The following is a 114,442-nucleotide window of genomic DNA, read 5'->3' on the forward strand; positions in this document are numbered from 1 at the left end:
TGTCACCGTCTGGACGGCGCCGCCTGGGTTCGCTTCTTTGCCTGGCTCGAGCGGCACGCCGCCGAACGGGAGGCGAGCGGCAAACCGGTGACCGAACTGGAAGCGGAAGAGCGTATCCTCGCCTATCGCCAGATGGCCGAAAGTTTCGTCGAGCCGAGCTTCCGCTCGATTTCGGCAGCCGGCGGTCATGCCGCCATGTGTCATTATGCAGCCACCGAGGCGAGCAACGGGCTGATCCGCAAGGACGGGGTCTATCTGCTCGATTCTGGCGGGCAGTATCTGACCGGCACCACCGATGCCACGCGCACGACGGCGATCGGTCCGGTCAGCGACGAGATCCGGCGCGCCTACACGGCCGTCCTTAAGGGGTTGATCTCCATGGCATCGCTGAAATTCCCCAGGGGAAGCTTCGGTCACCAGCTCGACGCTTTTGCCCGCCGCCCGCTCTGGGATCTTGGTCTCGATTATGACCACGGCACCGGCCATGGGGTCGGTCACTTTCTCTCGGTCCACGAACAGCCGCAGCGCTTCGATCGCCGCGTCAACGAGATCGAGCTGAAGCCGGGCATGGTGACGACGATCGAGCCGGGCTACTACAAGGCCGGCGCCTACGGCATCCGCATCGAAAACCAGGTGGAGGTGGTCGACGACGGCGACGGTTTCCTGAGCTTCCGGAGCCTGACGCTGGTGCCGATCGATCTGCGGCTGGCCGATTTCGGCTTGCTGACGGCGGCCGAGCGGACCTGGATCGATGCCTATCACCGTCGCGTCGCGCAGGAACTGGACGGCTTGCTTGAACCGGAGACGGTGGACTGGCTTTCCGACCGGACGGCGCCGATCAGCGCGTGATAGCGCCTCGTCCGCTTCTTCTCGCGGATTGATATGACGACAGTGGAGCGGCGGGCCGGTTGGTCCGCCGTTGTCATTTTTGGCGATCGGCTCCCCGGCCGCGATCAGGTCGCTTTCAATCAATGTGACTCCTCTTGCTTGGGGGAGAAGGTTTGTGATATTTTTCACAAAATCTGTTCACGCCATGAACGGCTGCAGAACTCGTCGGACACGGAAGAAATTATGGTCAGCCGCAAGACAGCCCGCATCATCCAGCTCGCAGATGCCCTTTCAGGACGGAGAGTCCTGCACTTGCGCGACGCCGCGGCCCTGCTCGGCGTCTCTGAAATGACGATCCGTCGTGACGTTGCCGACAATCCCGGCCAGTTTGCTTTTCTCGGCGGACATATCGTGCCGGCGTCGGAGATCGAAGGCGATGCGCCCTACGAGCTGGCACGCGAGGCCGACAGCCACGCTGCCGCCAAGCGCGAGGCCTGTGTCCACGCGGCGCGCCATATCCGCCCGGACGAGACGATCTTCATCGATTGCGGCACTACACTCGAATATCTCGTCGACCTCGTTCCAGAGAATTATTCAATAACAGCAGTATGTTATTCTCTGAACGTGGCGGAGAAGCTGACCCATAAGCCGAATGTTCGGATCGTCATGCTTGGTGGCGTCTATCACCCTTCGTCTGCGTCTTTTTCCGGCAACTCCGGTCTGGAGACTCTCGATTCGCTCGGCATCAACGTCGCCTTCCTGTCGGCCGCCGGCATCGATCCGGCGCGTGGTGCGACCTGCGTGCATTTCCACGAGGTGTCGGTGAAGCAGAAGGTCATCTCGCTGGCGCGCGAGAGCCATCTGGTCGTCGACCTCAGCAAGATCGGCAAGCTGAAGCCGGCTTTTTTCGCGCCAATCGGCGTTTTTCGCTCTATCATCACCGAAGAGGGCGAAACGCAGCTGCCGGGCCTGTGAAGGCGGCATCCGCAAAAATATTACGAAATCGTCAAAACGGCGGTGTCTCGCTTGACACTCTCTGTTCTTGATGGAATAGTCACAAAAATTCGATAGAAAAATAACAAAAATGAGTTCTCGGCGGCTGTGCTCGAGTGCGGCTGGTCGTGACAGGGAGTTCAAGGAGCCATCGCTTGGAAGACCTTGCTGTGAAAACTGGCGCGCCGAAGGCCGCGCATTCGCCGGCGGCGGGCCATAACTGGCCGCGCAACAACGGCATCGATCTCGATCTTGGCTGGGTGCTGGACCAGCGCGTCAATCTGTCGGCCGCCGAGCGTCGCGTTGCGACGCTGCCCGGTCGCCGCACGGTGAAGAAGGACGCGCAGGCCGCCTGGCTGTTGAAAGCCGTTACCTGCATCGACCTCACGACGCTCAATGGCGACGACACGACGGAGCGCGTCAAGCGGCTCTGCGCCAAGGCGCGCCAACCGGTGCGCCAGGATCTGCTCGATGCGATCGGCATGGGCAGTCGCGGTATCACGACCGGTGCCGTGTGCGTCTATCATCGTTTCGTTTCCACCGCCGTCGAGGCGCTCGAAGGGTCCGGTATCCCGGTGGCAGCCGTCTCCACCGGTTTTCCTGCCGGCCTGATCCCGCATGACGTGAAGCTGCGCGAGATCGAAGCCTCCGTCGCCGATGGCGCCAAGGAAATCGATATCGTCATCACCCGCGAGCATGTGCTGACGGGCAACTGGCAGGCACTCTATGACGAGATGCGCGATTTCCGTGCCGCCTGCGGTGACGCTCATGTGAAGGCTATTCTTGCGACCGGCGACCTGAAGACGCTGCGCAACGTCGCGCGCGCTTCGCTCGTCTGCATGATGGCTGGCGCCGATTTCATCAAGACCTCGACCGGCAAGGAAGGCGTCAATGCGACGCTGCTGGTCACGCTCGTCATGCTGCGCATGATCCGCGCCTATCAGGAACAGACCGGCCTCAAGGTCGGCTACAAGCCGGCCGGCGGCATTTCGGCGGCCAAGGACATCCTGAACTACCAGTTCCTGATGAAGGACGAGCTTGGCCGCGAATGGCTTGAGCCGGATCTCTTTCGCATCGGCGCATCGAGCCTGCTCGCCGATATCGAGCGTCAGCTCGAGCATCACGTTACCGGCGCCTACTCGGCCCTCAACCGTCACCCGATTGGATGATCCCGATGACTGTCGCAAGGTATTTTGACGAAATGTCCTATGGTCCAGCCCCTGAAGCCGATACGGAAGCCCGCCAGTGGCTCGCCCGTCACAAGGGCGAATTCGGCCACTTCATCAACGGCGCCTTCGTCGCCTCCGCCTCGGGCAAGACCTTCGAGACGAAGGAGCCGGCAACCGGCAAGCTGCTTGCAAAGATCGCGCTCGGCGGTGCCAAGGACGTCGACGATGCGGTTGCCGCTGCCCGCAAGGCGCAAGCCGCCTGGGCAAAACTGCCGGGCCATGCCCGCGCCCGTCATCTCTATGCGCTCGCCCGCATGATCCAGCGCCATGCGCGTCTGATTGCCGTGGTCGAGGCGCTCGACAACGGCAAACCGATCCGCGAGACGCGCGACATCGACGTGCCGCTTGCCGCCCGTCACTTCTATCACCATGCCGGCTGGGCCCAGCTGCAGGAAACCGAATTTGCCGATCAGGTTCCGGTCGGCGTCGTCGGCCAGATCATTCCCTGGAACTTCCCGTTCCTGATGCTCGCCTGGAAGGTCGCGCCCGCTCTGGCGCTCGGTAACACGGTGATCCTGAAACCGGCGGAATTCACGCCGCTGACGGCGCTGCTCTTTGCCGAACTGGCCGCTGCAGCAGGTCTTCCGGCCGGCGTGCTCAACGTCGTTACCGGCGAAGGTGAAACCGGCGCGCTGATTGTCGAGCATGCGGACATCGACAAGATCGCTTTTACCGGCTCGACCGAAGTCGGCCGCCTCATCCGTGAGCGCACTGCCGGCACCGGCAAGTCGCTGACGCTCGAACTCGGCGGCAAGTCACCCTTCATCGTCTTTGACGACGCTGATATCGACGGCGCCGTCGAAGGCGTGGTTGACGCCATCTGGTTCAACCAGGGCCAGGTCTGCTGCGCCGGCTCGCGCATCCTCGTGCAGGAAGGCGTGGCACCGCTGTTCTACGAGCGCCTGAAGCGCCGCATGCAGACGCTGCGCGTCGGCCATCCGCTCGACAAGGCGATCGACATGGCAGCGATCGTCGCGCCGGTGCAGTTGCAGCGGATCGAAGACCTGGTCGCCAAGGGCGTCTCCGAAGGAGCAGCGCTGCATCAGCCGAAGATCGAACTGCCGCAGGGCGGCAGCTTCTATCCGCCGACCCTGCTCACCGGCGTGCAGCCGACCTCGATCGTTGCGACGGAAGAGATCTTCGGCCCCGTCGCCGTCTCCATGACCTTCCGCACCCCGGAAGAGGCGATCCAGCTTGCCAACCATACGCGCTACGGCCTTGCCGCCAGCGTCTGGAGCGAGACCATCGGCCTGGCATTGCACGTCGCGGCCAAGCTCGCCGCCGGTGTGGTTTGGGTCAACGCGACTAACCTCTTCGATGCGTCTGCCGGTTTCGGCGGCAAGCGCGAATCCGGCTTCGGCCGCGAGGGTGGTCGCGAGGGCTGCTACGAATATCTGAAGCCGAAGGCTTGGGTCGGCCGAAAGCTGCGTCCCGCCGCCGCCGAACCGGCATTGAAGCCCGTGGCTGGCGATTTCGCCATGCCTGACGTCGACCGTACCGCCAAGCTTTTCATTGGCGGCAAGCAGGCACGGCCGGATGGCAACTATAACCGCAACGTGCTCTCGCCCAAGGGCAAGGTGCTTGGCGAGGTCGGCGAGGGCAACCGCAAGGACATCCGCAACGCAGTCGTCGCAGCGCAAGCCGCATCCGGCTGGTCGTCGGCAACGACGCACAACCGCGCGCAGATCCTCTACTACATCGCCGAAAACCTGAGTGGCCGTGCGGGCGAATTCGCCGATCGGATCGCCGACATGACCGGAGTGTCTGCGGCCAACGCCAAGGCGGAAGTCGAAGCCTCGATCGCACGCCTCTTCACCTATGGCGCCTGGGCCGACAAGTACGAAGGCGCGATCCACCAGCCGCCGCTTCGCGGCGTAGCACTTGCGATCCCCGAGGCGATCGGCGTCGTCGGCGTCGTTTGCCCGCCGGAAGCGCCGCTGCTCGGCATGATCAGCCTGGTCGCGCCGCTGATCGCCACCGGCAACCGTGTCGTCGTGGTGCCGAGCGAACAGCATCCGCTGGCGGCCACCGATTTCTATACGGTGCTCGAAACATCAGACGTCCCGGCCGGCGTCGTCAACATCGTCACCGGTTCGACGATCGAACTGGCAAAGACGCTCGCAAGCCACAACGACGTGGATGCGCTCTGGGCTTTCGGCTCGGCGGAACTTTCGACCCTCGTGGAGAGGCTCTCGGTCGGCAACCTGAAGCGCACCTTTGTCGACTACGGAAAGGCGACGAACTGGCTCGATCGCGAGGCGGCAGAAGGCCCGGCCTATCTGCGCCGCGCGACGGACGTCAAGAACATCTGGATCCCCTACGGCGAGTAGGAGAGCCACCACGCGCGGGGCGGGGGGAGCCGGCCCGCGCTGTGGGACAAGTGAACAGTAGGGAGACGCGTTCGCCTGCAAGGGGGAATGCATTGCGCGCCACGGAAACCGGAGCGCGCCAGGAGGAGGACTGTATGCTGAAGAATATCGATCCGGCGCTGAATGCCGATGTGCTGCACGCGCTCAGGTCCATGGGACACGGCGACACGCTGGTCATTTCCGACACCAACTTCCCGTCCGACGCCATTGCCCGCAAGACCACGCTCGGCACGCTGTTGCGCATCGACAACGTCTCGGCCGCGCGTGCCGTCGAAGCGGTGCTTTCCGTACTGCCGCTCGATACGCCGCTGCAGCCTTCGGCCGGGCGCATGGAGGTGATGGGTGCGCCCGACGAAGTGCTGCCCGTGCAGCAGGAAGTGCAGGCGGTAATTGATCGCACTGAGGGTAAATCGGCGCCGATGTACGGCATCGAGCGCTTCAAGTTCTACGAGGAAGCCAAGAAGGCCTATTGCGTCATTACCACGGGCGAGACGCGCTTCTATGGCTGCTTCCTGTTCACCAAGGGCGTCATTCCGCCCAAGACCTGACGGACCGCGCGGTCGCCGCGCGGCACGAGACGACAGATGAAATCGCGAGAGATTGCCTGGGCACGCCGCTTTGCTTGCGGTGCGGTCGCAGGGGGAGGCTTGAATGAAGACTGGTGTTTCGATCCTTGGCATCTTCGTGGCCGACACGGCCTATCTGGCGCGGCGCATGCCGGTTGACGGTGAAACGATTACCGGCAGCGGCTTTTCCGTCGGGCCGGGTGGCAAGGGCTCGAACCAGGCGGTCGCCTGTGCTCGGGCGGGAAGTCCCGTTTCCTTCATCTCCAAGCTCGGCCGCGACACCTTTGGCGAGATGGCGCTGCGCACCTATGCCGAGGCCGGCGTGACGCCGAAGATCGTTGAGATGGACGATCTGCCGACGGGGGCTGCCTTCATCTATGTCAACGACCAGAACGGCGAAAACGCCATCATCGTCTATCCGGGAGCCGCCGGCTCGATCGGGATCGACGATGTCGAGGCCGCGCGCGAGACGATCGAAGGTTCGCGCATCTTCGTCACCCAATTGGAGCAGCCGGTGGCCGCCGCTCGGCGGGCGCTCGAAATTGCCCATGCGGCCGGCGTCATCACCGTCTTCAACCCGGCGCCGGCCGAAGCCTTCCCGGATGCGATCTATCCGCTCTGCGATTATCTTGTGCCGAACGAGACGGAAGCCGCAGCCATCGTCGGTTTTGCGCTCGCCACGGAAGACGACGTTCGTCGTGCCGGTGACGCGATCCTGAAGAAGGGTGCGAAAACGGCGCTGATCACGCTCGGTGAACGCGGCGTGCTCTATCACAACCACGAGCAGTCGGTGCTGGTGCCGGCGATCGCCAGCGGGCCGGTAATCGACACGACCGGGGCGGGGGACGCTTTTGTCGGAGGCTTCTCCGCAGCGCTCGCCCGCGACCTTTCACCCGTTGACGCTGTACGCTTCGGCTGCGCCACCGCCGGCATCGCGGTCACCCGCCGAGGCACCGCGCCCGCCATGCCGACGCTGGCCGAGATCGAGGCGCTGCTTGCGCGCGGGGCGTCCGCATGACGCGCAACGACCCGATCAAGCACTTCTTCATCTGGCCGGCGCTGATCATCGTGCTGATGATCTCGATCTTCCCGCTCGTCTATTCGCTGACGACCAGCTTCATGAGCATGCGGCTGGTGCCGCCGACGCCGGCCCGCTTCGTCGGCTTCGGCAACTATCTCGATCTCCTGCAGAACCCGCGGTTCTGGCATGTGGCAGGAACGACGACGCTGATCGCCTTCATCTCCGTCGGGCTGCAATATGTGATCGGCCTTTCGGTGGCGTTGGCGTTGAATTCAAGAGTGCCGGGAGAGGGCATCTTCCGCGTCAGCTTCCTGCTGCCGATGCTGGTGGCGCCGGTCGCCGTCGCGCTGATCGCCCGCCAGGTGCTGAACCCGACGATGGGCCCGCTCAACGAGCTGATGACGGCAATCGGGTTCCCCAACCTGCCGTTCCTCACCCAAACCAGCTGGGCGCTCGGCTCGATCATCGCCGTCGAGGTCTGGCAATGGACGCCTTTCGTCATCCTCATGCTGCTTGCCGGGCTACAGACCTTGCCCGACGACGTCTACGAGGCGGCCGCGCTCGAAAATGCCACGCCCTGGCAGCAGTTCCGCGACATCACCTTTCCTATGGTCCTGCCGATCTCGGTCGCCGTGGTCTTCATCCGCCTGATCGAGAGCTACAAGATCATCGACACGGTCTTCGTCATGACCGGCGGCGGGCCGGGGATATCGACCGAGACGCTGACGCTGTTTGCCTATCAGGAAGGCTTCAAGAAGTTCAACCTCGGCTACACCTCGGCGCTTTCGTTCCTGTTCCTGATTGTCATCACGGTGATCGGTCTCGTCTATCTCGCCATCCTCAAGCCCTATCTGGAGAAGCACAAATGAGCGTGCGCACTCTCAAAGGGAAACGGCGCTGGCTGGCGCTCGGCGGCTGCCTCGTCTGGCTCGCCATCACCTTCTTTCCGCTCTATTGGGTGCTGATCACCTCGTTCAAGACGCCGATCGCCGTCGTCGGCGGGCCGACCTATCTGCCCTTCGTTGATTTCGAGCCGAGCTTGACGGCCTGGAGCGAGCTGTTGTCGGGCCAGCGTGGCCAGTTCTTCAACACCTTCCTGGCCTCGACAATCATCGGCCTTTCGGCGTCGATCGCCGCGACCTTCATCGGAGCCATGGCAGCCTATGCGCTGGTGCGCTTCACCTTCCGCTTTCGCCTGCTCTCGGGACTGATCTTCGTGGTGATCGCCTTCGGAGGCTTCCTGCTCGGCCGCCATGTGCTTGGCTACGGCCAGGGCATCTCGCTGGTCTATGCCTTTGTGGCAGCGCTCGCGCTTGCGGTGATCTCGAGCCGCTTTCGCCTTCCGGGGCCGGAACTCGGCAACAACGACATCGTCTTCTGGTTCGTCAGCCAGCGCATGTTCCCGCCGATCGTCGCTGCCTTTGCGCTCTACCTGATGTACACCGAGATGGGAAAACTCGGCTTCAAGCTGGTCGACAGCTATATCGGCCTCACCTTCGCCTATATCGCCTTCTCGCTGCCGATCGTCATCTGGCTGATGCGCGACTTCTTCGAGGCGCTGCCGGTGGAGGTCGAGGAGGCGGCGATGGTCGACAACGTGCCGTCGTGGCGGATCTTCTTCGGCATCGTGCTGCCGATGTCGAAGCCGGGTCTGATCGCCACCTTCATGATCACGCTCGCCTTCGTCTGGAACGAGTTCCTGTTCGCGCTGTTCCTGACCAACTCCAAATGGCAGACGCTGCCCATTCTCGTTGCCGGCCAGAACAGCCAGCGCGGCGACGAATGGTGGGCGATTTCCGCTGCCGCCCTCGTTGCCATCATTCCGATGATGGTCATGGCCGGGCTTTTGAGCCGGCTCATGCGCTCCGGCCTGCTTCTTGGAGCGATCAAGTAACCAACCGCTTTGGCATGCATTCATTTACAGGGAGGATAGAATGAGAAAATTGCTACTGGCATCTGCATCTCTCGCCGCACTCGCATCCGGGAGCGCGGGAACGGCGCTCGCCTGCGACCCGGATTACACCGGCGTCGAACTGACGGCGACCACACAGACCGGTCCTTACATTGCCTCGGCGCTGCAGCTTGCGGCCAAGGGCTGGGAGGAAAAGACCTGCGGCAAGGTCAAGGTCGTCGAGTTCCCGTGGTCGGAGCTCTATCCGAAGATCGTGACCTCGCTGACCTCTGGCGAAGACGCTTTCGACGTGATCGCCTTCGCACCGGCCTGGGCCCCTGATTTCACCGACTTCCTGTCGGAAATGCCGGCCGACATGCAGAAGGGCGCCGACTGGGACGATATCGCGCCCGTCTACCGCGAACAGCTGATGGTCTGGAACGGCAAGGTGCTGTCGCAGACGATGGACGGCGACGCCCATACCTACAGCTACCGCATCGACCTCTTCGAGAACGCCGACAACCAGAAGGCCTTCAAGGAAAAGTACGGCTACGATCTGGCGCCGCCGAAGACCTGGAAGCAGTATCTGGACATCGCCGAATACTTCAACCAGCCCTCGAACAACCTCTGGGGCACGGCGGAAGCTTTCCGCCGCGGCGGCCAGCAGTTCTGGTTCCTGTTCAGCCACGTCGCCGGCTATACCAGCCATCCGGACAATCCGGGCGCCATGTTCTTTAATCCGGAAACGATGGACGCCCAGGTCAACAATCCCGGCTGGGTCCGTGGCCTCGAGGAATACATCCGCGCCTCAAAGCTCGCGCCGCCGAACGCGCTGAACTTCTCCTTCGGCGAAGTGAACGCCGCTTTTGCCGGCGGCCAGGTGGCGGAATCGATCGGCTGGGGTGATACCGGCGTCATCGGCGCCGACCCGAAGCAGTCGAAGGTGGCCGGCAATGTCGGCTCGGCATCGCTGCCGGGATCGGACGAGATCTGGAACTACAAGACCAAGAAGTGGGACAAGTTCGACCACGTCGTCCAGACCTCCTTCATGGCCTTCGGCGGTTGGCAGGCGGCAGTTCCCGCGACCTCGACCAAGCAGGAAGCAGCCTGGAACTACATCCAGTATCTGACGAGCCCGGCCGTCTCGGGCCAGGCGGCGATTACCGGCGGCACCGGTGTGAACCCTTACCGCATCTCGCACACGACCAATCTCGATCTCTGGTCGAAGATCTTCTCCGAGCGTGAGGCGAAGGAATATCTTGGTGCGCAGAAGGAGGCGGTGACCGCCAAGAACATCGCGCTCGACATGCGCCTTCCCGGCTACTTCTCCTACACCGAAGTGCTGGAGATCGAGCTTTCCAAGGCGCTTGCCGGCGAAGTGACGCCGCAAGAGGCGCTCGATAGCGTCGCGGAACAGTGGAACAAGCTGACCGACGAGTTCGGTCGCGACAAGCAGCTTGCCGCCTATCGCGCCTCGATGGGCTTGCCGCAGCAGTAACGAACCCACGCCCGCCCCGAAACGATCGGGGCGGGCGCCACCGTCCCCGGCGAGACCGGGCACAGACAGCATCAGAGGCTACAGCATGTCACAGGTCCGATTGCAGCAGATCACCAAGTCCTTCGGGAGCGTCACCGTCATTCCGCCGCTCGATCTCGACATTGCCGATCGTGAGTTCGTCGTGCTCGTCGGTCCCTCCGGCTGCGGCAAGACGACGACGCTCAGGATGATTGCCGGCCTCGAAACTGCGACTTCGGGTTCGATCCGGATTGGCGATCGCGACGTGACCGATCTCAGGCCGGGCCTGCGCAATTGCTCCATGGTGTTTCAGAATTACGCGCTCTATCCGCACATGACGGTTGCCGAGAACATCGGCTACGGCATGAAGGTGCGCGGCACGCCGAAGGCGGAGATCGAAAAGGCGGTAACGGATGCCGCTCGCATCCTCAACCTCGGCGCCTATCTCAATCGCAAGCCGAGCGCACTATCGGGCGGCCAGCGCCAGCGCGTGGCGATCGGCCGGGCGATCGTACGCCAGCCGGATGTCTTCCTCTTCGACGAGCCGCTGTCGAACCTAGATGCCAAACTTCGCATCGAAATGCGCACCGAAATCAAGCTCTTGCACCGGCGTCTTCAGACGACTGCCGTTTACGTGACCCACGATCAGGTGGAAGCCATGACCATGGCCGACCGCGTCGTCGTCATGAACCAGGGCCGCATCGAGCAGGCGGCCGATCCGATCACGCTCTATGAGGCCCCCGCCAATCTTTTCGTCGCCGCCTTCATCGGTGCGCCGAGCATGAATTTCCTCGAGGGCCGGCTGGAGCGCGGCGATGGAGGGATGCAGTTCATAGCGGATGGGGACGTGGCCGTGGCTATCCCGGAAAACCGCGCCGAAAAACTCGGCGCCTACGTCGGAAAAGCGGTCGTGCTCGGCATCCGGCCGGAACATACGATGGCGACGGACGCCAATGCGCCCACAGTCAGGCTGATCGTGCGCGATATCGAACCGCTCGGCCCACATACGCTGGCTCTTGGCCGGGTCGGGCCCGCCGCTTTCACGGCGCAGGTTCACGCTGCGTCACGCATCGGCCCCGATGACCAGATCGCGGTGCCGATCGAGACGGAGAAGATGCATTTCTTCCTGAAGGAAACCGGTGGGGCGATCGGCCGCTGAGCGGATGGATGGCCGAAGGCGATGACGCCTCCGGCCTGCTGTCTTATTTCTTCTCGGTGCGGGCTGCGGCGAGGAAGGCGAGCTTCGCCGGCAGCTCCAGGTGCTTGGAGAGTGCCACGCGCTCCGGCGTGTAGTGATGCTCGACGTCGAGGCAGTTGACGGTGCCGAGCAGCTCGCCGCCGACAACGACCGGGATGTTGGCAACCGAGCCGCAGCCGAGCGACCAGATCGTCTCGTGGTCCGGGAAAACCTTGGCGATATCGGCGATGGTGTTGGCGACGAAGGTCTGGTGCGCCTTGTGCACGATGTCGAACCAGCTGTCGTAGCGGATCGGCTTGGTGCCCGAGGTCGGGTACTCCGCGGGGTGCGAGGTGTAGGCGCGGCGCGCGACTTCGTTGACCATGTCTACGGTCATGATGGTGAAGAGCTTGGCGCCGATCACCTGGCGGCTAAGCGTCTGCAATGCGGTCCATACCGCATCGGCATCGGTGGTCTTGGCAATGGCCGCGTCGAATTCCGCCAGCGCGGCAGCGATCTGTTCACTGTTCATGCTATGTCCTTGGGGTTGCTCGATATCTTAGAAGGGGACAGACGAGAAATCGTCGGTGTTGTCCCATCCTAGTTGGCATGCGCGGCGCTGATCTGCATCAGCTCGCGCGAATAGGGATCCTTGAGGTCACCGCGCTTGAGGTCGGCGACATCGGCAATCTCGACGATCCGGCCCTGGCGCATGACAGCGAGGCGATCGCAGAGGAAGGAGACGACCGCCAGGTTGTGGGTGACCATCAGGAAGGTGAGGTTCTGCTCGCGCCGGAGGCGCTTCAACAGGTTGAGGATTTCGGCCTGGACCGAAACGTCGAGCGCGGATGTCGGCTCGTCGAGTAAGAGCACCTTCGGCTTCAGCATCAGCGCCCGGGCGATTGCCACACGCTGGCGCTGGCCGCCCGAGAGCTGGTGCGGAAAGCGGAAGCGGAACTTGCGATCGAGGCCGACCGAGGTCATGACCTCCTCGATCCGCGTATTGCGGTCGCCGATGCCGTGGATCGTCAGCGCTTCGCCGAGCGTGGCGTCAACGGTCTTGCGCGGATGCAGCGAGCCGTAGGGATCCTGGAACACCATCTGGCACTGACGCGAAAAGGCGCGGTCGATGCCGTGGCCGCGGGGCGAGCCGAGCACGGTGATCTCGCCGGTCCATTCCGGCGCGAGGCCGGCGATCGCTTTCAGGACGGTCGATTTTCCCGAGCCGCTTTCTCCGACAAGGGCAAAGCTCTCGCCGTCGGCGATATCGAGATTGACGTCGTGGGTGATCTGCACGTCGCCATAGGAGATGTCGAGGTTCTTCAGAGAGAGCGCGGTCATGCCTTGGCCCATGCGCTGCGGTCGAGCACCGGCAGCTCGTCCCGTGTTTCATCGAGGCGCGGAATGGAGGCGATCAGCCCGCGCGTATAGGGGTGCTTGGCCGCCATCAGTTCGCCGGCCTTGCATTCCTCGACCACCTCGCCGGTGTTCATCACGAGGATGCGGTCGCAATAGCTGGAGACGAGATTGAGGTCATGGCTGATGAAGATTAGGCCCATGCCCTTGCGTTTCACCAGTTCGTCGATGATGTCGAGCACCTGGGCCTGGACGGAAACGTCGAGCGCCGAGGTCGGCTCGTCGGCGATCAGAAGGTCCGGCTCGGGGATCAGCATCATCGCGATCATCACGCGCTGGCCCATGCCACCGGAGACTTCGTGCGGGTAGAGCTTGGCGACGCGTTCCGGATCTGCAATGCGCACCGATTCCAGCATCGTAAGCACGCGCGCGTTGACCTCGCGGCGCGGCAGCTTCTGGTGCGTCAGCAACGCTTCGGCGATCTGCTCGCCGATGGTCATGACCGGGTTCAGCGAGAACTTCGGATCCTGCATCACCATGGAAATGCGGGCGCCGCGGATGGCGCGCATCTGCCGCTCGGACTGCTTCAGGAGGTCGACGCCGTCGAAGACGAGCTTGTCGGCGGTGACCCGACCCGGTGCCCGGATCAGCTGCAGGATCGAGCGACCGGTCATCGACTTGCCCGAGCCGCTCTCGCCGACGATGCCGAGGCGTTCGCGGCCGAGGGTGAAGGAGATGCCGCGCACGACTTCGAGATCACCGCGGGGCGTCGGGAAGGTGACGCGCAGGTTTTCGACTTCGAGAAGATTGCTCATCAGCGCTGCTCCCCGCTCTTCGGATCGAGCACGTCGCGCAGGCCATCACCGAGGAAGCAGAAGCCGAGGCTAACGAGAATGATGGCAAAGCCGGGCATGGTCGCGACCCACCACTGATCGAGAATGAAGGAGCGACCGCGCGAGATCATCGCGCCCCATTCGGGAAGTGGCGGCTGAGCGCCAAGTCCGATGAAGCCGAGACCGGCAGCCGTCAGGATGATGCCGGCCATGTCGAGCGTGACGCGGACAATCATCGATGAGGTGCAGAGCGGCAGCACGTGGCCGAGATTGACCCGGAGGCTCGACGCGCCGAGCAGACGCACCGCCGAAATGAATTCGGAGTTCTTGAAGGTCAGCGTCTCCGCACGAGCGACACGGGCATAGCCGGGCCAGGAGGTGATCGCGATGGCGATGATCGCGTTCTCGATGCCGGGACCAAGGGCTGCAACGAAGGCAAGCGCCAGGATGAGCTTCGGCAGCGACAGGAAGATATCGGTAATGCCCATCAGGATACGGTCGACCCAGCCACCGAAATAACCGGCAGCCACGCCGATCACCAGGCCGGCAGGGGCTGCGAGCACTGCAACCAGCGTGACGATGGCCAGCGTGATGCGTGAACCGTAGACAACGCGGGACCAGATGTCGCGGCCGAGTTCGTCGGTTCCCATCCAGTGGGCGGCACTCGGCGGCAGCAGGCGTTCGCTCAGCGACTGGCGCAGCGGATCATGGGTGGCGAGCCACGGCGCAAAGAGTGCGGTCAGCACCAGAACGAGGATGATGACGGCGCCGACAACGGCGAGCGGATTGCGCATCAGCGCGCCGAAGATGCGATAGAAGCGCCCGAGGCGCGCCTGCATCGGCGAGGCGGGGCTGTCGTCGATCAGCCAGTCGCGAAGTGTGGTCATGGTCGCTCCTCCCTTAGCGTGCACGCGGATCGAGCACGCGGTAGAGCACGTCCGAAATCTTGTTGATGCCGATAAAGACCGCGCCGATGACGAGGGTCGAGCCGAGCACGGCCGACATGTCGGCATTGAGCAGAGCGACGGTCAGGTAGTTGCCGATGCCGGGCCAGGAGAAGATCGTCTCGATCATCACGGAGCCTTCGAGCAGGCCGGCATAGGACAGGCCGATAACGGTGATCAGCGGCACGCGGATCGGCCGGAAGGCATGGCGCCAGATGACCAGGCGCTCCGGCACGCCTTTGACCCGGGCGGTCGTCACATATTCCTGGCTCAGCTGGTCGAGCATGAAGGAGCGCGTCATGCGGGCGATATAGGCGAGCGAGAAGAAGCCGAGGCAGGACGCCGGCAGGATCAGGTGCCAGACGGCGTTGCGGAAGATCTCCCATTCGCCAGCAATGATGCTGTCGACAAGGATCAGGCCTGTGACCGGCGACACCATGCCGTCGTAGAAGATGTCGACACGGCCGGGGCCGCCGACCCATTTCAGCTTCGCGTAGAAAATCGCCAGGCCGACGAGACCGAGCCAGAAGGCAGGCACCGAATAACCGAGCAGACCGATGACGCGGATGCCCTGATCGAGCCAGGAGCCACGGCGGGCGGCGGCAAAAACACCGAGCGGCACGCCGATCAGCACGCCGAGGATGATGCCGAGCGTCGCCATTTCGAGTGTTGCCGGGAAGACGCGAGCGAGGTCCTCGATAACCGGCTTGCCCGTCGAAACCGATGTTCCGAAATTGAAGGTGGCGACGTCACGTACGTAGCTGACGAACTGGGTGATGAGCGGCTGGTCGAGCCCCATTTCCTGGCGCACGCGCTCATAGACGGCGACGGGTGCGCGGTCGCCGACGACAGCCAGAACCGGGTCGATCGGCACGATGCGGCCGATGAAGAAGGTGATTGCGAGCAGGCCGAGGAAGGTTATCGCAAGCGTTACCAGAAAGCCTGCCAGTGAAAGAAGGCGCTGCCGTGCCCGACTGGGTCTGGCGGCGCGGCGCGCCGGCGCTGCTGCTGTCGTGCTGTCGTTTGCCACGTGGCGTCACCATCCCTCTTCGCTTGCGGTCTCACTTGTCGATACCGCAAAAATTTGCTTGGAGTATATAAATAAGTTTGCTTAAATCAAAAAAATTTTACTGGGGCGGAAACGGGAGGAATAACCGCTGTGAGCGATCCGTCAGAGGATACGCAGGCCGCTTCGGGCAAATCGGCCGGGGCAGGGCAGCCGAAGGTGGGCGCGCTGGTGCGTGCGCGCCGCCGGCAGATGCATATGACCCTGCAGACGCTCAGCGACGCAGCGGGCGTTTCGGTCGGCTATTTGAGCCAGATCGAGCGCGATCTTGCCATGCCCTCGCTCGGCACACTGGCCCAGATTGCGCAAGGCCTGGGCGCCGAACTCAACCATTTCATCCTGGCACCGGCGATCGACACCGGGCTTTCGCGCGCCGAGGGGCGCATGGTGTTTTCGGTCGGCGGCTCGCCTGTTTCCTATGAGCGCATTGGCGCGGATTTCGCCGGCAATCAGCTTTCGAGTTTCGTCATCACCATTCCGCCGGGGCATCGCTCCGAGGTCTTCAGCCATGAGGGCGAAGAGCTCGTCTATATGCTCGAAGGCGAGATCCTCTTCGGGCTCGATGGCGACGACACCATGCTTTCGCCTGGCGACGGCCTGCACTTCCGCGGCATCCAGCCCCACTACTGGTGGAACAAGACAGACGCACCCGTGCGGTTGATCTGGACCGGCACCCTGCCGCTCTTCCGGCCCCGCGCTTCCCAATCCAACGAGACCGGTCAGCCGCAATCGGCGCTGAAGCCGGCACCGACAAAAACCAAGCCTCATCGAAAATAGGAGAATGATGATGAGAATGTTCAAGGCCGCGGTCTTCGCGGCGTCCCTGATGATGAGCGTGGCGCCGGCCGCACTCGCCGAAACGCCAGCCGATGTGTTGGTCGTTGCCCAGAATATCGACGACATCGTCAGCATCGACCCGGCCGAGGCCTACGAGTTCTCCTCGGGCGAATACGTCACCCAGACCTATGACCGCCTGGTGCAGTACGATGCGCCCGACGTGAAGAAGCTGGCACCGGGTCTTGCCTCCGAATGGACGGTCGACGATGCGGCAAAGACGATCACCTTCACGCTGCGTGATGGCGTTACCTTTTCCTCCGGCAATCCGCTGCGTGGCGAAGACGTCGTCTACTCCTTCAAGCGCGTCGTCGTTCTCAACAAGGCGCCGGCCTTCATCCTGACGCAGCTCGGCTGGACGCCCGAAAACATCGACAAGATGGTGACCGCCGAAGGTAACAAGGTCACGGTCAAGTATGACGGCGACTTCTCGTCGGCCTTCGTTCTCAACGTTCTCGCCGCTCGCCCGGCTTCGGTGATCGACGCGGAAACCGTCAAGGCCAACGAGGCCGATGGCGACTTCGGCAATGCGTGGCTCAAGGCCAATTCGGCCGGCACCGGCCCGTTCGTGCTCAAGGCCTTCCGCGCCGGCGAGTTGCTCAACCTTGCGAGCAACCCGAACTACTTCGGCGGCGCTCCTGTTATCAAGGGCGTCATCATCCGTCACGTGGCCGAAGCCGCAACCCAGCAGCTGATGCTGCAGACCGGCGATGTCGACATGGCGAAGAACCTGACCCCGGACCAGGTTTCGGGTCTTGAAGGCAAGGACGGCGTGAAGGTCGAATCCTATCCGCAGGCCGCCGTACACTTCCTGTCGTTCAACCAGAAGGACGCAGCATTGCAGCCGGAAGCCGTCTGGGAAGCCGCTCGCTATCTGGTCGACTACAAGGGCATGACCGACAGCTTCCTCAAGGGCCAGATGGAAGTTCACCAGGCCTTCTGGCCGAAGGGCTTCCCGGGCTCGCTCGATGAGACCCCCTACAGCTACGACGTTGAAAAGGCGAAGAAGATCCTGGCCGATGCCGGCATCAAGACGCCGATCAAGGTGACCCTCGACGTCATCAACTCGACGCCGTTCACCGACATGGCGCAGTCACTGCAGGCGTCCTTCGCCGAAGCCGGGATCAACTTCGAGATCATCCCGGGCACCGGTAGCCAGGTCATCACCAAGTACCGCGCGCGCACCCACGAAGCGATGCTGCTCTATTGGGGCCCGGACTTCATGGACCCGCATTCGAACGCCAAGGCCTTCGCCTATAACGAAGACAACGCCGACGACAAGTATCAGTCGACGACCACCTGGCGTAACGGCTGGGCGGTTCCGGCGGAACTCAACGAAGCGACCAAGGCAGCCCTCAAGGAAGCCGATCCGGCCAAGCGCGACGCGCTTTATGTCGACCTGCAGCGCAAGGTGCAGGAAAAGTCGCCGATCGTGATCATGTTCCAGGCCGCGACCCAGGTCGCGATGAAGGACAAGGTCGAAGGCTACGTCAATGGCGCCATCTCGGACTATGTCTTCTACCGCCTGGTGAAGAAGAACTGATCCGCCAGCGATCGCCCTTGCGCCGATGAGAAAAAGGCGCACATATCAAAACGCCCTGGGCCTTCCGGCCCGGGGCGACGTGTTTCTACCGATCGGTTTGATAAGTTCTGGGAAGGTTTTACGACATGGCGGATGTGAAGGTGAGAACGCGGGAAACCGGTGCGACGGCTGTGGTCGGCAAGACCGGCTTTCCGCATGTGACCTCGGTCACCGGTGGTGAACTCGATATCGTCACCGGCCCGTCGCAGGCGGGCTACGGCCCGCTCGATCTGCTCTATGCGTCGCTCGCAAGCTGCCTGGTGCTGAGCGCCCGCATCGCCGCCAGCCGTTTTGGCGTGCTCGACCGGCTGACGGAAGTGAGTGCCAAGGTGACGGGCGAGAAAGCCCATGACGAGCCGTCCCGCGTCGCAAAATTCAACATCGTCTTCGACATCAAGGGTGATTTTGACGACACGGTCCGCCATGCGATCGCGGAAGCCGCCGAAAACGAGATCTGCACCGTCAGCAATACGATCCGCGGCAATCCGGAATTCGTGACCGAGTTTGCCCACTGACGTTCATTGGGTCTCAGCGTCCAACAAAAGGGCGGGCTGCCATTGGCAGCCCGCCCTTTTCGATGCAACTGGCAGAAGGACTCATGCCGGTTGCGGCGTAAGCGCCTCCGGTTGACGCCGACCGATCGTCAGCACCAGCAGGGCCGCGACAATGCAGAGCATCCCGGCGGCAATCAGCGCCGGCGTATAGGTTTCAAGCGACGTCCGGCTGGCGCCTGCGAGGAAGGTCGCACTGGCCGCACCCAGCTGGTGACCGGTGAAGACCCAGCCGAAGACGAGGGCGGCGCGTTCCGGACCGAAGCGTTCGGCCGAAAGTTTCACCGTCGGCGGTACCGTCGCGACCCAATCCAGGCCGTAGAAGATCGCAAAGATCGACAGCGTGTAGATGTTGAAGCCGCTGAACGGCAGGAACATCAGCGACAGGCCGCGAAGGCCGTAGAACCAGAAGAGCAGCCAGCGGTTGTCATAACGGTCCGAGAGCCAGCCGGAACCGATGGTGCCGATCAGATCGAATACGCCGATCAGCGCCAGCAGGCTGGCTGCTGCGACGGGGGCAATACCAACATCGCCGCAGATCGAAACCCAATGGGTCTGGATCAGCCCGTTGGTGCTGAAGCCGCAGACGAAGAAGGTCGCAAACAGCACCCAGAAGGTGTTGGTCTTGGCGGCGTCGGAAAGCGCCCGGATCGGTGCCATCAGCAGTTCCCCGAAGCTCTTCGCCTTCGGCGGCGCCGCCACCATCTGCTTGCCGCCGAAGGGCGCAAGGCCAAGGTCCCCAGGGCGATCCTGCATCAGAAGCAGGACCAGGGTGAAGGCCGCAAGCAGGATGACGATGATCAGCGTCAGCGCCGAGCGCCAGCCGATCGTTTCGGTGAGAGAAGCGAGCAACGGCAGGAAGACCAGCTGGCCGGTGGCGTTGCTGGCGGTCATCAGCCCGACGACGAGCCCGCGCCGTTTATCGAACCAGCGCGTTGCGACCGTCGCGCCGAGCACCAGCGCCGTCATGCCGGTACCCACGCCGAGCACGACGCCCCAGATCGCCACCAGGTGCCAGAGTTCCGTCATGTAGAACGATGCGGCGATGCCGGAGATGATCAGGATCAGCGCCGTAGACACGACAGGGCGCACGCCGAAATGGTTCATGAACGAGGCTGCGAACGGACCGAGCAGACCGAAAAGGCAGAGCCGGATGGCGAGCGCCAGCGAGATTTGCGCATTGGTCCAGCCGAATTCGGTCTCGAGCGGTTTGATGAGCACGCCGGCCGAGCCCATGGCGCCGGCTGTCGAAAGCATGACCAGGAAGGTGACGGCGGCGACAGCCCAGCCGTAGTGGATATTGCGTCTGGCAAGATAACGCGCAAGCGCCGGACCGAGCATCGTCGACTTCCTTTCGTCGGTGTTTTTAGGGCGTGCGACAGCGCTGCGCGGGCTTTCGGAGCGCAGGTCGCAGATTGAACGGTTGTTTGGCAGTTTTCTGCCGGTTCCTGGCGGCTTAGGCTGCCCGGATTCTTCTGGCCTCAAGTCGCAGCCTGCGACCAGAAAGTTGGTCTGGAAACGACGCGCTAGAGCGCCAGCAGCAGGTCCTCCAGCTGGGCGGCGGCGTCGGCTCCCAGCCGCGCCTCGATCTTGTCCTGAGCGGCCTGCCAGAGCGGCGCGCCGTCAGCCAGTATCCGGTGGCCGCTCTCCGTAAGTTCGACAATGGCCTCCCGCTGATCCTTTCCGCTTCCAGTTGCGGTCAATCCCATTCCCTCCAGCACCTTGACGTTGCGGCTGACCGTCGATCGCTCGAGTTCGATCTTGCGGCCAAGCTCGGTCATCGAGATCGGTTCATCGCGCGCGATGTGTCGAAGCAGGCTGAACTGGGCAAGGTTAAGACCAATCGGCTGCAGCGCGTCGTCATAGACTGACGTCACTCGCCGGGTGGCTTTGCGTAAGAGGGCACAATAGCAACGAGACATAATGTGTGTATATACACGCAAGCGATCGGCGTCAACCGTTTCTTGGTGTGAAGGCGCTGTTCGAAGCGATCAGCGGTCCAAGCGAAACTGAAGAACGTGGTTGGGGTAAGCCTGGTCGCCGATCGTGAAATGGGTTTGTCCCGCCATCTCAAAGCCACTCGCGAGGTAGAAGGCCGTGGCTTTTTCGTTTTCGGCGTTCACCGCCAACCAGGTGCCTGGCTGGCCCGTGTCCAGGCAGAATTGCAGGCCGGTCTTCAGAAGAGCTTTCCCGAGGCCGCGACCATGGTGGTGGGGCTGGACATAGAGCGTCGTGATTTCCAGGTCGGAGGCGATATCGACCGGTGCCGGCGAATTCGCCGACATGCGCAAGTAGCCGTCGATACCGACAACGTTCTGCGAAACCCAGACGGTCTCGTTGCGGTCGCCCAGAATTTCTTCGAAGCGCGCGGTGGTAAACTGCTCCAGCGCATAATCGGCAAAGAATGCGTTGACGCCATCCCTGATATCGTGTTCAGCCAGACTTCCAGGCTGATCGCCGCAAGGCTTGACGCATCCGCGACGGTCGCGCGCCTGATCGTCATATCGTTTGTCACGCTGCTCTTCACTGTCTCAATCGACGAAGGGTTCCAGTTCCTTGTCGAACTCCACTTCGACGACATTGTTGAAAAGCGCCGTCGCCACCATGATGCCGGAGAAAGCGACGAGGTCGACCAGCGCCTTGGCGTCGTAGCGTGCCTTGAGGCCAACCCAGATTTCCTCCGGAACGGCATTGCTGTCGGCGACGATGGCGCGGCCGAAGGCGATCAGGCGCTGTTCGTTTTCGCTCGGCACGTCCGTGTGAAAATCGATGCCGGCATTGGCGAAGGCGCGTCGAAAGAAGCCCATGGCGATGGGGGATTTCATGGCCTCCGAAATGGAATGGGAGAGGAACCAGATCGCCCTGTCGTCGAGGGTAGGGCGTAGTTCCTCGCGGAGCGTGAACCATTCCGCATAGATCCGGTGCGCGACCGGCGAATGTAAAAGCGTGCGCTTCATGTTGGTCATGCGGCCACGCACGCGCACCTCCTCGTCGTGGGCGGCGCGGATTTCATCCGAGGCGGTGTCGTAGTCGATCTGGGGGATATGGCTCATGGTCATGCCTGTCTTGGTCGTGCGCGGCTGCGCAGAATGATGGGTGGGAGCGTCAGACGGTGCTGAGCAGAATGCTCGTTTCGCTGTTCGACACGCCCTCGACGTCGCGCACTTCGCGCAGGATGCGGTCGAAATCGCTAAGGCTGTTGGCGCGGATTTCGGCGACCAGGTCCCAACCGCCGTTGGTGGTGTGCAAGGCATAAAGTTCCGGCAGGCCGCGCAGGTATTTGATCACCTTGGTGGTGTTTCGGCCGCTCACCTCGATCATCATGATCGCACGGATGGCGCGATCGTCATAATCCTGCCGCACGCGCAGCGTGAAGCCCAGGACCGCGCCGCTTTCGAGCAGCCGGTCGATGCGAGTCTGCACGGTCGCCCTCGATATGCCGAGCACCGCAGCTATCTTGGAGTAGGGCGCGCGCCCGTCTTCTCGCAGGAGCGAGATGAGCTGGTGGTCGAGGTCATCGAAGATATGCATGAAAGGTGTATATTACGATTGTGCAAATTGCTCAATATGCCCTGTAATTTTGCGCAGGTTTAAAATTTCAACTCACTTCTTGCAAGCCTAGGCTGACTTCATCGAATTTCTCCGATGGAGTTTTAAACGTGGTTCAGTATGTCGGTGTCGGCAACGTAATCGAGCTGGTCAAATCGATCGGCATTGAGACGTTTCTTGTGGGTCTTGCGGAATACATCGAAGACGATTTCCGCCGGTGGAACGCATTTGAGAAAACCCCGCGGCTTGCGAGCCACTCGAAGACCGGCGTCATCGAGCTGATGCCGACCTCGGACGGCGAGCATTACGGCTTCAAATACGTCAACGGCCACCCGAAGAACCCCAATGTCGGCCTGCAGACGGTGACCGCCTTCGGCGTTCTTTCCGACGTCAGCACCGGCTACCCCTGTCTCGTTTCCGAAATGACGATCATGACGGGACTGCGCACGGCGGCGACATCGGCGCTTGCCGCGAAGTACCTCGCACGTCCTGATGCCCGCTCGATGGCGATCATCGGTCTCGGCGCCCAGTCCGAATTCCAGGCGCTCGCCTTCCGCGCCCTTCTCGGCGTCAAGCGCCTTCAGGTCTTCGATATCGATGCGGAAGCCGCCGCCAAGTTCTGCAACAACCTCTCGGATATGGACTTCGACATCGTCGTCGCTGCCACGGCTGAAGAAGCCGTATCCGGTGCGGACATCATCACCACCGTTACCGCCGATAAGCGCAATGCCACGATCCTTTCCGACAACATGGTCGGCGCCGGCGTGCACATCAACGCGGTCGGTGGCGACTGCCCCGGCAAGACGGAGTTGCAGGGGGACATCCTGCGCCGCGCCGACGTCTTCGTCGAATATCCGGAACAGACCCGCATCGAGGGCGAGATCCAGCAGATGGCGCCGGACTTCCCGGTCATCGAACTCTGGCAGGTGATTGCCGGCGAGGCCGAAGGCCGTCGCTCGAGCGCCCAGATCACCATCTTCGATTCCGTCGGTTTTGCTACCGAAGACTTCTCGGCCCTGCGCTTCCTGCGCGACAAGATCCAGGGTACCGCATTCTACACCGAGCTCGACCTGACGACCCAGCCGGACCATCCGCGCGATCTCTACGGCCTGTTCCGGCAGCAGCCGGCGGTCCCTGCCGAGCGGAGTGCCGCATAACATGAAGAGACTGTCCGTACAGGCGCCGAAGGGCGTCGTGATGATCCGCCCGCACCACTTCGGCCCCAACCCGATGACGGCCAAGGACAATGCCTTCCAGGCGACCGACGCGGCGCGCCAGCCGACTGCGATCGCCAAGGCCGCCTATGACGAAGTCAGCCGCATGGCCGACGGGCTTTCGAACGCCGGCGTCGCAGTCCATCTCTTCGAAGACGAGACGACGACGCGGCCGGACTCGGTGTTCCCCAACAACTGGTTCTCGACCCATTCGGGTGGCCATGTCGCGATCTATCCGATGTATTCGGAAAGCCGTCAAAGCGAGCGCCGCTCCGACATCATCGAGATGCTGAAGAACGAGTACCGCGTTCAGGACGTGATCGATTACTCCGGCCTTGAAAAGGACGGCGTCTATCTCGAAGGCACGGGCGCCATGGTGCTCGACCATATCGGTCGCGTCGCCTATGCCGCACGTTCCAACCGCACCAATGAAGTGGCGCTAGAACGCTTCTGCACCCACTTCAATTTCGAGCCGATGATCTTCGGCGCGGTCGATCGCCAGGGCAACTCGATCTACCACACCAACGTGCTGATGTGCATCGGCACCGAGTTTGCGCTGATCGGCACGAGCATGATCCCGGATCTCGCCCGTCGCCAGGAGATCTGCTTGCGGCTTGAGGAAACCGGCCGCCAGGTCATCGATCTGACGCTGGAGCAAATCGAGAACTTCGCCGGCAATGCCATCGAACTCGACGGTGCCGATGGCCGCGTCGTGGTCATGTCGGCTCGCGCGCTCGCCTCGCTCCGCGCCGACCAGATCAAGGCGCTCGAAGTCTCTGCCCGTGTTCTCGCCTTCGACGTTCCGACCATCGAGCTCGCGGGCGGCTCCGTGCGCTGCATGCTCGCTGGCGTTCACCTGTCACGTCGGGAAAACGTGAACAAGCAACCGCTTTACGCCGCCATGTCCGATCGATAGAAGCACCTCATCCAAGCCAAAGGTACTACAAATGTCGCAGTCACGCCCCGTCTACCAGTTCAACAACATCATCGTCCGCACCCCGTCGAAGTCGGTCGTCAACGGCCTTCGCGCCGATCACCGCGGCAACCCCACCTTCGAAGGTGTAAAGGCAGAACACGATGCCTATATCGCGGCGATGAAGGACGCGGGCGTCAAGGTGACGGTGCTGCCGGCGCTCGAAGCCTTCCCGGACTCGATCTTCGTCGAAGATCCGGCGCTGGTCTTCACCGAAGGCGCGATCCTCTTGCGTCCGGGTGCCGAAACCCGCGTCAAGGAAACGCCGGAGATCGAGCCGACGCTTCGCGCCATGTTCGAAACGGTTCTCGATCTGCCAGGCACCGGCTTTGCCGATGGCGGCGACGTTCTGACCACCCGCGAAAGCGTGATGATCGGCCTTTCGGCCCGTACCAACAAGGTTGGCGCCGAAGCACTTCAGGCCTGCCTGACCAAGCTCGGTCGCAAAAGCGAGATCGTCGCCACGCCTGAAGGCGTGCTGCACTTCAAGACCGATTGCTCGCTGCTCGACGACGAGACCGTGCTTTCGACCGCGCGCCTCGCCAAGTCCGGCGCCTTCGAGCGCTTCAAGCAGGTGATCATTCCCGAAGGCGAAGAGCCGGCAGCGAATGCGCTGCGCGTCAACGACGTCGTCATGGTCGGCTCGGACTTCCCGCGCACGATCGAGATGCTCGACAAGCTCGGCTACAAGGTCGTGCCGATGAAGACGACGGAGATCGGCAAGATCGACGCAGGTCTTTCCTGCATGTCGCTACGCTGGTTCAGCAACACGCTCTGACCCGACGCAATCCCCGAGGAGGAACATTATGAAGACGTTGAAGACCGCCCTGTTCGCAGGGATCGCCCTTTCCATGGCTGCCGGCAGCGCGTTTGCCGAGGAGACGCTGCGCCTCGGCATGACGCCGGAGCCCTACATGCCCTTCACCCAGGTGAACGCCGGCGGCGAGTGGGAGGGCCTTGAAGCCGATCTCTCCCGCGCGCTCTGCGAGAAGATGGCCGTCAAGTGCGACATCAACCAGATGGCCTGGGACGGTCTCATCCCGTCGCTGAAGGAAAACAAGGTCGATTTCATCATCGGCGCCTTCTCGATCACCGACGAGCGCCGCCAGGTCGTCGATTTCTCGACGCCCTATTACACCGAAGGCACGTCCTTCGTTGGCTCCAAGGGTGACACGAGCGAGATCAAGACGGCCGACGCCGCCGACGGTTCTGGCAAGATCATCGACCCGGCAAGCGTCGAGGGCAAGATCATCGGCGTGCAGACGTCGAGCGTGCAGTCGGCCTATGTCGCCAAGTACCTGACCGGCGCCGAAGCCAAGAGCTACGACACCGCCGACAACTCGGTCGCCGACCTCATCGCCGGTCGCGTCGACTACGTGCTCATCCCCGACCTCTACATCCAGACCTTCCTGAAGACGCCTGAAGGCGCCGACTACGAGGTCAAGGTCGAAGTGCCGAAGAACGTCACGCTCGGCGAAGGCGTCGCCTATGCCGTCCGCAAGGGTGACGCTTCGACCCTCGACAAGGTCAATGCCGGCCTTGCCGCGCTCGAAAAGGACGGCACGACGCAGAAGCTCGTCGACAAGTGGATCTTCGGCAAGAAGTAAACCGAATTTCGGAGGGCGGCGGCCAGCGTCGCCGCCCTCATTCGCCAAAACCGGCCGCAGCGCCGGGGCACCATCGCAGCAACCGCTACAGCCACCTTGCCCGCACCGATCGGGCAGCGGCGTAGGGGCTGACGAGACAATCGGGAACAGGTAACGACGGATGGACTATTACTGGCAATTGCTTGCCTGGGGCGGCGAGGGCTGGGGCGACGATTTCGCCTGGGGCCTGGTGATGACCCTGCAGGTCTCCGTGGTCGCCTATGCGGTTGCGGTTCTCTTCGGCTTCCTGGGCGCTGCCGGCAAACTGTCGAAGCACCGGATCCCGCGTTTCCTTGCCGATATCTACACGACGGTCGTGCGCTCGCTGCCTGAGTTGCTCGTCATCCTGCTTCTCTATTTCTCGGTCGCGAGCGGGGCGGAACGGCTGTTGAAGCACTTCGGGCTCGTTGCCGAAACCTTTCAGTTCAGCTCGTTCTGGGCGGCGATCATCGCGCTCGCCTTTGTTTCCGGCGCCTTCATGACCGAGGTGCTGCGCTCGGCCTTCCTCTCCGTGCCGCCGGGCCAGATCGAGGCGGCGGTTTCGATCGGCATGAACAGGCGCAAGGTCTTCACCCGCATCATCTTCCCGCAGATGATGCGCCACGCGGTCCCCGGCATGGGCAATCTCTGGCTGTCTATCACCAAGGAAAGCGCCATCATCAGCGTGCTCGGCTCCTTCAGCGAGCTGCTCTACACGGGCTATCGCGCGGCGGCAGGCACCAAGCAGTACATCTTCTTCTACGGGCTGACGGCCATTCTGTTTCTGGCAATTACGCTCGTTTCCGTCCTGGTGATCGCCCAGATCGAGCGCCGCCTCAATCGGGGGCACAACTGATGGAAACGATCTCCAACGTCGTCGGCTTCCTGCCGGCGCTGATCAAGGCGACACCGCTCACGCTGCTTCTGACGGCGGTCGCCGGCGTCTTCGGCCTCGTCATCGGCACGCTCGTGGCGCTCGCCCGGCTTTCCGGTCGCCGCGTGCTTTCGGTTCCGGCCTATGTCTTCACCTTCGCCTTCCGCGGCACGCCGCTTCTGGTGCAGATCTACCTGATCTATTACGGCCTCGGGCAAATCCTACCCGGCACCTGGGTGCGCCATAGCTTCCTCTGGCCCTATCTGCGTGACGGCCTGTGGTATGCGATCTTTGCACTCAGCCTCAACCAGGCTTCCTACAATGCCGAGGTCATCCGCGGCGCGATCAAGGCGATCCCGCGCGGCCAGATCGAGGCGGCAAAATCGATCGGCATGCGCTCGTCGATGGTCCTGCGCCGCATCACCCTGCCGCAGGCGTTCCGCTCGTGCCTGCCGGTTTTGACGGGTGACCTGATCATCCTGCTGAAGACGACGTCGCTTGCCTCGACCATCACCATTCTTGAGGTCATGGGCACCGCCCGCATGCTGCAGCGCCAGTCGCTGCTGATCTTCGAACCGCTGATTGCCGCCGGCATCATCTATTTCACCGTCGTGTTCATCCTGACGCGCATCATGGGCGTCGTCGAGAAGCGGCTCACGCGCTACCGCACGGCGAAGGCATAAAGAGGAGACGCGCCACGGCGCGCGAGAGGAATGAACATGGTCGCATCAGCGCTTTCGGTGAAGAACATTCACAAGAGCTTCGGGTCCGTCGAGGTGCTGAAAGGCGTCTCCTTCGAGGCGAAGTCCGGCGACGTCATCTCGCTGATCGGCAGCAGCGGCTCGGGCAAGAGCACGCTTCTGCGCTGCATCAACTATCTGGAGACGCCGGACGAGGGCGAGATCTCCGTCTCGGGCGAGGTGATCCGCACCGTCAAGGGCAAGGACGGCAAGTTCCATGCAGCCGACAAGCGGCAGCTCGAACATATCCGCACGCGCCTCGGCATGGTGTTCCAGAGCTTCAACCTCTGGTCCCACAAGACCATTCTCGAAAACATCATCGAAGGGCCGATCCACGTGCTCGGCATGACCAAGAAGGATGCGATCGGCGAAGCCGAACTGCTGATGGAGAAGGTCGGCATCACGCCCAAGCGCGACCACTATCCCAACCAGCTCTCGGGCGGTCAGCAGCAGCGCGCGGCAATCGCCCGCGCGTTGGCAATGAAGCCTGAGGTGATGCTTTTCGACGAGCCGACCTCGGCGCTTGATCCGGAACTCGTCAACGAGGTGCTGCTCGTCATCAAGAAGCTTGCCGAAGAGGGCCGCACCATGGTGATGGTCACCCACGAAATGTCACTCGCCCGTGATATCTCCAGCGAAGTGATCTTCCTGCACAAGGGTTTGGTCGAAGAACGCGGCGCCCCCCAGCAGATGATGCGTGACCCGCAATCGGCGCGGCTGCGCCAGTTCCTGCAGATGGCTTGAGGAGGCCCCGATGCGCGACACCAATTTTTCCGAGTTCCTGCCCGGACTCGTCGATATCCGCCACAAGCTGCACGAAATGCCCGAGATCGGCCTTTCCGAGGTGAAGACCTCCGAGTTCGTTGCGGGACTGCTGCAGTCCTGGGGCTTCGAGGTCACCCGCGGTCTTGCGACAACCGGCATCGTTGCGACGCTGAAGCGCGGCAACAGCAACCGCGCCATCGGCTTTCGCGCCGACATGGACGCGCTGCCGATGCACGAAGAGACCGGTCTTGCTTACCAGAGCAAGCATCCTGGCGCGATGCACGCCTGCGGCCACGACGGTCATACCAGCATGCTGCTCGGTGCTGCCTGGGCGCTGTCGAAGGACGAAAGCTTCAACGGTACGGTTCATCTGATCTTCCAGCCGGCCGAGGAAAACTTCGGCGGCGGCAAGCTGATGATCGAAGACGGCCTTTTCGAGCGCTTCCCTTGCGAGCGGGTCTATGCGCTTCACAACTGGCCGGGTCTTCCGGTCGGCCAGTTCTCCAGCCGCGCCGGTGCCATGGCGGCATCGATCGACGTGCTGACGCTGACGATCAAGGGTAAGGGCGGCCACGGCGCCCAGCCGGAACTGACGGTCGACCCGGTCGTCGTCGGTTCCAGCGTGGTGATGGCGCTGCAGACGCTGGTGTCGCGCAATGTGTCGCCGCACCAGCCGTCCGTGTTGACGGTCGGTTCGTTCCAGGCGGGTTCGGCCTCGAATATCATTCCGGATACCGCAGTGCTGGAAATCAGCATGCGCGCGATGGATCCTGTCGTCCGCAAGCAGTTGCAGGAGCGCGTCGAGCAGATCGCCCGCCTGCAGGCGGAAAGCTACAACGCCGAAGCCGTCTTTGACTGGCAGGTCGGTTATCCCGCGACGATCAACGATGCCGAGGCGGTCGAGGATGCGCGTGCGGTGATCGCCGACACATTCGGCGCGGATGCCTATGTCGAACTGCCCGAGCCGCTGATGGGCAGCGAGGACTTCTCCTTCCTGCTGGAAAAGGTGCCGGGCGCCTATGTGCTGATCGGCAATGGCGACAGCAGCGGGCTGCACACAACCCGCTACGATTTCAACGACGACATCCTTGAGCGCGGCGCGACCTATTTCTACCAGCTCGCACGCGCAGCGCTCGTTTAAGCGCGCGGCATCAAACGCCCCGCCGCTCAGGTCGCCGGGTGCAGGTCGCCGAAGACCGTCGGGATCAGTTCCGACACGGTTGGGTGGATATGAACCGCGTGCGTGATCGTGGTGTAGGGCTTGCCCGCATACATCACGTCGAGGATGCTCTGCACTGCCTCATCGCCGCTCGTTCCGAGGATCGAAGCACCGAGGATCTCCTTGCTGTCGGCGTCGACGATCACCTTCATGAAGCCTTCGGTCTCGCCCTTTTCCACGGCGCGGCCGACGCGGGTCATCGGCCTCGTACCGATGAGCAGCTTGCGCCCCGACTTGCGCGCCTCGGTCTCGGTCATGCCGGCGCGGCCGAGCGGCGGATCGATAAATAGGCCGTAGGTTGAAATGCGGTCGCTGACCTTCCGCGCCTCTCCGTCGAGCAGATTGGCGGCGATGATCTCGAAGTCGTTATAGGCCGTGTGGGTGAAGGCGCCGCGACCGTTGCAATCGCCCATCGCGAAGATGTGCGGCACGTTGGTCTTGAGCGTCTCGTCGACTTCAACATAGCCGCGGGCGTCGGTCTTGACGCCGCTCCGGCCGAGATCGAGGTCGTCCGTATTCGGCCGGCGGCCGGTTGCCAGCAGCAGGTGAGAGCCGACGATCTCGGGTGCGCCCGCCGTGCAATCCACGCCGGCGACGACATCGTCGCCGCTCCTGGCAAAGCGGATGCATTCGGCATTGAGGCGAAACTGGATGCCCTCTTTTTCGAGGATCGCGAGAATGGCGTCGGAAACGTCCGCATCCTCCCGGCCGATTAGCCGCGGCCCCTTCTCGATTACGGTAACCTCGGAGCCGAAGCGACGGAACATCTGCGCAAACTCGAGTCCGATATAGCTGCCGCCGACGACGATCAGGTGGCGGGGCAGAGTGTCGAGATCCATGATCGAGACGTTGGTGAGATAGGGCACCTCGGCGACACCAGGGAAATCCGGGGTTGCGGCGCGTCCGCCGACATTCAGAAAGATCTGGTCGGCCGAGAGCAGCGCGTCGCCGACTCGGATCTCATGCGGGCTTTCGAAGCGCGCATGGCCTTCGAAGACGGTGCAGTTCTCCATGCCTTTCAGCCAGTTTTCGATGTTTCCCCGGGACGTGAACCGCACCGTGTCCTTGCGCGCCATGACGCGGGTAAAGTCGATGGTGATGGGACCGGTCGTCACGCCATAGTCCGCGCCCCGTCGCGCCAGATGCGCGGCATAGGCGCTCGCGACCATCGCCTTGGTCGGCATGCAGCCGGTGTTGACGCAGGTGCCGCCGAAGTGCTTGCGCTCGATCAGCGCGACGGTTTTGCCCGCTGCCGTCAGCCGGCCGGCAAGCGATGGGCCGGCCTGGCCGGCACCGATGATGATTGCGTCGAAATGTTTCGTCATGAGACCGAGGACACCACCCAGAGTGCGAGGAGAACGGCAACAGCATCCTCGAGAAGGGCGATCGGCAGGTCCTTGCCGCCGATGGCCGCGACGAGGCGCTTGCGGGCTTCATAGCCGCCGAGCGTGCCGATGACGGCACCGATGACGCCGGCGACCATTCCTTGGAGCATAGCATGTCCGGTCAATCCGAGCGCGGCCCCGCAGAAGGCGCCGCTGACGATGCGGGCGCCGAACTGTTGCGGCACCTTTCGGCTCGGTGTGCTCGGCAATTGGTCGGTGACGAACTCAACTAGGGCCAGAAGGCCGAAGATGTAAGGTGTGAAGCGAAAGCCCATGAAGGCCGCCCAGGTACCGCTGAGCGTCAGCCATCCCGCGGCTGCGCCAATACTGACGGCGGCGGGTGCGGTCATGGTGCGCAGGCCAGCGACCACGCCGATAATGAGCGTCAGAAAATAGATCGACATCGTGTCCCCGAACGTTCGCCGGGCGAACCCAAGCCACCAGCCCCCAAGCGGTTCGGGTCGAGCGGCATCGCAACCAAGAGTGAAAGCGGATGTTTCTGGCGGGCCGCGATCAGAGTGGCCGACAACGCCGGCGATTGCAACGCCCAATCAGCTACCGCCAAAAACGGTAGTCTATGCTTTCGATCGTGTTTATCAATGTAGGAAAATATTCGCCTGCCACAGTCTCTGGATGCAACCCTATTTTTTGCCGGGGGCTGACATATATGGAATGGCTTGCCCCGACGGAGCGGACGTTCCGTGATCAAACTTGCGCATCGAAATCCGAGGAGAAACCTATGCGCCTGACCAGACTGCTTATCGGAACTGCCCTTGCCTTCACCTTGACTGCCGCCGCGGCGAGCGCCGATGTGGTCGTATCCTCGAAGATCGACACGGAGGGCGGGGTGCTCGGCAACATCATCCTTGCCGTGCTCAACGCCAACAACATCAAGACGGTCGATCGCGTCCAGCTTGGGGCGACGCCGGTCGTACGCAAGGCGATCACCGCCGGCGAGATCGACATCTATCCGGAATATACGGGCAATGCCGCCTTCTTCTTCGAAAAGGCCGACGATCCGGTCTGGAAGGATGCTGCCAAGGGCTACGAGACGGCCAAGAAGCTAGACTACGATGCCAACAAGATCGTCTGGCTGACGCCATCGCCGGCCAACAACACCTGGGCGATCGGCCTACGCAAGGAAGTCGCTGACGAAAACAAGCTGAAGACGCTGAGCGATTTCGGCAAGTACATCGCTGGCGGCGGCAAGGTCGTGCTCGCGGCGTCGTCGGAATTCGTGAATTCGGCCGCCGCACTGCCGGCGTTCCAAACCACCTACGGCTTCACCTTGAAGCAGGACCAACTGATCACGCTTTCCGGCGGTGATACCGCGGCAACGATCGCGGCCGCGGCGAACCAGACCAACGGTGCGAACGCAGCCATGGTCTATGGCACCGACGGCGGCATCGCCCCGTCCGGCCTCGTGGTCCTGGAAGACGACAAGGCCGTCCAGCCCGTCTATCAGCCGGCCCCGATCATTCGCGAAGCGGTGCTCAAGGAAAACCCGCAGATCGAGGAACTCTTGAAGCCCGTGTTCGAGAAACTGGACCTGGTGACGCTGCAAGACCTGAACGGTCGCGTGCAGGTCGGCGGCGAACCGGCCAAGGCGGTCGCCGAGGACTTCCTGAAGAAGAACGGCTTTCTGAAATAAGTTGACGGAGATCCGGGACGCTGGTCGGATGGCTGGCGTTCCGGGGATAGGCCTGCAGGTGCCGGAGATGCGCCGGCACAGGCGGGGAGGGAATGTGGTTTGAAAGCACTCCGCTTTGACAAGCTCGGAGCGATCATTGCGGCCCTGGCGCTCGGCGGCGCCTTCATAGCGCCTTTTGCAACGTTTCGTGCCAACCGTATCGTCGCCGGTGAGGTCAAGTCGGTGGCCGACGCCCTGCCTGCGGGGTGGAGTGCCGTGCTGCTGGGCATCGTGGTCTGCGCGGTCATCGTCGCGCTGGTCCGATCGCCCGCTTACCTGCGTCTCGCTGCCGCCTTTGTCGCGCTCGCCGCGCTGGCGCTCGGCATCGGCGTTGCCGCCACGCATCTGACACCCGAAGCCAACACCTATGCCCGCGTCTCGCCGGCTTCGGGCTTCTGGATCATGCTCTTTGCCTTCGGGTTGCTCGCCGCCGACGCCTTGACGCGACTGCGCCCGGCGCCCTTCGTGCGCATCGTCGTTCTCGCCGTCGTGCTGGCCTTTGCTTCGGCCATCCTTCTCGCCGGCGCCTGGGACGGCCTGTCGATTCTCAAGGAATATGCAAGCCGGGTGGACACGTTTTGGGCGGAGGGCCGCAAGCATGTGACCCTGGCGCTCGGTTCGCTCGTGGCTGCGACCCTCGTCGGCATCCCGCTCGGCATCCTCTGCCACCGCGTCACGCGGCTGCGCGATGGGTTGCTCGGCGTCCTGAACGCGATCCAGACGATCCCGTCGATCGCGCTTTTCGGCATTCTCATCGCGCCGCTCGGCTGGATCGCCCTCCATGTGCCGGGTGCGGCTGCGATCGGCATTCGTGGCATCGGTGTTGCCCCGGCCTTTGTTGCGCTCTTTCTCTATTCGCTGCTGCCTGTCGTCGCCAACACCGTCGTCGGTCTGGCAGGCGTTCCGCGGGACGCGAACGACGCCGCGCGTGGCATTGGCATGACCGATTGGCAGCGGCTGGTCGGCATCGAATTTCCGCTGGCCTTCCCGGTGATCCTCACCGGCATCCGCATCGTGCTCGTCCAGAATATCGGCCTTGCGACCATCGCTGCGCTCATCGGCGGCGGCGGCTTCGGCGTCTTCGTCTTTCAGGGCGTCGGTCAGACCGCGATGGACCTCGTGCTGCTCGGCGCCGTCCCGACGGTCGTGCTGGCGTTCGCCGCGGCGATCGTGCTCGACGCGGTGATCGAGATGGCCACACCCAACACCAGGCAGGCAGAGGCCGCATGATCGAGATCGAGAACATCACCAAGCGATATGGCGAAAGCACCGTTGTCGACGACGTCAGCCTGACGATCGCGCCGCGCACCGTCACCGTCGTCGTCGGCACCTCCGGCTCCGGCAAGACCACGCTCTTGCGTATGGTCAACCGGCTGGTTGAGCCGACCTCGGGCACAATTCGCCTCGATGGCGAGGACAATCGTTCGCTGCCCGGTTATGAGTTGCGCCGCCGGATCGGCTACGCAATCCAGGGGCACGGTCTGTTTCCCCATCGCACCGTCGCCCAGAACATCGCGACCGTGCCGACCTTGCTCGGATGGGAACGGGCGCGCATCGATGCGAAGGTGGAAGAACTCCTGCGCCTTTTCCAACTCGATCCCGCAGATTTCGGTCCACGCTTCCCACACGAGCTTTCCGGCGGCCAGCAGCAGCGCGTGGGCGTTGCCCGGGCGCTTGCCGCCGAGCCGAAGGTGCTCTTGATGGACGAGCCCTTCGGGGCGCTCGATCCGATCATCCGCGCCAAGGCGCAGGACGACCTGCTTGCCATCCAGAAACACTTCCAGACGACGATCATTCTCGTCACCCACGATATGGAAGAGGCCTTTCACCTCGCCGATCGCATTGCCGTCATGGACAAGGGCAAAGTGGTGCAGTACGCGACCCCCGCCGAAATGCTGCTGAAGCCGGCCACGCCCTTCGTCGAAAGCCTGATCGGGGCGGGCGAACGGCCCTACCGCCTGCTCGCGATCGCGCCGGTCTCGAGCGCGGTGGAACCCGGGGCCGCCGAAGGCGCGCCGATATCGAGCGATGCCAGCCAAAGGGAAGCCCTGGCCGAACTCCTCTGGTCCGGACGAGATGCGCTGCCGGTGTCAGGTCCCGACGGCGCCGTAATCGGCAGGGTCAGCCTTGAGGGGTTGGCCAAACGCGCGGCCGGTCCAGCCTGATGCCGAAGCTCGCCACTCTCATTCGCATCGCGGTTTTCCTGGTTCTCGTCGCGTTCCTGCTGCAGCCGCATTGGTTCGAGCCGCTGCTGCGGCCGCTGGTGCAGGACAACGCCCCTGTCATCTACAACCAGGGAAGCCTGCTGCACCTGACGTTCTTGCATCTGCGCACGGTGGCGCTGGCGGTGGCAGCGGCCGCGCTGGTCGCGCTTGCGCTTGCCATTCTCGTCACGCGCACGTCCGGAGCAGAATTCCTGCCGCTGTCGCGCAGCCTGGTGAATATCGGTCAGACCTTTCCGCCCGTCGCGGTTCTGGCGCTCGCTGTTCCGATCTTCGGCTTCGGCGAAAAGCCGACGCTGATCGCGCTTTTTCTCTATGGCCTGCTGCCGATTTTCGAGAATGCGCTGACGGGGCTGACGACCTTGCCTTCCTCCGTCATGGAGGCGGCGCGCGGCGCCGGCATGACCAGCGGCCAGCGGCTTCTCAAGGTGGAGTTGCCGCTGGCGATGCCGGTGATCCTGGCGGGCATCCGGCTTTCGGTCGTCATCAGCCTGGCAACCGCCACGATCGGATCGACGGTCGCCGCAAAAACACTCGGCGAAGTAATCATCGCCGGGCTGCAATCGAACAACCTTTCCTTCGTCGTTCAGGGCGGCCTGATCGTCGCGACGCTTGCGGTGCTTTTGCACGATGGGTTGCAGGCGGCGGAGCGGAAACTTGCTGCGCGGATGGGGCGCTAGGCGCAGGCGGTGGAGACGCGCAGCCGGGCAATCGGCCGGCTGTCGCAGAAAACTGCGGTCACCCGTGTTAGGATGGCCGATGCTCTACCGCGGCGCCAAAAGTCCTGTTGTCAGGGACATGGGTGGATTCAAGGTCAGGCTCAACATGCCCGGCTGGCTGTTGCCATGGCCGCGCGACCATGGCTACGGACCGCTCGCGATGGTCGCTGAAACGATATTGGATCCTGGCAGGCTGGTCGCCATGCACGAGCACAGGAACGACGAGATCCTGTCATGGGTGCCGGAAGGGGTCATGCGCCACGACGACCGGGCGACCGGCAGACTGGTCACCGATGGCGCGCACCTGATGGTGATGAACGCCGGGCAAAGCTTCTGGCATTCGGAGGAAACCTTGTCTGGTGATCCTCCGCTGCGCATGCTGCAAATTCTCGTGCGCCCCCATAGCGTCGATCTCCCGCCAAACATTCAGTACGGTCCGATCGAGCCGGCGCCCCTCAATTGCTGGCGGCATCTCGTTGGGGCCGAGGGGGAGGGAGCGCCATTCTACGTGCGCAACGCCATCGATTTCTTCGATCTCAGGCTCGAGGCGACGGCTAAGGTGGCGTTTCCCCGGAAGGAGGGGAGGCACCTTTACTTCTATGTGTTCTCCGGTTCGGTGGAAGTCGGGGGCGTCCGGTTTGACGAGGGAGATCAGGGGCTCCACCAGTCGGACGGACCATTGGACCTCGTCGGCATTGGCAACGCGCTGATCGTCGCGTTCCTGATCGATCCGCGGGCGCCGGCAGCGCGCAAGGGGACGGTCGGCGATCATCCCAAGATCCCGTCGCCCGTTCTGGCGCGGACCTTGCTGACACTGCTACGCTTGCGCGGTCGTCTCCGACGGAGGAGCTAAGTGGATCAGCGACCCCTCACGCAACGTGCAGTGGTCTGGACCGCTTTCCTCCTGCCGTAGAGTTGCGATGCGTGCACCCTTCTTGGTTGTCTGTAGAATGCCTGCTTTGTCGGCATTTGCCTGGGATATGAAAATGAATTTCACAATTTTACAAAATATGCGGATTTGAGTTGACGGCCTGAAAAAACTGTCCCAGTCTGCGAAAATAAATTACGCCAAAAGGCAGGGGAACAGGACGAGCATGAAAGTTGGCATCATCGGACTCGGATTCCGTTTGGGTTATCTCGGCTATGTCTTCAAGGCCATGGACGAGAGCTTCGAAATCGCCGGATACGTCGATCCGAACCCGGCCGGTCTGGCCACGCTCACCGAAAAAGGCATCTCGCCTGGCAAGGCCTACGCGACGCCCGAAGAGTTGATCGCCAACGAGAAGCTCGATCTCCTGATGATCGGCTCGCCCAACCACATGCACCTCGACCACATCCGGATCGGCCTTGAGGCCGGCCTGAAGGTCTTCAGCGAAAAACCGATCGTCACCACGATCCAGGAAAGCCTGGAACTCGCAGCGCTGATGGCGAAGTTTGGCCATGAGCGGCTGATGGTCGGTCTCGTGCTGCGCTACGCGCCGATGTACCGCGACCTCCGCCAGGCGCTTGCCGAAGGCAAGCTAGGGCAGGTGGTCTCGATCGAGGCTTCCGAGCACATCGAGCCCTACCATGGCGCCTTCTTCATGCGCGACTGGCGCCGCTACGAGCGCTATTCCGGCAGCTTCATGCTGGAGAAATGCTGCCACGACCTCGACCTCTACAATGGCGTCGTCGGAGCCCGGCCAGAACGCGTCGCAAGCTTCGGCGGCCGCAAGAGCTTCATCCCTGCCAACGACCCGGCGCGCGAAGGCATCAACGATCTCGAACTGTTCCATCGCAAGCCGAGCGGCTGGATGGGATCCGACAAGGTCTTCGACAGCGACGGCGACATCATCGACTACCAGGTGGCGATCGTCGAATACGCCAACGGCGTCGGCATGAACTTCCACACCAATCTCAACGTGCCGGATCAGTTCCGCCGCTTCTGCATCATGGGCTCGCGCGGCATGGCCGAGGGCGATTTCATCCGCGGTTACTTCGACGTGCACGAGATGCTGACCGGCAAGAAGGTCATCGAGAACAAGTATAAGGCCACCGAACTGTCGCAGCACTATGGTGCCGACGAGCAGATGGCGACCGACATCATCGGCCACGTCCGCGACCGCCGACCTCTGCCGGTTTCGACGCGCGATGCGCTGGAAGCCGGCATTCTGGCGCTCTCCATGGACGAGGCTCGGCGCAAGAAGAGCGTCATAGACCTCCGGCCCATATGGGACCGTTTCGACGAAGCCCTGCATTCCCGCGCGGCGTAAGGGGAGGCGACGGATGAGTGTTCAACGCAGCACAGTCATCTTCGCCTGGATCCTGCTTCTTCCTGCTGTTCTTTACGTCACGGTGATCGTCGCCTATCCGCTGGTCGACACCTTCATCCTGTCGTTTACGGACGCGTCGCTGAAGAAGACGACCAATTGGGTCGGCTGGACCAACTACGACAAGATCTTCAACGAGACCTTCGCCGAGGTCATCTTCCGGACCTTCATCTGGACGTTCTTTTCGGTGTCGATCAAGATGATCATCGGCGTTTTCGGCGCAACGATGCTGAACGCGGCCGTTCCCGGCCGGGCGCTTTTCCGTCTGCTCACCATGCCGCCATGGATCGTGCCGATGGCCATCGGCATCTTCATGTGGGGCTGGATGTACAACGGCCAGTTCGGGATGATCTCCGGCGTGCTGCAGAACATGGGGTTGTCGAACGGGCCGATCGCCTTCCTCGCCCGCGGAGAGACTGCCTTCTGGGCGACGATCATCACGGACGTGTGGATCGGCGTGCCGCTGGTGACGCTCTATATGCTGGCAGCCATGCAGGCGATCCCGCAGGATCTCTATGAGGCCGCGTGGACCGATGGGGCAGGGCGTTTCTATCGCTTCCGCCGCATCACGTTGCCTCTGCTCGTGCCGTCGCTGATCACCATGTCGATGCTGTCGCTGATCGCGACCTTCAACTCGTTCGATATCATCTGGATCCTCACCCAGGGTGGACCCAACGGTGAGACGACGACGATGATCATCGACACCTATCGCACCGCGATCGGGTCGAAGAAGTATGGCGAAGGGGCAGCGCGCGCCGTGCTGATCTGCATCTTCCTGTCGATCTTCTGCTTTGCCTATTTCCGGGTGACGAGCCGCCTTTCTCAGGGGGAACAGAAATGAGCCAGCCTGCCCTGATCAATCGCTACCGCTGGTACGAGCTTGTCGGAATCTATGCCGGTATCTTCGTGTTCCTGTGCTTTATCCTGGCGCCCTTCGTCGAGGGCTTTCTGGTGTCGCTGAAGCCGCTCGGGCTGCTGTTCTCGTCACCCTATCGCTTCTGGCCGGAAAACGGCTCGTTCGCCGCCTACTTTACGATGTGGGAGAGCGTGCCGGGCTTTGCCCGCTACATCTTCAATTCCTTCTTCATCTCCACCATCGTCACGGCCATCGTGCTGGTGCTGGTCATACCCGCTGCCTATGCCTTCGCCCGCTTCAACTTCCGTGGCGCCGGCGTGCTTTTGGGGGCATTCCTTGCGGTCAACATGTTTTCGGGCGCGGTGCTGCTGATCCCGCTCTTCCGGCTGATGCGCACCTTCGGCGTCCTCAACACCTATCTGGCCATGATCGTGCCGGGCGTTGCCTTCCTGATCCCGTCGGCGATCTGGCTGTTGCGCACCTACATGATGCGCATCCCGCGTGAACTGGACGAGGCCGCCTTCGTCGACGGAGCCAGCCACTTCTATACGCTGCGCCGGGTGATCCTGCCGATCGCCATGCCCGGCATCACCGTGGTGGCGATCACCACCTTCATCGGCGCCTATGCCCAGCAGTTCATCTACGCGCTGACCTTCAATTCCAAGAGCGAATACATGCCGCTTCCCGTCGGGCTGTTTGCCTATTTCGGACGCCAGGAAGTGGTCTGGAACGAACTGATGGCGGCAAGCTTCGTCGGCATCGCGCCGGCCGTCGTCGTGATCTTCCTCTTGCAACGCTATCTCGTCAGCGGGCTCACCGCGGGCGCGGTGAAACAATAAGACTTAAGTCAACCACCAGAGAACGGGAGCATAAAAACGTGTCTATTCAATTCAAGACGGGGGTGCTCGCCCTTGCCCTGCTCGGCTCGACCGCGCTGGGCGCCGTGACCGCCAAGGCGGCCGACCAGGAGATCAGCTGGATCTACTGCGGCGACACCATGGATGCGGTCCACCAGAAGTACATCAAGCAGTGGGAAGAGAAGAACCCAGGCTGGAAGGTAACGCCTGAAGTCGTCGGCTGGGCCCAGTGCCAGGACAAGGCAACGACCCTTGCCGCCGCCGGCACACCGGTCGCCATGGCCTATGTCGGGTCGCGCACGCTGAAGGAATTTGCCCAGAACGACCTTATCGTTCCCGTGCCGATGACGGACGACGAAAAGAAGACCTACTACCCCAACATCGTCGATACCGTGACCTTCGACGACAACCAGTGGGGCGTTCCGATCGCCTTCTCGACCAAGGCGCTCTACTGGAACAAGGACCTGTTCAAGCAGGCCGGCCTCGATCCGGAAACGCCGCCGAAGACCTGGGCTGAAGAAATCGAATTCGCCAAGACGATCAAGGAAAAGACCGGCATTGCCGGTTACGGCCTGCCGGCCAAGACCTTCGACAACACCATGCACCAGTTCATGCACTGGGTGTACACCAACAACGGCAAGGTCATCGACGGCGACAAGATCGTCATCGACAGCCCGCAGGTGCTCGCAGCGCTGCAGGCCTACAAGGACATCACGCCTTTCTCTGTCGAAGGCGCCACCGCCTACGAACAGAACGAAATCCGCGCCATCTTCCTCGACGGCAAGGTCGGCATGATCCAGGCGGGCTCGGGTGCCGCAACGCGCCTGAAGGAAACCAAGGTCAACTGGGGCGTAGCACCGCTGCCGCTCGGCCCGGAAGCAAAGGGCGAGGGCACGCTGCTCATCACCGACAGCCTGGCGATCTTCAAGGGCTCGGGCGTTGAGGAGAAGGCGATCGAATTCGCCAAGTTCATCACCTCGCCAGGACCGCAGGGCGAATACGAGCTTCAGGGCGGCGCTGGCCTGACGCCGCTGCGTCCGTCGCCGATGGTCGATGAGTTCGTCAAGAAGGATCCCTATTGGAAGCCGTTCATCGACGGCATCACCTATGGTGGTCCCGAGCCGCTCTTTACCGACTACAAGGGCTTCCAGAACGTCATCATCGAGATGGTTCAGTCGGTCGTGACCGGCAAGGCCGAGCCGGCCGACGCCTTGAAGAAGGCGGCTTCCAGCCTCGAAGAGTACAAGTAAGGCCACCGGGGTCGCGCGCCGACAAGATCGGTTCGCGGCCCCACCTAACTCTGCTATAAATGAGCCGCTTCTCGCCGGTGGCCGGAGACAGTTTCTTGGGACAGCTCAATCTCAATCGGGTTCAGAAATTCTACGGGACGTTCGAGGTGCTGAAAAGCATCGATCTCGAAGTCAGGAACGGTGAGTTCGTCGTTTTCGTCGGGCCCTCCGGTTGCGGCAAGTCGACCTTGCTCAGGATGATCGCTGGTCTCGACGAGACCAGTTCGGGGGACATCCTGATCGAGAACAAGCGCGTCAACGATCTGCCGCCGGTCAAGCGCGGGATCGCCATGGTCTTCCAGTCCTACGCGCTCTATCCGCACATGTCGGTCTTCGAGAACATCGCCTTTCCGCTTCGCGTGGAAAAGATGGCCGAGGAGAAATTGAAAGCCAAGGTGGAGCATGCCGCGCGCATCCTGCACCTGGACCAGCGGCTGCAGCAGAAGCCGGGCATGCTTTCGGGCGGCCAGCGCCAACGTGTCGCGATCGGGCGGGCGATCGTGCGCGAGCCGAAGATCTTCCTCTTTGACGAGCCGCTCTCAAACCTCGATGCGGCCCTTCGGGCCGACATGCGCATCGAACTGGCGAAACTGCACCGGCAACTGAAAGCAACGATGATCTACGTCACGCACGACCAGGTCGAGGCGATGACGATGGCGGACCGGATCGTCGTTCTCAATGCCGGTGAGATTGCCCAGACGGGCGCGCCGCTCGAGCTCTACCACAAGCCGGCCAATACGTTCGTTGCCGGCTTCATCGGCAACCCGAAGATGAACTTCCTGCCGGTCACCTGCAAGGGCGTCAGCGATGCCGGCGTCGAGGTCGACTACAAGGGGCAGACGGCGGTCATCCCCGTCACCCCGCAAAGCGGCCTTGCCGGGCGCACGCTGACGCTTGGCGTGCGGCCGGAGCACATCATGCTCGGGTCCGGCGACCTGACCCTCAAGGTGACGCCAACGGTCATCGAACGGCTCGGCGCCCATACGGTCGCCTATGCGGCTATCGGTGGTGAGGGCGAGAACTTCTGTGCCATGCTGCCGGGAACAGCAGCTGTGCGACCGGAGGAGACCATCCAGACAGGCATCAAGGCAGTCGATTGCCACCTGTTCGACGAGGCTGGCCTCGCGCTCGAACGTCGCGTCGAGTTGACCGACATCGATATGGGCGTGCTCGACCCCGCGGCTGCCTGACGTCGTCGAAGCCAGGATCATGGTCGCGGCCAATCAGGGCGCGGCCAGTGTTTGGCCGTTGTGGCTGGATATCCGGCAGCTCTACCTGTAAGGATTGCCGGTCGCCGACGCCCTCTATTCAAAGGCGATCAAGCGCACTTGGATAGAGCATCATGACGCTTGGCCGTTATACGGAACTTCCCCATCTGGCCGACGCCAATGCCGGGATCGAAGCCGTCTGGGCGTCTGTCAGTCGCAACGAGGGCAGCTACCGGGTCCTGCCGGATGGGCGATGCGACATCATCCTCCGATTTACGCTGAACGCCCTGCCACTCCGCGAGCTGACGCCGATCGTAACCGGTCCAACCACGGGCTATTACGATGTTCCGCTGGAACCCGGCGCCGCCTTCGTCGGCGTGCGCCTGCGACCTGGCCATTTCCAGAAAATTCTGGGCCTGGAGCCGATCCGGTTGCACGGTGACGCCCTGATCGGCGCAGCGGCTCTGGGTCAATGGCCCGACATGGCCGCCCTTTGCGTGCCGGCATCGGACCAGCAGGAGCTTGCCGGCCGCCTGGTGCGGTTTGTCCGCAAGCGTGATGCCGAGAGCGACTTTGAAGTGGCGCCGCTCGGCCGCAACATCATAAGCGCGCTGCACGCCTCGGGCGGGCGGCTGCGCATCGCCGAGCTTGCCGCGATGCACGGTGTCTCCGAGCGCACCGCCAGACGCGTTCTCCTTCGCGCAACTGGGCTCACGCCGAAGGCGTTTGCCGCCATCATCCAGTTCCATCGCGCCTTGCGGCTGTTGCGGGATCACCATCTCAGTCCTGCGGATGCCGCGTTCGAAGCCGGTTTCGCCGACCAATCCCACATGACCCGCGTCTTCCGGCGGCTGGGCGGGTTCTCGCCGGCGCGCTTGCCCGAAGTCACACTGGTGACGATCTCGGACTGATGTCCGAATTGTTCAAGATCAGAGCCTGGCAATGAATGATGATCGCCCGTAACCGTTCGCGCTGCTTCGGGTAGCGCGCTTAGCGCGTTGCCGACTTCGGCGGCGAGCAACCCTTGGAGACGAACCATGGCCGTCCGTTTCGGATACACAATCCTCTATGTTCCCGATGTGCCGGCAACGGTCTCGTTTTATGAGGCTGCCTTTGGTCTGAAGCGCAGGTTCGTACACGAAAGCAGCCTCTATGCGGAGATGGAGACGGGTGAGACGGCTCTGGCCTTTGCCAGCGAAACCATGGCGGAGCTGAATGGTTTTGCTGTTCGCGCGAACCGCAGGAGCGATCTTGCCGCCGGGTTCGAAATCGCGCTGGTCTGCTCGGCGCCGCACCAGGCCTATGAAAAGGCTGTTTCGGCCGGAGCATCGCCGGTGAAGCCGCCGGAAGAAAAGCCGTGGGGGCAAGTGGTGGGCTATGTTCGCGATCTCAACGGCTGCCTTGTCGAACTCTGTTCCGCCACGCCCGCCTAGCCGCCCGGCCCGACCACGCAACCCACGAACGCCATGACTCAGGAGGAGCCCGCCTGTGCGCCCGACCACTGCCTCGCCCTGCATCACGACCAACCAGATCGGCGCGTCGCGAGACTTCTATCAGACATATTTCGCCGCACGGCTGACGTTTGACTGCAGCTGGTACATCAGCCTGGAACTCGGCCAAGGCCTGTCCCTCCAGTTCATGGAACCGCAACAGGGGCAGCCTGTGTGCAACACCGAAGGCCTCACCTACAATTTCTGCGTCGCAGACGTCGACGGCGAGTATAGCCGGATCAGGGCAGCAGGCCTTGCCCCGGCGTTGCCGATCGAGGATCACCCATGGGGAGATCGTGGCTTCGCCGTAAAGGATACGAACGGTGTCCTGCTCTATATTTACATTTACTCGAATCGCGAACCCGCGCCGGAGTTCAAGCCGTTTGTCATCGCTTCGGGTGCGGCATGATGGATGACCGGATCCAGACCCTTCTGCGGGAGATCGAGCTTCATCGCGGCGATCAGTTCGTGATCGTCACCCGACTACGGGAGATCGCGCTCGCCTCGGGCCCCGCAGTCACCGAAGAGGTGAAGTATGGCGGCATCCTGTTTTCGTCCAAGGACAGCTTCTGCGGCGTCTTTTCCTACGCCCAACACGTGACGCTGGAGTTTAGCCGGGGCGCCGCTTTGCCCGATCCACATGCCGTCCTGGAGGGTTCAGGCAAGCTTCGCCGCCACATCAAGCTCCTGGGCCCGGCGGATATAGATGAGAAACAAGTCGCGCTATACATCAAGATGGCTCGCGAGGCTGCCGATCGCTGAAGGGTCGGTTGCGCCCGGCGACGGTGCCGCAAACCTCAGGCCGCGCCCTTCTCGGTTCCGTGCGGGTTGTCGACCTTCGGCCAGATGTTCTTCGGCGCGCGCTTGTAGTCGGTCTTGGCGGGATTGTTCGGGTAAGGCGTGCCGGCCGAACAATAGAGGATTTCGGACGCGATCTTGGAGAACGAGGCGTAGAAGTGGTTGGTCGACTTGATGACCAGGATCTTCTTGCTTGTCGGGTCGATGCCCATTACCGAAAACAGGCTTGGATCGAAGCTCTGCGCGCGGGTCGAGTTGAGGATGATGTCGATGCCTTTGAAGCGAATGTGGGCCGCATCGCCGAAGGGGGCGAAGCTCTCGCCGAAGCGCATCTCGGCGTCGCGCACCAGCTTGACCACCTTGACCGTGCCATCGACCGGATTGCCGGTTCCCGGCGCCGACTTGGCGCCGAAGCGCAAGGGGATGTCGGCGCCTTCGCCGGCCGCCATGCAGATCTGCACCGCCATCGGGTCCCAGATCGTGCCGACCGCAACGTCGGTTGCGCCGCGAGCCAGCAGTTCTTCGAGCAGAACTGTCGCGTCGCCGGCCGTACCACCGCCCGGGTTGTCCCAGACATCGGCGATGACGACGGGACCTTTGGTTGCTGCGAGTGCCTCATCGACCGCCTGCCTCTCGTCGATCTGCGGCATGATGAAGGTGCCGCGGTGGGAGAAGAGTTCCAGACCCAATTCCCGTGCGAGGCTCGCGCCTTTCTCCGGCTTGCCGTCGGTGACGGCGAGCAGCTTCGTTCCCATTTCCGGGACGTCGCCGGCCATGAAGCCGTGGATCACGGAGAGCGAAAGCACGTCTGCGTCTTCCTTCTCGATCCGCATCAGCTTGTCGACGAAGGAGCGCATCGGATCGCGAGATGTCGGGTAGACGTCGATCATCCGACAGTCGAAGATCGACATGACGGGCGTGATGCGGCCTTCGAGCGTGTCGACAGCGATCTTCCAGAGGTCCTCCGCGCGGTCGACGAAGTCGGTGTGCGGGAATTCCTTGAAGTAGACGAAGAAGTTCGATGCGGCGGCGCGGTTGGCCGTCAGGTGGCTGTGGGGATCAAGCTCGGCGCAGACGAGGATATCGGGACCGACGATCGCACGGACGCGCGTCAGCAGGTCGCCTTCGGGGTCTTCGTAGCCGTCGGCGACCATGGCGCCGTGCAGGCCGAGCACCACGGCATCGACGGGCATGGCGGCGCGCAACTGGCCGAGGATCTCGTCGCGCAGGCCCTCATAGGTCTCGCGGTTGACGAGGCCAGCCGGGTCCGCCCAGGTCGCGGTTCCCTCGATCAGTTCCCAGCCCTTCTCAACGCAGACGCGCCGGCCGACGGTGATCGGCGCCGTGCAAAGCGTCGGTGTTTCCGGGTGTTCTCCCGGCGGGGCGTAGAGCGAGGCTTCGAAGGCCCGGCGGTCGATGCAGATCGGGGAGAAGGTATTGGTCTCGGTCGCAAGCGCCGCTGTGAAGATCCGCAATGCCGTTGCCTTTTCTATTGCGTCACGCCTGCAGCGCCGCTCATCCGGCCGGATGTGCTAAGGTCGCTGCGGGCTCTAAGTCTGGCGCATGATTTTTCCCGGATGCATGGCGATCCAGGAAACTACGCGGAAGCCGCGCCCATCGGGTTCGGCAGGTAGCCGGTAAAGCCGGCAATCTTCCAGCGTCCTTCGTGCAGACGGCAGTAATAGACCGTCTGCCATTTCAGGATGTCGACGCTGCCGTCCGTCTTCTTCAGGCTGCCATCGAACTTCTTGCGCGCCAACGCCTGGTCACCGTTGATCTCGATGTCCTCGAGCGTCGTCGTGGTGAAGATCGCCGTGCGCGGGTCTTCGGCGAAGCTCTGTGTCGCGAAATCCTGCGCCTGGCGCAGCCACTCTTCGCGATAGGCGGCCAGCGACGGGAAGGTCAGCCGCCAATTGTCCGGATTGGTTTCGCGGCGGCCGTCGATGCCGATGAAGCTCTCCCCGACGAAATCGTCTGCAACCATCGACCAGTCGGCTGCCAGAAAGGCAGTGATGTCGCGGGAGACCAGCATCTCCCAGATCGAGTGGCGTGCAGCATCGGAAGAGGGGAATGGATTGAGAAAAGGATCCCGCATATTCGCGCCCTGGATTGAAATTCTTTTCATGAATGGCGTTTTTCGCTAGCCAAATTCGGCTTTCTATGGTCACTTGTCAACGATCAAAGAAAATAATTTGCAAGAAGGCTCATGATGACGATCAAGCGCTATGGTGCGGAACAGGTCGGCGCTGGCGGCAAACCTTTGCCCTTCGCGCGCGCTGTCGAGGCGGACGGCTGGCTCTATGTCTCTGGTCAGGTTGCCATGGAAAACGGCGAGATCATCGAGGGCGGGATCATCCCCCAGACCCACAAGACGATCGCCAATGTGATGGCCATCCTGACGGAAGCCGGCTACGGTCCGGAGCATGTGGTTCGTTGCGGCGTCTGGCTCGACGATCCCAGGGATTTCTGGACATTCAACAAGATCTACCAGGAGTATTTCGGTGCTCATCCGCCGGCGCGGGCCTGCGTCCAGTCGTCGATGATGGTCGATTGCAAGGTCGAGATCGACTGCGTCGCCTATAAGCCGAAAGAAGGCTGATCCTGGAGCGGGAGCGGTTTTCTGCCCGCATCCCGCTCTCACTCGTGATCCGAAGCAAGGCATAAGCGGGCGATGGACATCTTCGCGACATTGCAGGAAGAAAAGGGGCGGCTCTCCCAGTCGGAAAACCGCATCGCCGATATTCTCCTGAACGATTTCGAGTTCGCGGTAAACGCCTCCATCATCGAGCTCGCGAGCAAGGCGGACGTTTCGCCGCCGACCGTCACCCGCTTCTGTCGGCGGTTGGGTTGTGACAGCTTCTCCGACTTCAAGGTGCAGCTCGCGCGGACCGCCTATATCGGCATGCGCTACCTGAAGCCCGAGCCGAAGAGCCGGGAGACCGGCGATGTCGCCCAGGACATCATCACCAAGTCGCAGAACGCGCTGTTTCTTCTGCATCGCTCGCTCGATCTCGCCGCGATCGAGCAGGCGGTCGAGCGGATTGCCTCAGCGGAAATGATCTACGCCTTTGGTTCCGGCGGCAATTCGTCGATGATCGCCGGCGAGCTTCAAAACCGGCTCTTTCGTTTCGGCCTGCGCATCACATCGAGCTCGGATCACAGCATGCAGTTGATGATGACGGCGGCGGCCCGGCCGACGGACGTGCTGATCGGCTCCTCCTTTTCCGGCCGCAACGCCGAACTCGTGCGCGCCTTCACGCTTGCGCGCGAACTGAAAGTGCCGACCATCGCGCTGACGCAGAGCGGCAGCCCGGTGGCCACCGCTGCCAGCATCACCGTTCCGGTCGATCTGCCGGAGGGCAACAATATCTACCGCCCCACCTCCACCCGCATCGCCTATCTGGCGCTGCTCGACATCCTCTCCAGTCTCGTCGCTTATCGGGTTCAGCCGCAGGCGACAGCCACACTTCGGCGCATCAAACAGCAGCTGGTGACCCACCGCGACGGTGACGACCGCCAGTTGCTCGGAGACTGACGTGCCGCGAAAGGTCAACGCATGACGCAATCTCTCGCGATCGTCACCGGCGCCGCCGGCGATATCGGCCGTGCTATCGCCCGCAAGCTTGCCGACGACCATGACGTGGTTCTGCTCGTCGACATCGATGCGGAGGCCGCCGAAAAGGCAGCGCGGGCGCTTGGCGACGGCAAGCGCTTCGTCGCAGTCGCCTGTGACGTCACCAATGCCGAAAGCGTGGCGGCGATGGCAGCGAAGGCCGCAGAGAAGGGCGCTGTCCGCACCCTCGTCAACAATGCTGGTGCTGCCCGTGCCGTCAGCCTGCACGACACGACGCCGGAGATCTGGCGCATGGACAATGCGCTGAACCTCGAGGCGGCCTTCCTCACTTTTCGCGCCGTCGAGGACATGCTGAAAGAGACCCACGGCTCGGTCGTCAACATCGCCTCGGTCAACGGCATGAACGTCTTCGGCCATCCGGCCTATAGCGCCGCCAAGGCCGGGCTCCTGCACCTGACCCGGCTGATTGCGGTCGAATACGGCAAGTTCGGCATCCGCTCGAATGCGGTGGCACCCGGCACGGTTCGCACCCAGGCCTGGGAGGCGAGGGCGGCATCGAACCCGGATGTCTTCGAAGAGGCGCGCCGCTGGTATCCGCTGCAGCGCATCGTCAATCCGGATGACGTCGCCAATGCCGTGCATTTTCTCGCAGGCCCGCTCGCGGCCGCCATTTCGGGCGTCTGCCTGCCTGTCGATTGCGGCCTGACCGCCGGACAGGCTGAGTTGGCCCGCACGTTCTCGCAATCAAACCACTACTGACATAGAGCATTCTGGAGGAAGAGCATGCACCCGGTTTCCTACCGTCTCGAGGCGTCCTGGCAGCCGGATGGCGGGCCGTTCGGGCAGTTTACCTTCACGCTGTTCAATTTCTCCGGCGCGCCACTTTCCGGCTTCAGGATCGTCTACACCTCGCTCACCCGGGTGATCGATCCCAAGGCCTGCGACAATGCCGTGTTCCTGCGCCGTAACGCCAATTTTCACGAATTCGCGCCGCCTGCGGGGCTGACGATCGAAAACGGCGGGAGCTGGACCTTCACCGTCAGCGGCCTGCACCGCAACGCGCGCCACTGCACCGACGGTGCCAAGTCCGCCTATCTGACGCTTGCCGATGGTGGTCACGTGCCGGTCGCTGTCTCCGATCTGTTGCTTGAAAATGCCGTCAGTGAACCGCCGCCGGTGCGGCTACCGGACGGCAAGCTCGATCAGCCCTATGCGTTGCAGCCCTGGCCAGCGAAGCTTGAGCTTCGTCCTGGAGACGGTTTTCCAGTGGTGCTCTATCCGGCGGTCGGCTCGACGGGCGAGGATGTCGCTGCCATCGATACGGTTCTGGCGATGTACCATCGGCTGTTCCCTGCGGGCCACGCCCCCTTCAGCCTGGCAGCCTCGAAGCAGGGGCGGGCGATTGTCTTTACCGCCGACGCTGGTCTTAAGGCTGAGGCCTATCGGCTCGACCTCTCTGAGACCGAAATCCGGCTTAGCTTTGGCGGCAGCGCCGGCCGGCAATATGGTTTGACCAGTCTGGCCCAGCTTCTGGATGGGGCACGCAACCATCCGGAAAAGTTCCGCTTTCCGGCGAGCGGCAAAATTTCGGATGCGCCGCGTTACAGCTGGCGCGGTTGCCATCTCGACGTCTCCCGCCAGTTCTACCCGACGGCGGATGTGGCGCGGCTGATTGACATTCTCGCCTGGTTCAAGCTCAACGTTTTCCACTGGCACCTGACCGACGACGAGGCCTGGCGCCTGGAGATCAAGGCCTACCCGCAGCTGACGACGCTTGGCGTCCTGCGCGGGCCGGATGAGCCGCTTCTGCCGCAGCTTGGTAATGGCGCTGAGCCTGTCGGCGGCTTCTACAGCCAAGCGGACGTGAGGGCGATCGTCGCGCAGGCGACGGCGCTGCATGTCGATGTCGTGCCGGAGATCGATATCCCTGGCCATAGCACGGCGACCTTGGTGGCGCTGCCGGATCTGACAGACGGTCAGGAGGCCCCGGAGAGCTACCATTCGGTTCAGGGCTATCCCAATAACGCGCTCAACCCGGCCGTTGCCTTTACCTACGAGTTTCTGGAGAAGGTCCTCGACGAAATGGTCGAGCTTTTCCCGAGCGCCTACATCCATATCGGCGGCGACGAAGTGGCGAACGGTTCTTGGCTCGCTTCGCCGCTGGCCAAGAAGCTGATGGAGCAGGAGGGCATCTCCGGCACCTTCGCGCTGCAGTCCTATTTCCTGAAGCGGGTGAAGCAGATGTTGACGGCGCGTGGCCGCAAGCTCGCCGGCTGGAACGAAGTGGCGCATGGCGGCGGTGTCTCGACCGAAGATACGCTGCTGATGGCCTGGGAGCGGCCGGAGGTCGGCATCGAGCTCGCCCGCGAAGGCTATGACGTGGTGATGACCCCCGGCCAGGCCTATTACCTCGACATGGCGCAGGCCGATGCCTGGCAGGAGCCAGGTGCAAGCTGGGCCGGCACGGCGACACCCGCCCACACCTACGGCTACGAGGCCGAGGGCGAATTCCCGGACGAGCTGACGGCCCGCCTCAGAGGCGTGCAGGCGTGCATCTGGTCCGAGCATTATCTTTCGCGCGGCTACTTCAACCGGCTCGTCTTCCCGCGGCTTCCGGCGATCGCCGAGGCGGCATGGACACCGAAGTCGGCGAAGGACTGGCTGCGCTTTGCGGCCATCGCGCCGCTCAGCCCGAACCTCTGAGAGGAACGCTCATGCGCATCGCCGTTGGTGGCATCCATACCGAATGCAGCACCTATTCGCCTGTTCTGATGACAGAGGAAGATTTTCGCGTTCTGCGCGGCCAAACGCTGCTGGACGCCGAGTACTTCAGTTTCATGAAGGCCGAGGGTGTCGAGCATCTGCCGCTTTTGCATGCCCGCGCCGTGCCCGGCGGCCCCGTGTCGCGCCCAACCTACGACGCCTTCAAGGCCGAGTTCCTCGAAATGCTGCGTGACGCGCTGCCGATCGACGGGCTTTATCTCGCCATGCATGGCGCCATCAAGGTCGACGGGATGGACGACGCCGAAGGCGACTGGATCTCCGCCGCCCGCGCTGTCGTCGGTCCCAATTGCCCGGTGGCGGCGAGCTACGACCTGCATGGCAATGTGAGCCAGGAGATCATCGACCAGCTCGATATTTTTGCCGCTTACCGCACCGCGCCGCATATCGATACGCCGGAGACCATGACCCGTGCCTGGTCGATGCTGGTATCTGCGCTGAGAGACGGGACGCGCCCGGGCATCGCCTGGGCACCGGTCCCGGTCCTGCTTCCCGGCGAATGCACCTCGACCGAGGACGAGCCGGCAAAGTCGCTCTACGTGCAACTGCCCGAGATCGATAAGCGGCCGGGCGTTCTCGATGCCAACCTGATGGTGGGCTACGTCTGGGCCGACGAGCCGCGGGCGACCGCCTGTGCGGTCGTAACGGCCACCGACAGGGCGGCGGCCAAACGGGCAGCGGAAGAGATTGCCGCGGGCTACTGGTCGGAACGTCGAAACTTCCGCTTCGGTCCGGTCACCGGACCGCTCAACGAAATGCTGGATATCGCCGAGCGGGCGACGACGACGCCGATCATTCTTGCGGACTCCGGCGACAACCCGACCGGCGGCGGCGTTGGTGATCGCGCAGACGTGCTGAAGGCGCTGCTCGCCCGCGGCTGGCGGGGCGCGTTGATCGCCGGCATCACGGACCTGCCGGCGGTCGAAGCCTGCTTTGCCGCTGGGGTCGGCGAAACGTTGATGCTCAAGATCGGCGGCAGCCTCGATCCGGCAAGCCCCCGTGCGGAGATGCTGGCCGAGGTCGTCACGCTGGATGATCCCGGGCCTGCGAAAGAGCGGCAGGCGGTGGTGCGGGTCGGCGCGATCGATGTCGTTATCGCGGCACGGCGCAGGCCCTACCACAACATCGAGGACTTCCGGCGGCTGGGCCTCGACCCTGAGGCGGTGCGGCTGCTCGTCGTCAAATCGGGCTACCTGTCGCCCGAACTGGCGCCGATCGCCAACCCCAACCTGATGGCCCTGACTGAAGGGGTCGTCAATCAGGACATCCAAGGGCTCGCGAGCCTCCGCCGTCAGCGGCCGGCCTACCCCTTCGATCAGGACTTTTCCTTTGAACCCGTCGCCCGCTTTTCGGCGCGTTGGTCGAGCGGCGCCTGAGACATGCTTCGCACATTTCCTACCCGAGTTTCGGGTAGGGGCTTCCCTCAAAGCACCGCGCGTCGTTCGACGCGCATGGGCGCTGAAACGCCTTAGCCTTCCGCATAACACCGTCCTTAAATCGATCACAATTTAAGCGATTGTGCGATATCCTCCACCCGCTTCGCGGACACATTCTAGCATGACCTCCACCATTCTCAGCGCCATGCGCAACCCGGCCATGCGGATCAGCATGCTGGCAATCTTCCTGTTCGGGTTTGCCGGTGCGGCCACCTCGCCCTACCAATCCGTCGTCGGCATCAACGAGCTGGGGCTCAGCGATGCCGTCTATTCGCTGCTGATCCTGCTTGCCTCGACGGTGAACGTCATCGTCAGTGTTTCGATCGGCATTCTGGCCGATCGCGTCGGCAACTACCGGCTGCTGATGTCGACGGCGATCTTTTTCGGCGTTGTCGGCTACGGCATCGTCTATGTGCTCCCGCATCAGATGAGCTTCGTCGTTAGCGTCTTGTTGCTGTTGCCGATCTACGGCGCGGTCTACACGCTGCTCTTTGCCAATGTGCGCAGCATCGCCCGGCGGATGAGCGGCCATGACGCCGCCTCGCTCACGACGGGCGCCCGCGCGGCCATATCAGTGTCCTGGGTTCTGGTGCCAGGACTGGTCGGCTTTGCACTCGCCGGCGGCGACAGCATGCTGCCGGCCTATCTGCTCGCCTGTCTCGGCTGCCTCGCCAATCTGCTGATCGTCTATTTTAAACTGCCCAACGAAAGCGGGGCCGACGCATCGCTCGGCAAGCGGCTTTCTTACTGGACGTCTTTTCGGGAGATCCTGGCGCCAGGGATTTTCCTGCGCGTCATCGCCGTTGCGATCATCACCTCGTCGCTACACGTCAACGCCGCCGTGCTGCCCCTGATCATGACTGACGAGATCGGCGGCAGCGTCACCGATATCGGCATCATCGTTGGGATCGTCGCTTTCCTCGAAGTCGTGTTCATCTTCGTCTGGGCGCGCATCCAGCTGAGCCTTGTTCCATTCAAGGCGCTGGCGCTCGGAACCGCGATCTACATCGGCTACATGGTGCTGCTCGGCTTCTCGACGGCGACCTGGCAGATCTACGCGCTCACCTTGATCAGTGCCTTTGGTGCCGCCGCGTTGATCACGATCCCGATCAGCTACCTCCAGGACCTGATTGCCGACCGCCCGGGCCTCGGAAGCTCATTGCTCGCCGTGAACCTCTTCCTGAGCGGCGGCCTTTGCGCCGGGCTTTTTGCGCTCGGCACGCGGATCAGCGACTATTCGGGCACGGCGCTGCTTGGCGGCGCCGCAGGCCTTGCCGGGCTGGTGCTGCTGCTCGCGCTCGACGGCGATAAAACAGGGAAGAAAACATTCCGCCGCTCGTGAATTAGTCCCAGGGCTCATCGACAAAACTGCAGGTGAACTTTGTCTGGTTGTCCTGGAGACATCTCTTCTTTTGATCGGCGAGGATCATGATCCTCGCGAAGAAGCGCGAAAAGTCGGCCTTGCTGGAGGTAAACGTGGCTATCCCCAAAGCGTGCGCCTGGGCCTGCGCCACGCAGGTCGCCAATTCCTGATCGGGGACATCGCTGTTTGCAACGATGACAGCGCGGTCAAATCGCCCTTCCGCGGAATAGTTCACGGCGGAAGCGCAATTTGGTACGCCAGTTGCTGCAGTATCGTTCAGCAGCCGCTCGTAGTAGGGGTCGAAGCCGAAATCTTCAATTTTGCTGACGTCGACCCGGCCATTCTTGACGACATCCTTTCTGAAGATCACGCCGATGGTGTTTCTTCCGAGGCCCGGTTGGGCCTTGGTCTCAATTCCGGCGGCCATGGCGATCATTTGAATTGTCGAGAAGACCACGTCCCTCTTCTTGGTCTCCCCTTGGCTCATTCCGACGCCAATAAATTCCGGGAAGGCGGTAAAGTGCCGTTCTCCGTTGCGAACAGGGCCGAAGAAACTCACGTTTTGAGCGACCGCAGACGAGGCAACAAAGACGCTCGCAAGAAGCCCGGTGGCAAACATAAGATGTCTAATGGTTCTTCTCCCGTACCCGCCCCAGCGCATGAAGCCTTCTCATAAAAAACCAGCGCTCGCGTGAGCGAACAGAGATGTTCTGCAACGCGTCGCCAGCAATGCGATGGCATCTCGATTTTTCTAGCATTGCTATCAACAGCTGCAAGGCGCCGGAGCGAGGAAGACGCAGTCCTGACGCTAGTCTCATCAAAAAGTGATTGGGGCGCCTTTCGGCGCCCCAATCAGTATGTCCGTGAGTATGTCGGTCGAGAGCGGATCAGTTGCCGAGAATGCCCGGCAGGCGCAGGCCCTTTTCCTTGGCGCAATCGAGCGCAATGTCGTAGCCCGCATCGGCATGGCGCATGACGCCGGTTGCCGGGTCGTTCCAGAGCACGCGTTCGAGGCGCTTGGCCGCATCGTCGGTACCATCGGCGCAGATGACGACGCCCGAATGCTGCGAGAAGCCCATGCCGACGCCGCCGCCGTGGTGCAGCGACACCCAGGTGGCGCCCGATGCGGTGTTGAGCAGGGCGTTGAGCAGCGGCCAGTCCGAAACGGCGTCCGAGCCGTCCTTCATCGCTTCGGTCTCGCGGTTCGGCGAGGCGACCGAGCCGGAATCGAGGTGGTCGCGGCCGATGACGACCGGCGCCTTCAGTTCGCCGTTCTTGACCATTTCGTTGAAGGCGAGGCCGAGGCGGTGGCGATCGCCGAGGCCGACCCAGCAGATGCGCGCCGGCAGGCCCTGGAAGGCGATGCGCTCACGTGCCATGTCCAGCCAGTTGTGCAGGTGCTTGTTGTCGGGAAGCAGTTCCTTGACCTTGGCGTCGGTCTTATAGATGTCTTCCGGATCGCCGGACAGGGCCGCCCAGCGGAACGGGCCGACGCCGCGGCAAAAGAGCGGGCGGATATAGGCCGGAACGAAGCCCGGGAAGGCAAAGGCGTTTTCGAGGCCTTCTTCCTTGGCCATTTGGCGGATGTTGTTGCCGTAGTCGAAGGTCGGGATGCCCATGTCCTGAAAGGCGATCATCGCTTCGACGTGGTCGCGCATCGAGGCGCGCGCGGCCTTTTCGACGGCCTTCGGATCGCTGACGCGCTTCTCCTTCCACTGGCCCATGGTCCAGCCCTTCGGCAGGTAACCGTTGACCGGGTCGTGCGCCGAGGTCTGGTCGGTGACCATGTCCGGGCGGATGCCGCGGCGGACCATCTCCGGCAGGATTTCGGCGGTGTTGCCGAGCAGGCCGACGGACTTGGCTTCGCCGTTCTTCGTCCAGCGGGCGATCATCTCCATCGCTTCGTCCAGCGTCTCGGCCTTTTCGTCGAGGTAGCGGGTGCGCAGGCGGAAATCGATCGAGTCCGGGTTGCATTCGACGGCCAGGCACGAAGCGCCTGCCATGACGGCGGCGAGCGGCTGGGCGCCACCCATGCCGCCGAGGCCGCCGGTCAGCACCCACTTGCCCTTAAGGTTGTCGCCATAGTGCTGACGACCGGCTTCGACGAAGGTTTCGTAGGTGCCCTGAACGATGCCTTGCGTGCCGATATAGATCCACGAGCCGGCGGTCATCTGGCCGTACATGGCGAGACCCTTCTTATCCAGCTCGTTGAAGTGATCCCAGGTCGCCCAGTGCGGCACGAGGTTGGAGTTGGCGATGAGAACGCGGGGCGCATCCTTGTGGGTGCGGAACACGCCGACCGGCTTGCCCGACTGCACCATCAAGGTTTCGTCGTCGTTGAGGTCCTTTAGCGTCTCTACGATCTTGTCGAAATCGGCCCACGTGCGGGCCGCACGACCGATGCCGCCGTAGACGACCAGCTCGTGCGGGTTTTCCGCGACGTTCGGGTCCAGATTGTTCATCAGCATGCGCAGCGGCGCTTCGGTCAGCCAGCTCTTGGCATTGAGCGTGGTGCCCTGAGGGGCGCGCACGTCGCGAATATTGTGGCGCGGATTGTTGATGGTCATGCCTCGCTCCCTGTCAGTGTCTTGAGGTCAAATGCGATGGTTTCGATGCGGTTCACGATCGCACCCAGCGGCTTTCGCAACAGGGCGGATCGTGTGGCGTCGAGCGCGAAAGGCGGCTCTTCGGCGGTGAGATGGGTCGATTGCGCGAGTTCCATCTGGATGGCATGCACGCCGGTTTCCGGGCGGCCATAGTGGCGGGTCGTCCAGCCGCCCTTGAAGCGGCCGTTGAGAATGCTGCTGTAACCTTCCGCAGCGGCAGCGATTTCGGCCGTCGCCTTCTCGATGTCAGGCGCGCAGGTCTTGCCCATGTCGGTGCCGATGTTGAGATCCGGCAGCTTGCCTTCGAACAGGAACGGAATGTATGAGCGGATCGAGTGGCAGTCATAAAGCACGACCACGCCATGGATCGCCTTGACCCGCTCGATCTCGGCGGCAAGGGCCGCGTGATAGGGCGCATGGAATGACCGGAGCCGTTCGGCGATATCCGCTTCAGTCGGTGCCTCTCCGTCCTTCCAGATCGGCTTGCCGTCGAAGTCCGTTTCCGGGATCAATCCGGTCGTGTTCTGGCCGGGATAGAGGCTGACGCCCTCGGGATCGCGGTTGGCGTCGATCACGTAGCGGTGGAAGGTGGCGCGAACGACGGTCACCTCCGGCAGCAGGCCATCATAAAGTTGATGGATATGCCAGTCGGTATCGGCGAGGATCCGACCGTTATCGTTCAGCCGATCCCAGATCGCAGCCGGCACGTCGGTGCCGGTATGCGGAAAGCCGAGAATGACCGGCGAGTTGCCTTGTCTGACTTCGACGACCGCCATTTCAGGCCTCCAGGCTTGGCAGGATGCCGGCGGAGACGGCGGCGTTCAGACGGCCCGAGGCGATGAGGTCGCCGGCGGCCTTGAGGTCGTTGGCCATGTAGCGGTCCTCTTCGATCGTCGGCGAGACGGCGCGAAGGGCGGCAGCGGCCTTCTGTAATTCAGGGCTCGTGGCGAGCGGCGCGCGGAATTCGACGCCTTGGACGGCGGTCAGTGCTTCGATGCCGACGATTGAGAACAGGTTCTCGGTCATCTGCAGCAGGCGGCGCGCGCCATGGCAGGCCATGGAAACGTGGTCTTCCTGGTTCGCAGACGTCGGCGTCGAGTCGACAGACGCCGGATGCGAGAGCTGCTTGTTCTCCGACATCAGCGCCGCCGAGGTGACTTCCGCGATCATCAGACCAGAGTTCAGGCCCGGCTTCTTGGCGAGGAAGGCCGGCAGGCCGTAGGAGAGAGCCGGGTCTACGAGCAGCGCGATGCGGCGCTGCGAGATCGCGCCGATCTCGCAGACGGCAAGGGCGATCTGGTCGGCGGCAAAGGCAACCGGCTCGGCGTGGAAGTTGCCGCCGGAGACGACCGAGTTGTCAGAAAGAACGAGCGGGTTGTCGGTGACGGCGTTGGCTTCGGTTTCAAGCACGCGGGCGACCGAGCGCAGCAGATCGAGGCAGGCGCCGTCGACCTGCGGCTGGCAGCGGATGCAATAGGGATCCTGCACGCGCTCATCGCCTTCGATGTGGCTTTCGCGGATTGCCGAACCGGCAAGCAGCGCGCGGAGAGCCGCGGCCGTATCGATCTGGCCGCGATGACCGCGCAACGTATGGATATCCGGATGGAAGGGCGCCGACGAGCCCATGGCCGCATCGGTCGACATGGCGCCGGTGATGAGTGCCGCCTGTGCGGCACGATGGGCGCGGAAGAGACCGGCGAGTGCCAGCGCCGTCGACGTCTGGGTGCCATTGATCAGCGCAAGGCCTTCCTTGGCGGCCAGCACCACCGGCTTGAGGCCGGCGGCGGACAGCGCTTCGCCGCCGGACATGCGACGGCCTTCGAAATAAGCTTCGCCGTGGCCCATCATGACTGCGGCCATATGGGCGAGCGGGGCGAGGTCGCCGGAGGCGCCGACCGAGCCCTTTTCGGGAATGACAGGGATGACGCCCTTTTCGAGCATGGCTTCGATCAGCCGCACGAGTTCGAGGCGGACGCCGGAGGCGCCGCGACCGAGGGAGACGAGCTTCAGCGACAGGATGAGGCGAACGACGTTCTCGGCGAGCGGCTCGCCGACTCCGCAGCAATGTGACAGGATCAGGTTGCGCTGCAGCGTTGCAACGTCGGCGCTGTCGATCTTGATCGAGGCGAGTTTGCCGAAGCCGGTGTTGATGCCGTAGACCGGCGCGTTACCGGCGACGATCTCGGCAATGCGGGCGGCAGCCTTGTTGATGCCGGCGTCAAAGGACGGATCGAGGCGGGCCGGCTCGCCGGTCCAGTAAATGGTTTCGAGATCGCGGAGGGGCACGGAGCCCGGGTGTAGAGTGATGGTCATTGACCGATCCTTTGCCCTCTAAAGATGCGTTCATGAAGCGGATTGAAGCCGATGCGGTAGACGAGCTCGGCCGGATCCTCGATGTTCCAGATTGCCAGATCGGCGGATTTTCCGACTTCGATCGTGCCGGTTTCGGCCAGTAGGCCAAGCGCGCGGGCGGCTTCGCGCGTCGCACCGGCAAGGCATTCGGCAACCGTCAGCCGGAAGAACGTCGCCGACATGTTCATGGTGAGAAGCAGCGAGGTCAGCGGCGAGGTGCCGGGATTGCAGTCGGTGGCGATCGCGATACGCGCGCCGGCATCACGCAAAGCCTGGACCGGCGGCAGGCGCTCTTCGCGCAGCGCATAGAAGGCGCCGGGCAAAAGCACGGCGACCGTACCTGATTTGGCCAGGGCCGCAGCCCCTTCGGCGTCGAGATATTCGAGGTGGTCGGCCGAAAGCGCGCCGTAGGAGGCCGCGAGCTTTGCGCCGCCAAGGTTGGAGAGCTGTTCTGCGTGCAGCTTGACCGGCAGGCCGAGTGCCTTGGCGCGGTCAAAGACGCGGGCGATCTCGGCAGTCGAAAACGCGATGCCCTCGCAGAAACCGTCGACCGCATCGACCAGGCCTTCGGCATGGGCGGCGTCGAGGCCGGGCAGCACGACATCGGTGACGTAGTCATCGTTGCGGCCCCTGTAGTCCACAGGCGTTGCGTGTGCGGCGAGATAGCTCGTCATAACGCGCACCGGCCGCAGCGTTTCGAGTTTGCGGGCGGCACGCAGCATGTTGAGCTCGGCCGTGACGTTCAGTCCGTAGCCGGATTTGATTTCGACGGTCGAGACGCCTTCGGCAAGAAGCGTGTCGAGCCGCGGCAGGGTGCTTTCGACAAGCTGGTCGACGGTCAGCGCATTGGTCGCCTTGACCGAGGAAACGATGCCGCCACCGGCACGCGCAATCTCTTCATAGGTGGCGCCTTCGAGGCGCATCTGGAATTCGCGGGCGCGGTTGCCGCCATGAACGAGATGGGTGTGGCAGTCGATGAGAGCGGGCGTCACTACGCGGCCCTCGTAGTCCGTCGCTTCAAGGCTGCGTGCGAGGTCGGCGGGCAGTCCGCTCTCCGGCCCGGCATAGGCGATACGCCCATCGACGACCGCAACGGCCGCATTCTCGACGAGGCCAAGACCGTCAACGGTTTCGCCAAGCGTCACGAGACGCACATTGCGCCAGATGCCGGATGTCTGCCTGCGGGTCGAGAGTTCGTTCATCAGGTCGCCTCCACTGAATATAATGTATATACATATTAATTCGCTCCACAAGGGGAAATTTATGGAGCCTGCGGAAAAGGAAAGGGTGATCGGCCGAGTGAAACAGAACGGGGGCTTTGAGGAGATGACCGTAGAACTCTGATTTCTCGGGAATTTCTCACCCCGGGTTCGTCATCACCGCAGGCAAAAAGAAAAGGCCCCGAGCCCTGAGGTTCGGAACCTTTGTCTGTGTCCTTGGAATGGGGATCGCGACGCGTGCCCGCGACCCGAAATCCTGCCGGGCCGCGAAAACAGATCACGCTAAACCGCGTGATCCGCCTTAGTGCGCAGCCGTTCAACCACCTCGACGAAGCGATTTCCGGCAATGTCGAGGCGACCGCTGTTGTCGATCACGCTGACATCCGGGCCTGAGGTCACGTCAGGAGCCTGGCGGCTGAGGCGTCGCAAAACTTCCTGTTCACTTTCGCGGCCGCGTTCGGCAAGCCGCTTTGCAAGCACCGGCGTCTCGGCTGTAACAACGACGACGGCGATCTCGCCGAAGGCTTCGCGGAACGCCGGCAGGGCACCACGACTGCCATTGACGATCGCCGTCATGCCGTCCCTGACATTCCTGAGCACAACGGCGGGGATGCCGTATTTCAGCCCATGCGCATCCCAGAAAACGGCGAAGGCGCCGTCCTTCTGCATCTCGACGAACTCGTCTTCCGAGACGCTTTCATGTACCTCACTGCCGGCATCCGACGGACGGGTGATGACACGGCGGACGAAATGCACGTCGTGACAATCCGCAAAATGCCGGGCGGCAAAGCCCATGACGCTGTCCTTGCCGGCGCCGCTCGGTCCAACAACGACGACAAGCGCGCCGCCCTGGTTGTTCGCGCTCATGCGACACGCCGTCCTTCGCGCCAGACGGAGCGCACGACCGGGATGCCTTCCTTGCGATGGACGCGAGCGATATCGGCGCGAAGGCCGACGCCGATTCGACCGCGGTCATCGAGACCGACGGTACGCGCCGGCGTCGACGTCACCATGGCGATTGCCTTTGGCAGGTCGACAGCGTCGAGTTCGTCGGAGAGCACGAAGGGGGCGTGGATCAGGCTGAAGGGCACATAGTCCGACGACAGCACGTCGAGCACGCCGCGCTCGGCGAGATCGCGGGCGGCGATGTTGCCGGAGTGCGACTTGCCGCGCACGATGTTCGGCGCGCCCATCAGAACGCTGAGGCCCGCGCGGTGCGACGCCTCGGCGGCCTCGAAGCTCGTCGGGAACTCCGCAAGCTTGATGCCGAAGCCGATCGATTCCTCGACGTGGTCGACGGTCGCGTCGTCATGGCTGGCGATCGTGATGCCGCGGGCCGCACAGGCCTCGGCGAGCGCGGTGCGGTGCGGACCGGCATACTTGGCCGACAACGCCTGCTGCCGCTTGACGAAGCGCGCGAATTCTTCGTCCGAGAAGCCGCGCTTGGCTTTATAGTAGAGCGTGTACTGGTCCATCGTCTGGAACTGGCGCTGGCCCGGCGCATGGTCCATAAGCGAGACGAGCTTGACCTGCGGATCGTTCTGGAAGTCCTCGTAGTGATCGAGCACGTCGGACGTTGAAACTTCGCAGCGCAGGTGGATCAGGTGATCGGCGCGAAGGCGGCCCTCTTCCTTGGCCTGGGCCAGCGCGTCGGCCATGCTGCGCATCTCGCCCTTCTGGAAACCGCCATCCTCATCGGAGCCGAGACGCAGGCAGTCGAAGACCGTGGTGATGCCGGAGGTGACCACCTGTGCGTCATGGGCCTGGATTGCCGCGATCTTCAGCCAGCGCACGCCCGGGCGCGGCGAGTAGTGGGCTTCGAGGTGGTCGGTGTGCAGCTCGATGAGGCCGGGGATCAGATAGTCGCCTTCAAAGTCCTCGCCGCTGGCAACCGTGCCCTCGGAAATGTCGGCAATCTTGCCGTCGCGGATCAGCACCGAACCGTCGAGGATGCTATCCTCGAGGACGATGCGGGCGTTGGTCAAAACCTGTTCTTTGCTCATCTCATGCGATCTTTCGTTGGGTGTCGCTGCCGAGCGGCAGCAGGGAGCGGACAGTAAAGGGTGCGCCGCGCTCCGGTTCGACGAAGAGCGCGACTGACGTGACGTGAAGTGGCTTGCCGATATGCTCGGCAAAGGTGGTTTCGAGCGCGGTACGCATCACACCGCTGGTTTCCGTGGGCACCGGGCCAGTCAAGGTCAGGTGGAACTGGAACTCTTCGAAAACATAGGGATAGCCCCATTCTTTGAGGTAGCGCCTCTGGCGCTCCGGCAGGCTGTTTGGCTTGCGGCGGGCAAAGTCGGCGTCCGACAGCGGCGCGCGGAACGGGTCGAAGCGGTGAACGGCGTCTTCGGCCAAATCCAGCAGGTCGACGCAAGGCGCGGACGGCACGAGTGCGAAGAACGGGCCCAACTGGTGCAGCACGATTTCGGGGATCTCGAACGGGTCGAGGTCGGCGGCAAAGCACTCGAAAATACTTAGGAGCTCGTCTTCGTCCCGGCCTTCGGCAAGCTCGAAGGGAGCCTTCAGCGTACCGTGGAAACCGTAGCGCCGCGGGTCAGCCGTCAATGTGCGTTGCGTCTCTTCGTCAATCCCGGCGATCGTCGGAAGCGTGAGGTCCTCACCGGTAAAGGCGTCGCGCCCCAGCCAACGGGACGCGACCTGCGACAGCCGGTCGTCCGCCGGCGGCGCGAAATAGATGGCATAACGCACGGTCTTCACTTTCTTGTAGCGACCGGTCCGCCGGGCGGCGGATCGATTGTTTGCGGGATGCGATGCGCAGCTAGCCGATTTCCATGACAACATCATGATGGCGGACACGCAAATGCTTGGCTGTCGTCAATGTGCCTTGCTGCCCATCAGGCGCGAACGGCACGCGTTCGAGATGCTGTCGAAAATAAAGACAACCAGCAAGATCAGAAGCACCATATAGGCGACATTTTCCCAATCGGAATTGGTACGCATCGCTTCCCAGAGTTTGAGGCCGATACCGCCGGCGCCGACGGCGCCGATGATCGTCGCCGAGCGAGTGTTCGATTCCCAGAAGTAGAGCGCCTGGCTGGCAAAAACCGGCAGCACCTGCGGAAGCACGCCGAAGCGCTGCACGGCAAGCGGCGTCGCTCCGACCGACTTCACGCCCTCGCGCTGCTTGTCATCGATGTTTTCCAGCGCCTCGGAATAGAGTTTGCCGAGCGTACCGGTGTCGGTGAAGAAGATCGCGGAGATGCCGGCAAGCGGTCCGGGGCCGAAGGCGCGGGTGAAGAACAGTGCCCAGATGAACATGTCCACCGACCGCAGGAAGTCGAAGAAGCGCTTGACCACCTGGTTGGTCAGGAAGCTCGGCGTGATGTTTCTGGCGGCAAGGAAGCAGAGCGGGAAGGCGATCAGCGACGCAAAGAGCGTGCCGACGAAAGCCATGACAACCGTCTGCAACAGCTTCGTCCAGACGTCCAGATGCTGCCATTCGGCGTTATAGAGGATGTTGTTCCAGGCGAGCGAAAGGTTCGAACGCGTCGGGTCGATCTGTTCGCCGGATGTGATGAGCGCGACGACCTCGCCATAGCTTTTGCCGAAGAAGGGCGAGTTGGTGTCGAACAGGAAGTTCGCCCAACCGAAGAAGCGGTTGCGGACGGAAACCTCGTCGCCTTCCACTTCAGCCCACCCGGTGGCGCCAAAGGCAAGCACGATCTTTTCGCCTGGCCGCTTCTGTGTCGCCCAGGCGGGCAGTTGGCCCTGCGGCCTCACCGTGTCGACGCCGTCTACGGTCATCACAAACGTGTCACCGCCATGGGTAGCCTTCACCAGGCCATCGGCGATCTCGATCCTGGTCGAGCGGTCGTAGGTTACGACGACGCGCGTCAGCACGTCTTCCGTCCGGGTTTCGATACGGTTCTGGGTTTCGGCAGCGGCTGTGCCACCGAGCGCGGAGCCGGGCGCCATGAAGCTGAACGACGAGCTTGCCTTCGGCTTGACCGCCTGCGCGGTGGAGGCCGGTATCTCGACCTGGCGCGTCACCGTCTGCCTGTCGAGCTCCACCCAATCCGGATTGGGATTGGGCCCGAGCGGCGAATTGCGCTGATAGTTGAGACGCATCGTCCGGTCGGGGGCGACGTGGATTTCCGGGCGTACCTCATAGGAAACCCAGTCGGCGAGGTAGGTGCCAGCGATGCCCCAGTTGGCATTGCCGAGCACGTGGCCGATCGAGAAGAACCACCAGCTGAAGATGAGGTGGGCGACGACGCCGCCGGCGATGGCTGCGGTGCGCACGCGGCTGGAGGTCGAGGATTTGAGGAGGTCGGGATGGCGGCTCGCGATCGCGTCCATTTCCATCGGGTTCAATCGTGTGGTCGTGGTCATGGTACGCACCTACTGGGCAAGCTGGAAGGCCTGCTCGCCAACGAGGCGGCGGCGAAGCCAGGCGGAAAACTGGTCGACGGCAAAAATGGTCGCAAACAGCAGGAGGACGATTGCAAGGGTCTTGGCCTGGTGTCCCTGGCCGATCGAAAGGCGCAGCAATTCGCCGATGCCGCCGCCACCGACGGCGCCGATGATCGTCGAGGCGCGCACGTTGATCTCGAGGCGCAGCAGGAAATAGCTGGTGAAATTGGGCAGCACCTGCGGCACCATGCCAAACCAGACGCGCTCGATCCAGTTGCCGCCGGCAGCCCGCAGGCCCTCGTCCGGCTTCATGTCGGCGTTTTCGACCACTTCATAAAAGAGCTTGCCGAGCGCGCCGATCGTGTGGATCGAGACCGCGGCGATCGCCGGAATGGGGCCGAGCGAGAGGATCGCGAGGAAGAAGCCGGCGATCACCACCTCCGGAAAGGCCCGGAGAACTTCCATGATGCGGCCAACGATGCCGCGGATCCACGGATTGGGCATCAGGTTGCGCGCGGCAAGGAAGCAGAGCACGAAGCCGAAGGCCGTACCGATCACCGTCGAAAAGATCGCGATGTTCACGGTCTCCAGCATCTTGTGCACGTATTCGGGGATGTAGAAGCTTTCGGTCAGGTACAGCCGGCCCTCGGGGTAGTTGTACTTGAAGCTGCCATCGTCATAGGGCGAGGGCAGGTCGAACATGGCGCGGAAAATTTCTAGCCCGTCGCGCGGCGCGAGATCGCCGACGAAATCGAAGAAATGCGGCAAACGGTCGAAGAACTTGCCGGCATTGGAATCGTTGGCGAACCAGAGCGAGCCCGATAGCGCCAGGAGGAGAACGCCGAAGCCAAGCCAGGAATAGAGCCGGCGGCGGGAACTGAGTTCCTGCCAGTGACGCTCGATGACGGCGCCGTTGTCGCTCAGATGTCGCGGGAGCAGGGAAGTTGCCATGACCGTTCCGGCTTTCGCCGGCCTCTTGAGCATTTCCAGGTAAAGTGCGAAGCGGTTTTCCGCCCCGGAAATGCGTGAAAACAATGCGGCGAAGGATGCGAAAGCACCCCTTCAAACAGTGAAACGCTGGCCGTTTGGGCGGCCAGCGTTCCCGAGTGGTGCGGGTCTATCAGCCGCCGATCGTCGCCTTGCGGGCGTCGATGATCGGCTTGTAGAAGTCGGCGTTGACTTCGGTGTAGCCGGTGAAGTCACCGCCCTGGATGGCCGAGAAGCAGGCCGCGTCGGTCTTCGGCAGGTCCAGCATGAACTGCTTGAACTTCGCCTTCATGTCGTCGTTCATCGTGTTGCGCACGACGATCGGGCCGTTCGGGATCAGCGGCGACTTCCAGAGCTCGACCAGGTCGTTCATGTCGAGGATGCCCTTGTCGACCATCTTCTTCAGGTTGCCCGAGGTGTAGCCGTCCTTGAATTCGCCGACGCCCGAGCCGAAGGTCGTGCCGGCATCGAAGGTGCCCTTGACGACTTCGAGAACGAGGTTTTCGTGACCGCCGCCGAAGCCGGTTTCACCGAAGAATTCCTTGACCGGGGCGCCGATCGCTTCCGGGAGCGTGACGAGCGGGACGAGGTAGCCCGAGGTCGAGTCCGGGTCGGCGAAGCCGAGCTTCTTGCCCTTCAGGTCTTCGATCTTGGTGATGCCGGAATCCTTGCGGGCAACCATGATCGAGTGGTAGCCGGTCGAACCGTCGGTCTGAACGGTCGTCAGGATCGGCTCGACGGCGTCAGCCTTGGCGAGGTAGATCTTGGCGTAGCCGGAAGCGCCGAGTTCGGCGTAGTCGAGCGTGCCGCCGAGCAGGCCCTGGATGACGCCGTCATAGTCGGCGGCCGGGAACAGCGAGACCTTCTCGACGCCAATGGCGGCCGGCAGCTTGTCGACCAGGCACTGGAAGTTGCGCAGGCGGTCGGCTTCGTTTTCGCCGCCGAGGATGCCGATGCGGAATTCCTTCAGGTCTTCAGCCTGGGCGTGGCCGACGAGGGCGAGGAGCGCTACGGCGCCCAGAAGAGCTTTCTTCAGCATAAGGTTCTCCCGTGTCCGGCTTGGCCGGATCCTATTGGGTTTCAAAGAGGTGCCCTTGACGCGGGCTTTCGATCATGGCGGGCGTCAGATGCCGGCCAGTGCCAGCGGCTTGAGGCCGGCCGATGCCGTTTCTTCCTGCGGTACTGCCGCCGGAATGTTGATGCTGGTGGAGGTCATCGATTCCTCGATGCCTGTGTCGGCGCCGTAGATCTCGGCAACCGCTGCCGCGGTCAGATCCTTGGGTTGGCCGTCGAAGACGACGCGGCCATGCGCCATGCCGATGATGCGTTCGCAATAGTTGCGGGCGGTATCGAGCGTGTGGAGGTTGGTGATCACCGTGATGCCATCGCGCTCGTTGATATCGCGCAGCGCATCCATGACGATCTTGGCGTTCAGCGGGTCGAGCGAGGCGATCGGCTCGTCGGCAAGCAGAACCTTCGGCTGCTGCATCAGCGCGCGGGCGATCGCGACGCGCTGCTGCTGGCCGCCGGAAAGCGTGCCGGCCGGCTGGAGCGCGGTCTGCTCGATGCCGAGGCGCTCAAGTGCGCCGATCGCCATGATGCGTTCTTCACGGGTAAACATGTTGAGGATGCTCAAAACGGTCGAGCGGTGGTTGAGACGCCCGAGCAGCACGTTGGTGAGCACGTCGAGGCGCGGCACCAGGTTGAACTGCTGGAAGATCATCGCGCAGTCGCGCTGCCAGGTGCGAAGGGCAGCACCGCGCAGCGACGAAACTTCCGTGCCGTCGAAGACGATCGAGCCGGATGACAGATCGACGAGGCGGTTGATCATACGCAGAAGCGTCGACTTGCCGGCGCCCGAGCGGCCGATCACGCCGACCATCTGGCCCTGGGGGATGTCGAAGGTAACCGAACTCACGGCTGTCTTCTTGCCGAACTGGCGGGTTACATTCTTCAACTGAAACATGTCTAGCAGGTCCTCTTCCGGGGAGACCGGTCATCGGTATGACCCTGCCATATCGGCGCTTCATGAAGCCGGAATGTCAGTTTGTTGTAAGTTCTGTTACAGTTCACAGCCCCGCATGTTTGGTTAACAAAATTTGAATGGCTTCGCGCAGGCGCCTGCGCTCCCCGTCAACTTCAAGGGGGGCGCATCAACATCGAGCGGATATCTGTGGTCGGAGCCGCCGTCGCGGCGCAGTCGCTAGCTCTGTGGACCGGGGTCCAGCGTCGCGCCGGGAACATAGAGCGCAATCGGCCGGATCTCGTAGATCGCGGTCGGATTGGAGCGGCGCAATTCGCGCGCGGCGTCAACTGCCGCGTCGATGGCCGGGAAGTCGACGACGTAGAGGCCGAGCAATTGCTCCTTGGTTTCGGCAAAGGGGCCATCGGTGACAATGCCTTCGCCCTTGCCCCTCAGCGTCACAGCACCTTCGGTAGGCCCGAGCCGTGCGGCCGGGCCAAAGGCCTTCTGCTGGACGAACCGGTCATGAACTTCAAGCAGGTCGGACATCAGCGCTTCGTCCTCCTCCTCGGTCCAGGATTCGACGACGCCTGCTGTATGGTAGGCCAAGATTGCGTAATACATGAACCGTCCTCCCGCGCGTATTCCTGTCAGGTTTCGCCGGCCGCATCAACGCCTCGTCGTGCGGACGGCGTCACCGAGCGTGCAGCCGGAGTGGGGCGCGTGTTCAGCGGATCAGCCCCAGGCCGCCGCTGCCCAGCGACAGGCCTGCCTGGCAATCCGAGAACCGCGCTTGATCTCGCCGCGGGCTGCTGCGTCGCGGGCCCTCCAGACGAAGCCGCGCGCGAGCGAGCGGGCAACTTCGCGCCCGGGTATCTTCGGCTGAGCGCGCGCAGGCCTTCATCGATCGCGGCGTTGCCGAAGACCTCGTCACAGTCGTATTTCGACCCCGTCGCGCGCCGCAGTATCGTGTCAGGCGTGGCCTCCCTCGCCTGCGGCCAACTCTGCTCGGGCTAGCGTTCCAATCGAGCCGGGCTGAACTTTGCGGCATCGAGGCCGATCGCTTCGAAGGCCTCGGGCGCTGGTGCACCGACGAGGAGGCTTGCGGCGAATGCGCCGAGCGCCGGTGAGGTGAGGATGCCGTAGCCGCCCTGGCCGGCGAGCCAGAAGAAATCCGGTCGCTCGCGGGCAAAGCCGATCACCGGAAGCTTGTCCGGCGAGAAGCTACGCATGCCGGCCCAGCTCTTGAAGATGCGGCGCAACGGCACGGTCGTTGCCTCCTCGACGTAGTGCGCAGCCCAGGCGACGTCGATCTCCTCCGGCTGGACGTCGGCCGGCTCGCACGGCGTTGCGTCAGCGGGCGAGGAAAGCAGCCGCCCGCCTTCGGGCTTCATGTAGAAGTCTTCATCGATCTCGTTGATTTCGGGCAGCGTCAGCGCGTCGATGCCTTCGGGCAGGTCGACGGTGATTGCGGTGCGGCGATGCGGCACGATGCCGATGGGGGCGACGCCGAACGATTGTGCGACGGGATCGGCCCAGCCGCCGGCAGCATTGACGATCGTCTTTGCACTGACTTCGCCGGCACTCGTCGCCAGCACCCAGCGGTCGCCGTTCCGGCGCGGCGCCAGCACGTCCGAGCGCTCGATAATTACCGCGCCATGGCGACGCGCGCCCCGGACGTAACCCTGCAGCAGGTTCTCGACTTCGATGTCCCAGAATTGCGGATCGTAATAGGCCGCAGCCACATAGTCGCGGCGCAGGATCGGCACACGCGCGATCGCCTCGTCGACGGTCAGCCGTTCAATTTCGGCGTTGGCACGGCTCTCCGCGGCAAACACCTCTTCGAACCGGGCAACTTTCTCGGCATTGGCGATCATGACGCCACCGCGCTGCTTGAGCAGCGCGACGTCCGAGAAGCCTTCGGGCGGATTATCGAAAAAGCTCTTGGATATCGCCGCCAGCGCACAGACCTCCGGCGCGTTATAGCGCAGCACGAACTCTGCCGCCGAGCGGCCGGTGCTGTGATAGCCGAGCCCTTCTTCCCGCTCGATCACCACGACGGAGCGATGCGGTGCCAGGAAATAGGCAAGCGACAGGCCGGCGATTCCACCGCCAATGATCGCCACGTCGTAGTCTTGCATGTCCGCCTCCGTTGGTTGTCGGCGGGACCATAGGCAACGCATCATCTGTGTTCAAATTTATAACTGGAAAGGCGGCTATCAATCTTGGTGATGGTCAGGCCCGATCGTCGAGGCAGTGGTCCAGCGGCTCCGTATCGGCCACATGGGCAAGAAATGCGGCTTCTGCCGGATTGAGGATCGCATTCGGATTGGAGATGCGGAAGACATCGGTGGTGGGCAGATCGCTATAGGGCGGCAGCTGCCACAGTTGGCCCGCCGCGACGGCTGGCGATGCCAAGTGATCCGGCAGCATGCCGATGCCGACATTGGAGGCGATCAGCCGCATCACCTCCTCGACATTGCAGGAGACGGCGCGGACCTGCTGGCCAAAAGACCCGATCGCGCGCACGGCGGTTACCGAGTTCATGTGCTGGCCGCCCAAAACGTCGGCGATGAAAGCGATATAGGGATTGCCCCTGAGGTCGTTGAAGTCGACACCTTCGACGCCGAAAAGCGGATGGCTTCTGCCGCAATAGAGCGCATAGCGCTCGCGCACGTGAAACCGCCTGTTCAGCCAGTCGGGAATGTTGCCGTCGCATAGGCCCATGGTCGCAACATTGCGCTCGACGGCGCTCAACACATCCACGGTAGTTGCGACCGTGACCGACAGCGTGACCTTGGGGTGCAGGCGAAAGAAGCTTTCGAGCTTGCGGTCCCAGGCGGGATTATGCGCGTGGCTGACCGAGTGGATGTTGAGATGGCCGGTGATCTCCTCGCCGGCGGTTTCAAGAACATTCGGCAGGCGGATGACGGCTGCGAAGATATCGCGGCACTGCGCATGCAGGCGCGCACCGGCGTCGGTCAGGTTGAAACGCCCGGGACGCCGGTCGATGAGTTTCTGGCCGACGGTTTGCTCCAACCGCTTCAACGCCATGCTGACGGCCGGCTGTTGCAGGAGCAACCGGTTGGCGGCGGCCGTGATGCTGCCTTCCTCGACGAGCACGACGAAGGTGCGCAGCAGATTCCAGTCGAGATTGTGGGCGAAGCGTTCGAGGCGGTCATTGGCCATGGTCGTGGCTTGCTTCTGATCTCTGGCGTTGAACTGGCCCTTTGTTCTGCAAGGAGGGAAGCGGAGCGAAGGACGTCCGTTCTTGTCGTCATATTCCAGCGAATTTGCAACATGGGCTGCTCGGTGGCGAACGAGGGGCCATTCCCCGGACGCATGAGGCGGTGCCTCAATTTCGTTTGAAACGGCATGCACCCCTTGCGATAACGTGAGCCGAATAATCCGATGGGAGAGAAACATGGCCGGCAAGACGCAATTTCAATGGGATGATCCGTTCCTCCTCGACGATCAGTTGACCGAGGACGAGCGCATGATCCGCGACACCGCGCGGGCCTATGCGCAGGACCGGCTGCAGCCGCGCGTCATCGACGCCTACCGCGAAGAATCGACCGATCCGGAGATCTTCCGCGAAATGGGCGAGCTCGGTCTGCTCGGCGTCACCGTTTCCGAAACCTATGGCGGCGTCGGCGCTTCCTACGTTGCCTACGGCCTCGTTGCCCGCGAAGTCGAGCGCGTCGATTCGGGCTACCGCTCGATGATGAGCGTGCAGTCGTCGCTGGTGATCTATCCGATCTATGCCTATGGTTCTGAGGAGCAGAAGCAGAAGTACCTGCCGAAGCTCATCAGCGGCGAGTGGATCGGCTGCTTCGGCCTGACCGAGCCGGACGCCGGTTCTGACCCGGCCGGCATGAAGACGCGCGCGATCAAGACCGAGAGCGGCTACCGCCTCGTCGGCTCGAAGATGTGGATCTCTAACGCACCGATCGCCGATGTCTTCGTTGTCTGGGCAAAGTCGGAAGCGCATGGAGGCGCCATCCGCGGTTTCGTGCTCGAAAAGGGCATGAAGGGTCTGTCCGCCCCGAAGATCGCCGGCAAGCTGTCGCTGCGGGCGTCGATCACCGGCGAAATCGTCATGGACAGTGTCGAGGTCGGCGAAGAAGCGCTGCTGCCGAACGTCGAGGGTCTCAAGGGCCCGTTCGGCTGCCTTAACCGTGCCCGCTACGGCATCTCCTGGGGTGCGCTCGGCGCTGCCGAGTTCTGCTGGCATGCGGCGCGTCAGTACGGTCTCGATCGCAAGCAGTTCAACCGGCCGCTGGCGCAGACGCAGCTCTTCCAGAAGAAGCTTGCCGATATGCAGACGGAGATCACGCTCGGCCTGCAGGGGTCGCTGCGCGTCGGCCGCCTGATGGACGAAGGCCGCATGGCCCCGGAAATGATCTCGATCGTCAAGCGCAACAATTGCGGCAAGGCGCTCGACATCGCCCGCATGGCCCGCGACATGCACGGCGGCAACGGCATCTCGGAGGAATACCAGGTCATGCGCCACATGGTGAACCTCGAGACCGTCAACACCTACGAGGGCACGCATGACGTCCATGCGCTGATCCTCGGTCGCGCCCAGACCGGCCTTCAGGCCTTCTTCTGAGCGGTGCCGTCATGGAAACGCCGCTGAAGGGCATTCGTGTCCTGGAATTGGCCCGCATTCTGGCGGGCCCATGGATCGGCCAGACGCTGGCCGATCTCGGTGCCGACGTCATCAAGGTGGAAAGCCCGGCCGGCGACGACACCCGCACCTGGGGGCCGCCCTTCGTCGCGGGCGAGGAAGGCGAGAAGCTCGACGCCGCCTATTTCCACGCCTGCAACCGCGGCAAGCGCTCGGTGGTGCTCGACTTCACGACCGAGGAGGGGCAGGAGGCCGTGCGCCGCCTTGCCGCCCAGTCGGACGTGCTGCTTGAGAACTTCAAGGTCGGCGGGCTTACGAAATACGGGCTCGACTACGAGAGTCTGAAGAAGATCAATCCGCGACTGATCTACTGCTCGGTCACTGGCTTCGGCCAGGATGGTCCCTATGCGCACCGCGCCGGCTACGACTACATCGTCCAGGGCATGAGCGGCATCATGGACCTGACCGGTGAGCCCGATCGCGAGCCACAGAAAATCGGCGTCGCCTTCGCCGATATCTTCACCGGTCTTTACGGCGTGATTGCCGTGCAGGCAGCCCTTGCCCAGCGCGAGCGTACCGGCAAGGGGCAGCAGATCGACATGGCGCTGCTTGACTGCATGACGGGCGTGCTTGCCAACCAGGCGCTCAACTTCCTCGTCTCGGGCAAGGCGCCGCGCCGGCTCGGCAATGCGCACCCGAACATCGCGCCCTATCAGGTCTTCCCGACCTCGGACGGTCACCTGATCGTCGCTGTTGGTAACGACCGGCAGTTCGTGAAGTTCTGCACCCTGCTCGGGCGTTCGGATCTTGCGACCGACGAGCGTTATCTGACCAACGCGCTTCGCGTGCAGAACCGGGACACGTTGACGCCGGAACTCGCCGCCGAAACCGCGAAGATCGAGCGCGATACGCTGTTGAAGTTGCTGGAAGATGCAGGCGTGCCCGGCGGACCGATCAACACCGTTGCCGACGTCTTTGCCGATCCGCAGATCGAGCATCGGCAAATGCGTGTGGATACGCCGCATTCGGGGGCCGCTGCCGGTACGTCGCCCGGGGTCCGGACGCCGATCCGGTTTTCGGCCGCCGAGCTTGCGCTCGAGCGTGGCGTGCCGCGACTTGGAGAGCATACGGCCGAGGTGTTGGCCGAAATCGGGATGGACGCGTCGAAGAGCTATTAACGCGACGTGAGACGCTGAGTGTCTCGTTTAGGCGTGACCTGAAGAAAATAGCGAAAGCCCTGGAAATCGGAGAGATTTCCAGGGCTTCTTTGTTAAGCCTTGAGGGCGCGATCAAAGACGCGCGACAGCCGTTCGGCGAAGCCGCGCGGGTCCTGCGGCTTGTCGCCATCGAGCACGCGCGCCTGGTCGAGCAGGAGTTGGACGGCGTCCGTGCGGAACGCCGTATCGCCGGCGGGGCTCGCGGCCATGGCGGTGATCAGAGCGTGGCTCGGGTTGATCTCAAGGATCGGCTTGGGGGCGTCGTCGAGACGGCCAGCACCTTGCAGCATCTTTTCGAGCTGGCGGTCGGGGCCGTGTTCGGGTGCCACCAGGCAAACGGCGCTTTCCGTCAGGCGGTCGGAGGTGCGCACGTCCGAGACGGACGCACCGAGCGTCTCCTTGGCGAAAGCGACGAAGTCGATGACCAGCTGGCTGGCCTGCGGCGCTTCTTCCTTGGCCCCCTCGGTCTTGGCGATGGCGCTGAGATCGGCCGCACCCTGCGTGATCGACTTCCACGGCTTGCCGTCGAAATCGGGCGCGGATGTGACCCAGAAGCTATCGACCGGATCGGTCAACAGCAACACCTCGATCCCGCGGGCGCGAAAACCTTCGAGCTGTGGTGAGGCCTTGAGCTGGGCGAGGTTGTCACCGGTCAAGTAATAGATCGCCGACTGGCCGTCCTTCATGTCCTTGACGTAATCGGCAAGGCTGCGCTGGCTCTCATCCGAAGTAGTGGTGCGGAAGCGCGACAGCGCCACCAGCTGCTCGCGGCGCTCGTAATCCTCATAGATGCCTTCCTTCAGCACGCTGCCGAAGTTTTCCCAGAGCTTGTCGAAGGTCTCTGTCTCGTTTTCCGCAAGCTTCTCGATCGCCGTCAGCACGCGATTGGTGACGCCCTTGCGGATGCTGGCGAGCAGCGGGCTTTCCTGGATCATCTCGCGCGAAACGTTGAGCGGCAGGTCCGACGTGTCGACGAGGCCGCGCACGAAACGCAGGTAACGCGGCAGCAATTCCGCTTCGTCGGTGATGAAGACGCGCTTGACGTAGAGCTTCATCCGGCCCTTGCGGTCCGGGTCGAACAGATCGAATGGCTTGGAGCCGGGCACGAAGGCAAGGGCCGTATATTCATGGCGGCCTTCGGCGCGGAAATGCACGGTCAGCGCTGGGTCGTCATACTGGCCGGCGACGCCGCGGTAGAAATCGGCATAGTCTTCCTTGCTGATCTCGCTCTTCTGCTTGGTCCAGAGCGCGGTGCCGTCCCCGACCTGGACAGGCTCGGCATCGGGCTTTTCGAGAATCGAGATAGGCACCGGCACGTGGCCGGACTGGTCCTTGACGATGCGCTCGACGGTCCAGCGCGACGTGTAGGTCTTGGCGTCTTCCATCAGGTGCAGCGTGATGCGTGTGCCGCGCGCCGGGGCGTCCGCAAGTTCGGCTGCGGAAACGGTGTAGCTGCCCTTGCCGTCGGACGACCACAGGAAGGCATGCTCCGAGCCGGCGCGGCGCGAGACCACATCGACCTTGTCGGCGACCATGAAGGCGGAATAGAAGCCGACGCCGAACTGGCCGATGAGCTGCGCGCCCTCCTTGCCCTGGGCGGCTTCAATGCGCTCCATGAAGGCGCGTGTGCCCGAGCGGGCAATGGTGCCGAGCGCTTCGACAAGCTCGTCGCGACCCATGCCGATGCCGTTGTCCTCGACGATGAGCCGGTTGTTTTCCTCGTCCAGCGTCAGGGTGATGCGGGGTGTCGGGTCGCCGGCCAGAAGCTCCGGCGAGACGATCGCCTCATAACGCAGCTTCTCGCAGGCATCCGCCGCGTTCGAAATCAGTTCGCGGAGGAAGACGTTCTTGTCGGAATAGACCGAATGCACCATCAAATGGAGCAGTCGCGCCACATCGGCTTCGAAGACATGTTTCTCTACGGACATTTCGGTTTCGCTCATTGCCTGGCAACTCCTTTGGGTTTCGCCCCAATTGGCAAGCTATGTCCTGAATTTCAAGGCCCGACTTGCGCACTCCCCATTTCTGGACAATGCTGCACTGCGAAAGATCACTGAACACCAGCGAAACGATGCTTCTTCAACGGGGTCGAAGACGAGGAATTCGCAAGGGCGACAAGTCGCCGTCACACTCCGCTGTTATGTTCCTGCGACCCGGGCAGATGGTCCTGGGTCATCATGCCGAGTTCATATCGCGCTCTGCCGGCAGTCGATTTGACTAAGGTCAATGCGCGACAAATTGCGTTGCTCTATTGGCCTTGGCGACGGGGCTGACCTTCAATCGCACCGAGGAGTGGACATCATGCCCAAGCATTCCACGAGCCCGACAATCCCGACTTTCGCAGATGCCTATTCCTTTTCGCTCGATGCCTGGCAACGTTCGATCCTTTTTCTCGATGTCATGCGTCAGCGCGGCGCGCAATACGAGGAACATCGCACGCAGACCGCGCCGAACGTGCTGGAGTTCGAGGCCCAGCTTGTTACCGATGGGCGCACGCTCGCCCGGCCGGTGAACTATGCGCTGGTCAGCATCGTTCCGCCCGAGGGCGTCACGGTCGATCCGACCAAGCGTCCCTTCGTCGTCGTCGACCCCCGGGCCGGCCACGGCCCCGGCATTGGCGGCTTCAAGGCCGACAGTGAAATCGGTGTCGCGCTGAAAGCGGGCCATCCTTGCTACTTCATCGGCTTCTTGCCGGATCCGGTTCCTGGACAGACGATCGAGGACATCGCACTGGCCGAAGCCGGCTTTCTCGAAACCGTCATCGCCCGCCATCCGGAAGCGGACGGAAAGCCCTGTGTGATCGGAAACTGCCAGGCGGGTTGGGCGGTCACGATCGTCGCCGCGCTGCGTCCCGAACTCTTCGGCCCGATCATCATTGCCGGCGCGCCGCTGTCCTATTGGGCAGGCGTGCACGGGCAGAACCCGATGCGCTATTCCGGCGGGCTTCTCGGCGGCAGCTGGCTGACGGCGCTGACCGGCGACCTCGGCGGCGGCATATTCGACGGTGCCTGGCTGGTGCAGAATTTCGAGAACCAGAATCCGGCCAACACCCTCTGGACCAAGCAATACAATCTCTATTCGAAGATCGACACGGAAGCCGCGCGCTACCTCGGGTTCGAACGCTGGTGGGGTGGCCACGTCACGCTCAATGCCGAGGAGATGCAGTTCATCGTCGACGAACTCTTCGTGGGCAACAAGCTTGCCGCGGGCGAAATCCGAACATCGGACGGCACGGCGATCGATCTTCGCAACATCCGCTCGCCGATCGTGGTCTTCTGCTCCAAGGGCGATAACATCACCCCGCCGCAGCAGGCGCTCGACTGGATCCTCGACCTCTATGACAGCGTCGACGAAATCCGGGCCTACGGCCAGACGATCGTCTACACCGTCCACGAGACCGTGGGACATCTCGGCATTTTCGTCTCCGCCGGCGTCGCGCGGAAGGAACATGACGAATTCGCCTCCAATATCGAGTTGATCGACGTGCTGCCGCCTGGGCTTTACGAGGCGGTGCTGACGCCGGCGAGCGAGGCGGCCGAGGGCAGGGCGCTCGTCTCCGGAGAATGGCTGATGCGCTGCGAGCCGCGCACCCTCGAGGACATCCGCGCGCATGGCGGCAACGACATCGAGGATGACAGGCGTTTTGCCACCGCGGCGAAGCTTTCGGAGATCAATCTGGCGCTCTATCGCACCTATCTGCAGCCAATGGTCAAGGCAGCGGCAACGCCGCCCGTGGCGGAGGCGATGCGCAACATGCACCCGCTGCGTCTGCAATACGCGCTTTTCGGGCCCGACAACCCCTTCATGGCCTGGACGTCGGCGCTCGCGGACTATGTCCGTGAAAACCGCGAACCTGCTGCCGCCGGCAACCCGTTCATCGCCTGGCAGGAGGCGCTGTCGCAGCAGATCGTGGACGGGTTAGAGACCTGGCGACGGACGGCTGAATATCTTTCGGAGCAAAGCTTCCACGCCATCTACGGCGCTCCGACCCTGCAAGCGGCACTCGGCATCGACACGAACTCAGACCAGCCGCCGCGCAAAGCGGAGAAGAGCCTCTTGCACCGCGAACTCGTCAAGGCGCGGATCGCCGAACTCAAGGCCAGAATGGCCGTGGGCGGAACCTGTGAAGGTCTTGCCAGAGCCCTGACCTTCGTCGGCATGGCGCGCGGAGGCGCGGACGAACGCGGGTTCGAGGCTGTGCGCCGGCTCCGGCTTTCCCATCCGGAAGCAAAGCAACTGAGCCTGGCCGACTTCAAGACCGTTATGCGGGAGCAGTATTTCATGCTGCTGATCGACGAGGCGGCGGCGCTCGCCGCTCTTCCGAAGCTGCTACCGGAGGCGGTCGAGGAGCGTCGCAGTGCCTTTACGGCCCTTCGTGAGGTACTGGAGGCATCCGGAGCCGTGACGGGCGTGGCTGCCGAGCGGTTGCAGCAGGTTGCCGCGCTCTTCCGCCTGGACCGCGAGCCGCCGGTTCCGATCGCGGCGGGCAAGATCATTCGCAATCGCACCGCTACCTGATGAGGGAGTATCGACGTGTCCGAGGTAACCGAACTGCCGATTGAGCAGTCCAAATACGATCTCCTGATTGCCACCGCGCGAGACGAAACGCCGGCGGTCACCATTGTCGCGCATCCCTGCGACGAGACCTCTCTGCGCGGTGCGTTGGAGGCCGCGCAAATGGGGCTGATCGCGCCCGTTCTCGTCGGGCCAGAGGCAAAGATCCGCAGCGTGGCCGCCGAACATGGCCTCGACCTCGGTCGGTGCGAGATCGTCGACGCGCCGCATAGCCATGCGGCCGCAGCGAAAGCGGTGGCGATGATCCGCGAGGGTCGTGGCGAGTTGCTGATGAAAGGCAGCCTGCATACCGACGAACTGATGAAGGAGGTCGCGGCGTCGGCGACCGGGCTCAGGACCGATCGAAGGATCAGCCACGTCTTCATCATGGACGTACCGGGGCATTCAGAGACGCTCTTCATCACGGACGCCGCCATCAACATCTTTCCCGACCTCGAAGCCAAGCGCGACATCGTGCAGAATGCCATCGATCTCTGGGTGACGATCGGTCTCGGCGAGCCGCGCGTCGCCATTCTTTCTGCGGTCGAAACGGTAACGACGAAGATCCCGTCAACGATCGAGGCGGCAGCACTCTGCAAGATGGCCGAACGCGGCCAGATCACCGGCGGCCTGCTCGATGGTCCGCTTGCCTTCGACAACGCGATCGACCCGGAGGCAGCAAGGATCAAGGGCATCACGTCGCCCGTGGCCGGCCGCGCCCAGATTCTGGTGGTGCCGGACCTTGAGGCGGGCAACATGCTCGCCAAGAACCTGACGTTCCTGTCCCATGCCGACGCTGCCGGCATCGTGCTTGGAGCGCGCGTGCCCATCGTGCTGACGTCGCGGGCGGACTCCGTGCGCACGCGCCTCGCCTCCTGCGCGGTCGCCGCGCTCTATGCGGCGCGCCGGCGGACCTCGCAAGTTGCGGCGGTATGACCATGGATGCGCTTCTCGTCGTCAACGCCGGCTCATCGAGCTTGAAGTTCCAGGTTTTCGGGATCACGGATCAAGGGCTCGAACGCCAGATCAAGGGCCAGATCGGTGGCATCGGCACGCGTCCCCGCCTGCAGGCGAAAGCGGCCGACGGCACCATTCTGATCGACAAGAGCTATGATGCCGACGTCGTTGGCGATCTGCCGGCGGCGATCGCGGCGGCACGCGACTGGTTGATGACGCTCGAAGGCTTCACCTTACGGGCGGTCGGCCATCGCGTAGTACATGGTGGCCCCGATTATGCGGCGCCGGTGCTGATCGATGCGAACGTCCTTGATCGCCTCGCGAGCTACCAGGATCTGGCACCGCTGCACCAGCCCAACAATCTTGCTCCGATCCGTCAGGCGATGGCGATCAATCCGGATGTACCGCAGGTCGCCTGTTTCGATACCGCCTTCCATCATGGCCACCCGGAAGAGGTGAACTGCTACGCCATGCCGCGCAGCTTCTATGAGGACGGTGTGCGGCGCTACGGCTTCCACGGCCTTTCCTATGAGTACATTTCAGAGCGTCTGCGGGATGTGGCGCCTGCGGTCGCAGGTGGTCGCGTCATCGTCGCCCATCTCGGCAGCGGCGCCTCAATGTGCGCCTTGCGCGATGGTCACAGCATCGAGAGCACCATGGGCTTCACCGCGCTCGACGGCCTGCCGATGGGAACGCGGCCCGGTCAGCTCGATCCGGGCGTCGTGCTCTATCTGATCCTGCAACGCGGCATGAGCGCTCAGGCCGTTTCTGACCTGCTCTATCACGAGGCCGGCCTCAAGGGGCTCTCTAACGTCTCGAATGACATGCGCGACCTGCTCGCAAGCGCAGACGCCCATGCCAAGCTCGCGATCGACCACTTCGTCTATCGCGCAGGGCTCAATGTCGGGATGCTTGCAGCCGCGCTCCGTGGCATCGACGCCTTGGTTTTCACGGCGGGCGTCGGGGAGAACTCCGCACAGATCCGCGCCCGCATCGCCGAGAACATCGCCTGGCTCGGGGCCGAACTCGACCCAGCCGCCAACGAGGCCGGCGCGACGCTGATTTCGACGCCTTCGAGCCGCGTTGCGCTTTACGTCATCCCGACCGACGAGGAACTGATGATCGCCCGCCACACGCTTGCACTGCTTAAAATCCGCGCAGCCTGATCCATCGGAGACAATTGATGTCCATTCCTGTCGCAAAGGCCAAACTTCTGGACGGCCGCAAGGGCCTGATCGTCGGCATTGCCAATGATCGATCGATCGCCTGGGGCTGCGCCCGTGCCTTCCGCGCCTTCGGGGCGGAGGTGGCGGTCACCTATCTGAACGACAAGGCGAAACCTCACGTCGAACCCCTGGCGCGTGAAATCGAAGCGCCGATCTTCCTGCCGCTCGACGTGGCCGTGCCAGGGCAAATGGAAGCGGTGTTCGAGGAGATCGAGAAGACCTGGGGTGAACTCGACTTTGTCGTCCATTCGATCGCCTTTTCGCCGAAGGATACGCTCGGCGGCCGCGTCGTCGATGTCCCGCGCGAGGGCTTCCTGAAGACTATGGACATTTCCTGCTGGTCCTTCATCCGCATGGCGCATCTCGCCGAGCCGCTGATGAAGAACGGCGGCACGCTCTTCACCATGACCTATCATGGCTCACAGGTGGTGGTGGAAAACTACAACATCATGGGTGTCGCCAAGGCCGCACTCGAAAGTGCCGTCCGATACCTCGCCTCCGAACTCGGCCCGAAGGGGATCCGCGTGCACGCCATTTCGCCTGGCGCGCTGGCGACGCGCGCCGCTTCCGGCATTCCGGAATTCGACGCGCTGCTCGAAAAGACCAAGGTCAAATCGCCGAGCCGCGAGCTGATTGACATCGACGACGTCGGCGCGGCCACCGCCTTCCTTGCGCATGACGCCGCCCGCCTGATCACGGGCCAGGTGCTTTATGTCGACGGCGGCTACCACATCATCGACTAACCGCCGGGTCTCCGCATGGGTCAGATATTGCCCATGCAGAGATACTTCATCTCGAGATAGTCTTCGAGCCCGTGGCGGGAGCCTTCGCGGCCGATGCCCGATTGCTTGATGCCGCCGAAGGGCGCGGCTTCGGAGGACATGCGGCCGGTGTTGATGCCGACCATCCCGTATTCGAGCGCCTCGGCCACATGCCAGACGCGCTTCAGATTTTCGGCGTAGAAATAGGCGGCAAGACCGTAGATCGTGTCGTTGGCTTCGGCGATCACCTGCTCGGCGGTCTCGAAGCGGATGATCGGGGCGATCGGACCGAAGGTCTCTTCCTGGGCGACGCGCATGTCTGTCGAAATGCCTGTTAGCACCGTCGGCTCGAAGAAGGTGCCGGACGTGCCGATCCGGTGGCCGCCGGCGCGCACCTTGGCACCCTTCGAAACGGCGTCGGCGACATGGGCCTCGATCTTTTCGATCGCGTGTTTGTCGATCATCGGGCCGATGGTGATATCAGGCGTGAAACCGTCGCCGACAGTCAGCTCGGCGACGCGCCTGACGAACTTTTCGGCAAAGGCGTCATGCACGCCCGCTTGCACATAGATGCGGTTGGCCGAGACGCAGGTCTGGCCGGCATTGCGGAACTTCGCCTGGATGGCGCCATCGACCGCCTCGTCGATGTCGGCGTCGTCAAAGACGATGAAGGGGGCGTTGCCGCCAAGCTCCAGGCTGACCTTCTTGATCTGGTCGGAGCATTGTCGCATCAACAGCCGCCCGACCTCGGTCGAACCGGTGAAGCTGATCTTGCGCACCTTCGGGTTGCTGCAAAGTTCGCGGCCGATTGCAGCGCCTTCTGCGGCATAGAGCAGGTTGAGGACACCGGTCGGGAAGCCTGCCTTTTCGGCGAGCAAGAACATCGCGCCGGCAACGAGCGGTGTCTGTTCGGCGGGTTTCAGCACGATGGTGCAGCCGGCGGCTAGCGCCGGCGAGATCTTGCGGGCGACCATCGAGGCCGGGAAATTCCATGGCGTGATCGTGCCGACGACGCCGACGGGCTGCTTGATCACAAGCATGCGGCGGTCGTTGGCCGGGGCGGGGAAGGTTTCGCCATAGATGCGTTTCGCCTCTTCCGCATACCACTCGACATAGGCCGCGGCATGCAGCACTTCACCCTTCGATTCGCCAATCGGTTTCCCCATCTCGGCCGTCAGGATGGCTGCAAGGTCGTCGGCATGCGCGACGATCAGGTCGTACCAGCGGCGAAGCACGGCACTGCGGTCTTTGGCAGGCTTTGCCGCCCAGAGAACTTGCGCCTTGGCCGCAGCTTCGATTGCCGCATGGGCTTCGTCGATGCCCATATCCGGCAGCGTCGCCAGCTTTTCGCCGGTCGATGGATTGAAGACGTCGAAGGTTGCGCCAGCCCAATTCTTGCCGGCCGCGGGGATGGAATGAAGCGAAGCGAACAGGTCGGCGTCGCGCAAGTGCTTGGTCAAGGCGGGGGTCAAGGTCATGGCGGGCATCCTCCGGCGATGGCCTGCCGCGAGACGGCAGGCCCGCTTTTGCTTGTTCTTGCGGGTGCCGATCAATCCCGGCACCCGAGAATTGCGCGTCTGAATTGGCGCGCAGCACCTACAGCGCAGCGAATCCCTCAGGATGCGCTAAGGCCGCCATAGCACTTTGAATTGCTGCATAATTTTGCCCTCAAGTCGATCCTGAATTGAGGAATTATGCACCGGGCAACCCGCGTTGCTGGTCGCCCGGTCGAGGATCAAGCACGCGCTGCGAGGATCGACGCTTCGAGAATGTCGAGCGCTTCGGCGAAGACTTCGTCCTGGATGGTGATCGGCGCCAGGAAGCGGATGACGTTGCCGTGCACACCGCAGGTAAGCAGGATCAGGCCCTTTTCCAGAGCGATCAGGCGCAACTTGTTGGCAAAGTCAGCGCTCGGCAGGTTGGTCTTCACGTCGTTGAACTCGACGGCGTTCATGAAGCCGGGGCCGCGGATGTCGGCGATTTCGGGCGCCTGCTCGCGGATTGCGGCAAGCCGCTGCTTCAGCCGGCCGCCAAGCTGCTCGGCGCGCTCGCAGAGCTTCTCCTCAGCGATAACGTCAAGGACGGCGTGCGCTGCGGCGATGCCGAGTGGGTTGCCGCCATAGGTGCCGCCAAGGCCGCCCGGCGCTGGAGCATCCATGACTTCGGCGCGGCCGGTGACGGCGGCAAGCGGGAAGCCGCCGGCAAGGCTTTTCGCCATGGTGATGAGATCGGGCGCGACATCATGGTGGTCCATGGCAAACATCTTGCCGGTACGGGCAAAGCCGGTCTGAACTTCGTCGGCGATCAAGAGAATGCCGTGCTGGTCGCAAATTTCGCGCAGCGCCTTCATGAAGGCGGTAGGCGCCGGATAGAAGCCGCCTTCGCCCTGCACGGGCTCGAGAATGATCGCGGCGACGCGACCCGGATCGACGTCGGCGGCAAAGAGCTTCTTCAACGCAGCGAGCGACTGTTCGGTGGTGACGCCGTGCAATTCGATCGGGAAGGGGGCGTGGAAGACGTCGCCCGGCATCGCGCCGAAGCCGACCTTATAGGGAACGACCTTGCCGGTGAGCGCCATGCCCATGAAGGTCCGGCCGTGGAAGCCGCCACTGAAGGCGATGACCGCCTGACGGCCTGTCGAGGCGCGGGCGATCTTGACGGCGTTTTCGACGGCTTCGGCGCCGGTGGTCACGAAGATGGTCTTCTTGGCGAAGTCGCCGGGCGTCAGTGCATTGAGGCGCTCGGCGAGATGGACGTAGGATTCGTAGGGAACGACCTGGTGGCAGGTGTGGGTGAAGCGATCGATCTGCGCCTTGACCGCCTCGATCACCTTCGGGTGGCGATGGCCGGTATTGACGACCGCGATGCCGGAGGCGAAGTCGATGTAGCGATTGCCTTCCTTGTCCCAGATTTCCGAATTTTCCGCGCGGTCGGCGTAGATCTGGGTGGTCATGCCGACGCCGCGCGAGATGGCGGCGTTCTTGCGGTCGGGGAGGCTGGTCATGGCGCGTTCCTGTCGTCTGGAGTTAATATATTGCATTTTTTCTGCAAGTTTATTGTGGAAGTGGTACACCTTTCACTGTCGATTGCAAATCAAATTTGGTGATCGAGACACCACGGTTGCTGATGCGCCGTTCTTGTCAGATCTCGATCACGGCGGCTAAGGTTGCGGACACGCCGGAATTGCAAGGATTCGGGCAGCGCCGCTGGGCGGTAAAGGGAAATTGGAATGGGCGCAGTGCGCTACAAGGTCGCTGAAGCGGCGCGACTGGCGGGGGTTTCCGCCTCGACGCTGAGGCTATGGGAGACGCAAGGTCTCGTCGTGCCCGAGCGCTCGCCGACGGGGCATCGGCAGTATACCGAGAACGATCTTGCCCGGTTGAAGCGCATCTCCTGGTTCCGGGCCGAGCGTGGTCTCAATCCGGCTGCGATCCGTGAAGCGCTGGACGCCGAAGGGGCTGCGGACGACCAGCCCCCATCGGCGACGAGCGACGGGCCTGAAAACCAGATCGGGCGCAAGCTACGCAGCCTCAGGCACGCCGCCGGCAAGACGCTGGAGCAGGTCGCCGGCGAGATCGGCATCGCCGCCTCGGTGCTCTCGACGCTGGAGCGCACGTCGCAGGGCGTCTCGGTCGCTGTGCTGCACAACATCGCGGAATTCTTCGGAACCACCGTTTCCAGCCTTGCTGGTGAAGAGGAGGCGGATACGCGCGCCGTCGTTCGGGCCGGCGAATGGCGGACATGGCCGCGCACGACCCCCGGCGTCACGGTGCAACTGCTTGCCGATGGCCGCAACCAGATGGATTGCCACCGCTTCGTGCTGGAGCCGGGCGCGTCCAGCGAAGGCGCCTACGGGCACGAGGGCGAGGAGTTCGTCTATGTGCTTTCCGGCCGCGTCGAGTTCATTCTCGACAGCGACCAGTTCTACGATCTCGGTGTCGGCGACTCGCTCTATTTCGAGAGCAAGAGGCGACACGCCTGGACGAACCGGCATGACGGCGAAACCGTGCTGCTCTGGGTCAACACGCCGCCGACGTTCTAATCGTCGGCCGATCACGCGGCATTCCCAATTGAAACGAAATCGGCGCGCGGTGCGAATAGAACCGCGCGCCGATCGGTGTTGTAAGCCTAGGCAAGCCGTCTGCTCCCCGATCCGGTGACCCGGAGCGGGGAGGGATTGTCGGATCAGCTGGCCGCGTAGCGCTTTGCCATTTCCGGCAGGCGCAGCGTGCGGATCTTCGAGGCCTTGCCAGCGGTGCGGAAGGCTTCGAAGCGCTCCTTGCAGACTTCGGTCATCAGCGCGGTTGCCGGCTTCAGGTAGGTGCGCGGGTCGAAGTTTTCCGGGTTCTCGGCGAAGTTCTTGCGGATCGTGCCGGTCATGGCGAGGCGCAGGTCGGTGTCGATGTTGACCTTGCGAACGCCGAGCGGGATCGCCTTCTGGATTTCCGAGACCGGCACGCCCCAGGTCGGCTTCATCTTGCCGCCATAGGTGTTGAAGAGATCCTGCAGATCCTTCGGCACCGACGACGAGCCGTGCATGACGAGGTGGGTGTTCGGCAGCTTCTTGTTGATCTTGGCGATCGTTTCGATCGACAGGATGTCGCCATCGGGCTCGCGGGTGAACTTGTAGGCGCCGTGGCTGGTGCCGATGGCGACGGCCAGTGCGTCGACGCCGGTCTTGGTGACGAAGTCGAGCGCCTGCTCCGGATCGGTCAGCAGTTCTTCACGCGACAGCTTGCCTTCGAAGCCGTGGCCGTCTTCCTTGTCGCCGGCGCCAGTTTCGAGGTTGCCGAGGCAGCCGAGTTCGCCTTCAACCGAAACGCCGGCCGCATGCGCGATCTTCACGACTTCTGCGGTGACGGCGACATTGTATTCATAGCTGGCAACGGTCTTGCCGTCCTTCTCCAGCGAGCCGTCCATCATGACGGAGGTGAAGCCGTTGGTGATGGCCGAAATGCAGGTCGACGGCTGGTCGCCGTGGTCGAGGTGCAAACAGACCGGGATATGCGGGTATTCTTCCGCCGCGCCAAGGATGAGGTGGCGCAGGAACGCGTCACCGGCGTAGGAGCGGGCGCCACGGCTTGCCTGAAGGATGACCGGACTGTCGGTCGCATCGGCGGCGCGCATGACGGCCTGAATGTATTCCAGATTGTTCACATTGAACGCCGGCAGCGCGTAGTCGTTCTCCGCCGCATGGTCGAGCAGTTGCCGCAATGTGATCAATGCCATTCGCTATCTCCCTTTGGATACTCGGTGCAACCTATGCGGCGCACCATAAAAACAATCCGGCCGTTGAACCGCACGAAATGCATCGATGGCAAAGTCGATGGCCGGCTTTTTCGTGCGGCGTGACGGCGCGCGCGAATTGGTCGCGCCCACCGAAGTCAGGCGCACAATAGTTCATCGAAGTGGTTTGACAACCGGGCAAAAGGCAGGTTGCCAGAGGTCGAAACTCGCTTCAATCGATTTTACTGTGGACTGGATGCAACACCTTCAGTGTGAAGTGTTTTCACTTTCTGGTGGTGCCTGAGAGGAGGGGGAGTCGAGGGCAGTGGATGCAACCATTGGGCGCTGATTTTGTCTGTTACACCATCGTGGTGGATGCCCTGTCGGAAACAGTCTGTCGACAGGAGGTGAACGTCCCGCAAGAAGATTGCGGCAACGCCCCTCTTTCTTTGCGCAGATTACGTAAACTGCCGCTAAAATTCACAAACTTTGCATCGCGGATGATTCGAGGCCCAATCCGGCCGACAAAAAGCGCGGACCTAAAACGTTGCAGTAGATTTCGCAAAAATGCCCTGTTCACGTCATATGCCCGTCGCAAAGGCGACGAAAAGAATCGCAAACAAAATACAACCTATGGGATAGGTCGATTCCCCTCCTATAGATAAAGATGCAGACAGCCGCAGAATCCGCCTTGCGTTCGCGAACGATTTGCACTTCTCTCCTGCGATCACAAACCCAAAACAAGGGGAAGGAGAGAAACAAAATGGCATCACTGAAACTCAACCTCCGCGCTGCCGCGCTGATTGGCTCGCTGCTCATCGGAGCAAGCCCGGCACTTGCCGAAGCTGTCCTGCATCGCGGCAACGCAGGTGAGCCGCAGACGCTCGACCAGCACCACACCTCGATCAACATTGAAGCGTTCATCCTCAAGGACCTCTACGAAGGTCTGACGATCTATGACGCCTCTGCCAAGATCGTCCCCGGTGTTGCTGAGACGTGGGAGCTTTCGGACGATGGCACGGTCTACACCTTCAAGCTGCGCGCCGATGCAAAGTGGTCGGACGGTTCGCCGGTAACGGCTGAAGACTTCGTCTTCTCCTTCCGCCGCGTCGAAGATCCGAAGACGGCTGCCGGCTACGCCAACATTCTCTTCCCGATCAAGAACGCCGAAAAGGTCAACAAGGGCGACCTGCCGACCGATCAGCTCGGCATCAAGGCGATCGACGAAAAGACCGTCGAAATCACGCTCGAGCGTCCGACCCCGTTCTTCCTGGAGCTGCTCGCACACCAGACGGCACTTCCGGTCAGCAAGGCCAGCGTCGAAAAGAACGGCGCGGACTTCGTCAAGCCGGGCGTCATGGTATCGAACGGCGCCTTCACGCTGCAGGCCCACGTTCCGAACGACAGCCTGACCGTCGTCAAGAACGCCAACTACTGGGATGCGGCCAACGTCAAGCTCGACAAGGTCATCTTCTACCCGATCGACGACCAGGCGGCTTCGGTTCGTCGTTTCGAAGCCAAGGAAATGGACCTCGTCTACAACTTCTCGGCTGACCAGATCGACCGTCTGCGCACGTCCTATGGCGAGCAGGTCCATGTCTCGCCGTCGCTTGCGACCTATTACTACGCCTTCGACACCCGCCAGGAGCCCTATAGCGACGTTCGCGTCCGCCAGGCTCTCTCCATGGCCGTCGACCGCGACTTCCTCGCCAAGGAAATCTACGCCGGTTCGCAGCTCCCCGCCTATTCGATGGTTCCTCCGGGCATCGAGAGCTACGGTGAGCCGTCCAAGGCCGAGTTCGGCACGCTGTCGCAGCTCGACCGCGAAGACAAGGCCATCGCCCTGATGAAGGAAGCCGGCTACGGCGAAGGTGGCAAGCCGCTCGACATCGAGCTGCGCTACAACACCAACCCGAACCACGAGCGCGTCGCAACGGCTGTCGCCGACATGTGGAAGAACACCTTCGGCGCCAAGGTGTCGCTGGTGAACCTCGACGTGTCCTCGCACTACGCCTACCTGCAGGAAGGCGGCAAGTTCAACGTTGCCCGCGCCGGCTGGCAGGCTGACTACGCGGATGCCGAGAACTTCCTGGCGCTCAGCGTCGGCTCCAACAAGACCTTCAACTACGGCCATTTCGAAAACGCCGAGTTCGACGGCCTGATGAAGAAGTCCTACGACGAGCAGGATCCGGCCGCTCGCTCGAAGCTGATGCATGAAGCCGAAGCGCTGCTGATGAAGGAACAGCCGATCGCTCCGCTTCTGACCCAGGCCGACCTGTGGCTGGTTGCCAGCCGCGTCAAGGGCTGGGCGGACAATGCTCCGAACGAGCACCTCAGCAAGTTCCTGAGCATCGCCGAATAACGAACAGAGACGACGCGCGGTCATAAGGTCGCGCGTCGCCTCCGGAGCACGTCCATGATTTCCTTCATCCTTCGCCGATTGGCGAGTGCGGTGCCGACCTTGTTTATCGTCGTCACCATTTCGTTTTTCTTGATGCGGTTCGCCCCTGGTGGCCCCTTCAACCTCGAGCGTCCTCTTCCGCCACAAACGATGGCGAACCTGATGAAGACGTACCAGCTCGACCAGCCTCTTTGGCGCCAATACACGCACTATCTCAGCAATGCGGTGACCGGCGACTTCGGCCCGAGCTACGTCTACAAGGACAACAACGTCGCTGAATTGATCGGCAAGGGTCTGCCCTATTCGATGGAACTCGGCTTCTACGCGTTGCTTATTGCGCTGATCGGCGGCGTCACCGCCGGAACGATTGCCGCGCTTCGGCAAAACAGCGTCCTCGATTTCACCATCATGTCGTTTTCGACGATAGGGGTCACCGTGCCCAACTTCGTCGTCGGCCCGGTGCTGACACTGGTCTTTGCGATCGTGCTCGCATGGCTGCCGGCCGGTGGTTGGGGGGATGGATCGCTGCGCTTCCTGATCCTGCCGATGATCGCGCTGGCGCTGCCGCAGCTTGCGGTTTTTGCGCGGCTCACGCGCGGCTCGATGATCGAGGCGCTGCATACCGACCATATCCGAACGGCCAAGGCCTATGGCCTGCCATCGCGAACGGTCGTCGTTACCCATGCGATGCGTGGTGCGATGCTGCCGGTCGTGTCCTATCTCGCGCCCTGTGCTGCGGCCCTTCTGACCGGCTCGGCCGTCGTTGAGACGATCTTCACCATCCCGGGCGTCGGTCGCTACTTCGTCCTTGGCGCCATCAACCGTGACTACACGCTGGTGATGGGCACAGTTATCCTCGTTGCCATCTTCGTCATCGTTTTCAATCTCCTGGTCGACATTCTCTACGGCCTGCTCGATCCGAGGGTTCGCCATGACTGATATCGCCCAGACCCCGGCGGCGACGCCGGAAACAAAGGGGCGCAGCCTCTTCCAGCTCGCCGCCATGCGCTTCAAGCGCAACCGTGCCGCCATGGCCGGCTGCTTCATGCTGGCGCTTATCGCGCTGTTCTCGTTCCTCGGTCCGTTCTTCGTCCCGCACACCTACGATCAGGTGTTTCCGTCCTACGTCTCGATCAGCCCGAGCCTGGAGCCGCGTCCAGATACGTCGACGCTTCAGGACGTGATGGAAGGCGTCGCCACACGGGCACGCGTCACGCTCAAGGAGTTCAATCTCGAGGGTGAAACCTTCACCGCGACGATTACTTCCGAACAGCCGATCGATTCCCGCGCCACGCGCTACTTCGACCGCGCCAACGAATTCCGCGACACCCAGGTGGTGGCAACGGAAAACGACGGAAAGACGCTGAAGGTGACCGGCCAGGTCGACCGGGAATACTTCCCCTTCGGCACGGATTCCAACGGCCGGGACCTCCTGGTTCGCGTCATGCTCGGCGGCCAGATCTCGATCGCCGTCGGCCTGCTTGCGAGCCTCGTGTCTCTCGGGATCGGCGTGGTCTACGGCGCGACATCGGGCTACATCGGCGGTCGCGTCGACAACGTCATGATGCGTCTGGTTGAGATCATGTATTCTCTGCCCTTCGTGTTTCTGGTCGTCGTTCTCGTCGTGTTCTTCGGGCGCTCGTTCATCCTGATCTTCCTGGTGATCGGGGCAGTGGAATGGCTCGACATGGCCCGTATCGTGCGCGGTCAGACATTGGCGTTGAAACGTCGAGAATTCGTCGGCGCCGCGCAGGCGCTCGGTCTCACGGATTGGCAGATCATCCGCCGGCACATCATCCCCAACACGATTGGCCCGGTCATCGTTTTCGTGACCGTCGTCGTGCCCAAGGTGATCCTGCTCGAGAGCTTCCTCTCCTTCCTCGGCCTCGGCGTTCAGGCGCCGCTGACGAGCTGGGGGGCGCTGATCTCGGAAGGCGCAAACAACATCCAGTCGGCGCCATGGCTTCTGATCTTCCCGGCCATCTTCTTCGTCCTGACGCTGTTCTCGCTGAACTTCGTCGGCGACGGCCTGCGCGACGCGCTCGACCCGAAGGATCGCTGACATGGCAGATACCAAGGAAACCATCCTGGCCGTTCGCGGTCTCAAGGTGAACTTCTCGACGCCTGATGGCACGGTCGAAGCGGTCAAGGGCATCGATCTCGATGTGCGCACCGGCGAAACGCTCGCGGTCGTCGGCGAGTCCGGCTCCGGCAAGAGTCAGACGATGATGGGCATCATGGGTCTGCTTGCCAAGAACGGCACCGTGACCGGCTCGGCAACCTACCGCGGGCAGGAGCTCGTCGGACTGCCGGCTAAGGCCTTGAACCAGGTCCGCGGCGCGAAGGTCACCATGATCTTCCAGGAGCCGATGACCTCGCTCGATCCGCTCTATCCGGTCGGTCGCCAGATCGCCGAGCCGATCGTTCACCACCGCGGCGGCACGTTCAAGCAGGCGCGGGCGCGCGTGCTCGAACTGCTGGAGCTCGTCGGCATTCCGGAACCGGCGCGCCGCATTGACAGCTATCCGCACGAGCTATCGGGCGGCCAGCGCCAGCGCGTGATGATCGCGATGGCACTTGCGAACGACCCGGATCTGCTGATTGCGGACGAGCCGACGACGGCGCTCGACGTGACGATCCAGGCACAGATCCTCGATCTCCTGAAATCGCTGCAGAAGCGATTCGGCATGGCGATCGTGCTGATCACCCACGACCTCGGCATCGTCAAACACTTCGCCGACCGTGTCGCCGTGATGCGTCGCGGCGAAGTGGTTGAAAAGGGCACGACGGCCGACATCTTCGAACGGCCGCAGGCCGACTATACGAAGATGCTGCTTGCCGCCGAACCGAGCGGCCGCAAGGCGTCTCCGCCCGACAGTGCGCCGATCATTCTTGAAGGTCGCGACGTCTGCGTCGATTACCAGATCGGTGGCGGCCTCTTCCGCGGCGGCAAGTCCGTCTTCCGTGCGGTCGACAGCGTCAATCTGCGCCTGAAGGAAGGGCAGACGATCGGTGTCGTCGGCGAGTCCGGTTCGGGCAAGTCGACGCTCGGCCGCGCGCTTCTTCGGCTCCTGCCGAGCAGCGGCCACTACCGCTTCGGCACGACGGATATCTCCGGCTTCGACCGCGGGCAGATGCGGCCGCTGCGGCGCACCCTGCAGCTCGTCTTCCAGGATCCTTACGGCTCGCTTTCGCCACGGCGCACCGTCGGCGAAATCATCACCGAAGGCCTGCACGTGCACGAGCCCGAGCTCACCCGCGCCGACCGCGACCGCCGGGCGTCGGAAGCGTTGAAGGAAGTGGGGCTCGATCCCGCCTCCCGCAACCGCTATCCGCACGAGTTCTCGGGCGGCCAGCGCCAGCGCATCGCCATTGCTCGTGCCATGATCCTGAAGCCCAAGGTCGTCATCCTCGATGAGCCGACGTCGGCGCTCGACCGTTCGGTCCAGGGGCAGGTGATCGAGCTGTTGCGCGACCTGCAGCGCTCACACGGGCTCTCCTACATCTTCATCAGCCACGACCTTTCGGTGGTGAAGGCGATGTCGGACTACGTGATCGTCATGAAGAACGGCAAGATCGTCGAGGAAGGCGAGACCGATGCGATCTTCGAGGCGCCGAAGCAGCCCTATACCAAGACGCTGATCGGCGCTGCCTTCAACGTTTGAGCAGGCACAGGCCTTCAAAATTTAGCGGGGACGCGAGCGATCGCGTCCCCGTTTTCGTTCGCGGGCTCGGAAACGTCAGGTCTCGTTCTCTGCGGAGAAATCGGAAGCGACGAGTTTCTTGTCGAGCCCGAACTTCTGCATCTTCTCGTAGAGCGTCTTGCGCGAGATGCCGAGGGTCTCGTAGACCGGCTTCAGCGCGCCGCCATGGGCGGCGATTGCGCTGGCGATGAGGCCTTTTTCATAGGCCGCCACCTTGTCGGCAAGGCGGTTGCCGTTTTCCGATCGCGCGCTGTCGTCGGGAGCCGCATCGAGCCCGAGCACCAGCCGCTCGGCGGCATTGCGCAACTCGCGCACGTTGCCCGGCCAGTCGCGCTCGGCGATTTCGGCCAGCATCGATTGGGAGATCTCCACCTCATCCCGGCCGTAGCGAGCGGCCGACTCCCTGACCAGTTGCAGAAAGAGCAGCGGAATGTCGGCGCGCCGCTGGGCAAGCGAGGGGACGCGGAGCGTCGCGACGTTGAGGCGATAGAGGAGGTCCGCCCGGAAGCGCCCGGCGGCGACTTCCTTTTCGAGATCGACCTTGCTGGTGGCGATGAAACGGACGTCGAGCGGGACCTGCTCGTTCGATCCGAGCCGGGTGATGACGCGTTCCTGCAGCACCCGCAGAAACTTAGCCTGGAGGTCGAAGGGCATCGAGCCAATCTCGTCGAGCAGGATCGTACCGCCGCGACCATGTTCGAACTTGCCGTAGCGCGGACGGATGGCGCCGGGAAAGGCGCCGGGCTCATGGCCGAAGAGCTCGCTTTCGATCAGGTTTTCGGGCAGTGCGGCGCAGTTGATAGCGATGAACGGGCTGTTGGCGCGGGTGCTCAGATCATGCAGCGTGCGGGCCAGCACCTCCTTGCCGACGCCGGTATCGCCGATGATCAACGTATCGGCATCGGCCGCGCCGAGCGCGCGGATGCGGTAGCGCAGATCGACCATGACCTGGCTTCGACCGGGCAGCCGCTGTTCGATGTCGTCGCGCTTGCCGGCAACCGCCTTCAGCCGGCGGTTTTCAAGAACGAGCGCGCGCCAGTCCAGTGCCCGGCGGATCGTGCCGGCGAGCATCTGCGCTGCGAAGGGCTTCTCGACGAAGTCATAGGCGCCTTCGCGCATGGCCCGGACCGCGAGTTGCACATCGCCATGGCCGGTGACGAGGATGACCGGTACCTCCGCATCGATTTCGCGGATGCGCTGCAGGAGGGTCATGCCGTCCATGCCCGGCATGCGGATATCGCTGATCACCACGCCAGGAAAACTGTAGCTGATGAATTCGAGCGCGTGTTCGGCGGCCGAGAAGGTATCGACGCGGAAACCGGCCAGCTCGAGCGCCTGGGCGCTCGAATGGCGCACATCCTCTTCGTCATCGACGAGCAGGATCCGGCTCTCGATCATTCGGCGGCCTCCCGGGCATTGCTGTTTTCGGCAGCGAGTTCGATGCGGAACTCGGCGCCGCCTTCCGCAAGGTTAGTGGCGACAAGGCTTCCGCCGAAATCCTTGATAATGTTATAGGAAATCGAAAGGCCAAGGCCCAGCCCCTTGCCGACGCCCTTTGTGGAAAAGAATGGGTCGAAGATACGTTCGGCAATCGCCGGCGCAATGCCGGGGCCGCGGTCGCTGACGGTCAGCACGACTTTGCCGTCTTCCTGCTTCGCACGCAGGCGGATGGTGCGGTCGTCAAGGCCCTCGACGGCATCGGCGGCATTGGAAATGATGTTGACGAGCACCTGCTGCAGGCGGACCGAGCCGGCCCGGACGACGAGCGGTTCGTTGCCGAGATCGATGTCGATGGTCGCCGCCGCCGCCTTCAGCCGAACCGACACGATCTCCATCGTGTCGCGCACCACTTCCTCGACCGGGACCCGCCCGAGTTTCTCGTTCGGTTTGCGGGCGAAATTGCGCAGGTGCTTGCTGATCGCCGCCATGCGGTCGACAAGCCCGGAGATGCGGCGGATATTGTCCGTCGCCTCGTCGGACCGACCCCGCTCGATCAGCAGTGCGGCGCTGTCAGCATAGGTCTTGGCGGCGGCGAGCGGCTGGTTGAATTCGTGCGAGAGGGCGGCGGACATCTGCCCGAGCCCTGCCAGTTTTCCGGCCTGGATCAGATCGGCCTGCGTCCGTCGCAGTTGCTTCTCCGTCAGCCGCCGTTCGGCGATCTCTTCCTCGATCTGGCCGTTGACGCGGGCAAGGTCAGCGGTGCGTTCGTCTACGCGGCGTTCCAGCTCGGCCTGTGCTTCCGCCTGCATCGACAGGCGCTCGTTGAGCCGCGCGCGCCGCTGGAGAATGATGGCGACGCCGAGACCGGCAAGGCAGAGCAGAAGCAGAGCGGCGATAACAGTCGTCAGCGCCTGTGTTCGCACCGACGCGGTGTCGACCAGCACATTCACCGTCCAGTCGGCGTCGGGCATCCGCTGCGAAAGCATAAGGTATTCGCGGCTTGAGTTTTCGGCCGAGACGGTGAGGAAATGACGGTCGGACGAAACGCGCTCCGACACGGGAAGGGCATGTACGGTCGCATCGGCGTAGCGCCTGGAGGCCTCGGTTCGTGCAAGCCGGTCCGACGTCAGCGGCAGGATCGACGCGTAGCGCCATTCCGGATCGCCGGACATGAAGACGATGCCTTCCGGGTCGGAGACGAAGATCTTGTACTCGCCGCCCTGCCAGGACGCTTCGATGCGCTCGACATCGACCTTGAACACCATGACGCCGCGGATCTCGTTGCCGACCCGGATCGGGGATCCGAAAAAGTAGCCGCGTTTCAACGACGTGGTTCCGAGTGCATAGAACCGCGATTGCTCGCCGCGAAGCGCTTCCTGGAAGTAGGGCCGGTAGCTGAAATTCTGCCCAACGAAGCTCGTCGGCCCGTCATAGTTGCTGGCGGCGATGGTGTTGCCATCCGGCGTGATCACGTAGATGTCCGAGGACTGCAACAGGCCGTTGATGTCCTTGAGGTAGCTGTCGACGGCCTCCCGCAGTCGCCGGTCCCGTGGGCGGGTGACGAGCTCGCGGACATCGTCATGATCCGCGATCAGTGCCGGCAACGCCTGGTAGCGGTTGAGGTGGCCGTCGAGCGCGGTGACGGCGAGGCGCAGCGCCGTGGTCGCCTGAGCACCTGCCTCGCGCAAGTAGCTGTCGGTCGTGACCGCATAGCCTTTCCATGCCAGCATGGCTGCAAGCAGCGGCAACAGCAGGAACGCAAGGACCAAGCGATGCTTCACAGATATGCGCGCCCCTCCTCGCGTCGTTGCAGCAGATGCCGCCCGCCGATCTTAAGCATCGGGGCGAGGGCTCACAAGTCGCCGCTGCAACTCGCTTCTGTTGACGAGTTTTAGGTGTCGTCAACGATCTGTTGACAATGCGTTTGGTTGCGGCCGTCTTTCGCCGAGAAGCGGATAGGCGCATCTAAGACCCAACGGAGCGCCCGGTGGCGCCGGAAGAAAGGATCACGGCAATGCTCAATCAGATCAAGGGTCTGCATCACGTCACCTCGATGGCGGACGATGCGCGCGAGAACAACCTGTTCTTCACCAAGTCGCTCGGCCTGCGCCGTGTCAAGAAGACGGTCAACTTCGACTCGCCGGATGTCTACCACCTCTATTACGGCGACGAAGCCGGCACGCCTGGTACCGTCATGACCTATTTCCCGTTCCCGCAGATGCCGCGTGGCCGCGCCGGTACTGGCGAAGTCGGAACCACCGTCTTCTCCGTGCCCGAAGGTTCGCTCGGTTTCTGGAAAGAGCGGCTGGCGACGCTCGGCGCCACCGGTCTCAAGGATGAAGAAACCTTCGGTGAAAAGCGCCTGAACTTTGCCGGTCCTGATGGTGACGGCTTTGCGCTTGTCGAGGTCAGGGACGATGGGCGCACGCCCTGGACGGAAGGCGGCATTTCCGCTGATCATGCGATCCGCGGGTTCCATTCGGCAGCACTGCGCCTGCGTGACGAAGGTGCGACGGCGGAACTTCTGAAGTTCATGGGCTACGAAGAACTTGACCGCAAGGATGGTGTAACTCGTCTAATCGTGCCCGGCGGCAACGATGCCCGCGTCATCGACCTCGAAACGATGCCGAATATCGGCCGCGCCTCGCAAGGGGCAGGCTCGGTGCACCACATCGCCTTCGCGGTCGATAACTGCGAAAAGCAACTCGAGGTGCGCAAGGCACTGATGGACACGGGCTATCAGGTGACGCCGGTCATCGACCGCGATTACTTCTGGGCGATCTATTTCCGCACGCCGGGCGGCGTCCTGTTCGAGATCGCGACAAACGAGCCTGGCTTCGACCGGGACGAGGACCTCGCCCATCTCGGCGAGGCGCTGAAGCTGCCGCAGCAGCACAAGCACCTGCGCCCGATCCTCGAAAGTCACCTGCAGAAGATCGACTAAGACGCCAAGAAGGCTCGCCGCCGCGGCGAGCCTTCGCTACCCGATCTTGCACAGGTCGGTTCACAGTTTCGTCGAAACCGTGAAGTCAACGCTTTGAAATCAGGCAGGTTCGCACGAGGCTTCGACCCGTCGGAGGCCTGCCCCAGGAGACAAAAATGGTAGATCATGGCTATGTTCACAAGCTGAAGGCCGGAAAGCCCGGCCAGCCGATTTTCTTCGTGTTCCACGGGACCGGCGGTGACGAGAACCAGTTCTTCACTTTCGCATCCGAGTTGCTGCCCGACGCGACGATCGTTTCGCCACGAGGCGACGTTTCGGAATTTGGCGCCGCACGCTTCTTCAAGCGCACCGGCGAGGGTGTCTACGATATGGCCGACCTTGCTCGCGCCACCGAAAAGATGACGGGCTTCGTCAAGGCGCTGGCTGCAGAGCATCAGGCTTCACAGGTGATCGGCCTTGGTTATTCCAACGGCGCGAACATCCTTTCCAACGTGCTGATCGAAGGTGGTGTTTTCGACAAGGCGGTGCTGATGCATCCCTTGATCCCATTCCGCCCGAAGGACAATGCAGGGCTGAAGGGGCGTAGCGTCCTGATCACCGCCGGCGAGCGTGACCCCATCTGCCCGGCGCCGCTGACCCAGGCGCTCGCGGACTATTTCCAGGGGCAGGGCGCGGCAACCGAAACCGAGTGGCATTCGGGCGGGCACGACATCCGCCAGAATGAAATCGCGGCGATCGCGCGCTTCCTGAAGGATTGATCACTCCAGCCGGCGACGGAAGAGCCAGGAGGCGGCCGAGAGGGTGACGATGGCGATCAGAAACAATGGGACCGTCTGTCGCGCCACCTCGGCCGCCGGAATGTCCTTGAGGAACACGCCCTTCACGATCACGAGGAAGTAGCGCAGCGGATTGACATAGGTGATCGGCTGCAGCCAGGAGGGCATGTTCTCGATCGGCGTGGCGAAACCCGAAAGCAGCATCGCCGGCACCATGAACAGGAACGCGCCGAGGATCGCCTGCTGCTGCGTCATCGACAGGGCAGAAATGAACAGGCCGAGGCCGACGACGGAGGCGAGGTAGAACACCGCGCTGCCGTAGAGCAAAAGCAGCGAGCCGCGCAGCGGCACGCCGAAGATGAAGACGGCCGCCAGGATGTAAATGGTGATGTGGAAGAGGCCGATCATCATCGGCGGGATCAGCTTGCCGATCAGGATCTCGTGGGTTCGAAGCGGCGAGACCATCAGTTGATCGAAAGTGCCGAGCTCCCGTTCGCGCGCGATCGATAGCGCCGTGACAATAAGACCGATCAACAATGCGATGCTGGCGACGAGGTTCGGAACCATGAACCACTGGTAGGTAAGGTTTGGATTGAACCAGTTGCGGGCAACGACGGTGACCGCCCCCGATGCCATGCGCTTGCCGGCGGGCGTCTCGGCGGCAAGCGTGCCGACGATACGGCCGAGATAACCGGAGACGATCTGCGACGCATTGGAGCGGCGGCCGTCGAGGATGACCTGCACCTCCGCCGGCCGGCCGGCCTCGATATCGCGCGAGAAGGTGGGGCCGATTTCGATCGCCGCAATGACCTGCTGGGTGTCGATCGCCAGGCGCACCTCCTGCTGACTGTCGGTGAAGCGGATGCTTCGGAAGGTTGGCGAGCCGTCGATCCCCTCGATTAGATCCTGGCTCCAGTGGCCGTTGTCGCGGTTCAGCACCAGCACGTCGACATTCGTGACCTCCAGCGTCGCAGCGTAGGAGAACACCAGAAGCTGCAGGATCGGCGGTACGATCAGCACGGTGCGCCCCTTGGGGTCGCGCAGCACCGCCAGCAACTCCTTGACGATCAGGGCCTTCAGTCTCGTCCACCACATGTCAGCCGATCCTCTTGCGGGTACTGCGGGCGGCGAGCGCGAAGAACACGCTGCCGATCAGGAGCATGGCGGCAATGGACTTGCCGAACATCGGCCAGATGTCGCCAGCCAGAAACACCGTCTGCAGGCTCGGGATCAGATAGCGCGCCGGCACGATAAAGGTGATCCACTGGATGACCGTCGGCATCGAATTGATCTCGAAGAGAAATCCCGAAAGCAGGAAGGCCGGAAGAAACGCCGAAATCAGCGCGAGCTGCGAGGCGAGGAACTGGTTCTTGGTCGCCGCCGAAATCAACAGGCCCTGACCGAGCGCCGGCATCAGGAAAGTCGCTGACAGCGCGTAGAGCGCTGCGACCGAGCCGCGAAAAGGAACGCCGAAGAGGAAGACGGCAAGGAGGACGCAGAGCGTCATCGAGGTGAGCCCGAGAATAAAATAGGGCAGCAGCTTGCCGGCAAGGAGTTCGGCTGCCGAAACCGGCGTCGCCATCATCGCCTCCATCGTGCCGCGCTCCCATTCACGTGCAACGACGAGCGAGGTGAGCAGCGTCCCGACCAGCGTCATGACGATGGCGATCGAGCCCGGCACCAGGAAGTTCCGGCTGGTCAGCTCCGGGTTGAACCAGAAGCGCTGCTCGGCCGAGATCGCCGGCGGCCGGCCGGCGCTGTCGCTCAACCGCTGGCGCTCCCAATTGGCTACGGTCGCCTGCGCATAGTTCTGGACGAAGTTCGCGGTGTTGGGATCGGAGCCGTCGACGAGCACCTGCAAGGCGGGGTGCCGACCGGCCGAGTAGTCGGCCACGAAGCTCTTGGGGATTACAACGATGCCGCGGACCCGGCCAAGCACTAGGTCTTCCTCGAACTCGCGGCGGTCCCGACCGATCGCCACCGTGAAATAACGCGAGGCCTGAAATCCCGCAGCAAGATCGCGCGTCAGCGGGGCCTCTTCTTCGACGACGAGGCCGATGCGGGTCTGCGTCGTGTCGAGCGAAACACCATAGCCGAAGAGAAACAGGAGGATCATCGGCAGCACGAAGGCGATCAGGATGCTGCTCGGGTCGCGAACGATCTGATAGCTTTCCTTGCGCACCAACGCGGCAAAGCGTCTGGCTCTCGTGGCCCGGCCCTCGGTCGTTGCGGCGCGCGCGCTCATGCGGCCTCCTTCTCCTCCGAGCCTTGAACCAGAGCGATGAAGGCATCCTCCATGGTCGGGTCCGGAAGGTCGGGGCTGGCGACCTGCGCCTTCAATTCGTCCGGTGAGCCGAGCGCGATCGACCGGCCGCGATAAATCAGCGAAATGCGGTCGCAATATTCGGCTTCGTCCATGAAGTGGGTGGTGACGAGTACGGTGACGCCCTTTTCGACAAGGCCGTTGATGTGGGTCCAGAATTCGCGCCGGGTGATGGGGTCGACGCCGGAGGTCGGTTCGTCGAGAAACAGCGCTTCCGGTTCGTGCAATACGGCGCAGGCGAGTGCCAGACGCTGCTTGAGGCCGAGCGGCAGATCTTTCGCCGACATGTCGAGCAGGCGGGCGAAGCCGAAGATTTCCGTCATCAACTGGATGCGTTCGCGTTTGCGCGCGCCGGCAAGACCGTAGACGCCCGCAAAGAAGCTGAGGTTCTGGCCGACGCTCAAATCGCCGTAGAGCGAGAATTTTTGCGCCATGTAGCCCAGCCGGTTGCGTGCTTCCGCTGCGTCTCGCCGTAGATCGAAACCGGCGACGCGGCCTTCGCCGGCCGTGGGCTTCAACAGCCCGCACAACATCTTGAAGGTCGTGGATTTGCCGGCGCCGTTCGGGCCTAAGAGCCCGAAGATCTGACCGCGCGGTATGTCGAAGGTGATCGCATCCGCGGCGGTGAAATCGCCGAAGCGTTTCGTCAGTCCGCGCGCTTCGATGACCGGGCGTTCGCCGTCGGTCGGGAAGGGGGTCTGGGTTTCCGCGAGCTTGGAGCGGCCACCGGGACCGCCGCCGAGCATGTCGATGAACGCATCCTCGAAACGCGGCGTGGTCGTCGCCACGCCCGATGCGGACGAATGTCCGTCCGGGGTTGGCGGTTTGGCCCCTGGCTTCATGACCAGGCGGATCGCTTCGCCCTGGATGACCCCGTCGACGACATCGTCGTCGTCGAGATAGCTTGCGAGCTTCTGGCGCCGCCCATGGGTAATGCCGGAAACCTTGAAGACGCGATCGGCGACCCTGGCGGTCAATTCGGCGGGACTGCCCGTGAACAGGAGCTTGCCTTCGTTCAAGAGCAGAACGCTGTCGCAGGCCTCCGCCTCGTCCAGATAGGCCGTGGACCAGACGACGCCGATGCCTTCCTTCGTCAGGTCTTCGACCATCTTCCAGAGATCTCGGCGCGAGATCGGGTCGACGCCGACGCCCGGTTCGTCGAGGAGAAGCAGCCTCGGCTTGCGCAGCAGGGCGCAGGCAAGGCCAAGCTTCTGCTTCATGCCGCCAGAGAGCTTGCCGGCAAGACGGGTGGTGAAACGCTTGAGGTCGGTAAATTCAAGCAGTTCGTCGAAGGTCGCTGCACGCTCGCCAAGCGGCAGGCCGCGAAGATCGGCGTAGAGATTGAGGTTTTCCTGAACGGAAAGGTCCTCATAGAGGCCGAAGCGTTGCGGCATGTAGCCGATGGCCGCCTGGATATCGGCAGCATTCGCCACCGTATCGAAACCGAGAACCTCGACCTCGCCTTCGTCCGGCACCATCAGCCCGGTCATCAGACGGATCAGCGTGGTCTTTCCGGCGCCATCGGGGCCGACGAGCCCGGTGATCCGCCCGCCCAAGATTTCGCCAGCGATATGGTCGAGCGCCGGCGGGGCATCGCCGAAGCGCTTGACCACATCCGCGATGCGAACGAACGGCACCTCGTCGCTCATTGCGCGGCTCCAGCCTTTTCCGGCAGATGCACGGTCACGGGCATGCCCTGCCGGAGATCGGGGCCCGGCTTGTCGACCACGATGCGCAGGCGATAAACGAGATCGGTGCGCAGTTCCGGCGTTTCCACCGACTTGGGCGTGAATTCGGCGACCGGTGAAATGAACCCGACCGTCGCCTTGTAGCGGTGGTCCGGGGCGCTGTCGGACGTGACCTCGACGGCCATGCCGGGATGCACCCGGCCAAGGTCCGGTTCCGCCACATAGGCGCGCACCCAGACGGGTTCGTTCAGCGAGACGACGTAGACGGTGTCGGAAGGCGCGACGATGGCACCAGCCTCGCGCACCCGTGACAGGACCGTGCCGGCGCTCGGCGCGAACAGTTGGGTATCGGCAAGCGAGGTGCGGGCGCTTTCGAGCTTGGCTTCGGCGGCAAGCACCTGCGCCTGGGCGGCTTCAATATCCTCGATCCGGCTTCCCTCTTCGATGAGCGCCAGGGCCTCGCGGGCGGAGGTGGCGCGCGCTGCGGCTGCCGCCCTGTTGGCATTCGCCTCGTCGAGATTGGCCTGGGAGATGGTGCCGTTCGGGCGCAATTGCCGCGCGCGTTCATAAGCGAGATTGGCGTTTTCGAGATCGGCCAGACGTTCCTCATGGGTCGCGCGCGCCTGGGCGATCTCGGTCGGGCGTGCCCCCGCCCTCAGCTTTGCAAGGTTGGCCCTGAGCGCACCGAGATCGGCCTGCGCCGCGGCGACCGCCTGCTCGAACGGGGCGGCGTCCAGCGTCGCCAGAACGTCCCCGGGCTTGACCACGTCTCCTTCGTCGACGCCAAGGCTTGCGATTCGGCCGCTGACGCGGAAGCCGAGTGAAACCTGCCGAATGTCGACATTGCCGTAGAGCACCGAGGTCTGCTCCGTGCCGATCCAGCCGAGCCGCTGCGGCACGTCGAACCACCAGGCACTGGCCGCGGCTCCGGCAAGCAATACAAGGGCTGCTGCCGGCTTGTTCATGACCGGTCCTCCCGCTTGCTTCCAATGGTCGCGACCAGCTCGGCAGCATGTCGGCGCAAGAGGTCGAGCTCGTCAGGACCGACCGCCTGCCATTTCATCTGCCGAAGCACGGCTGCGTGGGCCATGCGGAAGACCAGGATGCTGCCGACGAAGGACAGGGTTTTCAGCCGGACCTGTTCCGATTGAGGAGGCTCGCCAAGGATGGTGGCAACCAGCCTGGCGGCCATGCCGATCATCGGGCCCATGACGTTGGAATAGACGCGCTCAAAGGCTTCCGTCGGCTCCATCTGTTCGCGGATGATGAAGCGCGCCCAGCTTTCGGACTGGCGGCTCACGAAGAGGGCGACCATGTGCTGCGCCAGCTGGGTGAGCATGTCGCGGGCTTCCCGGGGTTCCAACGGCTGGCCTTGGCTGTCGAGGTGGGCAAGGCGAGCAAGAACCGCGTTTCGAAGGTCTGCGACGTGGTCGATGATGATCGAGGCAAGGTGCTCCGCAGCGGCGATATGGAGGCCTTCCTTGCCGCCGAAGTAATAGGGGATTGCCTGGAGGTTCACGCCTGCCGTTTCGGCGAGCATGCGAGTGGTTGCGCCGTCAAAGCCGTAGCGGCCAAAGACGTCGATGGAACTGGTCAGCAGTTTCTCGCGGGTGACATCTCCGCGGTCCTGCTTGGTCGGACGGGGCGAGGTTTCTTTTTTCATGACATACTGAAATTACATCATTCCATTGATTAAGTCAATCGAATGAATTTACGTGACGGATGACGACATGCCTTGCATCGATGAGGTCGTGTTGCAGAATGCAAGTCGCACAAAGGCGCACAGCGGTTTTGCCGTGGCGCTCTATTTTGCGGGCGAGGAACCTCCGGTGAACCTTTTGGCCTAAGCGACGTCGCGCTCTTCGCCCCGTTCGAGGCGGCGCTGAAAGAGGGCGGCGATGAGATCCGATTGGGTGACGACGCCGAGCAGCCGGTTATCCGGATCGACCACGGGCATATGGTGCAGCCCCATGTCGGACATCGGCGGCACGAGTTTGGCGATCATGGTTTCCGGCAGGGCGGATTGCACCTTGCGGGTCATGATGTCGGATACGAGCCGCGGCGTTTTCGGCCCGAAGCCGATAACGTTTCCGAGCCGCTGGCGGATGCCGCCCTGCGGCGTGAGCATCGCGTGTTTCATGAAATCGGTTTGCGTGACGATACCGACGAGGCCGTCCTTTTCAGTCACGACCGGTAGCGCCTTGATGTGATGCTTGATCAGGGTCTGCCAGGCCTGGCGCAAGGTCGTCTCGGGCGTGGCCGTGGCGACGTCGCGCGACATGATCTCGGCGCAGGTGATTTCGCCGGAGCGGCGGTTGAAGGCGCGGATCTGCGCCTGGTGGATCAACGCGTCGAGCTCTTCGGGACTGACGTCGACCACTTCACCATATTGGGCGAGAACGGCCTGCAGGTCTTCGGGGACGATGCCGAGCCTGTGCGTCGGCGCGGGGTCGCTCGTTCCATGCAGCGTCGGCGCCTGCGCAAGATGCGGGTAGCGGCGACCGGTCACGTTGTTGAACGCCAGCGCGATCAAGAGGATGACGACCGAATTGATGGCGACCGGCGACAGGACGAACCAGTAGCCCGCCTCGTGGATCGCCGGGCCACCGAGCACGGCGGTCAGCGCAACCGCCCCGCTCGGCGGATGAAGGCAGCCGAGCAGCAGCATGATGGCGATGGCGAGCCCGACGGCGACTGCGGCTGCGACGACCGGATCCGGGATCAGCAACGCCGCGGTCACGCCGATCAGCGAAGAGATGGTGTTGCCGCCGACGATCGACCAGGGCTGGGCGAGCGGGCTGGCCGGGGCGGCAAAGAGAAGGACGGCCGAGGCGCCCATTGGCGCGATCAGCAGCGGCAGGCTGGCGCCCGCCCCGAGGGCATAGCTGCTGATCAAGCCGGTAAGCAGGATGCCAAGAAGAGCGCCCAAAGACGCACGCAGGCGTTCCAGATGGCTGATCGGAACGAGCGATGGGATGAAACGCTTGATGTACGCGCGGGCCTTCGACATGGAGCCTCTCGGGAGGGGAGGTACGGACTTGGGCACGCCATTAGCACATGGCGCAGCATTGGGCATGAAATCCGCATCCAAAAACCGGCGTTGGATTGAAATATATGCATCGCGCCTAAAAAATGTGCGATGCACACGCGGGCGCGTTGTGTCCCTGTCGTCGGGCTCGTCAGCCCGACAGGGCGGCGGAAAAATCGATCGAGAACCGGGTGCCACGGCCAGGCGTCGTGTCGACCGCGACGGTTGCCTGGTGCAATTCGCTGATGCGCCGCACGATCTTCAGGCCGAGGCCGAGCTGCCCGGAGCTTTTTACATAGCCGAGGTCTTCGTTGTGCTCCGGGAGGTCGATCAGCCCCTTGCCGTCGTCCTCGACACAGACGACCGGGCCGGGGCCACACGTCAGGACGATCCGGGTTCCCGGCGGGTTGTGCTTGACGGCGTTCTCGATGAGGTTGCGCAGCATGTTTTCGACGAGCGCCGGAATGGCGGTTATCTGTGGCGTGCCTTCGTCTACGAATTCGAGGGACTTGTCGTGGTCGAAGACGAAAGGTGCAATCGCCTCCGCAACGGCGGCGCCGATCTGAGACAGGCTGGTGCGCTGGTAGGCGGAGGGATCGACGGCATCGGCGCGCGCGAGCGAGGTCAACTGCTCCAGAATATGGGTGAGTGCGTCCAGGTCGCGCTCCGCATTGCGCGCCCGCGGGTCGTCGATGCGGCTCAGTTCCATCTTGGCGATCGACACCGGCGTGCGGATTTCATGGGCGATCGACGACGAGAACAGCTTTTGCGACTGGATGAGATCGGCAACCCGGGTCAGCATCCGATTGACTGCGGTGACGAGACGGGCGATTTCCTGCGGCATCCGCGTCAACGGCAGGCGCGCATTGCTGTCGCGCGGGTCGAGGGCGTCGGCGGCCTGCGCGGCCATGGCGACCGGCCGCAGGGCGCTGCGCACCGACCAGATCGTCGCGCCGATCACGAGACAGAACATTAGGGTCATCGGCACGATCATCGAATCGAACATCTCGTGCAGCAAGGCGCCGTACATGAAGCCGTTCGGATCGTTGAGGATCGCGAGTTCGACCAGGACGACCAGGCCGCCCCGATCGAAAGTCTGGCCGCCGGCAACGCTGAAAGGTTTGCCCGGCGCGATCAGGCGTTTCCAGAATTGCGGCGCGTCGACGTTGAGCGGCAGGAAGTGTTGGGCACATTCGGCCGTGCAGTTCGAATGGATCATCTCACCGGACGCAGTGCGGATACGCAGGAAAATCGCGCCGTTGTCGTCGGACCGGTCGAGATAGCGTTCGCGCACGTCGCGATTGGGCTCGTAACGCGCCACGCCGTCGCGCACCTGGACATACTCGATCAGGTTTTCGGTTTCCTGCTGCAGCATGAGCACGCTCAGCTTGTCGTCGTCGAACCAGTAGTCGGCGAAGACGACGCCGATCTGGATCGCCATGGCCAACAGCGAGAAGGCGATGATGCGGCGGGCTACGATACCGATCAGGGAAGGGTTTCGGCTCCTCATGGAGCTTGCCTGAGGAGGTAGCCGATGCCGCGCACCGTCTCGATCTGAACGCCGCTATCGAGCGGCTGCAGGCGTTTGCGCACCCTTGAAACAGCCAGTTCCAGGGCATTGGGAGTGACTTCCTGGCCATATTCCGAAAGGGCCGTTTCGAGCTTCCGCTTCGGCACGACGCGACCGACCTCGCGCATCAGGATCTCGATCAACGACCGCTCGCGCGGCGGCAAAGGCACCACCGTGCCGTCGCAGGTGAGGTCGGCGGTTGCCGGGTCGTAGCGCAATGTCCCAGCTTCCAGTACCGGCTGTACGGCCTGGGGATTGCGCCGCAGCATCGCGCGACAGCGCGACAGCAGCTCGCGATGGTGGAACGGTTTTACGAGATAGTCGTCGGCCCCGGCGTCGAGCCCGGCGATGCGCTCGTCGACAGAGCCCTTGGCCGTGATGATCAGCACCGGCAGCCCGGGATACTCCAGGCGGACGCGGCGAAGCAGCGACAGGCCGTCGCCATCGGGCAGCCCGAGGTCAAGCAGCACCAGGTCATGCTCGCGCGCCGCGATCGCCGTTTCGGCATCGGCCACGCTTGAAACCGCATCGAGGCGCCAGCCCGCATCCCGCATGGTTTCACCGACCAGTTCAACCAGTCGCGGACTGTCTTCGACCAGGAGCAGGCGCATTGATTCGTCTCGATATTACAGGGCCACCGCCGACCATATGGGCTTTCGCCGGGACTGCCAACTGCCTGCGCGACACCTACCAGCGCGCGTATCGGCGCAACAATGAGCAATCTTGACGGGGTTTGGACAGCTTGTCCGTCGTATCTCAACGGCTGAGGGGGAGGCTGCAACCTAGCAGGTGGCCGCCACGCGGCCTCCATCTCGATTGAATGCCCGTGCCTGCAACGCCCTTCCCAGGCGCTCTTGCAGTCACCGCAGGAGACTACAGTTTTGAGATTTTCAGGTATTCGCCGCCCCGAAATCGGCAGTATTGCGCTCAGCGCTCTTGTCAGTGCCTATCTGCTCCTTGCCACCAACAAATCCTTCTGGACACACACGGTCGCCTATTTCGACGATTCCCTCACGGCGCGTCTGTCTTTCAGCGCGGCTCTGTGTCTGCTGACCTTCGCAGGCCTGACGCTGGCCTCCGTCAAATATGTGATGAAGCCGGTGATGATCTTCCTGATCATGGTATCGGCCGCCGCCTCCTACTTCATCGATACTTTCGGCGTCATCATCGACAAGGACATGATCGGCAACGCGGCGGTGACGACGCAGGCCGAAGCCAGCCACCTCCTGACCGGCAGTCTGGCGACGCATCTGCTGCTTTACGGGGTACTTCCGTCGCTGCTGGTGATCTGGTTCAAGCTCCGCTACCGGCCCTTCCTGTCGAATGCTGCGGTCAACCTGGCGGTGATCATTCCCTGCCTCCTCGTCAGCGGGGGTCTGGTCTACGCGAACTTTGCAAACGTCGCCTACGTGATCCGCGAACACAAGGACCTGATGAAGCGGTTCAACCCGACGGGGCCGGTTTCGGCTGCCGTGCGATATGCATCCTCGACCTATAAGCAGCGCAACATCGTCGTGCAGCCACTCGCAACCGATGCCCGACAGGGTGCGCGGATTGAAGCTGCCGGCAAGCCCGTGGTTGTCGTCGTCGTTGCCGGCGAAACCGCGCGCGCGATGAACTTCTCGCTGAACGGCTATGGGCGCGAGACCAATCCGGAACTCAAGGCTCTGGGCGTCGTCAACTACACCGACACCACGAGCTGCGGCACGGCGACGGCAACGTCGCTCCCCTGCATGTTCTCCGTCTACCCGCGTGATGAGTACAGCGACTGGAAGGCTCGCTCGACGGAAAACCTCATGAACGTGCTGACGCGCGCCGGAGTTTCGACCACCTGGTGGGACAACAACACCGGAAGCAAGGGCATTGCCGACCTCATCAACTTCGCCAGCATGACCGACCAGAAGAACAGCCCGCTCTGCAAAAACGGGGAATGCCTGGACGAGATCTTCCTCGGCGAGCTCGACAAGAAGCTCTCGGCGACCAAGAAGAACAGCGTGATCGTACTCCACCAACTCGGCAGCCACGGACCGTCCTATTACCTGCGCTATCCCGAGAAGTTCCGGCGTTTCACGCCCGATTGCCGCACGCCCGAACTGATGAAGTGTTCGGTTGAAGAAATCACGAACGCCTATGACAACACGATCCTCTACACCGACTACGTGGTGGCGAGTGTCGCCCGGTTGCTGGAAAAGCATCAGGACCAGATCGCGGGCGCGATGATCTATATGTCCGATCACGGCGAGTCGCTCGGCGAGAACGGCATCTATCTGCACGGCGCGCCCTATGCCATCGCCCCGCGCGAACAGACGCAGGTGCCGTTTATTGCGTGGTTCTCGAAGCCCTACCAGGCGGCAATGGGTGTCGATACGGCGTGCCTCGCCAAGGATACGGCGCAGCCGAAATCCCACGACAACCTGTTTCATACCGTGCTCGGCATGATGAATGTCGAGACCACGGTCTACAAGCCGGGCCTTGATGCCTTTGCGAGCTGCACGAAGAAGCCGGGCGGCGGGGCGGCGTTCCAGGCCGCGGATACGACCAACGACTTGCCGGCAAGCCCCGTGCGTTCCTCAGGGTTTCCAGGCGCCCTTTAACGGCCCGTAAATTTGCCCACGGTCGGAACAAAACCCGGCCTCGACGCTTCCTTGAAAACACACCCCGATTTCGTTCCCGCCACGGCCGAGGCGGCCAACGCGGCCTCGGCCCTTCGGGACAGCCCAAGGAAGGAGAGGTCCGATGCGCATCGTCGGCCTGCAGGTCACTGCCGAAAGAGCCGGTCGCTCAGGGTTCACCGTCGAATTCATAGGCGACGGCGATGAGGTGGTGACAGTGATGTGTCCCCAGGACAAGGCCGGATCCCTTAACCGGCTGAACGCGATCGCGAAGGCAAAGGAAATTCTGCATGCGGCCATTGCGGCCGACGAAACGGTCGCGGCCGCCGGCGACCAGGCAGGGGTGCGTCGCGGCACCCTGCCGAACGCGCGCCGGGCGCATGATCGCGATGCGATGGAAGAGCAACTCGACGAAGGACTCGAGGATACTTTTCCGGCAAGCGACCCGGTGTCGATCGCCAGCTCGACCATCGCCAAGGGTCATTCCCGACGCTGACATCAGGACGGCACAATAGTGGCTCCCAAGTGCGGGCATCTCGCCCGTGGCTCCTTACACGGCGGCCCTCATTCTTAATTGTCGCACGGGTCCGCGTCGCGGCCGCCGCATCTTGCATCCTTTCCGCAAAAGGCATGTTATAGCGCCTTGATCTGGCGATATTTTCGGCCTCGAACCGGCCGGCGCCCGCTATCGGAATTTGGAGAGTGAATGCATGGCCGTCCGGCATCTGACGTTCGCCGTCGGCGATATTCACGGCTGCCTCGACCAGCTGCGCGCGCTGCTGGATGAAATCGAAGACTATGCGCCAACGGGGCGGGTGATCTTTCTCGGCGACCTGATCGACCGGGGGCCGGACAGCCGCGCCGTCATTGAACTGATCATGGCTGGTCCGACGAAGCCCGGCTGGACCTGGCTGACCCTCAAGGGCAACCACGAGGAAATGCTTTGGGGTGCCAGCAGTGGTGAAAGCGATGTCGACTGGTGGCTGGTCAACGGTGGCCGCGAGACGCTGATCTCCTATGACGGCACGGTTCCCGGGCGGCACCTGAAATGGATCAAGGAGCTGCCGACGATCCTGGTCGAGCGCTTTCGCATTTTCGTTCATGCGGGCGTCGACGACACGCGGCCGCTGGAACAGCAGGACGACGGGGTTTTCCTCTGGATCCGGCCGCCCGACGACTATTCCGGCGAGTACTGGGGCCGGCACCTTTGTCATGGCCACACGCCGAGCACGGCCAATCCGCGCACGGTCGGAAACCGCACCAATGTCGATTCCGGCGCGGTGTTCAGCGGCATCCTCTCCTGCGCCATCTTCGACGACGATCAGGCGGGTGGGCCGATCGACTTCCTGACGGCGAGCAAGGCTGCCTGGCGCGTCGAGTGAGCGTTGGCATCGGGGGCGTAAATGGCATTGTGCGGGCGGCTCTCCGGTAGTAGGTGTGGCTTCTCCGCTGGGCGAAGCCTTTGCCGCCCGTCTCATCATCTCAGGGGATTGCCTTGGACGCCGCGCCTTCATCCGTTTTCACGAAGAATTTTGCTGCCCTCCTGTTCGATATGGATGGCACGTTGCTGAACTCCATGGCCGTGGTCGAGCGTGTCTGGGGCGCATGGGCGGAGCGCAATGGTCTCGACCCAGTCGAGTTTACCAAAACCGTACATGGAGTGCGCGCCGTCGATACGATCCGCAATCTCGAGCTGCCGGACATCGATCCGGAGAAGGAAGCCTACGACCTGGCGCTGGCCGAGATCGCCGACGTTGAAGGTATTGTCGAGATCCCCGGTGCGGTTGATTTCCTGAATTCTCTGCCGCCGGAAAGGTGGGCGATCGTGACGTCCGCGCCGCTGGATCTCGCCGTGCGCCGTCTCGCGGCCGCCGGCATTCCGATGCCCCAACTGATGATCACCGGTGAGGATGTTTCCATCGGCAAGCCCGATCCACAGGGCTACCGGATGGCGGCCGAGCGGCTGGGCGTGCGTGCGGAGGATTGCCTGGTGTTCGAGGACGCGCCGGCCGGAATTCTGGCCGGGCTCGCAGCCGGGGCCGATGTCGTCGTCGTCACCGGTGCGCATGCGGCCGCCGAGGGAACGCCGCACATGACGCTTGCCCGCTACCACGACATCGCGGTGGAGCGCGCAACAGACGGCACGGTATCACTGCGCCGGACCGCTTGAAAACCCGTCGATGAGAACGGGAGGCCGCGTGCGGACCTCCCGTCATTCGCGTCGCTGGTTTAGGCGTTGAGCCAGCATTTCGTCAGCGCGTGCCCGCCCATCAGTTCGCCGTTCGGATCGTCGATCCAACCGCCGACCTTGTCGTTGGTCGCGTCGATATAGTTGTTGAACATCGGTACGATGACGCCGCCTTCGTCGCGCAGCATCATCGCCGCCTGATGATAAAGTGCCTTGCGCTTGGCGTTGTCGAGTTCACCACGCGCCGCAAAGATCAGCTTGTCGAAGTCCTCCCGGAGGAAGCGGGTGTCGTTCCACTCGGCCTTGGAGAGATAGGCGATCGAATAGACCTGGTCCTGCGTCGGCCGGCCGGTCCAATAGGACATGCTGAAGGGCTGCTTGTTCCAGACGTCCGACCAGTAGCCGTCGCCCGGTTCGCGCTTCAGGTCGATGGTGATCCCGCATTTGGCGGCGCTCATCTGGAAGAGTTGTGCCGCATCGACAGCGCCGGGAAAGGCGACATCGGAGGTCCGAAGCAGAACCGAGCCGCTGTGCCCGGATTTCTTGTAGTGGAACTTCGCCTTGTCCGGATCGAAGACGCGCTGCTCGATATCGTTGTCGAACAGCGGATAGCCCTTGATCATCGGCGTGTCGTTGCCGACGGTGCCATAGCCGGCGAGCACCTTTGCCACCATCTCCTCGCGGTCGACGGCATATTTCAGCGCCAGGCGCAGGTCGTTGTTGTCGAAGGGCGCCGTGTTGCAATGGGCGATGAAGACATAGTGACCCTTGCCCGGCACATTCCGTATGACGACGCCGGGAAGGCGACTGATCAGGGCGACCACCTTGGGCTCGATGCGGTTGATCATGTGGATCTGGCCGCTCTGGAGGGCCGCGGTTCGAGCGGTCGAGTCATTGATGACAGCGATTTCGATCTGATCGGCATGGCCGCGCTCGGCCGAGCCCCAATAACCTTCGTGCCGCTCTGCGATATGTTTGACGCCCGGCTCGTTGGACACGACCTTGTAGGGGCCGGTGCCGATGCCCGCCGTCGGGTCGTCCTTGCCGCCGTTCGGCTGGATCATCAGGTGGTAATCGCTGACGATATAGGGCAGGTCGGCATTGGGCGCGCGCAGCGCGATGACCACGCTGTCGCCATCGACTTTGATCGTCTCAAAGTCCTGAACGAAGGGCAGGGCCGCAGACTTGGAGTCCGCGTCGCCATGACGCTCGAACGTCGCCACCACGTCGGCCGGGGTCAGCTCCTTGCCGTTGTGGAAGGTCACGTCCTTGCGGATCTTGAAGCGCCAGGTCTTGGCGTCCGGCGTCGCCTCGTAGGCTTCCGCAAGCCGGTACTCGATCTCGCCCGTCGGCGAGACTTCGACGAGCTGTTCGCCCCAGCAGCGCCCGAGCGTGTAGGGGACCTGACTTGCCCAGGTTGCCGGGTCCAGGCTGTTCGTCGATTCCCCGCCGACGAGGCCCGCCTTGAGTGTTCCGCCCTTGACCGGCCCTGCGGCGCGGGCCGCTTGGCCAAGCAGCAGGTTCGCCGAGGCGGCGGTTATCCCGAGTGCCGCGGCGCGTCCGAGAAACTCCCGTCGCGACAGCCGGCCCGCGGCAACCTGCTTGCTCATGAATTCCAGTTCAATTGGCATGTCTTACTCCCTCTCTTGCAAGACCCACCCGGTGTAACCGGTATCGTTGCAGATATTGGAGACAGATGCCGCGCCTGGTGTGTTGCCGCGCGACAGATGGTGGCGCAGATCGGCGAAAGAAAGTCGTATTCTCGACCGAATAGTTGAGGCGCCGTCAGCCCTTGCGGGCGTAGCGTTGCAGGATCGCGGAGATATCCGGCTCGGTCTTGTCGGTGTCGAGTTCGGCGCGAAGCTCGACCGCGTCGAGGTGTTCGAGCATGATCCGTTCCGCCGTGGCGGTGTCGCGCGATTGCAGGGCGCGGATGATCTGGACATGCTCGTCGACGGCACATTCCGGCGAATGCAGCCGCGCGAACCGGGCGAGGATCAGCGAACAGCGTGAGACGATCTCGCGGACGAACCGCGTCAGCGCCTGTGAGCCCGTAAGCTCGGCAAGCAGGATGTGAAATTCGCCAGCGAGCCGGATCGAAAGCGGGCCGTGATCTGTAAGCGCCGTCTCCTCCTGCCGGACATGCTGCTGCAGCCGCTTGACGCCGGCGGCGTCGAGATCGGCGACGAGCCGTCGGATCACCTCGGCTTCGAGCATGCGTCGCAGTGCGAAGATGTCGCGGGCTTCCTCCAATGTCGGCTCGGCCACGCAGGCGCCCTTATTGGCGCGTAAATCGACAATGCCTTCGGCGTTGAGCCGGACCAGGGCCGCCCGAACGCTGGTACGGCTGACCTTGAAATGGTCGGCGATCGTATCTTCGGAAAGTTTCGTTCCGGGCCTCAGGGCCTGTTCCAGGATCGCCTGGCGCAAAAGCTTGTAGACCACTTCGCTGCGGCTAGATTTCTCAGACAAGGGTGCCTCCCCAACGGGCCGATCGGGGACCGGCCGAACATGTCCCTTGTCTTCGATAGCGCCCGTCCAAATGGTCGTCAATATTGTATACAATAATGTTGATGTTTGTATTCTCTTGTCGTATGCAATTGCAGGCGCCGACAAAAATAGGCCGGTGCCGGCCGGTTCGGGAGGAGGCGTGCGGAGAGGACCGCGCGACCTGAGAAGGCCTGAAAGGGAACAGCCAATGGGAGGGAATTCATGAACAGCAGGATTCTGCAGCTCTGTGCGACAGTTGCCGGCATCGCCGTCGGCCTGGTGGCCGCGACCGCTGCCAACGCCGCGACGACGCTCGAAACCGTCAAGGCCCGCGGCAAGCTGATCTGCGGCGTCTCGATGAGCACGCCGGGCTTTGCGACGGCCGATGCCAAGGGTCACATGGAAGGCTTCGACGTCGATGTCTGCCGCGCCGTGGCGGCTGCCGTATTCGGCGATCCGGAAAAGGTCGACTTCGTCCTGACCAACATCAATACGCGCTTCCAGGCGCTTCAGTCCGGCGAGATCGACATGCTGTCGCGCCAGACGACCATGACCTTTTCGCGCGAAACCTCACTCGGGCTCGATTTCGGCCCGACCGTGTTCTACGACGGCCAGGGTCTGATGGTGCCGAAGTCGCTCGGCGTCAGCAGCGCCAAGGAACTGACCGACGCAGCGATCTGCACGCTGCCGGGCACCACGACCGCCCAGAACCTCAGCGACTTCTTCCGTACGATCGGCGGCAAGTTCGAGCTGGTCGTCTTCGAAAGCCCGGACGAAAACCGCAACGCCTTCTTCTCCGGCCGCTGCGAGGCGATCTCGTCCGACCGTTCGGACCTTGCCTCGATCCGCGCCGTTGCCAACAACCCGGACGATTACGTCGTGCTGCCGGAAACGATCTCAAAGGAGCCGCTGGCGCCGGCCGTTCGCCAGAACGATTCCAACTGGCGTGACATCGTCTCCTGGTCTGCCTGGATGCTGATGGCTGCCGAAGAGCGTGGGATCACCCAGGCCAATGTCGACGAGATGACCAAGAGCGAGGATCCGGAGATCCAGCGCATGCTCGGCGTCAGCGAAGAACTCGGCAAGATGCTGAACCTCGACAACAAGTGGGGCTACAACATCATCAAGGGCGTCGGGAACTACGGCGAAGTGTTCGAGCGCAACCTCGGCACCAAGACCGCGCTTGGCCTGACGCGTGGCCCGAACACGCGCTGGAGCGAAGGTGGCCTGCTCTACGCACCGCCGTTCCGTTGAGAATCGACGGGCCCGCGCGTTTCGCTCGGGTCCACGTCTCCACATGGTGCCTAATCGGCCCGTGGAGAGTGCGCGCGGTATGCCGCCGTACTATAAACGATAGAAATCGATCAAGTTATGATCTTGGGTCGCGCCGGCCCGAGATCATTGTGCTCCAAGGGACGGGTGCCGATGCCCCTGTTTTATGACGCGCGCATTCGCGCCTATCTCTATCAAGTGATCGCCGTCGGCGTCGTGCTGCTCATCGCCTGGGTGA

Annotated in this window: 105 protein-coding genes (2 of these 105 only partly in view); 60 read left to right on the plus strand and 45 right to left on the minus strand. The window is 62.9% G+C overall.

Going from position 1 to position 114,442, the window contains the following annotated elements:
* The 10 genes from AC3WVQ_RS23185 to AC3WVQ_RS23230 all read left to right on the plus strand — a co-directional run.
* Positions 1-849, plus strand: the end of a protein-coding gene (locus AC3WVQ_RS23185; RefSeq protein ID WP_488904285.1) for an aminopeptidase P family protein. Its footprint begins 954 nt before the window's first position; the window shows 849 of its 1,803 coding nt (coding positions 955-1,803); the start codon falls outside the window, past its left edge; it ends in the stop codon at positions 847-849.
* Positions 850-1,071: 222 nt separating this feature from the next.
* Positions 1,072-1,803 (plus strand): DeoR family transcriptional regulator, encoded by a 732-nt coding sequence (locus AC3WVQ_RS23190; RefSeq protein WP_034799429.1) that lies wholly within the window; start codon positions 1,072-1,074, stop codon positions 1,801-1,803.
* Between the two features lie 173 nt (positions 1,804-1,976).
* Positions 1,977-2,990 carry a deoxyribose-phosphate aldolase gene (deoC, locus tag AC3WVQ_RS23195; RefSeq protein WP_060518289.1) on the plus strand — a complete coding sequence of 338 codons (1,014 nt, stop codon included), beginning with the start codon at positions 1,977-1,979 and terminating at the stop codon, positions 2,988-2,990.
* Positions 2,991-2,995: 5 nt separating this feature from the next.
* The gene (locus AC3WVQ_RS23200; protein WP_440657562.1) at positions 2,996-5,380 is read left to right on the plus strand and encodes an aldehyde dehydrogenase family protein; all 2,385 of its coding nucleotides are present in this window, start codon (positions 2,996-2,998) and stop codon (positions 5,378-5,380) included.
* A 134-nt stretch (positions 5,381-5,514) separates the two neighbouring features.
* On the plus strand, positions 5,515-5,967 hold the full coding sequence (locus AC3WVQ_RS23205; RefSeq protein ID WP_440657563.1) for an RbsD/FucU family protein: 453 nt from the start codon (positions 5,515-5,517) through the stop codon (positions 5,965-5,967).
* Positions 5,968-6,070: 103 nt separating this feature from the next.
* Complete coding sequence (gene rbsK, locus AC3WVQ_RS23210; RefSeq protein WP_492383012.1) at positions 6,071-7,003, plus strand: ribokinase; 933 nt, start codon at positions 6,071-6,073, stop codon at positions 7,001-7,003.
* Entirely contained in the window at positions 7,000-7,875 is an 876-nt protein-coding gene (locus AC3WVQ_RS23215; RefSeq protein WP_492383013.1) for a carbohydrate ABC transporter permease, read from the plus strand. The genes rbsK and AC3WVQ_RS23215 overlap by 4 nt, the downstream gene beginning before the upstream one ends.
* Positions 7,872-8,900, plus strand: coding sequence for a carbohydrate ABC transporter permease (locus AC3WVQ_RS23220; protein ID WP_492383014.1), 1,029 nt, complete (start codon positions 7,872-7,874; stop codon positions 8,898-8,900). Before AC3WVQ_RS23215 ends, AC3WVQ_RS23220 begins: the two co-directional genes overlap by 4 nt.
* Positions 8,901-8,940: 40 nt before the next feature.
* Positions 8,941-10,395 (plus strand): extracellular solute-binding protein, encoded by a 1,455-nt coding sequence (locus AC3WVQ_RS23225; RefSeq protein ID WP_457578280.1) that lies wholly within the window; start codon positions 8,941-8,943, stop codon positions 10,393-10,395.
* Between the two features lie 85 nt (positions 10,396-10,480).
* Positions 10,481-11,572: an ABC transporter ATP-binding protein gene (locus tag AC3WVQ_RS23230; RefSeq protein ID WP_034799453.1), complete on the plus strand. Its 1,092-nt coding sequence runs from the start codon at positions 10,481-10,483 to the stop codon at positions 11,570-11,572.
* Between the two features lie 43 nt (positions 11,573-11,615).
* Here AC3WVQ_RS23230 and AC3WVQ_RS23235 read toward each other — a convergent pair whose 3' ends face one another.
* From AC3WVQ_RS23235 to AC3WVQ_RS23255, 5 genes are all read right to left on the minus strand, one after another.
* On the minus strand, positions 11,616-12,122 hold the full coding sequence (locus AC3WVQ_RS23235; protein ID WP_268087724.1) for a GAF domain-containing protein: 507 nt from the start codon (positions 12,120-12,122) through the stop codon (positions 11,616-11,618).
* Positions 12,123-12,190: 68 nt separating this feature from the next.
* Complete coding sequence (locus AC3WVQ_RS23240; RefSeq protein WP_457578281.1) at positions 12,191-12,931, minus strand: ABC transporter ATP-binding protein; 741 nt, start codon at positions 12,929-12,931, stop codon at positions 12,191-12,193.
* Complete coding sequence (locus AC3WVQ_RS23245; protein WP_034799458.1) at positions 12,928-13,761, minus strand: ABC transporter ATP-binding protein; 834 nt, start codon at positions 13,759-13,761, stop codon at positions 12,928-12,930. The genes AC3WVQ_RS23240 and AC3WVQ_RS23245 overlap by 4 nt, the downstream gene beginning before the upstream one ends.
* Positions 13,761-14,666 carry an ABC transporter permease gene (locus AC3WVQ_RS23250; RefSeq protein WP_034799460.1) on the minus strand — a complete coding sequence of 302 codons (906 nt, stop codon included), beginning with the start codon at positions 14,664-14,666 and terminating at the stop codon, positions 13,761-13,763. Before AC3WVQ_RS23250 ends, AC3WVQ_RS23245 begins: the two co-directional genes overlap by 1 nt.
* A 13-nt stretch (positions 14,667-14,679) precedes the next feature.
* Complete coding sequence (locus AC3WVQ_RS23255) at positions 14,680-15,672, minus strand: ABC transporter permease (RefSeq protein ID WP_210339025.1); 993 nt, start codon at positions 15,670-15,672, stop codon at positions 14,680-14,682.
* A 210-nt stretch (positions 15,673-15,882) separates the two neighbouring features.
* On the opposite strand from AC3WVQ_RS23255, the gene AC3WVQ_RS23260 reads away from it, so the two are divergent.
* The 3 genes from AC3WVQ_RS23260 (at position 15,883) to AC3WVQ_RS23270 (ending at position 18,720) form a co-directional block, all read left to right on the plus strand.
* On the plus strand, positions 15,883-16,566 hold the full coding sequence (locus tag AC3WVQ_RS23260; RefSeq protein WP_034799462.1) for a helix-turn-helix domain-containing protein: 684 nt from the start codon (positions 15,883-15,885) through the stop codon (positions 16,564-16,566).
* 10 nt (positions 16,567-16,576) lie between these two features.
* On the plus strand, positions 16,577-18,166 hold the full coding sequence (locus AC3WVQ_RS23265) for an ABC transporter substrate-binding protein (protein ID WP_060518279.1): 1,590 nt from the start codon (positions 16,577-16,579) through the stop codon (positions 18,164-18,166).
* A gap of 125 nt (positions 18,167-18,291) precedes the next feature.
* Positions 18,292-18,720, plus strand: coding sequence for an OsmC family protein (locus AC3WVQ_RS23270; protein WP_060518277.1), 429 nt, complete (start codon positions 18,292-18,294; stop codon positions 18,718-18,720).
* 81 nt (positions 18,721-18,801) lie between these two features.
* Here the strand turns inward: AC3WVQ_RS23270 and AC3WVQ_RS23275 are convergent, their stop codons facing one another.
* The 5 genes from AC3WVQ_RS23275 to AC3WVQ_RS23295 form a co-directional block, all read right to left on the minus strand.
* Positions 18,802-20,097: an MFS transporter gene (locus tag AC3WVQ_RS23275; RefSeq protein ID WP_034799465.1), complete on the minus strand. Its 1,296-nt coding sequence runs from the start codon at positions 20,095-20,097 to the stop codon at positions 18,802-18,804.
* 185 nt (positions 20,098-20,282) lie between these two features.
* Positions 20,283-20,678, minus strand: a complete 396-nt coding sequence (locus AC3WVQ_RS23280) for a MarR family winged helix-turn-helix transcriptional regulator (protein WP_034799468.1) — start codon at positions 20,676-20,678, stop codon at positions 20,283-20,285.
* A 69-nt stretch (positions 20,679-20,747) separates the two neighbouring features.
* Entirely contained in the window at positions 20,748-21,197 is a 450-nt protein-coding gene (locus AC3WVQ_RS23285) for a GNAT family N-acetyltransferase (protein ID WP_457578636.1), read from the minus strand.
* Between the two features lie 90 nt (positions 21,198-21,287).
* Positions 21,288-21,809: a carboxymuconolactone decarboxylase family protein gene (locus tag AC3WVQ_RS23290; protein ID WP_404526781.1), complete on the minus strand. Its 522-nt coding sequence runs from the start codon at positions 21,807-21,809 to the stop codon at positions 21,288-21,290.
* Positions 21,810-21,861: 52 nt separating this feature from the next.
* Positions 21,862-22,287, minus strand: a complete 426-nt coding sequence (locus tag AC3WVQ_RS23295) for an Lrp/AsnC family transcriptional regulator (RefSeq protein ID WP_034799473.1) — start codon at positions 22,285-22,287, stop codon at positions 21,862-21,864.
* 92 nt (positions 22,288-22,379) lie between these two features.
* Between AC3WVQ_RS23295 and ocd the strand changes: the two genes are divergently transcribed.
* The 8 genes from ocd (at position 22,380) to AC3WVQ_RS23335 (ending at position 29,637) form a co-directional block, all read left to right on the plus strand.
* Positions 22,380-23,462 carry an ornithine cyclodeaminase gene (gene ocd / locus AC3WVQ_RS23300; RefSeq protein ID WP_060644340.1) on the plus strand — a complete coding sequence of 361 codons (1,083 nt, stop codon included), beginning with the start codon at positions 22,380-22,382 and terminating at the stop codon, positions 23,460-23,462.
* A gap of 1 nt (position 23,463) precedes the next feature.
* Positions 23,464-24,435 (plus strand): citrulline utilization hydrolase CtlX, encoded by a 972-nt coding sequence (ctlX, locus tag AC3WVQ_RS23305; RefSeq protein WP_034799479.1) that lies wholly within the window; start codon positions 23,464-23,466, stop codon positions 24,433-24,435.
* A 31-nt stretch (positions 24,436-24,466) separates the two neighbouring features.
* Complete coding sequence (locus tag AC3WVQ_RS23310; protein ID WP_492383015.1) at positions 24,467-25,270, plus strand: dimethylarginine dimethylaminohydrolase family protein; 804 nt, start codon at positions 24,467-24,469, stop codon at positions 25,268-25,270.
* 28 nt (positions 25,271-25,298) lie between these two features.
* Positions 25,299-26,099, plus strand: a complete 801-nt coding sequence (locus AC3WVQ_RS23315; protein WP_404526784.1) for a transporter substrate-binding domain-containing protein — start codon at positions 25,299-25,301, stop codon at positions 26,097-26,099.
* A 160-nt stretch (positions 26,100-26,259) separates the two neighbouring features.
* Complete coding sequence (locus AC3WVQ_RS23320) at positions 26,260-26,973, plus strand: ABC transporter permease (RefSeq protein WP_034799489.1); 714 nt, start codon at positions 26,260-26,262, stop codon at positions 26,971-26,973.
* A complete protein-coding gene (locus AC3WVQ_RS23325) occupies positions 26,973-27,674 on the plus strand; it encodes an ABC transporter permease (protein WP_060586196.1) in 702 nt (233 codons plus the stop codon). The genes AC3WVQ_RS23320 and AC3WVQ_RS23325 overlap by 1 nt, the downstream gene beginning before the upstream one ends.
* Before the next feature lie 36 nt (positions 27,675-27,710).
* Positions 27,711-28,475, plus strand: coding sequence for an ABC transporter ATP-binding protein (locus AC3WVQ_RS23330; protein WP_090426603.1), 765 nt, complete (start codon positions 27,711-27,713; stop codon positions 28,473-28,475).
* Positions 28,476-28,485: 10 nt separating this feature from the next.
* Complete coding sequence (locus AC3WVQ_RS23335; RefSeq protein ID WP_492383016.1) at positions 28,486-29,637, plus strand: M20 aminoacylase family protein; 1,152 nt, start codon at positions 28,486-28,488, stop codon at positions 29,635-29,637.
* Between the two features lie 26 nt (positions 29,638-29,663).
* On the opposite strand, the gene AC3WVQ_RS23340 is transcribed toward AC3WVQ_RS23335, so the two are convergent.
* Together AC3WVQ_RS23340 and AC3WVQ_RS23345 are read right to left on the minus strand one after the other, a co-directional pair.
* Positions 29,664-31,040 (minus strand): FAD-containing oxidoreductase, encoded by a 1,377-nt coding sequence (locus AC3WVQ_RS23340; RefSeq protein ID WP_404526792.1) that lies wholly within the window; start codon positions 31,038-31,040, stop codon positions 29,664-29,666.
* On the minus strand, positions 31,037-31,504 hold the full coding sequence (locus AC3WVQ_RS23345) for a DUF4126 domain-containing protein (protein WP_492383017.1): 468 nt from the start codon (positions 31,502-31,504) through the stop codon (positions 31,037-31,039). The genes AC3WVQ_RS23340 and AC3WVQ_RS23345 overlap by 4 nt, the downstream gene beginning before the upstream one ends.
* A 335-nt stretch (positions 31,505-31,839) precedes the next feature.
* On the opposite strand from AC3WVQ_RS23345, the gene osmF reads away from it, so the two are divergent.
* The 14 genes from osmF (at position 31,840) to AC3WVQ_RS23415 (ending at position 44,502) form a co-directional block, all read left to right on the plus strand.
* Positions 31,840-32,751: a glycine betaine ABC transporter substrate-binding protein OsmF gene (gene osmF, locus AC3WVQ_RS23350; protein ID WP_060518255.1), complete on the plus strand. Its 912-nt coding sequence runs from the start codon at positions 31,840-31,842 to the stop codon at positions 32,749-32,751.
* Positions 32,752-32,850: 99 nt separating this feature from the next.
* Positions 32,851-34,020, plus strand: coding sequence for an ABC transporter permease (locus tag AC3WVQ_RS23355; protein WP_060586201.1), 1,170 nt, complete (start codon positions 32,851-32,853; stop codon positions 34,018-34,020).
* Positions 34,017-34,955 carry an ABC transporter ATP-binding protein gene (locus AC3WVQ_RS23360; protein WP_090295903.1) on the plus strand — a complete coding sequence of 313 codons (939 nt, stop codon included), beginning with the start codon at positions 34,017-34,019 and terminating at the stop codon, positions 34,953-34,955. Before AC3WVQ_RS23355 ends, AC3WVQ_RS23360 begins: the two co-directional genes overlap by 4 nt.
* The gene (locus AC3WVQ_RS23365; RefSeq protein WP_060601437.1) at positions 34,955-35,692 is read left to right on the plus strand and encodes an ABC transporter permease; all 738 of its coding nucleotides are present in this window, start codon (positions 34,955-34,957) and stop codon (positions 35,690-35,692) included. The genes AC3WVQ_RS23360 and AC3WVQ_RS23365 overlap by 1 nt, the downstream gene beginning before the upstream one ends.
* A gap of 79 nt (positions 35,693-35,771) precedes the next feature.
* Positions 35,772-36,584, plus strand: a complete 813-nt coding sequence (locus AC3WVQ_RS23370) for a pirin family protein (RefSeq protein WP_492383018.1) — start codon at positions 35,772-35,774, stop codon at positions 36,582-36,584.
* A gap of 241 nt (positions 36,585-36,825) precedes the next feature.
* A complete protein-coding gene (locus tag AC3WVQ_RS23375; protein WP_492383019.1) occupies positions 36,826-37,983 on the plus strand; it encodes a Gfo/Idh/MocA family protein in 1,158 nt (385 codons plus the stop codon).
* A 13-nt stretch (positions 37,984-37,996) separates the two neighbouring features.
* On the plus strand, positions 37,997-38,881 hold the full coding sequence (locus AC3WVQ_RS23380; protein ID WP_034799524.1) for a carbohydrate ABC transporter permease: 885 nt from the start codon (positions 37,997-37,999) through the stop codon (positions 38,879-38,881).
* Positions 38,878-39,735, plus strand: coding sequence for a carbohydrate ABC transporter permease (locus tag AC3WVQ_RS23385; RefSeq protein ID WP_034799530.1), 858 nt, complete (start codon positions 38,878-38,880; stop codon positions 39,733-39,735). The genes AC3WVQ_RS23380 and AC3WVQ_RS23385 overlap by 4 nt, the downstream gene beginning before the upstream one ends.
* A gap of 38 nt (positions 39,736-39,773) precedes the next feature.
* Positions 39,774-41,003 carry an ABC transporter substrate-binding protein gene (locus AC3WVQ_RS23390; RefSeq protein ID WP_034799533.1) on the plus strand — a complete coding sequence of 410 codons (1,230 nt, stop codon included), beginning with the start codon at positions 39,774-39,776 and terminating at the stop codon, positions 41,001-41,003.
* A gap of 95 nt (positions 41,004-41,098) precedes the next feature.
* Positions 41,099-42,232 carry an ABC transporter ATP-binding protein gene (locus AC3WVQ_RS23395; RefSeq protein ID WP_034799536.1) on the plus strand — a complete coding sequence of 378 codons (1,134 nt, stop codon included), beginning with the start codon at positions 41,099-41,101 and terminating at the stop codon, positions 42,230-42,232.
* 152 nt (positions 42,233-42,384) lie between these two features.
* The gene (locus tag AC3WVQ_RS23400; RefSeq protein WP_492383020.1) at positions 42,385-43,161 is read left to right on the plus strand and encodes a helix-turn-helix transcriptional regulator; all 777 of its coding nucleotides are present in this window, start codon (positions 42,385-42,387) and stop codon (positions 43,159-43,161) included.
* A gap of 126 nt (positions 43,162-43,287) precedes the next feature.
* Entirely contained in the window at positions 43,288-43,683 is a 396-nt protein-coding gene (locus tag AC3WVQ_RS23405; RefSeq protein WP_060518244.1) for a VOC family protein, read from the plus strand.
* A gap of 55 nt (positions 43,684-43,738) precedes the next feature.
* Positions 43,739-44,149 (plus strand): VOC family protein, encoded by a 411-nt coding sequence (locus AC3WVQ_RS23410; protein ID WP_492383021.1) that lies wholly within the window; start codon positions 43,739-43,741, stop codon positions 44,147-44,149.
* On the plus strand, positions 44,149-44,502 hold the full coding sequence (locus AC3WVQ_RS23415) for a DUF1801 domain-containing protein (RefSeq protein ID WP_200949900.1): 354 nt from the start codon (positions 44,149-44,151) through the stop codon (positions 44,500-44,502). The genes AC3WVQ_RS23410 and AC3WVQ_RS23415 overlap by 1 nt, the downstream gene beginning before the upstream one ends.
* 35 nt (positions 44,503-44,537) lie before the next feature.
* Here the strand turns inward: AC3WVQ_RS23415 and AC3WVQ_RS23420 are convergent, their stop codons facing one another.
* Together AC3WVQ_RS23420 and AC3WVQ_RS23425 are read right to left on the minus strand one after the other, a co-directional pair.
* Entirely contained in the window at positions 44,538-46,013 is a 1,476-nt protein-coding gene (locus AC3WVQ_RS23420; protein WP_034799551.1) for a M81 family metallopeptidase, read from the minus strand.
* A 122-nt stretch (positions 46,014-46,135) separates the two neighbouring features.
* Positions 46,136-46,633, minus strand: a complete 498-nt coding sequence (locus AC3WVQ_RS23425) for a hypothetical protein (protein WP_034799555.1) — start codon at positions 46,631-46,633, stop codon at positions 46,136-46,138.
* Between the two features lie 114 nt (positions 46,634-46,747).
* Here AC3WVQ_RS23425 and AC3WVQ_RS23430 point away from each other — a divergent pair, with 114 nt between their 5' ends.
* The 6 genes from AC3WVQ_RS23430 to AC3WVQ_RS23455 all read left to right on the plus strand — a co-directional run bounded on the left by AC3WVQ_RS23430 (position 46,748) and on the right by AC3WVQ_RS23455 (position 53,671).
* On the plus strand, positions 46,748-47,137 hold the full coding sequence (locus AC3WVQ_RS23430; RefSeq protein ID WP_034799761.1) for a RidA family protein: 390 nt from the start codon (positions 46,748-46,750) through the stop codon (positions 47,135-47,137).
* A 72-nt stretch (positions 47,138-47,209) separates the two neighbouring features.
* Positions 47,210-48,073 (plus strand): MurR/RpiR family transcriptional regulator, encoded by an 864-nt coding sequence (locus tag AC3WVQ_RS23435; protein WP_034799558.1) that lies wholly within the window; start codon positions 47,210-47,212, stop codon positions 48,071-48,073.
* A 21-nt stretch (positions 48,074-48,094) separates the two neighbouring features.
* The gene (locus AC3WVQ_RS23440; RefSeq protein ID WP_034799561.1) at positions 48,095-48,871 is read left to right on the plus strand and encodes an SDR family oxidoreductase; all 777 of its coding nucleotides are present in this window, start codon (positions 48,095-48,097) and stop codon (positions 48,869-48,871) included.
* A 24-nt stretch (positions 48,872-48,895) separates the two neighbouring features.
* A complete protein-coding gene (locus AC3WVQ_RS23445) occupies positions 48,896-50,815 on the plus strand; it encodes a beta-N-acetylhexosaminidase (protein WP_492383022.1) in 1,920 nt (639 codons plus the stop codon).
* Between the two features lie 11 nt (positions 50,816-50,826).
* Complete coding sequence (locus AC3WVQ_RS23450; protein WP_034799565.1) at positions 50,827-52,269, plus strand: M81 family metallopeptidase; 1,443 nt, start codon at positions 50,827-50,829, stop codon at positions 52,267-52,269.
* A 181-nt stretch (positions 52,270-52,450) separates the two neighbouring features.
* Complete coding sequence (locus tag AC3WVQ_RS23455; protein WP_060530310.1) at positions 52,451-53,671, plus strand: MFS transporter; 1,221 nt, start codon at positions 52,451-52,453, stop codon at positions 53,669-53,671.
* A 1-nt stretch (position 53,672) separates the two neighbouring features.
* On the opposite strand, the gene AC3WVQ_RS23460 is transcribed toward AC3WVQ_RS23455, so the two are convergent.
* The 15 genes from AC3WVQ_RS23460 to AC3WVQ_RS23530 all read right to left on the minus strand — a co-directional run bounded on the left by AC3WVQ_RS23460 (position 53,673) and on the right by AC3WVQ_RS23530 (position 70,386).
* The gene (locus AC3WVQ_RS23460; RefSeq protein ID WP_034799569.1) at positions 53,673-54,311 is read right to left on the minus strand and encodes a hypothetical protein; all 639 of its coding nucleotides are present in this window, start codon (positions 54,309-54,311) and stop codon (positions 53,673-53,675) included.
* A 268-nt stretch (positions 54,312-54,579) separates the two neighbouring features.
* Entirely contained in the window at positions 54,580-56,253 is a 1,674-nt protein-coding gene (gene hutU, locus AC3WVQ_RS23465; RefSeq protein ID WP_034799763.1) for a urocanate hydratase, read from the minus strand.
* A 2-nt stretch (positions 56,254-56,255) separates the two neighbouring features.
* The gene (gene hutG, locus AC3WVQ_RS23470; RefSeq protein WP_492383023.1) at positions 56,256-57,074 is read right to left on the minus strand and encodes an N-formylglutamate deformylase; all 819 of its coding nucleotides are present in this window, start codon (positions 57,072-57,074) and stop codon (positions 56,256-56,258) included.
* 1 nt (position 57,075) lies between these two features.
* Positions 57,076-58,611 carry a histidine ammonia-lyase gene (gene hutH / locus AC3WVQ_RS23475; RefSeq protein ID WP_060530312.1) on the minus strand — a complete coding sequence of 512 codons (1,536 nt, stop codon included), beginning with the start codon at positions 58,609-58,611 and terminating at the stop codon, positions 57,076-57,078.
* Positions 58,608-59,852: an imidazolonepropionase gene (hutI, locus tag AC3WVQ_RS23480; RefSeq protein ID WP_492383024.1), complete on the minus strand. Its 1,245-nt coding sequence runs from the start codon at positions 59,850-59,852 to the stop codon at positions 58,608-58,610. The genes hutH and hutI overlap by 4 nt, the downstream gene beginning before the upstream one ends.
* A 300-nt stretch (positions 59,853-60,152) precedes the next feature.
* Complete coding sequence (phnN, locus tag AC3WVQ_RS23485; protein ID WP_492383025.1) at positions 60,153-60,737, minus strand: phosphonate metabolism protein/1,5-bisphosphokinase (PRPP-forming) PhnN; 585 nt, start codon at positions 60,735-60,737, stop codon at positions 60,153-60,155.
* Entirely contained in the window at positions 60,734-61,873 is a 1,140-nt protein-coding gene (locus AC3WVQ_RS23490; RefSeq protein WP_113293622.1) for an alpha-D-ribose 1-methylphosphonate 5-triphosphate diphosphatase, read from the minus strand. Before AC3WVQ_RS23490 ends, phnN begins: the two co-directional genes overlap by 4 nt.
* 1 nt (position 61,874) lies before the next feature.
* The gene (locus AC3WVQ_RS23495; RefSeq protein WP_060518331.1) at positions 61,875-62,582 is read right to left on the minus strand and encodes a DUF1045 domain-containing protein; all 708 of its coding nucleotides are present in this window, start codon (positions 62,580-62,582) and stop codon (positions 61,875-61,877) included.
* 126 nt (positions 62,583-62,708) lie between these two features.
* Positions 62,709-64,226: a phosphonate ABC transporter, permease protein PhnE gene (phnE, locus tag AC3WVQ_RS23500; protein WP_492383026.1), complete on the minus strand. Its 1,518-nt coding sequence runs from the start codon at positions 64,224-64,226 to the stop codon at positions 62,709-62,711.
* Positions 64,227-64,235: 9 nt separating this feature from the next.
* Positions 64,236-65,198: a phosphonate ABC transporter, permease protein PhnE gene (phnE, locus tag AC3WVQ_RS23505; RefSeq protein ID WP_492383027.1), complete on the minus strand. Its 963-nt coding sequence runs from the start codon at positions 65,196-65,198 to the stop codon at positions 64,236-64,238.
* Positions 65,199-65,367: 169 nt separating this feature from the next.
* A complete protein-coding gene (gene phnD / locus AC3WVQ_RS23510) occupies positions 65,368-66,273 on the minus strand; it encodes a phosphonate ABC transporter substrate-binding protein (protein WP_034799586.1) in 906 nt (301 codons plus the stop codon).
* Positions 66,274-66,357: 84 nt separating this feature from the next.
* Positions 66,358-67,200 (minus strand): phosphonate ABC transporter ATP-binding protein, encoded by an 843-nt coding sequence (gene phnC, locus AC3WVQ_RS23515; RefSeq protein WP_034799588.1) that lies wholly within the window; start codon positions 67,198-67,200, stop codon positions 66,358-66,360.
* A 237-nt stretch (positions 67,201-67,437) separates the two neighbouring features.
* Positions 67,438-67,821 carry a YciI family protein gene (locus tag AC3WVQ_RS23520; protein WP_060601428.1) on the minus strand — a complete coding sequence of 128 codons (384 nt, stop codon included), beginning with the start codon at positions 67,819-67,821 and terminating at the stop codon, positions 67,438-67,440.
* 389 nt (positions 67,822-68,210) lie between these two features.
* Positions 68,211-69,338 carry an NAD(P)/FAD-dependent oxidoreductase gene (locus AC3WVQ_RS23525; RefSeq protein ID WP_492383028.1) on the minus strand — a complete coding sequence of 376 codons (1,128 nt, stop codon included), beginning with the start codon at positions 69,336-69,338 and terminating at the stop codon, positions 68,211-68,213.
* Positions 69,339-69,432: 94 nt separating this feature from the next.
* Positions 69,433-70,386: a LysR family transcriptional regulator gene (locus AC3WVQ_RS23530; RefSeq protein ID WP_435383341.1), complete on the minus strand. Its 954-nt coding sequence runs from the start codon at positions 70,384-70,386 to the stop codon at positions 69,433-69,435.
* Positions 70,387-70,621: 235 nt separating this feature from the next.
* Here AC3WVQ_RS23530 and AC3WVQ_RS23535 point away from each other — a divergent pair, with 235 nt between their 5' ends.
* Together AC3WVQ_RS23535 and AC3WVQ_RS23540 are read left to right on the plus strand one after the other, a co-directional pair.
* Positions 70,622-71,809: an acyl-CoA dehydrogenase gene (locus tag AC3WVQ_RS23535; RefSeq protein WP_060530318.1), complete on the plus strand. Its 1,188-nt coding sequence runs from the start codon at positions 70,622-70,624 to the stop codon at positions 71,807-71,809.
* Positions 71,810-71,820: 11 nt separating this feature from the next.
* On the plus strand, positions 71,821-73,005 hold the full coding sequence (locus AC3WVQ_RS23540) for a CaiB/BaiF CoA transferase family protein (RefSeq protein WP_492383029.1): 1,185 nt from the start codon (positions 71,821-71,823) through the stop codon (positions 73,003-73,005).
* A 92-nt stretch (positions 73,006-73,097) separates the two neighbouring features.
* On the opposite strand, the gene htpG is transcribed toward AC3WVQ_RS23540, so the two are convergent.
* A complete protein-coding gene (htpG, locus tag AC3WVQ_RS23545) occupies positions 73,098-74,987 on the minus strand; it encodes a molecular chaperone HtpG (protein WP_060518207.1) in 1,890 nt (629 codons plus the stop codon).
* A gap of 358 nt (positions 74,988-75,345) precedes the next feature.
* Between htpG and AC3WVQ_RS23550 the strand changes: the two genes are divergently transcribed.
* Genes AC3WVQ_RS23550 through fabI form a run of 4 tightly spaced genes read left to right on the plus strand, consistent with a single transcriptional unit; the run spans position 75,346 to position 80,524 of the window.
* Positions 75,346-77,562, plus strand: coding sequence for a DUF3141 domain-containing protein (locus tag AC3WVQ_RS23550; protein WP_192493800.1), 2,217 nt, complete (start codon positions 75,346-75,348; stop codon positions 77,560-77,562).
* A 15-nt stretch (positions 77,563-77,577) separates the two neighbouring features.
* Entirely contained in the window at positions 77,578-78,534 is a 957-nt protein-coding gene (locus AC3WVQ_RS23555) for a phosphate acetyltransferase (RefSeq protein ID WP_060586225.1), read from the plus strand.
* A 2-nt stretch (positions 78,535-78,536) separates the two neighbouring features.
* The gene (locus tag AC3WVQ_RS23560; RefSeq protein ID WP_492383030.1) at positions 78,537-79,721 is read left to right on the plus strand and encodes an acetate/propionate family kinase; all 1,185 of its coding nucleotides are present in this window, start codon (positions 78,537-78,539) and stop codon (positions 79,719-79,721) included.
* A 17-nt stretch (positions 79,722-79,738) separates the two neighbouring features.
* Positions 79,739-80,524 carry an enoyl-ACP reductase FabI gene (gene fabI, locus AC3WVQ_RS23565; RefSeq protein ID WP_034799607.1) on the plus strand — a complete coding sequence of 262 codons (786 nt, stop codon included), beginning with the start codon at positions 79,739-79,741 and terminating at the stop codon, positions 80,522-80,524.
* 20 nt (positions 80,525-80,544) lie between these two features.
* Here fabI and AC3WVQ_RS23570 read toward each other — a convergent pair whose 3' ends face one another.
* Both AC3WVQ_RS23570 and AC3WVQ_RS23575 read right to left on the minus strand, forming a co-directional pair.
* Positions 80,545-82,020: an NAD-dependent succinate-semialdehyde dehydrogenase gene (locus AC3WVQ_RS23570; protein WP_192493801.1), complete on the minus strand. Its 1,476-nt coding sequence runs from the start codon at positions 82,018-82,020 to the stop codon at positions 80,545-80,547.
* Between the two features lie 257 nt (positions 82,021-82,277).
* Positions 82,278-83,546 (minus strand): 4-aminobutyrate--2-oxoglutarate transaminase, encoded by a 1,269-nt coding sequence (locus AC3WVQ_RS23575; protein ID WP_492383031.1) that lies wholly within the window; start codon positions 83,544-83,546, stop codon positions 82,278-82,280.
* A gap of 225 nt (positions 83,547-83,771) precedes the next feature.
* Here AC3WVQ_RS23575 and AC3WVQ_RS23580 point away from each other — a divergent pair, with 225 nt between their 5' ends.
* Entirely contained in the window at positions 83,772-84,584 is an 813-nt protein-coding gene (locus AC3WVQ_RS23580) for a MerR family transcriptional regulator (RefSeq protein WP_060601409.1), read from the plus strand.
* Positions 84,585-84,727: 143 nt separating this feature from the next.
* On the opposite strand, the gene fba is transcribed toward AC3WVQ_RS23580, so the two are convergent.
* Positions 84,728-85,771 (minus strand): class II fructose-bisphosphate aldolase, encoded by a 1,044-nt coding sequence (fba, locus tag AC3WVQ_RS23585; protein ID WP_113293611.1) that lies wholly within the window; start codon positions 85,769-85,771, stop codon positions 84,728-84,730.
* Between the two features lie 760 nt (positions 85,772-86,531).
* Here fba and AC3WVQ_RS23590 point away from each other — a divergent pair.
* The 4 genes from AC3WVQ_RS23590 to AC3WVQ_RS23605 are packed head-to-tail and all read left to right on the plus strand — an operon-like array spanning position 86,532 to position 91,834.
* The gene (locus AC3WVQ_RS23590) at positions 86,532-88,130 is read left to right on the plus strand and encodes a peptide ABC transporter substrate-binding protein (RefSeq protein ID WP_034799615.1); all 1,599 of its coding nucleotides are present in this window, start codon (positions 86,532-86,534) and stop codon (positions 88,128-88,130) included.
* Positions 88,131-88,184: 54 nt separating this feature from the next.
* Positions 88,185-89,108 carry an oligopeptide ABC transporter permease OppB gene (gene oppB / locus AC3WVQ_RS23595; RefSeq protein ID WP_034799616.1) on the plus strand — a complete coding sequence of 308 codons (924 nt, stop codon included), beginning with the start codon at positions 88,185-88,187 and terminating at the stop codon, positions 89,106-89,108.
* Positions 89,101-90,231, plus strand: a complete 1,131-nt coding sequence (locus tag AC3WVQ_RS23600; protein ID WP_034799617.1) for an ABC transporter permease — start codon at positions 89,101-89,103, stop codon at positions 90,229-90,231. Before oppB ends, AC3WVQ_RS23600 begins: the two co-directional genes overlap by 8 nt.
* Before the next feature lies 1 nt (position 90,232).
* The gene (locus tag AC3WVQ_RS23605; protein ID WP_060530325.1) at positions 90,233-91,834 is read left to right on the plus strand and encodes an ABC transporter ATP-binding protein; all 1,602 of its coding nucleotides are present in this window, start codon (positions 90,233-90,235) and stop codon (positions 91,832-91,834) included.
* A 75-nt stretch (positions 91,835-91,909) separates the two neighbouring features.
* Here AC3WVQ_RS23605 and AC3WVQ_RS23610 read toward each other — a convergent pair whose 3' ends face one another.
* Positions 91,910-93,271, minus strand: a complete 1,362-nt coding sequence (locus tag AC3WVQ_RS23610; RefSeq protein WP_060586231.1) for a sigma-54-dependent transcriptional regulator — start codon at positions 93,269-93,271, stop codon at positions 91,910-91,912.
* Complete coding sequence (locus AC3WVQ_RS23615; protein ID WP_060601401.1) at positions 93,268-95,094, minus strand: sensor histidine kinase; 1,827 nt, start codon at positions 95,092-95,094, stop codon at positions 93,268-93,270. Before AC3WVQ_RS23615 ends, AC3WVQ_RS23610 begins: the two co-directional genes overlap by 4 nt.
* A gap of 233 nt (positions 95,095-95,327) precedes the next feature.
* Here AC3WVQ_RS23615 and AC3WVQ_RS23620 point away from each other — a divergent pair, with 233 nt between their 5' ends.
* Both AC3WVQ_RS23620 and AC3WVQ_RS23625 read left to right on the plus strand, forming a co-directional pair.
* Positions 95,328-96,257 carry a VOC family protein gene (locus AC3WVQ_RS23620; protein ID WP_060601398.1) on the plus strand — a complete coding sequence of 310 codons (930 nt, stop codon included), beginning with the start codon at positions 95,328-95,330 and terminating at the stop codon, positions 96,255-96,257.
* Between the two features lie 155 nt (positions 96,258-96,412).
* Positions 96,413-97,015, plus strand: coding sequence for an alpha/beta hydrolase (locus AC3WVQ_RS23625; protein WP_060601394.1), 603 nt, complete (start codon positions 96,413-96,415; stop codon positions 97,013-97,015).
* On the opposite strand, the gene AC3WVQ_RS23630 is transcribed toward AC3WVQ_RS23625, so the two are convergent.
* From AC3WVQ_RS23630 to AC3WVQ_RS23665, 8 genes are all read right to left on the minus strand, one after another.
* Positions 97,016-98,128 (minus strand): ABC transporter permease, encoded by a 1,113-nt coding sequence (locus AC3WVQ_RS23630; RefSeq protein ID WP_060601392.1) that lies wholly within the window; start codon positions 98,126-98,128, stop codon positions 97,016-97,018. It lies immediately after the preceding gene.
* Between the two features lies 1 nt (position 98,129).
* Entirely contained in the window at positions 98,130-99,278 is a 1,149-nt protein-coding gene (locus tag AC3WVQ_RS23635; protein WP_060601389.1) for an ABC transporter permease, read from the minus strand.
* Positions 99,275-101,005 (minus strand): ATP-binding cassette domain-containing protein, encoded by a 1,731-nt coding sequence (locus AC3WVQ_RS23640; protein WP_492383032.1) that lies wholly within the window; start codon positions 101,003-101,005, stop codon positions 99,275-99,277. Before AC3WVQ_RS23640 ends, AC3WVQ_RS23635 begins: the two co-directional genes overlap by 4 nt.
* Complete coding sequence (hlyD, locus tag AC3WVQ_RS23645) at positions 101,002-102,009, minus strand: secretion protein HlyD (protein WP_134886968.1); 1,008 nt, start codon at positions 102,007-102,009, stop codon at positions 101,002-101,004. The genes AC3WVQ_RS23640 and hlyD overlap by 4 nt, the downstream gene beginning before the upstream one ends.
* Entirely contained in the window at positions 102,006-102,707 is a 702-nt protein-coding gene (locus tag AC3WVQ_RS23650) for a CerR family C-terminal domain-containing protein (RefSeq protein ID WP_492383033.1), read from the minus strand. Before AC3WVQ_RS23650 ends, hlyD begins: the two co-directional genes overlap by 4 nt.
* Positions 102,708-102,887: 180 nt before the next feature.
* Positions 102,888-104,054 carry an HPP family protein gene (locus AC3WVQ_RS23655; RefSeq protein WP_034799628.1) on the minus strand — a complete coding sequence of 389 codons (1,167 nt, stop codon included), beginning with the start codon at positions 104,052-104,054 and terminating at the stop codon, positions 102,888-102,890.
* Positions 104,055-104,223: 169 nt separating this feature from the next.
* A complete protein-coding gene (locus AC3WVQ_RS23660; RefSeq protein WP_112772166.1) occupies positions 104,224-105,582 on the minus strand; it encodes a sensor histidine kinase in 1,359 nt (452 codons plus the stop codon).
* Entirely contained in the window at positions 105,579-106,253 is a 675-nt protein-coding gene (locus tag AC3WVQ_RS23665) for a response regulator transcription factor (RefSeq protein ID WP_034799630.1), read from the minus strand. The genes AC3WVQ_RS23660 and AC3WVQ_RS23665 overlap by 4 nt, the downstream gene beginning before the upstream one ends.
* Positions 106,254-106,523: 270 nt before the next feature.
* On the opposite strand from AC3WVQ_RS23665, the gene AC3WVQ_RS23670 reads away from it, so the two are divergent.
* The 4 genes from AC3WVQ_RS23670 (at position 106,524) to AC3WVQ_RS23685 (ending at position 110,424) form a co-directional block, all read left to right on the plus strand.
* Positions 106,524-108,236 carry a phosphoethanolamine transferase gene (locus AC3WVQ_RS23670; RefSeq protein WP_492383034.1) on the plus strand — a complete coding sequence of 571 codons (1,713 nt, stop codon included), beginning with the start codon at positions 106,524-106,526 and terminating at the stop codon, positions 108,234-108,236.
* 142 nt (positions 108,237-108,378) lie between these two features.
* Positions 108,379-108,750, plus strand: coding sequence for a hypothetical protein (locus AC3WVQ_RS23675; RefSeq protein ID WP_034799632.1), 372 nt, complete (start codon positions 108,379-108,381; stop codon positions 108,748-108,750).
* Positions 108,751-108,964: 214 nt separating this feature from the next.
* Positions 108,965-109,636 carry a metallophosphoesterase family protein gene (locus tag AC3WVQ_RS23680; protein ID WP_034799633.1) on the plus strand — a complete coding sequence of 224 codons (672 nt, stop codon included), beginning with the start codon at positions 108,965-108,967 and terminating at the stop codon, positions 109,634-109,636.
* 113 nt (positions 109,637-109,749) lie between these two features.
* Positions 109,750-110,424, plus strand: a complete 675-nt coding sequence (locus AC3WVQ_RS23685) for an HAD family hydrolase (RefSeq protein WP_034799634.1) — start codon at positions 109,750-109,752, stop codon at positions 110,422-110,424.
* Positions 110,425-110,483: 59 nt separating this feature from the next.
* On the opposite strand, the gene AC3WVQ_RS23690 is transcribed toward AC3WVQ_RS23685, so the two are convergent.
* A complete protein-coding gene (locus AC3WVQ_RS23690; protein ID WP_492383035.1) occupies positions 110,484-112,073 on the minus strand; it encodes an ABC transporter substrate-binding protein in 1,590 nt (529 codons plus the stop codon).
* A gap of 154 nt (positions 112,074-112,227) precedes the next feature.
* Complete coding sequence (locus AC3WVQ_RS23695; RefSeq protein WP_034799636.1) at positions 112,228-112,914, minus strand: GntR family transcriptional regulator; 687 nt, start codon at positions 112,912-112,914, stop codon at positions 112,228-112,230.
* Between the two features lie 240 nt (positions 112,915-113,154).
* Here AC3WVQ_RS23695 and AC3WVQ_RS23700 point away from each other — a divergent pair, with 240 nt between their 5' ends.
* A complete protein-coding gene (locus tag AC3WVQ_RS23700; RefSeq protein ID WP_051659497.1) occupies positions 113,155-114,186 on the plus strand; it encodes an amino acid ABC transporter substrate-binding protein in 1,032 nt (343 codons plus the stop codon).
* A gap of 171 nt (positions 114,187-114,357) precedes the next feature.
* Positions 114,358-114,442: the 5' end (the start) of an amino acid ABC transporter permease gene (locus AC3WVQ_RS23705; RefSeq protein ID WP_492383036.1), read on the plus strand. The gene runs 1,064 nt beyond the window's last position; 85 of the gene's 1,149 nt are visible here — the first part of the coding sequence; the start codon lies at positions 114,358-114,360; the stop codon falls past the right edge of the window.

The organism is Ensifer sp. EB106-05-01-XG146, assembly GCF_058791875.1.

Bases quoted from the DNA above. Each gene is read 5' to 3' on its own strand.
- AC3WVQ_RS23445 (WP_492383022.1), top strand. From the start codon at position 48,896: ATGCACCCGGTTTCCTACCGTCTCGAGGCGTCCTGGCAGCCGGATGGC.
- AC3WVQ_RS23640 (WP_492383032.1), bottom strand. From the start codon at position 101,005: ATGAGCGACGAGGTGCCGTTCGTTCGCATCGCGGATGTGGTCAAGCGC.
- AC3WVQ_RS23655 (WP_034799628.1), bottom strand. From the start codon at position 104,054: ATGTCGAAGGCCCGCGCGTACATCAAGCGTTTCATCCCATCGCTCGTT.
- AC3WVQ_RS23330 (WP_090426603.1), top strand. From the start codon at position 27,711: ATGGTCGCATCAGCGCTTTCGGTGAAGAACATTCACAAGAGCTTCGGG.
- AC3WVQ_RS23535 (WP_060530318.1), top strand. From the start codon at position 70,622: ATGGCCGGCAAGACGCAATTTCAATGGGATGATCCGTTCCTCCTCGAC.
- AC3WVQ_RS23415 (WP_200949900.1), top strand. From the start codon at position 44,149: ATGGATGACCGGATCCAGACCCTTCTGCGGGAGATCGAGCTTCATCGC.
- AC3WVQ_RS23320 (WP_034799489.1), top strand. From the start codon at position 26,260: ATGGACTATTACTGGCAATTGCTTGCCTGGGGCGGCGAGGGCTGGGGC.
- AC3WVQ_RS23680 (WP_034799633.1), top strand. From the start codon at position 108,965: ATGGCCGTCCGGCATCTGACGTTCGCCGTCGGCGATATTCACGGCTGC.
- AC3WVQ_RS23570 (WP_192493801.1), bottom strand. From the start codon at position 82,020: ATGACCTTGACCCCCGCCTTGACCAAGCACTTGCGCGACGCCGACCTG.
- AC3WVQ_RS23635 (WP_060601389.1), bottom strand. From the start codon at position 99,278: ATGAGCGCGCGCGCCGCAACGACCGAGGGCCGGGCCACGAGAGCCAGA.
- AC3WVQ_RS23700 (WP_051659497.1), top strand. From the start codon at position 113,155: ATGAACAGCAGGATTCTGCAGCTCTGTGCGACAGTTGCCGGCATCGCC.
- AC3WVQ_RS23440 (WP_034799561.1), top strand. From the start codon at position 48,095: ATGACGCAATCTCTCGCGATCGTCACCGGCGCCGCCGGCGATATCGGC.
- AC3WVQ_RS23360 (WP_090295903.1), top strand. From the start codon at position 34,017: ATGATCGAGATCGAGAACATCACCAAGCGATATGGCGAAAGCACCGTT.
- AC3WVQ_RS23530 (WP_435383341.1), bottom strand. From the start codon at position 70,386: ATGGCCAATGACCGCCTCGAACGCTTCGCCCACAATCTCGACTGGAAT.
- AC3WVQ_RS23550 (WP_192493800.1), top strand. From the start codon at position 75,346: ATGCCCAAGCATTCCACGAGCCCGACAATCCCGACTTTCGCAGATGCC.
- AC3WVQ_RS23520 (WP_060601428.1), bottom strand. From the start codon at position 67,821: ATGTATTACGCAATCTTGGCCTACCATACAGCAGGCGTCGTCGAATCC.
- AC3WVQ_RS23275 (WP_034799465.1), bottom strand. From the start codon at position 20,097: ATGCTCGGTCCGGCGCTTGCGCGTTATCTTGCCAGACGCAATATCCAC.
- htpG (WP_060518207.1), bottom strand. From the start codon at position 74,987: ATGAGCGAAACCGAAATGTCCGTAGAGAAACATGTCTTCGAAGCCGAT.
- AC3WVQ_RS23200 (WP_440657562.1), top strand. From the start codon at position 2,996: ATGACTGTCGCAAGGTATTTTGACGAAATGTCCTATGGTCCAGCCCCT.
- AC3WVQ_RS23590 (WP_034799615.1), top strand. From the start codon at position 86,532: ATGGCATCACTGAAACTCAACCTCCGCGCTGCCGCGCTGATTGGCTCG.
- AC3WVQ_RS23370 (WP_492383018.1), top strand. From the start codon at position 35,772: ATGCTCTACCGCGGCGCCAAAAGTCCTGTTGTCAGGGACATGGGTGGA.
- AC3WVQ_RS23235 (WP_268087724.1), bottom strand. From the start codon at position 12,122: ATGAACAGTGAACAGATCGCTGCCGCGCTGGCGGAATTCGACGCGGCC.
- AC3WVQ_RS23430 (WP_034799761.1), top strand. From the start codon at position 46,748: ATGACGATCAAGCGCTATGGTGCGGAACAGGTCGGCGCTGGCGGCAAA.
- AC3WVQ_RS23245 (WP_034799458.1), bottom strand. From the start codon at position 13,761: ATGAGCAATCTTCTCGAAGTCGAAAACCTGCGCGTCACCTTCCCGACG.
- AC3WVQ_RS23190 (WP_034799429.1), top strand. From the start codon at position 1,072: ATGGTCAGCCGCAAGACAGCCCGCATCATCCAGCTCGCAGATGCCCTT.
- AC3WVQ_RS23295 (WP_034799473.1), bottom strand. From the start codon at position 22,287: ATGCATATCTTCGATGACCTCGACCACCAGCTCATCTCGCTCCTGCGA.
- AC3WVQ_RS23610 (WP_060586231.1), bottom strand. From the start codon at position 93,271: ATGATCGAGAGCCGGATCCTGCTCGTCGATGACGAAGAGGATGTGCGC.
- phnC (WP_034799588.1), bottom strand. From the start codon at position 67,200: ATGTTTCAGTTGAAGAATGTAACCCGCCAGTTCGGCAAGAAGACAGCC.
- phnN (WP_492383025.1), bottom strand. From the start codon at position 60,737: ATGAGCGCGAACAACCAGGGCGGCGCGCTTGTCGTCGTTGTTGGACCG.
- AC3WVQ_RS23345 (WP_492383017.1), bottom strand. From the start codon at position 31,504: ATGTCGATCTATTTTCTGACGCTCATTATCGGCGTGGTCGCTGGCCTG.
- AC3WVQ_RS23525 (WP_492383028.1), bottom strand. From the start codon at position 69,338: ATGCAAGACTACGACGTGGCGATCATTGGCGGTGGAATCGCCGGCCTG.
- AC3WVQ_RS23580 (WP_060601409.1), top strand. From the start codon at position 83,772: ATGGGCGCAGTGCGCTACAAGGTCGCTGAAGCGGCGCGACTGGCGGGG.
- AC3WVQ_RS23630 (WP_060601392.1), bottom strand. From the start codon at position 98,128: ATGTGGTGGACGAGACTGAAGGCCCTGATCGTCAAGGAGTTGCTGGCG.
- hlyD (WP_134886968.1), bottom strand. From the start codon at position 102,009: ATGAACAAGCCGGCAGCAGCCCTTGTATTGCTTGCCGGAGCCGCGGCC.
- AC3WVQ_RS23310 (WP_492383015.1), top strand. From the start codon at position 24,467: ATGTCGCAGTCACGCCCCGTCTACCAGTTCAACAACATCATCGTCCGC.
- AC3WVQ_RS23540 (WP_492383029.1), top strand. From the start codon at position 71,821: ATGGAAACGCCGCTGAAGGGCATTCGTGTCCTGGAATTGGCCCGCATT.
- AC3WVQ_RS23600 (WP_034799617.1), top strand. From the start codon at position 89,101: ATGACTGATATCGCCCAGACCCCGGCGGCGACGCCGGAAACAAAGGGG.
- AC3WVQ_RS23220 (WP_492383014.1), top strand. From the start codon at position 7,872: ATGAGCGTGCGCACTCTCAAAGGGAAACGGCGCTGGCTGGCGCTCGGC.
- AC3WVQ_RS23240 (WP_457578281.1), bottom strand. From the start codon at position 12,931: ATGACCGCGCTCTCTCTGAAGAACCTCGACATCTCCTATGGCGACGTG.
- AC3WVQ_RS23340 (WP_404526792.1), bottom strand. From the start codon at position 31,040: ATGACGAAACATTTCGACGCAATCATCATCGGTGCCGGCCAGGCCGGC.
- AC3WVQ_RS23325 (WP_060586196.1), top strand. From the start codon at position 26,973: ATGGAAACGATCTCCAACGTCGTCGGCTTCCTGCCGGCGCTGATCAAG.
- AC3WVQ_RS23250 (WP_034799460.1), bottom strand. From the start codon at position 14,666: ATGACCACACTTCGCGACTGGCTGATCGACGACAGCCCCGCCTCGCCG.
- AC3WVQ_RS23230 (WP_034799453.1), top strand. From the start codon at position 10,481: ATGTCACAGGTCCGATTGCAGCAGATCACCAAGTCCTTCGGGAGCGTC.
- AC3WVQ_RS23405 (WP_060518244.1), top strand. From the start codon at position 43,288: ATGGCCGTCCGTTTCGGATACACAATCCTCTATGTTCCCGATGTGCCG.
- AC3WVQ_RS23675 (WP_034799632.1), top strand. From the start codon at position 108,379: ATGCGCATCGTCGGCCTGCAGGTCACTGCCGAAAGAGCCGGTCGCTCA.
- hutI (WP_492383024.1), bottom strand. From the start codon at position 59,852: ATGAACGAACTCTCGACCCGCAGGCAGACATCCGGCATCTGGCGCAAT.
- AC3WVQ_RS23265 (WP_060518279.1), top strand. From the start codon at position 16,577: ATGAGAATGTTCAAGGCCGCGGTCTTCGCGGCGTCCCTGATGATGAGC.
- AC3WVQ_RS23560 (WP_492383030.1), top strand. From the start codon at position 78,537: ATGGATGCGCTTCTCGTCGTCAACGCCGGCTCATCGAGCTTGAAGTTC.
- AC3WVQ_RS23665 (WP_034799630.1), bottom strand. From the start codon at position 106,253: ATGCGCCTGCTCCTGGTCGAAGACAGTCCGCGACTGGTTGAACTGGTC.
- AC3WVQ_RS23290 (WP_404526781.1), bottom strand. From the start codon at position 21,809: ATGAGCCATATCCCCCAGATCGACTACGACACCGCCTCGGATGAAATC.
- AC3WVQ_RS23315 (WP_404526784.1), top strand. From the start codon at position 25,299: ATGAAGACGTTGAAGACCGCCCTGTTCGCAGGGATCGCCCTTTCCATG.
- AC3WVQ_RS23575 (WP_492383031.1), bottom strand. From the start codon at position 83,546: ATGACCAGCCTCCCCGACCGCAAGAACGCCGCCATCTCGCGCGGCGTC.
- oppB (WP_034799616.1), top strand. From the start codon at position 88,185: ATGATTTCCTTCATCCTTCGCCGATTGGCGAGTGCGGTGCCGACCTTG.
- AC3WVQ_RS23400 (WP_492383020.1), top strand. From the start codon at position 42,385: ATGACGCTTGGCCGTTATACGGAACTTCCCCATCTGGCCGACGCCAAT.
- AC3WVQ_RS23385 (WP_034799530.1), top strand. From the start codon at position 38,878: ATGAGCCAGCCTGCCCTGATCAATCGCTACCGCTGGTACGAGCTTGTC.
- AC3WVQ_RS23435 (WP_034799558.1), top strand. From the start codon at position 47,210: ATGGACATCTTCGCGACATTGCAGGAAGAAAAGGGGCGGCTCTCCCAG.
- AC3WVQ_RS23650 (WP_492383033.1), bottom strand. From the start codon at position 102,707: ATGAAAAAAGAAACCTCGCCCCGTCCGACCAAGCAGGACCGCGGAGAT.
- AC3WVQ_RS23215 (WP_492383013.1), top strand. From the start codon at position 7,000: ATGACGCGCAACGACCCGATCAAGCACTTCTTCATCTGGCCGGCGCTG.
- AC3WVQ_RS23625 (WP_060601394.1), top strand. From the start codon at position 96,413: ATGGTAGATCATGGCTATGTTCACAAGCTGAAGGCCGGAAAGCCCGGC.
- AC3WVQ_RS23375 (WP_492383019.1), top strand. From the start codon at position 36,826: ATGAAAGTTGGCATCATCGGACTCGGATTCCGTTTGGGTTATCTCGGC.
- AC3WVQ_RS23270 (WP_060518277.1), top strand. From the start codon at position 18,292: ATGGCGGATGTGAAGGTGAGAACGCGGGAAACCGGTGCGACGGCTGTG.
- AC3WVQ_RS23280 (WP_034799468.1), bottom strand. From the start codon at position 20,678: ATGTCTCGTTGCTATTGTGCCCTCTTACGCAAAGCCACCCGGCGAGTG.
- AC3WVQ_RS23205 (WP_440657563.1), top strand. From the start codon at position 5,515: ATGCTGAAGAATATCGATCCGGCGCTGAATGCCGATGTGCTGCACGCG.
- AC3WVQ_RS23335 (WP_492383016.1), top strand. From the start codon at position 28,486: ATGCGCGACACCAATTTTTCCGAGTTCCTGCCCGGACTCGTCGATATC.
- AC3WVQ_RS23460 (WP_034799569.1), bottom strand. From the start codon at position 54,311: ATGTTTGCCACCGGGCTTCTTGCGAGCGTCTTTGTTGCCTCGTCTGCG.
- AC3WVQ_RS23620 (WP_060601398.1), top strand. From the start codon at position 95,328: ATGCTCAATCAGATCAAGGGTCTGCATCACGTCACCTCGATGGCGGAC.
- AC3WVQ_RS23490 (WP_113293622.1), bottom strand. From the start codon at position 61,873: ATGAGCAAAGAACAGGTTTTGACCAACGCCCGCATCGTCCTCGAGGAT.
- AC3WVQ_RS23660 (WP_112772166.1), bottom strand. From the start codon at position 105,582: ATGAGGAGCCGAAACCCTTCCCTGATCGGTATCGTAGCCCGCCGCATC.
- phnE (WP_492383026.1), bottom strand. From the start codon at position 64,226: ATGACCACGACCACACGATTGAACCCGATGGAAATGGACGCGATCGCG.
- phnE (WP_492383027.1), bottom strand. From the start codon at position 65,198: ATGGCAACTTCCCTGCTCCCGCGACATCTGAGCGACAACGGCGCCGTC.
- osmF (WP_060518255.1), top strand. From the start codon at position 31,840: ATGCGCCTGACCAGACTGCTTATCGGAACTGCCCTTGCCTTCACCTTG.
- AC3WVQ_RS23380 (WP_034799524.1), top strand. From the start codon at position 37,997: ATGAGTGTTCAACGCAGCACAGTCATCTTCGCCTGGATCCTGCTTCTT.
- AC3WVQ_RS23690 (WP_492383035.1), bottom strand. From the start codon at position 112,073: ATGCCAATTGAACTGGAATTCATGAGCAAGCAGGTTGCCGCGGGCCGG.
- AC3WVQ_RS23450 (WP_034799565.1), top strand. From the start codon at position 50,827: ATGCGCATCGCCGTTGGTGGCATCCATACCGAATGCAGCACCTATTCG.
- AC3WVQ_RS23365 (WP_060601437.1), top strand. From the start codon at position 34,955: ATGCCGAAGCTCGCCACTCTCATTCGCATCGCGGTTTTCCTGGTTCTC.
- rbsK (WP_492383012.1), top strand. From the start codon at position 6,071: ATGAAGACTGGTGTTTCGATCCTTGGCATCTTCGTGGCCGACACGGCC.
- AC3WVQ_RS23425 (WP_034799555.1), bottom strand. From the start codon at position 46,633: ATGCGGGATCCTTTTCTCAATCCATTCCCCTCTTCCGATGCTGCACGC.
- phnD (WP_034799586.1), bottom strand. From the start codon at position 66,273: ATGCTGAAGAAAGCTCTTCTGGGCGCCGTAGCGCTCCTCGCCCTCGTC.
- fabI (WP_034799607.1), top strand. From the start codon at position 79,739: ATGTCCATTCCTGTCGCAAAGGCCAAACTTCTGGACGGCCGCAAGGGC.
- hutG (WP_492383023.1), bottom strand. From the start codon at position 57,074: ATGGCGGTCGTCGAAGTCAGACAAGGCAACTCGCCGGTCATTCTCGGC.
- hutH (WP_060530312.1), bottom strand. From the start codon at position 58,611: ATGACCATCACTCTACACCCGGGCTCCGTGCCCCTCCGCGATCTCGAA.
- AC3WVQ_RS23225 (WP_457578280.1), top strand. From the start codon at position 8,941: ATGAGAAAATTGCTACTGGCATCTGCATCTCTCGCCGCACTCGCATCC.
- fba (WP_113293611.1), bottom strand. From the start codon at position 85,771: ATGGCATTGATCACATTGCGGCAACTGCTCGACCATGCGGCGGAGAAC.
- AC3WVQ_RS23455 (WP_060530310.1), top strand. From the start codon at position 52,451: ATGACCTCCACCATTCTCAGCGCCATGCGCAACCCGGCCATGCGGATC.
- AC3WVQ_RS23605 (WP_060530325.1), top strand. From the start codon at position 90,233: ATGGCAGATACCAAGGAAACCATCCTGGCCGTTCGCGGTCTCAAGGTG.
- ctlX (WP_034799479.1), top strand. From the start codon at position 23,464: ATGAAGAGACTGTCCGTACAGGCGCCGAAGGGCGTCGTGATGATCCGC.